Genomic DNA, 115,343 nt, shown 5'->3' with positions numbered 1-115,343 from the left:
TTCTACATTTTCGGCAGCCTGTCGGCCATTATTTCGGAAAAATTCTTTCCGCCCAGCAATCCGGAACTGGCGTACATCGCTACGCTGGCCACCTTTGCTGTAGGCTTCATCGTAAGGCCCTTCGGCGCTATCGTTTTCGGCCGCCTCGGCGACCTGGTAGGCCGGAAATACACTTTCCTCCTTACCCTGCTGATCATGGGCGGCTCTACTTTCGCCATCGGCCTCATACCCAGTTACGATACCATCGGGGTACTGGCGCCCATGCTGGTGCTGATACTACGTTTATTACAAGGCCTCGCGCTGGGCGGCGAATACGGCGGGGCTGCCACCTATGTGGCGGAACACTCCCCCAACCATCGCCGCGGCTACTATACCAGCTTCATTCAGACAACCGCCACGCTGGGGTTGTTCGTCTCCCTGGCCGTCATACTCATCACCCGCTCTGTCATGACACCGGCCGACTTTAACAACTACGGCTGGCGTGTTCCTTTCCTGTTGTCCGTGTTGCTGGTGATCATGTCTTACTACATCCGCATTCGCTTACAGGAATCCCCTTTATTCATCCAGATGAAAAAAGAGGGCAAAACATCGGCTAATCCCATCAAGGAAAGCTTTGGCAACAAGGAAAATCTGAAACTGGTACTGATAGCGCTCTTCGGCGCGGCCATGGGACAGGGAGTGGTATGGTATACCGGACAGTTCTATGCCCTCTCTTTCCTGCAGAAAACGATGAACATCGAATTTGTGCAGTCCAATATCATCATCGCGTTGGCGCTGTTGCTGGGCACACCGCTGTTTATTTACTTCGGCTCGCTGTCCGACCGTATCGGCAGGAAAAAGATTATGCTGGCAGGCATGCTCATCGCGGCACTGGCCTACTACCCGATCTACAAAGCCATGGACACCATCGGCGATGTGAAACAGAAGACGAAACTGACAGAACTGTACAAGATTGAAAGCAACCAGTCAAAAAATGACGCCGGACAATTTGTACAGCATACCACCAAGGTGCATACCTATTCCGATGGCAGTGTGCTCCGCATCAGTGAAGGCAAACCGGAACTAACGGTCAACAATACACGGATGGCCATGCTGGTGTTCCTGATTTTTGTACAGGTGGTGTTCGTGACCATGGTTTATGCGCCCATAGCAGCTTTCCTGGTGGAGATGTTCCCTACCAGGATACGGTACACCTCCATGTCACTGCCATATCATATCGGCAACGGCGTTTTCGGCGGACTGCTGCCCACTATCTCCACCATACTGGTGACCAAAACAGGTAACCATCTGGCCGGATTAATTTATCCTATAGCCGTGGCCGTTATCTGTTTCGCAATAGGCCTGGTATACATTAAAGACAATAAAGGAGCTGATTTATAGAGGCTGGTCTTCAAAACAACGAAGGAGATCATCCCATGCCAGCTGCGGGTGCGCCTGCATCAGCTGTTTCACCTTCGCAGCATATGTGCGGCGAAACTGCTGGTGCTGGCTGCTCTCCGGATTAAACGGCCGGTGCTGCGCCGCCCTGTTGATCTCAGCGATGGTATGCAGTAACGGCTGGCTGCCGCTGTGGACGGCTGATTTCACCACATGGTCCCACACATAGTTGACAGCCGTTTCATTGGGATGCACCATGTCTTCCTTATAAAAACGGTAGTCGCGCAGGTCGTCGATCACCAGTTCATAAGCCGGGAAATACCAGAGGCGGGAAAATTTGTTGACCATATGATGCACGGCCTGGAGCAACACTGCTTTGCTGAGGTTGTTTTCCACCACGCCGTCGCGTACATAACGTACCGGGCTAACGGTGAAGAGTATATTTACTTTCCGGTTTCGGAAAAACAGCCGGTGCATCATGTTATCCAGGGCCGTCACGATCTCTTCCACTGTCAGCAGTCTTTTATAGAAGCTGGCTGCCGGCACCTTGTGGCAGTTGCCTACCAGGTGGCTCCCTTCTTTCAGGAAATAAGCGTGGGCTGAGCCCAGCGTGAGCACCAGCCAGTCGGCCTGCTCCAGTGTTTGTATAGCCGCCTGCTGCGCGGCATTGATCTGTTCCAGCACCGTTTCCGGTGTGGTACCGGAGAAGCGGCTGTGGTGGTCCCAGCTGTGCCAGGTGTCCTGGTGCAGAAAGAGGTCGTCCCGGGTATACACTTTACCGTCCAGGTAAGTGGTGAGTGCCTTTGTGAGGCTCAGCGGGTTAAAGAGGATACCGTGTGGATTAAGGAGGGTATTAAAACGATGCTCCTGCAGTTTGGCCCCTATCTCTTCAGCGAAACAGGAGCCCATGAGCATGATTTTGTCGGTATATTGGATGCCCGGTTCTATAGTATCTACCGGGAAACTCAGGTGAAATTGCATGTATTAATCTTTAAACACCACGTCTGCCAGCTGCCGGGCGGCCTGCAGGGCGGTCATATCGAGGGTCAGCGACACCTGGCGCTGCTGACAGAACCAGATCAAATTTTCTGTGTCCAGATTGCCTACCAGTTCATCTTTTGCCATCGGGCACCCGCCAATTCCTTTGATAGCGCTGTCAAAGCGCCGGCATCCTTGTTCCCATGCGGCCTGTACTTTCTCTTCCCAGTTGTGGGGAGCGGAATGAAAGTGGGCGCCAAACTCCACGCGGGGATAAGCGGGTATCAGGTGCCGGAACAGGCTGGTGATCACGTCCGGATTGGCTACGCCTACGGTATCTGCCAGTGAAATGGTCGTAATTTCCATTTTCACCAGTTCATCTATCCAGCGTAATACGATTTCGGGACTGTAGGGGTCTTCATAAGGATTACCGAAGCCCATGGAGATGTACACGACCAGCTCTTTGCCGTTTTTGATACAGAGTTCCTGCATGGTCTGCACCTGTTCCAGTGATTCAGCGATGGTTTTGTTGGTATTTCTAAGCTGAAATGTTTCGGAGACAGAGAAGGGGAAGCCGAGGTAGTTGATTTCCTCATGGACCACCGCTTCTTCAGCGCCCCGCACATTGGCCACAATGGCCAGCAGCTTGCTGCGGCCGGCTGACAGGTCCAGCCGTGACAACACCTCGCGGGTGTCTGCCATCTGCGGAATAGCTTTAGGAGATACAAAGCTGCCAAAGTCGAGGGTGTCAAAACCTACTTTAAGCAGCGCCTGCAGGTAGTTTACCTTTTCTTCCGTACTGATCATCCTGTGCCATCCCTGCATGGCATCACGCGGACATTCGATTAGTTTCATAGTCATTAGCGGTTACCAGCTACAAATTACGAATTTTACGCCAAGCGAAATCCGTCATTGTCATTGGCTACACTGTCCGCTGTTTCATGGCCTCATAGAGGATGATCCCCGCTGCCACTGACACGTTGAACGATTCGAAATTACCCGCCATCGGTATGCGGAACAATACATCGGATGCTTTGATGAGCGCAGGATAGACGCCTTTATCTTCAGAACCCATAATAACGGCTACCGGCTCGCGGAGGTCGCAATCATAAAGTTTGATTTCTGTCTCCATTTCACTGGAGAGCACTTTGATACCGTTGAGATGCAGGGTATCGATCGCTTTCAGGAGGCTGTTCACCCGACAGATCGCTATTTTCTCAAGTGCGCCGGCGGAGGATTTCATGGCTTCCTCATTGAGGGCCGCAATGCCTTTGTCGGGGATAATGATGGCCTGTGCGCCGCAACATACCGCGCTGCGGGCAATGGCACCGATATTACGGACATCTGTAATACCGTCAAGTATAAGGAAGAGCGGTGTTTCTCCCTGTTCAATCACATGAGAGATCACATCCTGTAAATCGAGGTAGCTGACCTGGCCGGTGAGCGCAATAACGCCCTGATGATTGGCCTGGGTGAGGCCGTTGAGTTTCTCTACCGGCACTACATTGATGGGAATATTACCAGTAAGGGCTTTTTCTTTGATCTGAGGGATAATATCGCCGGTGGCGGAGCGCAGCATGTAGATACGTTCTATCGGTTTGCCGCTGTTGAGGGCTTCCATCACGGGCTGCCGGCCAATAATCAGTGACGACTGCTTCGGCCGCGGGCTGGCGGGCCTTTTGGGACCGCCGGATCTTCTTTCACCTTTGAAAGCGTTAAATTTTCTTTCCATTTGCTGCAAAGAAACGCATTTTCTGTCAATCCAGCTCCCCTTCCAGCATCATCAGCTTTATTTTCTGAATGGCGACAACAGAGATAGAATCAGTGATATCATAGTTTTTAACCATTTGATAGACTTCCTCAAACGGTAATTTTTTCACGAACAGCTCTTCGGTGTCTTCCGGTTCTGCGGTCCTCTGTTCCAGCTCCCGGGCCAGAAACACCACCCCAATTTCATCGGTCACGGAATTGGACACCGCCAGTTCACAGATCACGTCCCACCGGTTGGCCACCAGGCCTGTTTCTTCCAGCAGTTCCCGCCTGGCCGTATCCAGCGGATATTCTCCCAGCGGGCCGCCGCCTTCCGGTATCTCCCAGCTGAATTTTTTCAGCGGGAACCGGTACTGCCCCACGAGGTAAGTGTTCTGCTGTTCGTCCAGCGCGATCACGCCGATCGCCAGGTTCTTGAAATGCACCACTCCATAGATACCTGGTCCGCCGGCCGGATTTAATCCTTCATGGTGGACCACCTGAATCCATTTGTTGTCATATCTTACCTCACTGGAATGTATCGTCCAGGGATTCTTTGTAATATCCATGCTGCAAAGAAAAGGAAATTCCTCTATCAGAGCGTCAGGTAGAAATAAAACGAGTTGGTGTCTTTTTTGAAGCCCTTGGATTGATAAAGCTTCTGTGCGCCGGTGTTGGCCACATAGGTCTGTAACATCACCCAGGCGGCATCTGTTTTCCGTCCATGTTCTACGGCGGCATCCACCAGCGCTCCGCCAGCTCCTTTGCCACGATGCTCTTCCAGCACATACACATCGTTGAGCAACCATCCGCGCTTCATGCCCAGAGAGGTAAATAACGGATACAGCTGGGCAAAGCCCACGATCTCGTCTTTTTCAAAAGCTACAAAAATAACACTGTCCTGTTGTTTAAATCTTTCACTGATAAACGCCAGCGCGCCTTTGAAATCCGGCGCCTGATCAAAGTAACTGCGGTATGCATCGAACAACACGGCGACTTCGTTGGTATGCATGGCTGATGCCTGGACAACTTCCATAAGATCTGATTTATTTTGCGGGATCACGTACCTTAAATTTAGCTCATTTCAGCGGACAAAAAAAAGATGCTCATCCGGTAAAAACCGGGGCGAGCATCGGACTTAACTTCTACCTTAAATATTTATTGCAGTTGTTTCTGTTTGTTTTTATTGACCGCATCATTGACAAGATACACGCCCCCTATCGTCACAAGGCTGCACAGGCCCATCATCCAGGTCAGGTTCTCTTTCAGCAATATCCATCCCAGCAGCACGGCTACAATAGGGTTGATATAAGCATACACAGACGCCAGCGATGGCGGCAGGTTGTTCAGCGTAAACACATAAGCAGAATAGCTAAGCACAGACCCTACCAGCACCAGGTACAACAAACTTTCCCATAACTCGGCCGTGAAGCTGTCTGCCGAAAATTGTTGCCCCATAAACAAGGTAGCGATCAGCAACATGACAATGCCACTGAACAGCATCTGGAAACCGGCGCCGAAAAGATAGTTTACGCCCAGCGCCCACTTGGCGGTCAGCACAGAGCCCAGTGCCCAGAAGATACAGGCGAAGAAACACAACATAATGCCGAAGCGAAAATCCGGGTTCATGAGACTCGACAAATAATTGTAGAAGATCCCCGCCACGCCCGCAAATCCGAGCAACATGCCCACCAGCAGCTGTATGCTGATGCGCGTCTTCTTCACCAGGAAATAGCTGAAGATGGTGATCCAGATGGGCACCGTGGCACTGATCACTGCTCCCAGCCCGCTGGGAACGTACTGCATGGCCCAGGTCATCAGGCCGTTGCTGCCTACCAGCATCAGTAAGCCCATTACAAAGAGTTTGGACAATACCATTTTTTCAGGCAGCTTATAGCCTTTCAGGAGGAAAAAACCGGTCAGCAGCAACCCGGCAGTACTCTGTCTGATACCTGCCAGCATGATCCCGTGAATATGTCTGACACCGATTCGTGAAGCCAGATAGGTGGTCCCCCAAAAGATACTTACAATAGCCAATGCGATATAAGCATTGGTGCTTGATTTACGCATATGTATACAGATTCAAAACAGTAGCAACAACTTCTTTCATTGTCTGAAAAGCCAACTGTACGTCGTTGGCCGTGGTACGCCAGTTCACCAGCGCCGCGCGGATGCCCGGCTGACCGGCATAAACGGTGCGTGTCATACACACTACGCCGGTGGCGTTCAGCGCCAGGAGGAACCGGTCTACCGCCTCCTCCTGTTCAGCTGCCTGCACATTCAGCGTAAAACATACCACGCACATTCTTACCGGCGCCAACAGGCGGAAGGCCGGATGTTCGTTCAGCAGACCGCCCAGTTGTTGCGCCAAAGCCACGTTCTCTTCCACGATATGCCGGTAGCCGTCCTTACCATAGGCCATCAGCGAGAACCATGCAGGCAGAGCACGTAGCCGGCGCGAGTTTTCCGGGATATGATTAATAAAATTGAAATTTTCCGCTGGGTCGCCCAGGTAAGCGGCGCCTGCATTCTGAAACACGTCCACCTGTAATCCCGGATGACGGGAGAAAATCATCGCGGCATCATAGGGAACATTCAGCCACTTATGTGCATCGATGGTGATGGAGTCTGCCTCCTCCCATCCGTTCAGCAGATGCCGGTAGTGCTCACTGCAGGCGGCAAATCCGCCGAAAGCAGCATCTATGTGCAACCAGAAAGGATATTGTTTTTTCAGTTCCACAATGGCAGCGATATCGTCAAAATCCACCGTATTGACCGTGCCCGCACTGGCCACATAAATCACCGGTTGACCATTACGCGATTCCAAATATGCACGCAACGCACTGATGTCCACACTTTCCCTTCCCGGCAACGCCGGTATCTTCACCACGTTATCACGGCCCAGGCCCAACATGGCCATGGATTTGGTCACGCTTGAATGTGGCACACAGGACACCACCTGTAAATCATGCAGTCCTGCCATGCCCTCTTTACCGATATCAATGCCACGTTGTTGGCCCAGCCACTGCCGGCCCAGCGCCAGTCCGGTGAAATTAGCCATGGTGGCGCCGGTAACGAAACAACCCAGGAATGCTTCCGGCAAACCAAACAGCTGTTTCAGTAAAGCAATGGTTTCCGTTTCTATGGCAAAAGCAGCAGAACCTTTATCAGATGAATTCAAATCCATCGTAGCAGCCAGCCAGTCGCCCATCAGCGCCGCCGGCGTTACACCCCCCGTTACAAAGCCCCAGTACCGCGGCCCTACGGCCGCTGTGACAGCATTGCCATACTGCTGCCGGAACAGTTCCAGTGCGGCCACGCCGCCCACACCTTCTGCAGGCATCACCTGCCTCACCGGTATGTCAACCATCTTGTCCGCCGCCAGCCGGTCGAGTGAGGATAAAAATTTACTGCTGAATTCTTTAGTCAACTGTAACAGGCGGTCGGTATGTTTTAAATCTTCCTGAAGCTTCATTATATGGGCGGTTTAAACGGGAATGGATAGATGCAACGATTTCAAGTGTCAAAATTGCGCATAAAAAAGATCATAAAACAGATTCAGTTTTGTGTTTTTTGAGCATATCAGTTGTTTAGTGGCAGGGAGCCCAGGGCTAAAGCCCTGGGTCACAATTAGCTTCCCTGAATTGAAGGCCGGGCCGTTTATTCAGAAACAGGGCCGCTAAGAACGCTATTGGAGATTCAAAGCAAAAACTACGTTCACAGTAAAATAAACCATACCCCAATGAGCTATTGTTTTACTCAATTGCATACATTCACAGTAGAATAAACTATAACCCAATGAGTTATTGTTTCACTCAATTGCATACATTCACAGTAGAATAAACCATACCCCAATGAGCCATTGTTTTACCCAATTGCATCTGCAAATCATATTTGTAGTGAAATATCGCGGGGCATTGATCAGCGATAAATTTAAGTCGGATTTATATGAATACATGGCCGCTAACATCAAGCGAAGGTCACATGTATGCATTATTATTAACGGGATGCCGGATCACGTTCATCTCTTCATCAGGATGCATCCTGATGAATCGCTCGCTTCCCTGGTACAGTACATCAAAGGAAGTTCATCCAGGTGGATCAACCATTATTACCCTTCGCAACGGCCATTTAGGTGGCAGGAAGGCTACGCGGCCTTTTCCTATTCTAAATCACAAATCCCCAGAGTATTCCAGTACATAAAAAATCAGGAAAAGCATCATCAGAAAAAAACATTTCAGAAGGAATATCAAGACATGATAAACAAATATGATAATCCCCCGGATGCAACAAACCCGTTACATCCGTTTCTTTAATCAGAACCCCAATACGCACACTATAAACATTCAACCAGAAAATTGGCGATTCCCTGTTTAAGCAAACAACTAACCGTGACCCAGGGCTTCAGCCCTGGGAGGCCGAAAACAAATCCGGCCGCTCATGGTCCAGCAGCCAGCGTTTCCGCCATAGCCCGCCGGCATATCCTACCAGCGTGCCGTTAGCCCCGATCACGCGGTGGCAGGGCACGATGATGGCCAGTTGGTTTTTACCGTTGGTGGTGCCTACGGCCCGGATGCTTTTAGGGTTACCGATGCGGTGGGCCAGTTGCAGGTAGGAGATCGTCTGACCGAAGGGGATGCGTGTCAGCTGTTCCCATACGGTTTGTTGGAAATCGGTGCCGGGCTGTTGGATGGGCAGGTCGAAGATTTTGCGTTCCCCGGCAAAGTATTCATGCAGCTGCTGCGCGCATTCGAGCAGCAGATGTGGTGGCTGAGGGAAGGCTGTTGCGGGTTCTTCCGTGAAGTTAACGGCCTGTATATATTCATTGGTGCCACTAATCAGCAGTGGCCCTACGGGGGTGTCTATACGAAGATGTGACAATGCTGGTTCCATATCAAACATTTAATGGGGGTAATAAAGAGCGCCACAAATAAAAGATGGCATATGCCGCATGTTGTTGCCAGGGCCGGGCATATTCCTGTAACTGTGCCATTGACGGTTTTGCCGGTAGCTGCAACCGTTGCCGGATAGCGTTTTGCAGTCCTACATCTTCGAGCAGTACGGCCTGCGGGAAACGGCTGTATTTCATCAGCGTATAGTTGGCCGACCAGTTGCCGATTCCTTTCAGTGCCACCAGGCGGTCACGCGCGGCGGTATAGTCCAGCGCGGCCATTGTTTGCTCCGACAGTTGCCCGCTGGCCAGCACTTTAGCCGTCTCAACAAGGTACAGTGCCTTACTGCGGGAAAACTGCATCGGGGTCAGCGCTTCCGGTGGCAGGGAGGCGATGACGGCAGGATGTGGGTAAAGATAATAATCTGTTCCGTCAACAGATGCATGATAACCAAAATGATGAATAAAACGTTGCCGCAGCGTATAGGCGAAGGAGAGATTGATCTGCTGACCGATAATAGGCCAGGTAATGGCTTCAAACAAATCGGGCATGCCTACCAGCCGCAGGCCCCGGTATTCGGCGGCCAGGCCACGCAGCAGCGGGTCTGTCCAGGTGTAATCGTAGAACTCACGCAGGTCCGCGTCCAGGTGGAGCCAACGGGTAACAAAATCCTGTATGTCTTTCTCCGGGAAAACAATACCAACAGGCGCCAGTACGGTCGCTTCAAGATAAGCTACGTCATTGCCCGGAGCAATCTCCACCACGACAGGCTCTCCTCCTGCCAGTACCATCCTGCGCAACTTCCCGTCAACGATATAATGTAAACACTCTTTGTCGGACCTGCCCAGGAAATGCAGGCACTCCTGAAAAGAGAAGTTGGCAGGGTCATTCACCGGGATCTTTATCTTTTGCATGGTCATTTGCAAAATTACTGAAACCAATCACAGGCACCACCCGATTCTTGTCATTTTGGCGTCGTTATTTAGAAGCTCCTGCCCGTAGGAGACTTCTAAATAACCACGCCCGGCATCACGGTACCGCTAACCGACCGCCGTGCGAGAGGTAACGACAATACGGTTCCAGGCGTTGATCACCACAATGGCCATGGTTACAACAGCCACCTCTTCTTTTGTGAAGACAGCCGTAGCGGTGGAAAATACCTCATCAGGCACGTGCGTATCGGCCAGAAGTGTCATTGATTCTGTCAGCGCCTCTTCCATTCCCGGCATCGCCTGAAAGCCCTTCGCAATGTCCATTCCGGGCTCCGTCGCTGACTTGGTTTACACGTGATAAAAAAACTGTTCCCGGACAATTTTTCCGTCTTTTACTTCATACACGATGATCTCGTTACGGGAGCGCCGGCCAATACCTTTAACCGTCAGCTCTGAATGAAACTGTACCGCAAAGTACCCGTCAGCCACCACCGGGTCTGATATCTCCAGCAGGTGAATGGTTTCGATGTTGGCAAGAAATGCTTTCTCTTTGGCCATAATGGCGTCCCGCCCCGTGGTAACACGGCCGTCGGCTTCGATGTTAAGACAATCTTCGTGCAACAGTGTCTCCTGCGCTTCCAGGAATTTCCATTCCCGGCAAAGCCCGACCAGCTGTTGAGCTAATGTGTGGATAGTAGTCTTCATAAATATTGATTGACACAAAATAATCACAAAAACAGACACCAGAACAGACACAGAATTACCTACTTTTGACCATAACAGATTTTATTTCGGGAGATGAATAACAGGAAAGATTTTTTGTACCTGCAGCTGGCTGACAAGATCGAGGCCATGATCATCAACGGCACTTATAGTATCGGCGACAAGCTGCCGTCGGTACGCAGCCTGCATGCGGAGCATGGTATCAGTATCAGCACCGCCCTGCAGGTATACGTACACCTGGAAAGAAAAGGCTGGGTGGAAGCACGGGAAAAATCGGGCTATTATGTCAGCTACTCCCGGCAGCAGCTACTGCGACTGCCGGAAATATCCGCGCCATCACGCACGCCCGCGCTGGTGAAAGTAAGCGAAAGGGTATCGCTGGTGCGTCATACGGTAGCGCGCGAAGGCATCGTGTCCCTGATAGGCGCCTCACCGCATATCAGCCTGCTGCCGGTGGCCAAGCTGAACAAAGCTCTACGGCAGGTGGCCCGCGAAGAGAAAAATACGTATATCCCTTACGGTGATATTGACGGCTATCTGCCGCTACGCAGGCATATAGCGCGGCTGTCGCTGGCATGGGGCGGCAGCGTGGCAACGGAAGACATCACCGTTACCAATGGCGCCATCGAAGCAGCCAACATTTGCCTTCGCGCCGTGGCCAAAGCCGGCGATACCATCGCCATAGAGTCGCCGACGTTCGTGGGACTGCTCCAGTCTATTGAGAACCTGGGCATGAAAGCACTGGAAATACCTACCGACCCGGTCACCGGCATCTGCCTTGACCAGCTGGAAACAACGTTCAAAAAAGGGAAAGTGGCGGCCTGCCTTCTTATCAGCAATTACAACAATCCGCTGGGCAGCTGCATGCCGGACAAAAACAAACAACAGCTGGCTCACCTGATAGCACAATACCAAATACCACTGATTGAAGATGATGCCTACGGCGACCTGCATTTCAATGCGGAACGGCCGCGTACCATCAAAAGCTATGACCGTGCCGACCTGGTACTGTACTGCTCCTCTTTCTCAAAATGCATCGCCGCCGGCCTGCGGGTGGGTTGGATCATCAGCCGGCGCTACCACGAACGGCTGTCACGGCTGAAGTTCATGTCTTCCGCTGCCACCGGACTGTTGCCGCAACTGGTGCTGACACGGTTCCTGGACCAGCAACGGATGGACCTTCACCTGAAACCATTGCGACAGGCGCTCCGCACGCAACAGGCACAGATCAGCCGCGCCATACAACAGTATTTCCCCGCCGATACACGGCTCACCCGCCCGGAAGGCGGTCTTAGCCTGTGGGTGGTGCTGCCGCCGAAGGTGGACGGCTGGGAGGTACACCGCAAAGCGCTCCGGCAACAGATCGCCTTTACGCCCGGCAGCCTGTTCTCCAGCCAGCAGCAGTACAACAACTGCCTGCGGCTCTCCAACGCCAATCCATTTGACGACGACCAGCACTGGGCCATACAAACAATCGGCAAACTGATACGCCAGCAACTGGATGGCCGCCGTTAAATATCAGATTACATTTTGTACTTTTGAAGCATATCAGATTTCAGGGTTATGATCAAGACTGCCGACCATCTGTATCTGCAGGTAGCAGACAGAATAGAACAGATGATAGAAAAAGACGTCATGAAAATGGGGGAAAAACTTCCTTCCGTGCGCATGCTCAGCAAACAACAGGGCATCAGCCTGACGACCGCCTTTCAGGCTTATTATCACCTGGAAGGAAAAGGACTGATAGAATCACGTCCAAAATCGGGATATTATATCTGCCGCAACGCCCGCCGCATGGCGCCCATGCCGGGCACGTGCGCGCCTGTACGAAAACCGGTCAGCGATGTCACCGTCAGTGATATGGTAATGGAGGTGTTCAGCCACATATCCAACGACAACATCCTGAAATTCTCCGTGGCCACGCTGCCCGTGAGCGTGCTGCCTTCCGCCAAAATGGCCAAGGCGGTGGTCCACGCGCTGCGTGAACAGGAGGCCGGCGGTATGGGATATGAACCGTTGCAGGGCAATGAGCTGCTCCGCAACCAGATCGCCCGGCTGTCGCTCGGCTGGGGCGAAGTATTCACCGCCGATGATGTGGTGACCACCCACGGCTGCATGGACGCGCTCACCCTCTGCCTCACCGCCACTACACAACCAGGCGATACCATCGCGCTGGAAAGTCCTTCTTATTACGGCGCGTTACAGCTGGCGGAAGGCCTCGGCCTCAAAGTGCTGGAAATACCGACCAATCCCATTACCGGCGTAGACCTCGATTACCTGGACAAGGCTATTCCGCGGCATAAAATCAAAGCCTGCCTGTTCGTGACCAATTTCAACAACCCGCTCGGTTGCTGTATGCCTGATCAACACAAACAGGAACTGGTAAAAATCGTGGAGAAATACGACATCGCGCTGATTGAAGATGATATCTACGGCGATCTCTATTTTGGCAAACAACGGCCGCTTACCTGCAAAACATTCGACAAACAAGGCAACGTACTGTTGTGCAATTCCCTGTCAAAGTCAGTGGCGCCGGGCTATCGCGTGGGATGGACCATGCCAGGCAAATACAAGGACAAAGTCCTGCGCATGAAACATCACCATGCTATTTCCTGTACATCGCTGACCCATGCGGCGGCTGGACATTTCCTGGAAATAGGCCGTTATGATTTTCATCTGCGCAACCTCCGTAAGATGCTGCATACCCAAAGCCTCCGCTATGCGCAGGCCATCTGCGAATATTTCCCGGAAAGCGCCCGCGTAACACGTCCGCAGGGCGGTTGCGTGTTATGGGTGGAACTGGACGACCACATCAATACGTTTGAACTGTTCCAGCAAACGCTCAAACACAAGATCAGTTTCTGTCCCGGCCGCCTGTTTTCATTGCAGAACCGGTACAACAACTGTATGCGCATCAGTTATGGCAATCCGTGGAGCAAGCAGGTGGAAGAAGGGCTAAAGACGATCGGTAAACTGATCCATAAATTGCAATAGGGCTAAAATAGTGCTGCCGGACACTGGTGTGAAACACTAAACACAACCAGCGCCCGGCAAGCAAAATATTTGGAATTATACATTCAATGGCAACCTTGTAACTTATCAACTGTAAATCAAAATATCTGATATAAAAAAGAAACACGTCGTTGTTGGGTGCTTCAGGATTAAACCGGCGGCAACCGCTGGTTGTCGGCAGTTTAACCCTGGACCCCCGGATGGACCATCAGTCCACCATCTATAGTATATTCTCCGCCGGTTATAAACCTTGCTTCGTCAGATACGAGGAAGGACACCAGACTGGCCACTTCTGTTGCCTCTCCCAATCTTCCCAGCGGAATACTGGCCGTCATTTTATCTCTGATAGCGCCGGCCACTTCATGGCTGACACCAATTTTTTCAATCAGGGGCGTATCAATAGGCCCTGCATTCACTACGTTAACTGTTATCTTACGGGGCGCCAGCTCTCTGGCCAATGTTCTGGCCACAGCGTTGAGCGCCGCTTTACTGGCTGCCAGCACCGTAGTGCCCGGCATGCCTGCGTAGGCGTTAATGGCGGATAGAAACACTATACTGCCACCATCGTTGAGCAAAGGGAGTAACTGTTGCGCAGTAAAAAAGGCCCCTTTGAAATTGATGTCGATGATTTCGTCAAACATCTCCGTAGTTACCCCTTCAAAAGGAGCAAACTTCGCGATGCCGGCGTTGATAAACAGGATGTCTACCTTGCCATAACGACTACGCGCGTACTCTGCCAGCTTCTTTGAGTCCTCCAGCTTAGATTGGTCTGCTGTTAATCCTTCCGCCGGAAAACCGAGTGCGTGTACGGCCCGTTGCACCGCACCCGGATTCCGACCGGTTATCAATACCTTTGCTCCTTTCGCCAAAAATTCAGCTGCTGTTGCATATCCGATGCCACTGTTACCTCCCGTGATAATAGCGGTCTTGTTCCTAAGCTGGTCCATTCTGATGGTTCTTGTAATTGATTTATTTAAAAGTATCAATGTTTCCCGGTAAAAAAATAGAGATGCCCGTCTCTATTCGCTTTATCGGATATTTATTTATTTAAAACTATCGATGTTTTAGCCGATAAAAAAAAGCTGTTTGCTCAGCTTAATTGTAAAAAGAACAATGATAATTGTTTCATCATCTCCTTGTTGATCGTCAACTCCACAATACGTCCGTTCTTGATGGAGTTCAACACTCCGCTGTCTACCAATATCTTCACGTGATGCGAAACAGTAGGCTGTGACAAGGAACAAAGACAACAAACATCACCGCATACTATGCTGCCCTTTTGGGCGATCTCCATAATAATTGATAATCTGTGTTTATCGGCTATGGCATTTGCTGCTTTTTCTATAATTCCCACATCCATGACACAAAGGTAATGCTTTTTTTGAAACATCGAAATTTTTCAATGAATTTTTTTTCGGGTGATGACTACATGGTAGTGCCTGCTTTTTCCGCGAGTTTGTTCCGGCGATACGCCGCCGGGCTTACACCATAGTATTTACGGAACAGCCGGCTCAGGTGACTTTCATCGGTGAAGCCCAGTTCATCGGCTATCTCCCCGATCGTGAGACCGCTGTTTTCCATCCGTAACTGCACCAGCTTCAGCTTATAGCTGATAATAAACTGCTGGATGCTCTCCCCTGTTTGTTTTTTGAAAAACTCTCCTATATAATTTACCGACAGGTTGAACTTCGCCGCCAGCGCCTCCAGCTTCAACTGATCAGGATAATAGATATGCTGACGGATATGGGCGATCATCCGGCCTATCAGCGGCCCTGTTCCTTCCGTACCGGCCATCTCCACCTCTTCTGCTACATTACGCGCGATAATATTCAGCAACAGCGCTACATACAACTGCAGGTTGGCTTCGTAGTACGGCGGCCGGTGCTGGTATTCCTGTACCATATTCCGGATCAGCGCCGTGATCATCTTACAATCATCCGTATGTTTGATCAGCACCGGTTCATGCCGGTTATGCTGAAAGAAAACGTACTCCAGCTGCCTGAGCCACTCACAGATACGCCGGCGTTCTTCCGTGGAATGCCGCTTCTCCAGGAAATTCCCGGAAAACCGCACCGACGTAAAACGCGTAGGCTTCGTTACTTCAAAACCACGGCAATCGCGGGGCGTGAACAGGATCACGCTGCCCGGCTTGTACGGGAAACGGTTCTGGTTCACCACACGGGTACCTTCTCCCTCCCATATATGGATGATCTCAAAAAAATAATAAATCAGCGGGCGCGATTCCCACTCGCTCATATCTGCCTCAAACAATTCAAAAGGCATATGCAGGTTTCTCTCTCCCATAGCCTCCAAAATTACAACAGAATCCCCGGATTGTACCGACGGCGCCGCCAGTCGCGCTGCTACTTTTGCAACAGCAAAGTAAAAAATCATGAAACTACTGGAACCAATAGCCACACCGGAGCTGTCACTGGCCAACCGGATCGTGATGGCCCCCATGAGCAGAAGAAGGGTGGAAAACGAAGGCGTGCCCAGCGGACTGTTAGCCCGTTATTACGCACAGCGCGCCAGTGCCGGCCTTATCATCGCCGAAAGCACCGTTGTCAGTCGCAGTGGTATGGGCATCTCCCTGCTTCCCGGCATCTACAGCAAAGAACAGATAGCCGGCTGGAAAAAAGTCACCGATGCAGTACATCAGCAGGGCGGTAAAATATTCGTGCAACTGGTACACTCCGGCCGCATCGGCCATCCGCTGAACATCCCCGGGGGACTATCACCGGTGGCCCCTTCTGCTATTGCTGCAGCAGGCACTATTTCCACACCGGCAGGCACACAAACATTGCCGGTGCCGGAAGCATTGTCCGCCGAAGCGGTGGAAGAAATGTACCACCTTCATATGCAGGCCACCCGCAACGCCCTGGCAGCGGGCTTCGACGGCGTAGAGCTGCACGCCGCCCACGGTTACCTGATGGAACAGTTTATTCATCCTGCCGCCAATCAACGTACCGACCAATACGGCGGTAGCATTGAAAACCGCTGCCGGCTGCCCCTCCGCATACTGGAAGGCATGGTGGCCATCGCCGGCGCAGACCGCGTGGGAGTGCGTTTTTCGCCATTCGCGTCATTGAACGGCCTGTCTCCTTACGAAGAAGAAACAGCCACCTACTGCTACCTGGCCACTAAACTCGATAAGATGAAAATACGCTTCATTCATCTGTCAGACCAGTCTTCCAACGGCTACCCGCCTATACCGCCAGCATTCACAGCCTTACTGCGTGAACAGTTTCATCAGTGGCTCATCCTCGCCGGCGGCTACAATGCGGACACTGCACAAAATGCGCTGCAACAATTCAGCGTTGATCTCATCGCCTTTGGCAGGCCGTTCATCTCCAATCCGGATTTAGTGGCCCGCATCGCGCAGCAGCAACCCTTTGCGCCGGCAGATAAATCCACTTTCTATGAAGGCGGCGCCAAAGGGCTCATCGACTACCCCTGTATGGCTGCCTGCGCTACTAGCTAAGCTGGCATTTTTTGTTTATCTTTAAGGCTTGCGTTGCCCATGACCGGGGCCACGCAAGCCTATATGCCAAACAAATAACCGCCCATGTATCGTTTGAAAAACCGTAGCCTGTTGACCGTTGCTTTGCTCACGCTGATGGCCTGCCACCAAACGCCGGCCACACACGAAAGCACCGATGCCGCACCACCTGCACACGCCACCATGCGCGTGATCTCAGAACCGTGCGCCGTTATCTATACGCCCAACCATCATAAACAGGAAAAACTGAAACAGGAAAACGGCGACGAGAGCTTTTATGCACTCGCCAATGACAGCGAAACCTGTATCAGCGACTGCCAGGATTTTCTTCAGAACAAAGCGTTCAAATCCGTTACGGCCGAAGGCGGCAAAATCACCTTCCGCCATCAGGACGGCGGCACCACCATCATCGATCTCGACGATCCAAAATATACATGGGAAGTGTTTCTCTTCGATGGTAAAAAAGTCACCAATATCGACATCACGGACATTGAAAGCGAATACCAGAAAGTATTCATTTAACTATTTGGTCATTTTGATATTTTAAATCAGCATCATTGTATTAAGGTGCCCAATAATAAAATATCAAAATAATTTATAGCCGAGCGTAAATGCAACATACCGCCGGTGCGCCTTTAGCTGGTCCTTCGTTCCCGCATTTTCTCCCAGCGGCGCAAACCCCTGTACATACCGGAATTCAGCGCTAAACCGCTTGCGAAACGTATAACCGGCCCCGATAGTAAACCCTATATCATTTTTAGTAGCATAGCCCTTGTCCATAGTGCCATTGCCATAGTTATCCGAGCGCAGCAGGATGCCCATATACGGCCCGGCAAACACCTCCAGGTTGTATTTCCGGTAAGCGATGCTTACGGGGAACAAGTCCAGCCGCGATTCGTTTTTCTGCATCGCCAGGAAAACATCATGTTTTAAAGCGACCGATTTCCCTATGGGAGACAATGCGCTCAATCCCGCCAGCCATCCGGACGCAGCATAACCTGCCACGCTGTCTTTTGCAGCCCCGTATACCCGTGGCAGTTGTACACCGGCTTTCACCTGCAGGGAGAAAGCCGGCAATTCCTGGGCCCTTGCGCCCGACATCACTAAAAGCAACAAAAATATACCTGCTGTTATTTTCATACGATCAGAATTGAATATCCCACACCGCAGCGGCCCTTTCAAGCTCTACCAGGGCAGAAGCGTGACGATAAATGGTTTCATAATATTGTTGCTGCACATCGTTGTAGGTGCGCTGTGCATTGAGTACTTCCAGCAGGGAGGTTTCTCCCCGCTGGTAACTGTAGCGGCGGCCTTCCAGCACCTTTCGGGCTTCCTCCAGCAGCCCGCTGTCAAACTGTTCCCGCTGCCTGCCGGCGCCGAGGTAGCTGAACCAGGCCGTCGTCACTTCCGTCTGCACCTGTAACAATGTTTGCCGGTATACTGTCTCCTGCTGCCTTACACCGGCATTGGCCGCCAGCAGATCGCCCTTGTTGCGGTTAGAGAACTTCAGCGGGAGACTGATGCCTGCTGACACAGTATTCATCGACGGCGTAGGTGCGACCACGTTAGTCACCACTGCGGCATTATTGACACCAAGGGTGAGGCCCAGGTCTATCATCCTGGCCGCTTTTGCCAATTGCAGCGTCTTCACCGACACATCTTTTTGCCGCAGGGCCGCCAGCAGGTCCGCCCTCTCCTCCTGCGCACGGGCCACCAGCTCCGGCAGCGAAAAACGCCGTTCAAAGCGGTCCATGTCGCCAACAGGGCTTACCAGCGTATCGCCATGATAAGCGCCGGCCAGCTCATTCAACTGCACCAGCGACGTTTTCATTTCTGCCGCCACGCCAAACGCTTCATTGAGCAGCATCCCTGCTTCCACGCGCGACTGCCGCGCGTCAGCCTCGGGTATCAGGCCGGCTTTGAAACGGATGCTGTCTGCCTGCGCCAGCTGTAACATATACCGGTACGCTTCCATCTTGATATCGTATAACCGTTGCTGTTGCATCGCGTTCAAAAACGCCAGCGTGGCGTCCGCACGCAGGTTACGGAAGTAGTCTTCCAGCAGGTAGCGGGCCACCTCCTGCTCACTTTTAGCCAAACCTATCCGCGCGTGCCTTTTACCGCCCAGCTCCAGCGTATACCCGATGCTGCTGCTGAAACCATACCCCTGCTGCATCCGGCGCTGACCATTGTCAAACACGCCGGCACTGATCTCCGGGTCGGGAAAAACTTTCGCCATCAGCACATTGGCGGCCGCCACGTCCATATTAAATTTCTCAGCGGCATATCCCAGGTTGTGCTGTCTTACACCGGACAGATAAGTGGCAAAGTCCAGCTGTTTTTCCTGTGCGGCGGTCATGCCGCTATATAAAAGCCATAAAAACAACAGCCCTCTTTTCTTCATAAAAATCAATTTGATTGGTGAACACCTTTTCTCTCCGTCAGGTAATAAAGCGCCGGCAGGGCAAACAGCGTGATCACCGTGGAGCAGAGCAGTCCATATACGATCACGGTGGCAAGCGGCCTTTGCACATCAGAACCGATGCCGGTAGCCAGGGATGCGGGCAGCAGGCCCAGCATGGCCACCGTGGCCGTCATTAACACGGGTCGGAAACGGTCCCTGGCAGCTTGTATCACGGCCTCTTTCAGCGATGGCAGCTCTCCGCGCAACTGGTTCATCTGCGATACCATCAATACTCCGTTCTGGACCGCTACGCCGAACAAGGCGATGAAACCCACTGCGGACGATACATTGAGCGTCATGCCACGCACATTCAGCGCCAGCATACCGCCGAATAACGCTAACGGCACTACGGTGAGGATCAGCGCCGCCTGCCGTGCCACGCCAAAGGCGGCGTATAACCAGATAAACATCAGCCCCAGCGCTATCGGCACAATAATCGCAAGACGACTGTAAGCGCGGTTCCTGTTCTCGAACTGTCCTCCCCATGCTATAGTGATATTGTCCTTGTTGTATTTCACTTGTTGGTCTATCCGCTGTTGCGCGGTACGCAGGAAAGTGGTCAGGTCTGTGCCCCGGAGGTTCAACCGCACGGTCAGGTGCCGCCGTCCCATCTCTCTTGTGATGGTGCTTTCTCCGGTGGCCAGCTGCACTTTAGCCACCTGGGACAATGGAATCTTTATTCCGTCGCCATTGGTGAGCATCAGGTTACCGATTTTTTCCGGTGTATTACGGGCATCTTCCAGGTAACGGCAGCTGATATCATATACCCTGTCGCCGGAGAATATCTGCCCTACGGCCTTACCGCCGACAGCCACTTCTATCAGCTCCGCCACGTCGCTGATGTTGAGGCCGTAACGGGCAATGGCGGCGCGGTCAACCTGTATCTGCAACTGCGGCAGCGGCGGCTCCTGGTCAATGGCCAGGTCAGCAGCGCCCGGCACGGTGGCCAGTGTGGCCATCACGGCTTCGGCTGCACGCCGTGTTTCGCGGAAATCTTTACCATATACTTTTACCACTAGTTCACTATGTGCGCCGGCTATTTTGTCCATCACCCCGTCGATCATCGGCTGACTGAAACCCACCGTATATCCCGGCATGCCTGCGTAATCCGCTGCCAGCTCTTTGATCAGGTCTTGTTTGGTTTTGCCGGAAGGCCAGTCCCCGTATGGCAGTAAACCGATGGAGCATTCATAGTGCGACGGCGTGAACGGATCGGTGCCATCATCATTGCGTCCTGTCTGCGTCATCATATAAGTCACCTCCGGATGCCGCAATGTCCGCTGCCGCAGGGTGTCAGCCATTTCGCGGGCTTTGGCCAGCGATACGCCGGGTGGCAGCTGTACCTGCAACCAAATGGAGCCTTCATCCAGCGGCGGCAGGAAGTCCTTGCCCACCGTAACACTGAGCGCTGCTGCCGCCGCCAGTATCAGCGCCAGTGGTGCCCATATCTGCCGCGGACGTTCCATCACCCGCTCCATCCGTTGTTGATAAAGGTTGGTCAGCTTTTCCAGCCAGCGGTTGTGGTACAGCTGCTGCGGCTTACGGTAAAGCATATACGCCATGCCCGGTATCAGCAGCAGCGCCACGGCCAACGCGCCCAGCAACGCATACCCTACGGTGAAAGCCATCGGGGTAAACAGCTTCTTTTCCACCCGTTCAAAAGCAAACAAAGGAAGATAAGCGGTGATGATGATCAGCGTGGCAAAAAACACCGGCCGCGCCACTGACCGCGCCTTTTGGGCAAAACTTTTCTCCTCCAGCATTTCCATGGGATGATCTTCCCGCTGCCGCAGCATGGTCTCCGTCATTACGATGGCGCCATCTACGATGATGCCAAAGTCCACCGCACCAAGCGACAGCAGGTTGGCCGGTATATGCGTGAAATGCATCAGGATAAAGGCAAACAGTAAACTCAGCGGAATAGTCACCGCCACCAGCAAAGCTGCACGCCAGCTGCCAAGAAAAACGATAAGCACGAGCAGTACCAGCGCCATGCCTTCCAACAGTGTATGCGTGACCGTATTTAACGTTGTGTCCACCAATGCGGTACGGTCAAGGAAAGGGTGGATTTTCACGCCGGGCGGGAGTCCGCCATTATTCAGTTCCTCCACTGCTTTATGTACGCCGTCCAGCACTTTGGACGGATTTTGTCCTTTCAGCAGCAGCACAATACCTTCAATGCTTTCGCTATAATGCCGCTGATGATCAGTAAAACCCAATACGCCTTTACGTTCAAGATTGCCGTAGCGCAGTTCCCCGATGTCCTGTAAAAAGAGGGGCACGCCCTGCTGCGACTGAATCACCGTTTTACCGATATCATCGAGCGATTTCATGAGGCCGATGCCTCGCACCACATAACCCAGGTCACCGCGTTCCAGCACGCTGCCGCCGCTGTTGCTGTTATTGTTGTTGATCGCTTCGGTGACAGTATGCAGCGGCAGATGGTACTGTTCCAGCTTCTGCGGGTCCAGCTCCACCTGGTATTGTGTGGTGATGCCGCCGAAGTTGGTCACATCGGCCACGCCGGTCACCTGTTTAATGCGGGGGATGATGACCCAGTTTTGCAGGTCTGTCAATGTCCGCAGGTCCACCTGATCACTTTCAATGATGTATCGGTAAATTTCGCCAATGGGCGATGTCAGCGGGTCCAGCCCCGGCTGTGCGCCATAGGGCAGGGTCACATCACCCAGCCTTTCTTTGATGCGTTGCCGCGCCCAGTAGTCGTCTACCCCGTCTTCAAAAACGATGGTGATCATGGAAAGGCCGAAGGTAGAGCGGGACCGCATCACATGCGTGCCCGGCATACCGTTGAGCGCCCGTTCCAGGGGTATGGTGATTTGTTGTTCCACTTCTTCCGCTGCCAGTCCGGGCACCTGCGTCACCACCTGTGAGGTGACATCGGCGATATCCGGGTAAGCTTCTACCGACAGTTGCTGCCAGCTGTACCAGCCACCGGCGGCGAGTAAGGCAAATAGCGTAGCCATCAGCCAACGTTTTTGTATAGCTGTATCGATCAGTTGTTTCATAAGCCGCTTATTTTACTGCTGAGAGATAGTAGGCGCCCTCGCCTATAATTTTATCACCGGCCTGCAGGCCGCTGCGGACCACCACCTGCTGACCGGTTGTTTCGCCCGTGATGACTTTGCGGCGTACGTACGTTCCCGGTAGTACCTCCGCCAATACATAACTGTAGTCGTTGTCCTGCAACACCGCCCTGGCAGGAACAGTCAACACTTTCTCCGGCGCATCTTTAAAACTGACACTGGCATACATGCCCGGTTTCAGCTGATGTGCAGGGTTATTGCACAACATCAGTACATCTGCCGCGCGGGTATTTTCATCGATGGTACGCCCCACATGAAAGACTGTTCCTGTGAAAGTGGTATCCGGTAAAGCTGCCACCTGCATTTGTACCGCATCGCCTTCATGCATAAACCGCAGGTCTTTTTCCTTTACCTGCCCGGCTATCCATACCTGCGCCAGTTGGGCCACCACGGCTACCGGGCCGTCTTCCGCCTTCAGGAACTGGCCGGTGACCAGTTTATTACTGATCACCTCTCCTGCGATAGGAGCCCTGACAATCAGCGGTTCACCGAGTACCTGCTGTTGGGGGTTGACATTAAACACCTTCAGTGCGGCGGCCGCATTCTCCAGCTCCTGCCGTTGCACTGCCAGGTTGGTATTGGCCTCCTCCAGGTCGCGGGCAGCGCCTACGCCGTGCTGGTGCAGGTCCTGCTGCCGCCGTTGCGCCAGCACCGACTGCTGGCATAACTGGTTTGCCTGGAACCAGGCTTTCTGTGCCGCATAAAAATCAGGGGAAGAAATGGCAAACAAAGGCGCACCCGCATTCACTTTCTCACCCAAACGCACATACGCTTTCACCACCCTGCCGGCAAACGGCGCCGCTATTTCCGCATAGTTGTTAGGGATGGCTTTTACGATGCCTGCCGTCAACAGCTGCAGCTGATAAGGCTTTTCCGTCACTGTCAACAAGTGCAGTTTGGCCGATAAAGGCGCGGCGGCAGGCACCACCACCGTATCTCCCCTGTTCTCCCATGTTACCGTTTCTTTTTCTTTTTCCGGATGATGACAGGACGCAGCCATCAATACCGCGCCGCAAGCTGCAGTAAACCTTTTCATGACGATCTGTTTTTCGTGTATCTGTTACAGTAAGTGCCGCAAAAGTACATACCGCGGGCAAAGGCGACCGTTAGAGATGGTTTAGAATGTTATTAGAAATTCATTAGATGAAGAAAGAAAAAGAAAATCACCTCTCAATAAAGGAACACATCCCAAAAACAATCCAAAACTCAACGTAGCCCAGGGCTTCAGCCCTGGGACGCCGTCAAATATGCGGCAGCTCCACAGTAAAAGTAGTGCCATGGCCGGTTTTGGACACTACGCTGATATTCCCCTTGTGCAGGCGCACAATTTTCAGGGCAAGGGACAGCCCGATGCCATTACCTTCAGCATAAGGGCGGTTATCTCCCCGGTAAAAAGGGGTAAATATATGGGGCAGGTCTTCCTTCGACATACCAATTCCTGTATCTGCAAAACGCAGGATGGTATGGGCTTTGAACCAGGTGACCGTAACGGTGGTCTCCGGCGGGATGGAGAACTTGCAACCATTTTCCAGCAGGTTGATAAACGCTACTTTCAGAAGATATTCGTTGCCATTGACGGACACCATATCATCGTCATCGGCTTCTTCGAAGACCACATTGATTTTATATTCGGGATGTGCCTGTAGGATGGCGCTGCGCGCGTCCATCAGTACTTCATCCAGCCTTATTTCCCGGAAATTGATCTCTGAAGGGTCGTAGCTGGCTTTGGCCAGGTCGAGCAGGCTGTTGGAGAGTTTTACCAGCCGTTGCGCGTCAGCGATAGCGTGGCGCATAGACTGCCGGTATTCTTCTGCGGGCCTGTCGCGGGAGGCGGTGATCTCCAGTTCGGCCATCATGGCGGTCAGCGGCGTACGCAGTTCATGGGAGATATTGGAAACGAATTGTTTCTGTGCGTCGAAAGACTGCTCCAGCCGGTCCAGCATGCGGTTGAACGTCTGTGCCAGCTCGGCTATCTCATCTTTGCCTGCGGCGCCGGCGAGGCGCAGGTCCAGGTTGGTGGCGGTAATCTCTTCCACCTTGTCCACCATATCAGATACGGGTTTCAGGGCCTGCCGCGAAAAAAACTGCGCTGCCAGGAACACAAACACCACTGCTACCAGAAAGGTGATGGCCAGTGTGCGGAAGAGATGCTGAAGTTGGCGAAGGCCGTATTCATCCTCCGCCGCGGCGGTCACAATATAGTCGGTACCGTTATGAGGGTACAGGAAACCCACTACCTGTAAGCGTCCTGCATGAAAAGTGATCTCCCGGTCCCTGATGATCTCTTCGATCATCTGCCGGGTTTCTTTTACTTTATCAATATTCACCGCGTCGTGGTACAGGAGGTTAAAAGCGGTGTCATAGACAGCCACTTCCTCCTGGGAACGGGAACCGGCGGTGTTTTTATAGATCAGCTGCAATACTTCAGGGCTGACTTTTGCGTCCAGCAGGAGGTTGGCTTTCGTAACGGCTTGCTGTTGCAGGGTTTTGTAGTACTCGTCTTCCCGGTCATGGGAGTACGAAACATATACCACCCAGGCAAACAGCAGCAACAGGGCGGCTATCATACCGGTGAACAATAAGGTGAGCCTGTTACGGATCTTCATGGTCAGCCTGCTTTAAAAATGAATCCCATACCGGGTTTGGTATGGATCAGTTTTACGTCGAACGCTTTGTCTACCTTTTTGCGGAGGTAGTTGATATATACATCGATGAAATTGGTGCCGGTATCGAAATGTGTCTCCCACACTTTCTCTGCTATTTCTGCGCGGGAGAGCACTCTTTCCCTGTTTTGCAACATAAATTCCAGGAGCCGGAATTCTTTGGGCGTGAGGCTGATCTCCTGGCCGTTGCGGGTAACGTTTTTCGTTTGCAGGTCCATTTCCAGGTCTGCATATTTCAGCACGGTGGATTGCGGTGCAACAGGGCCGGGGGTGCGTTTGAGCAGTGCGCGGATACGTACCAGCAGCTCCCGCAGGTCGAAGGGTTTCACGAGGTAGTCGTCAGCGCCGGCATCGAAGCCTTCCACCTTATCGTCAGTGGTGCCCAAGGCGGTGAGCATGAGGATGGGAATGGAGGGCAGAGCCGCCCGTATGGCGCGGCTTAGTTCTAATCCGTTGATACGGGGCAACACGATATCGGTGATGACCAGGTCAAAACCGCCGCCCAGCGCCAGCTTCAGTCCTGCCTCCCCGTCCCATGCCAGTGTAACGGTATAGCCTTGTTCTTCCAGACCGCGCCGGATAAGTGCTCCTACGCGTTCTTCATCTTCTATGACTAATATCTTCATGATGCAGAAAAGCCAAAGCTATCCATTTTTTCTTTCTTAAGGTACAAAATGGTCCCACGCCGCTTTCGCGATATCGGCGATGGTCTTCTCCCGGGTTTGCTGATCGGCGTAGGAGTCCCTGATGAACACGGAGATCACCATATGCTGACCGTTAGGCAGTGTGATGATGCCTGCGTCGTTGGTTGCACGGGTAAGCCCGTTCTCCGTGCCGGAGGTGCCGGTCTTGTGTGCCACCACGGTACCTGCCGGCAGCTGTGCTTTCAGCCGTCTTGCGCCCGGGCCGGAATTCACCAGCAGGTCGAGCAGGAAATGAAAGCTGCTGTCGGACAATACATGGCCTGTATAGAATTTTTTAAACAGGGCATTCATCGCGTCTGGCGTACACCAGTTCTGGTACTGCATAGGTTCATTGGGCACCTGTACTTTTTCTGTCAATGCGATGGACATATCTTTAATACCAAGGCTATGCACATACCGGTCTGCCGCCTTAGTGCCGCCGATGAGGCGCAACAGCACATCACAGGCCGAGCCGTCACTTTCCGCCACGTTGTAACGCAGCAGTTCCGCTACCGTTACGTCCACGTTGCCGGCAGGATGCTCGTCGCGCAGCGGGCTGTGGCCGGGCCTGGGAATATAGTCAGACGGCAATACTTTAACAGGCTGTTGCAACTGCAGCTTGCCCTGGTCCACCTGCTGCAATACCGCCATGGCAATGGGGAACTTGTAAACACTTTGCATCGGGAACTGCCGGATGCTGTTGTACCCCATCCGCTGGCCGGTTTCCAGTACCTGGACTGAGACACCTACTTTACCTTTGGCCGCTTCGGCGATGACTGCAAATTGCTGGGGAAGGTTGTTTTTTGTTTGAGCGATAGACAGAAGAGGGCATATCAGCATGATAGCCAGACGGAAAAGTGGGCGCATGAACATAAAAAGGGTGGATTAAAAATTAAGGACTACAAAGGTATTTAAAACACCGCTGTTCTATTGCGTTAATTTAACCGTTATTTATCCAGCTGTTCACATTTTTTAGCCAATAGGGCGTGTGTTTCATTTTACATTTAGAATTTCCCGGATCAGGTATTAATTTTAGCCTTTAAAACGAAAGGCTTTGAGCAAACCAATACTAGTTATAAAGTTCGGTACAGCGTCTATCACCCATGCCAACGGTGATCTGGACGAAACTGTCATAGCCGGCATCGCCCGTCAGGTGGCGGAACTGCATCAGCAATATCATATTGTGCTGGTGTCTTCCGGCGCGGTGGCCGCAGGCAAACAATACATGAAGGAGTACGAAGGCACTATCAGCCAGCGCAAGGCCGCTGCCGCCATCGGCAACCCGCTGCTGCTGAGTAAATACAGCCGTTATTTTGCTCCTTACAATATCGCGGTGGCGCAGAGCCTCTGTGAGCGGCAGCATTTCTCCAACAGGGACCAGTTCCTGCAGCTGAAGCGTACCTACGAAGAGCTGTGGGCCAATAATATCATCCCTATTGCCAATGAAAACGACGTGGTGAGCAGCCTGGAGCTGAAATTCTCCGACAACGACGAACTGGCCACGCTGATCGCCGTGGGCTTTGGCGCCTCCCTCCTGCTTTTCAGCACCAGCGTTGCCGGTGTGTTGGACCGTGAAGGCCAGGTAGTGCCGCAGATAGACGTGATCGACAAAACCGCCTTATCGCTGGCCGATAAGGAAAAATCAGCGCTGGGACTGGGCGGCATGGTGTCCAAGCTCACCTTTGCCCGGCTGGCCACCCGCATGGGCATCCGTGTGGTGATCTTCGGTATCCGTACCAACGACGGTATTCTCAATGCCATGGCCGGCAAAACCGGGACGCTCTGTTTACCACAGCCCTGCAGCATGCCTGCCCGCAGAAAATGGCTCGCCAGCGGCAGCCTCGTTACCGGCAGGATATTGATCGACGCCGGCGCGCAACAGGCGCTGGAGAGCCGTCACAGCCTGCTCGCCGTGGGCGTGAAGGAAGTAGTGGAAAAATTTGAATGTGGCGAAGTGATAGAGATCATTAATGAAGATAATATAGCCATCGCCGTAGGCAGGGCCAAAATATCTTCCGATATACTGGAAACAAATCACAAAGCACAAAACACAGAAGTAGCACATGCCGACGATATTGTGCTGTTATAAATGTAATGTATCATGACGATCCAACCCCTTTTAGAGAAGGCCCGGCAGGCCACAGTGTCTATCCGGACACTGCCCGACGCGCAGAAACAGGCACTCCTGCAACAGCTGTCCCGTACCCTGTATGAAAATATCCCCGCTATCATGGCGGCCAACCAGAAGGACCTGGACCTGATGCCGGACGAAGATCCCAAGAAAGACCGGTTGCTGCTCAATGCCCCGCGCATTCGCGCCCTCGCCGCCAGCCTGCAGGACATCGCCAGGCTTCCGGACCCGGCCAATCAACTGCTGCTGGAAAACCATCTCGACAACGGGCTCCTGATACAGAAAAAGACAGTGCCGCTCGGCGTGGTAGGCGTCATTTATGAGTCCCGCCCCAACGTCACAGTAGACGTAGCGGCGCTCTGCATCCGCTCCGGCAACGTATGCGTGCTGCGCGGCGGCTCCGATGCCATCCATACCAACACCATCCTCGTATCCCTGATACAGGAAACACTGCGTGCTTTTAATACCGACGAAAACGCTGTGCAGCTGCTGCCCACTGACCGTGCGCTGGTCACTGAAATGCTGACGGCCTCTCAATATATTGACATCATCATCCCGCGTGGCTCACAGCAGCTGATCGACTTCGTTCGTCAGTACTCCCGCGTACCGGTGATAGAAACCGGCGCCGGCGTATGCCACACCTATGTGGAACGCTCTGCCAACCTGGAACAGGCGGCAGGCATCGTTACCAACGCCAAGGTATCGCGCCCCTCCGTGTGCAACGCACTGGACACCGTACTGGTAGACGAGCCCGTGGCCGCCAGCTTCATCGCCCTGCTGGCGCCACAACTGGCAGCCCATGAAGTGGACATCTATGCAGAACCGGCCGCCTACGCGCTGCTGGAAGCACAACAATACCCGCACCTCCATAAAGCGCAGCCAGAGGATTTCGGCCGCGAATTCCTGTCGCTCAAATGCTCCATCAAAATAGTGCCTGATACAACAGCTGCACTGGCGCATATACAGGAATTCTCCTCCCGCCACTCGGAAGCCATCATCTCCCGCGACCCTATCATCAGTGAACAGTTCCTCAATACCGTGGATGCCGCAGCTGTATACGTCAACGCCTCCACCCGTTTCACAGACGGCGGCGTATTTGGACTGGGCGCCGAAATCGGCATCTCCACACAGAAACTGCATGCACGCGGGCCTTTTGCCCTCGAGAAACTGGTAACGGAGAAATGGTTTGTGTATGGCAGCGGACAGGTGAGATAGAAGTTTAAGTGGCCCTGCGACCTGGACTATATTACAGATGCGTGGGTCAACTAACCTACGGAAAAAATAAGGCTGCCCTGAAAGCTGTTATGCTTTTAAGGCAGCCTGTTTAACGATAGCTATTTATACGATGGTTTTTATTTTCCTACAGCTTCTGTCCCAAACGCGAGGATATTCCCATCCGCATCTTTAATAGCAAAATCTCTCATGCCATATTCGCGGTCATTGGGTTCTACGATCACCAGTGCGCCTTTAGCAGCGATGTGCTGAAAGTAGGCATCCACTTCATCACAAAAAATATACATATTTCCTTCGCCAGTGGCCTTCCTGTTGCCTATCAGGTTCGGGCCGGACAATTGCAACAGCACATTGCCATACTTCAGGCCGGCGATCGCCCCATATTCAAAATCAATGGAAAAACCCAGGGTATCTACATAGTATTTGATAGCAGCAGGCAAATTGCTGACAGAGAAGATAGTAGCCGAACATTCCGGAGTCATCGTTAATTATTTTACAGACATTAAGCGATTGTTACTTCCTGGTTCAGGTACACGTCCTGAATGGCATTTAATAAAGCCGCACCATCCTTCATTGGCCGCTGGAAGGCTTTACGGCCGGAGATCAGTCCCACGCCGCCGGCTCTTTTATTGATCACCGCTGTCCTTACGGCATCGGCGAGATCAGCGGCACCTTGTGAAGCGCCGCCCGAGTTAATGAGGCCCATACGGCCCATGTAGCAGTTAGCCACCTGGTAACGGCAAAGATCGATCGGATTATTGGAGGTCAGTTCAGTATAGATACGTTCATCCAGTTTACCATAGGAGGAGGTGCCGGTGTTCAGTGCTTTGTAGCCCCCATTTACCTCCGGTAGTTTTTGTTTGATGATATCCGCCTGGATGGTCACCCCGAGGTGATTGGCCTGACCGGTGAGGTCTGCTGCCAGGTGGTAGTCCACATCTTTTTTGAAGGCATCGTTGCGGAGATAACACCACAGGATGGTGGCCATTCCCAGCTCGTGGGCCAGTTCAAAAGCCTGCGCCACTTCCACCAGCTGCCGGTCGGCATTGTCGGAGCCGAAATAGATAGTGGCGCCCACTGCCGCGGCGCCGAGGTTCCACGCTTCCTGGACAGTGCCATACATCACCTGATCGGCTTTATTCGGATAAGTGAGCAGTTCGTTATGATTGATTTTAACGATGAACGGAATGCGGTGCGCATACCGGCGCGATACGGAAGCCAGCACCCCAAAGGTGGAGGCGACGGCATTGCAACCGCCTTCTATGGCCAGTTTCACTATATTTTCAGGATCAAAATAAGCGGGATTTTTAGCGAAGGAAGCGCCCGCGCTGTGTTCCACGCCCTGGTCTACCGGCAGGACGGACATGTAACCAGTGCCAGCCAGCCGGCCGGAATTAAACAGCTGCCCCAGGCTGCGCAATACCTGCGGATTGCGGCTGGAAGGCTGATAGATACGATTGACCGTATCCGGTCCCGGCAGATGCAGCATGTCTTTGGAGATGGTCTTGCTTTCGTGTTGTAAAAGTATATCGCTATCTTTACCCAGCAACTCACTGATATTTTCCAAGGATAACATAACAGAATCTTTTTTGGTTAGACTTAAATGTAAGGATTTAATCCCGCACAAAAACATCGCCAGGAAAATTCTGCCGGACACTCGCTTCTACCATATTTGATCATCCATCTTTTAAAGTAACAACAGATGAAAACAGTATTTATGACGGGTGTCACCGGTTATATCGGCGGCTCCGTGGCGGCCCGGCTGCTGAAAGCAGGTTACAAGGTCAACGGACTGGCAAGAAATGAAAAAGACTTCCCGGCGTTGACAGCGGTGGGCATTCAACCAGTGGCCGGTTCTCTTGATGATGAAGCGGTCATCGCGCGGGAAGCGGCAGCGGCAGACGCAGTGATCAATACCGCTTCAGCCGACAACCCCTATGTGGTGGCCACTATCCTCGAAACGCTGGCCGGCACCGGTAAAAAATTCGTCCATACGTCCGGCTCCAGTATTGCCGGTGATAAGGCCAGGGGCGCTTATGCCAACATCGAACCATTTACCTTTATCCCTAAAAACCCGCGACTTGAAAAAGCGGCACGGGTAGCCATTGACAGGGCGGTACTGGCGGCAGAAGGCCACTACAGCGTCATATGCCCGACCATGATCTATGGTACCGGCACCGGCATCAAAAAAGATTCGGTACAAGTGCCCATGCTAACGGAAGCCGCAAGAGAAGCCGGGCATGGCATTCATATCGGCGCAGGCGAAAACCGCTGGTCTAATGTACATATTGAAGACCTGGCCGACCTCTACCTGCTGACGCTGGAACAAGCGCCTTCCGGTAGCTTTTATTACGCGGAAAACGGTATTCATTCCCTGAAAGAAATAGCTACCGCTATCAGCAAATCGCTGGGCTTCGGCGGAAAGACAGCGTCTATCACGATAGAAGAGGCCATCCGCCGTTGGGGCATAGAGGGCGCACATTTCGGACTGGGGTCCAACAGTATCGTGTCTGCTGTGGCTGCACGCAGCCTGGGCTGGTTACCGGTACACAACAACCTGTTGTCAACGATCGTTCAAAGCGAACGCGACTAAAATTAATAGGGCCGGGGCCTCTCCCGCTCCGGTCCTTCTTCCTGTTCTTCGGATACGGTTTCTGTACCTTCAAAAGCTCCGCCGGAGCCATCGTGTATAATGACCGGCTCTTCCGGCTGTGTTTCGGTATTATCAGGCTTTGGACTATTCTCAGCGGGTATGATCATTGTTTCCATATGTCAAAATTATGGAATATCCCTGCGCTTTCCACCTCCTGAGGATGAATTTACCACCTTCGTTGTTTATCTTTGCTACCCTAAAAAAACGAGCAGACATTTATGGTGACCCGTATTGCAATTATTCGTCATGGTAGCACATCCTGGAACAAAGCCGGCCGACTGCAGGGATATTCTGATATTCCGCTGGATGAAGAAGGTCTGGAACAGGCCCGCAAACTGGGATCACGGCTCGCCGGACAGCCATGGGACATCGTCTGCTCCAGCCATCTGATCCGCGCCCGGCAAACAGCAGCCGTTCTCGCCGAACAACTGGGCATCGACACCATCTGGCAGGACACCCGCATCGGGGAAGCCGGCGGCGGACTGATAGAAGGCACCACCGAAGAAGAACGACTGGAAAAATGGGGACCCGACTGGAAATTGCAGGACCTCGGCATGGAAACCAATGCCTCCGTGCTGGAAAGAGGCATGTCTTTTCTGAATGAACTCATCGCCACAGAAAAAGGAAAACAAATTATCATCGTCACCCATGGCAGCTTTATCCGGCAAATGCTGGCCCATCTCCTGCCCCACCTGCCGCCACCGCCACCCATGAAGAACACGTCTATCACCCACCTGGAACTGGCAGGCGATAAATGGGAATGCCCGCTCTTCAACTGCGTGGAACACCTGGAATCCGCATCATAAAAAAAGGCGCCTCATCTGTTGATGAGACGCCCGGTATAATTGGTTAGTCAGGAACTACTTCACCACTTTCACGCTGATGCGCTCAAAACCACGGGAGATATCTATCAGATAAACACCAGATGGCAAGGTGGAAAGACTGTTCACCTGTATTCTGTTCATGCCTTTGATCACCTGCTCCCTTTGCTCTTTCACGATATGGCCATCGAGACCATATAACCGGACGATCACCGGACCATTCCAGACAGACTGGAAATACAATTGTATACGGTCATCAAACGGACTGGTAGCCGTCAGCACCGGTTTATTTACTGCCTCCTTCATCGTCATCAGGGAAGAACCACCGCTCACATTGACTTTATAGTCCTCTACTTCTCCCTGGTAAGCATCTATGCCACAGGGTTTCACGTTGCTGCCATAGCCCATGCGTACGCGCATCAGGGTTGGACCTGTTTTCGCATTGGCAGGCACGGTGATGGTCTGGCTAAACGGACCGCTGCCACGTTTCACGTATACTTTTTCTGTAGTGTCGTTCAGCTGTTTGTCCCCATTCCAGTCTATCCATACCGCTACGGAAATGTCAGGCCAGTATTCCACGCCCAGGTTGACCTGCAACTGATAGGACTGTCCGGCTATCACATTCGCGGACAACGCGGTGAAGTCTTTGTAGCCGTCCCATTGTGAACTGTTGTCCAGGTTGGCGAAGCGTACGCGTGTGATGGTATTGTAATTCAATGCCGTGCTGGCAGTGCAATAGTCCTGTACCCGGAGACCGGTGTCCTGCGGCGGCGTGGATGACATCTGGCCTGCCTTGATACTGCCGCCCGGTAATGTATTGTAAGCATAGTCCATCAGCGTATAGCTGGTACCGTTAGCGTTGACTTTAAAACGGAACCACCCATAGAAGTTTTCACCACCGGAAGAGAAAGTGAATCCTGCATAGGCTGTCTGGCCTTTCCATGGCGTATAAGCCGTCGTTACCAGGTCATGCTCGTTAGGATAATCACCACCCGCCACAAAGTTGGACGAATCACTGATGACCGTACCGGCCGCCAGCATCGCGATGTTCCTGGTGGCGCCTACCGTCACTATTGGTTTCTTATAGGTTTCCAGCCGCAGTTTACCGCTGTCGGACCACAGGCCGTAAGCCGCATCCGCGTTGTTATCCACCAGGAAGTAGTACCAGTTGTTGGTAGCGTTAATGGTGTAAGTGGTATCGTTTACGTCCACGTATTTGATCTGGAATGGATCGCGGAAGCTGATGCTGAGCTGTTTCTGGCTGCTGTCAGGCGTTTGCGGGGTACTGAACGCCGCCTGCAGGAACGTAATGGTAGCGGTAGTACTGTTAGCCGCAGCGTTGCTGGTGGCTTTACCGGTAAAGGTTAAACGCGCCGTGGTGTTATTCAGTGCGGTCAGCTGCACACTTAATCCGGCCGGCAGATTGCTGACCGTATAATGCGTGTTGGCAGTAAAGTTGCCGGAGCTGATGGCAAAGGTATTGCCCAGTATTCCTACTTCAGCCGTATCCGTTATAGCGCCGTCATTGGAAAGCGCTTCGCGGAAGGCTGTCCTGGACCAGGAAACGGTGGCCTTACCGGCATCACCCGTTCTAATGCTGCCGTTAGGCGCCTGGTTCCATGCATAGTCTTTGATGGTATAACTGCTGCCATCAGCAGCTACGCTGATGCGCATCCATCCATAGCGGGGTTTTCCGCCCATAGTGAACTTCAGGCCAATATAGGCGGTCTTGCCCGCCCATTTGGTATAGGTAGCGCTGTAAATATCGTGTTCATTGGGATAAGCGCCGCCCACCACAAAGTTGGAAGTATCGCCGATCAGCGTGTTGGCTGCCAGCGGTGAGATATTAAGCGTAGTGCCTTCGCAGACAGCCGCTTTCTGATAGGTTTCGAAGCGCAACTTGTTATTATCGAACCAGCCGCCGTATTCCGCATCACCGGCGCCGAAGCTGATGTACTGCCATGGATTGCCGCTGGTGATCGTAACATCGGGATAGTCTGTATAAACGATCTTATAGGGATCGAGGAAGTGGATACCGAAAACTACGTAGCTGCGGTACAGTGAGCTTACACCGCCTTGTATGGCGGCATTCAGGAAAGTGATTTTTACACTGTCGTTGTTGTTGGCCACCGCGTGCTGACTGGCGTTGCCGGTAAAAGTCAGTATAGCGGTTTTGCTGTTCACCACCTGCACCTGCGCCGTCAGACCAGCGGGCACGTTCTGTGTGGTGAAATGCGTACCTGCTGTGAAGGTGCCGCTGCTGATGGCAAACTGTGCGCCGCCCAGCAATTTCAGTGTATCCGTTCCCGTAATAGCGCCGTTGTTCACGTCACTTTCGTTGAAGAGCGTAAAATTAGGCACCAGCCTTTTTACGGAATCAGGTAATAAGGTAGCGGCCAGGTTGGTGGCGCTCCACAGGTTGCTGCGTTGGGCCACGTTGCCTGTCAGCGCCGCCAGCATACGGTCGCGCTGTCCTACCGTGAACATTTTGGCACAGGAGGAGTAGTCCATATAGTTCTCAACGTTCGCTACAGATCCGCACCAGTTGGCGTTGAGGTTACAGCCACCGAAGTTGGACTGTGTAGGCGGCGTGTCATCCACCTCATCGCCAGGGGCGGTACAACCGTTTTCAAAAGTGTGCTGCAGGTTGAGGAAGTGCCCCACTTCATGTGTCAGCACCCTTTTCATATTGGGCTGGTTGTTCTCTGAGCTGCCCACACCGGGAGCGCCCAGGTAACGCCAGTTGTACACAACACCATCCAGGTGATTGGAAGCGACCCAGTCGTCGGGCAGATAGGTCCATCCGGAATTGTTGTACACCCCTTTCTGTTCCACCTCGCTCACAATCCAGATGTTGAGGTATTTATTGCCCGGCCAGTAAGAAATGCTTTTTACAGCAGAGCCGGTACCATCGGGGGAACGGCCGTCCAGGTCATTGTAATGGTAGGTGACCCCGTTAGTGGGATTTCCCTGCGGGTCAATGTCCGCTAAGCGGAAAGTGATATGCAGATTAGCCGCCAATCCGATAAAACGCGGATCGATAGATGAATAGTCTGCATTGAGCAGGTTATAATCCTGATTGAGGATATCGATGGCGGAGCGGATTTGTTCCATCGTCACCTTATAGGGGTTTACCGGGTCATTGATGTGAAACACCACCGGAATGGTATACTGCACAGGTCCTGCCAGCGCGGCTCTCTGCTGGCGCATAACGGCAATTATTTTTTTGATCTGTGCTTCCTGGTTGATGGCGGCCTGCCGGGAAGCGGGATGTTTTTTGTACAGGTCCTGCATGGCTTTTGAGGAAGTACAGTGATCGGGAAGCGGCGGAAGTCCGGGCTGCTGGGCATTAACCCCATAGCCGGCCACCAGACATAACAAGAGCGTTATTATCTTTCGTGATAAAGGTGACATATAATTGGTTTAAAATGTGGACACAGTAATTGCTATCCGCGGCAGTACGCCGCAGCAACATGTGTAAATAGCAGTAATAGCCGCACGTGGCAGCAGGAAATGGGTAGACATAGACACGTTGTGCCTTTGACAGAGGGAAAAATTCTATTTCATAATGTGGTTTTTTTTATGGGTTGAAAATGGCAATTCAGGATAGCGTAAACCCGGCAATACCGGTGAGGGCCGGGCATCGGCAAACAAGAGCAGATTGATTCTATTTGGTTGATATCACAGGCGTCAGGTCCTCGGTTTGTGCTCTACATACAACAACGTTACGAATTTAACGGAGTATGGATAAACCGGATGCCATGAAATTGATGAGTTATAGGCGGATATTAACCGGGTTAAAAAACGGATAGTGGTAAGCGTTAGATGAATATAAAATCCCAGGGCTAAAGCCCTGGGAATGATAAATGAATTTTCTGCATTAATAAATTATTGCGCGGTCCCTGTAAACGTAATAACGCTTGCAGGCGGCACTACCACTACAAAGCTACCATCAGCCTGTGCTGCTACCGGTGCGCTTTGTTGCCAGTGAGTGGTGGTATTATCGGCAGTCAGGTAAGAAGTGATCTGATTGCTGGCGAAGCCCGACAGTTTAATACGGGTACGGGTTTCAGCGCCGCCCGGGTTCACCACTACCACGCTGAATTTGCCGGTGGCCGGATCTTTCCAGGCTGATACCTTCAGGGTGGAGTTGTTGGCCAGTGCGGAATTGAACCGATAATACCCGGCATGTACGAACCTGGAATATTGTCCCATTACGTCATAGGTTTTAGGGTAGTCCAGTGAGCCGTCACTATTGGTGCATATCAGCGATTCGTTATTCCGGATGGCCAGCATTCCTAACCAGTACACATAGGCGTTCACGTTACATTCTGCCAGGAACTTGTGCATGTTGATGGCGAGCTTCAGGCCGCCGGTCATGGTGGCGTCATATACACCGCTGTCATCGCAGGCCTCTGTTACCCATGTAGGACGGTTGCCGGTGGCGTAGTTCCATGTTTGCGGGTTTTGATTCAGTCCGCGTTTGCCCAGGATCAGGTCTCCGATCTCCACATAACCGTGTCCGGCGAGAATATCGACTTTGCTTTTGTCCATACCGGACAGGAAGCTGTTGGCGGTGCCCCATGCGGCGTTTTCAGAAGAGATGATTTTTACGGTGCTCAGTCCTTTGGCGTTTAAAGCAGGACGGAGATTGTTGGTGATAAATTCTCCCAGATGTGAGGCGGTCCAATAGGAAGCAGGCCAATCGGAGAATACGTTCTCCGGTTCATTGCTCGGTGATACCGCGTAGAAGTTGACGCCTTCGTTCTGATAGGCTTTGGTGAAGCCGGCCACGTAGTTGGCGAAGTCTGTGGAGCAGCAGCTGTAGTTAAGGCCGTTGAAGTTTTTGGCGCTCTCCTGGGAGGTGTTGTTTTTCATGGACAATGGCGGCGTCCAGGTGCTGGCGATCATAATAGGCACCTGGTAGCGCTCTTTCAGTTTCTTCAGTATCCAAAGCTGCGCCAGTTGCGCTTTCTGGTTACCGTTAAGGGCCTGGTACGCAGCGCTGGAAGCGTCCATGTCGATGGTAGTACCTGCCGGCTGGATTGTCACCGTGCCGGTTGTTTTGTCGAACGGATAATGGTACATCACTTCACCACGTACGATATTCAGCTGCAAACCGTCAGCGCCCCAGAGCTGTTGCATGATGGTGTCGCGCTTAGGCGACTCAAAGAAAGGCGTGGCGCGGCCGGCAAACGCGCCGAAGCCTTCTATGCGCTGATAGGTGGTGCCCCAGTTCAGGGTAATGTTGGCAGTGTCGGTGCTGACTGCGGCAGCTACCACCTGATTAGAGAGTTTACCGTCGGCAGCGGTCTTCAGGTCGTCCCGCATACTTTTGGAACATGCAGAGGCCAATACCATGGCCAATAAGGACAAGGAAATTCCTGGCAGATTTTTTTTCATTGTTACGAGGGTTTGGGTTTTATGGAAATAGGGTAAAGTGAATTACAAGTTTAAAATATCTATACTTTTCCAAAAATTGTTCACTGGCGCCGACAGTCAAAACACAGGTATCTATCTGCTTCTTTTTTAAAAATAGCGATTATTTAGTTAACAAAAACTATACTTTTACAAAAAGGATAGTGATAACACAAATTTAATCGTCTATTAATATGTGAACCATGAAATGCATTCTTCCATCTCTATGCCTTCTGGCGGGTTTATCAGCATGCCGGACAACCCAGTTGCCAGTACCTGCGTACCTTCAAAAAAATGCGCGTTCCCAGCAGCAATGGCAGCTGATATGGGAAGATAACTTCAACGGCTCTACGCTGGATACTACCAAGTGGACACGCATCCCACCCAACGGGGCCGACTGGGGCAAACACATGACCAGCGATGACCGCTGCTATGTCCTGAAAGACGGGTACCTGTACCTCCGCGGTATCAATAATCCCGACACCACGAAAGACCCGAGACCCTTCCTGACCGGCGGCATCTATAGCAAAGGGAAATTCGCTTTCCAATACGGGAAAGTGGAAATCCGCGCTAAGCTGGAATGCGCCCAGGGCGCCTGGCCCGCTATCTGGATGCTGGCAGAAAACAATAAATACGGCGCCTATCCCCGCAACGGAGAGATCGACATCATGGAACATCTCAACTACGACAGCATCATCTATCAGACCACGCACTCCTATTATACACTGGACCTGAAACAGACCCAAAATCCTCCCCACGGCGGTACAGCGGCATTGCTGAACAATGAGTTCAATGTCTTTGGCATCAACTGGTCCCCGGATAAGATCGTATTTCTCATTAATGGCAGGGAAACATTCACGTATCCACGGGTGGAAGGCGTAGACCCGTCGCAATGGCCTTATGATCAGCCTTTTTATTTGTTGATTGATCAACAGCTGGGCGGCACCTGGGTCGGTAAGGTAAATCCGGATGATCTGCCTGTGCAGATGATTGTGGACTGGGTGAAGGTGTATCAGTAACTTCATGAAAGCAATCATACAGAAAAGGTCAGGGTATATATCCTGGCCTTTTTTTATTTTCCAGCCTTCGGCTGATGAATACCTGGTTTTTTATTTTTTTTTGGCCAATAAAAATTCCCGGTGTAAATTTGTAAGGTAAACTTATTAGTTTTACTACATAAAAACTCACAATATTAATATGGACAGTTTCGCCACCGCCTCTTCCTTACGTCTTAGCATCTCCAACCTCAACAAGCGGCTGCGCAAGCAGGTATATTCCACAGAAGGGTTCTCGCTCAGCGAGTTATCAACACTTTCCTATGTATACCAGCAGGGCGCCATGTTTCCGTCAGAACTGGCAGAGCTGGTAAAGGTGAAAAACCAGTCCATGTCGCAGATACTTAACAGCCTTGAAACGGGAGGGCTCATTACCCGCACACAATCGCCGGAAGACAAGCGTAAGATGAGCGTGACCATCACCCCCAAAGGGAAAAAGATGGTAGAAAAAACCCGGCATGAACGGGACGAATGGCTGGCCGAAGCGATTGAACAGACATTATCGAAAGAAGAGAAAAAATTGCTGACAACGGTACTGCCGCTGCTCAACAAAATTGCAGACTATAAATAAAGGAAACCATGATCACGCGTATCGACAAAAACACTGCCCTCGTGCTCATTGATTTACAGACAGGCATTTTCAGCCGTCAAACGGCGCATCCGGTGAAAGACGTTATTCACAACGCTGCTCAGCTGGCAGCGGCCTTCCGCAAAGCGGGCCTGCCTGTGATAGTTGTCAATGTAAACCCCATCGGCTCGCCTGCCATGCTGGTACGTGCTGATGTCAACAACGGACTGCCTAAAGATCCCGCGGCACAGCAGCAACAGCTGGAAGCCATGAAAGCCGGCGGCTTCTTCGACATCGCGCCGGAAATTAACGTGCAACCGGAAGACATCCGTATCACCAAAGGCACATGGAGCGCTTTTCCAAATACGCCATTGCTTGGCATCCTGCGCGAACGCAACATCACCAACATTGTGCTGGCAGGCGTTTCCACCAGTATTGGCGTGGAAGGCACCGCCAGAAGCGCCAACGAAAACGGATTCAATATCACCTTCGCCACCGACGCCATGACAGACACACAACTGGCCTGCCACGAAAACAGCCTGCATTACATCTTCCCCCGCATCGGTGAAACAGGTACCACAGCAGATATCCTGCATCATCTGAATTTACGTGAAAAGTAAAGAACGTATACCCGTCGGGTTTATCACTCCGCTGGTGCTAGGCACCATGATGAACCCGCTCAACTCCACCATGCTGGCCACCGCGCTAACGACCATCTGCCAGTCCTTTGGCCGCAATATCAGCGACGGCGCCCTGTTGATCACACCGCTGTACCTCACCTCTACCATCGGGCAACCGCTCATGGGAAGACTGGCCGACCTGTACAGCCCTAAAAAAGTAAACCAGCTGGGATTCCTGCTGGTGCTGCTGGCCGGTATTACCGGCACCGTAGCACCTACTTTTGACTGGCTCATCGTGTCCCGTGTGTTATTGGGCCTTGGCACCTCTGCCGCCTACCCTTCTGCCATTGCGCTGGTCAACCGGAGATATGCAGCGGCCGGCGAAGCGGTGCCCGGTGGCGTACTGGGCATCATTGCCGTGTCCGGCCTGGGCAGCATGGTACTGGGGCCGGCACTGGGAGGCCTGCTATCAGAGACATTCGGCTGGAAAGGCATTTTCTTCATCAACATTCCCTGGGTACTGGTATCACTCTGGCTGGCAAGGGCGTTGCCCGACACGCCGCCGGCAGCACCGGTCAGTATCCGGGAACTGCCGCAGAAACTGGATATCGTCGGCATCCTGCTGTTCAGCGGTATGTTGCTCAACCTGCTGTTGCTGTTATTGCACCACTCCTTTTCACCCGGAGGCACGCTGCTATTAGGTATGTTGTTAACATTGCTCATCCTCTGGGAAAGAAAACAGGACAGCCCTTTCATAGATGTACGTTTATTTGTGCAACAGCCTTCGCTGCTGCTGGTATACCTGAGTGCGATGGCCACCAGCTACGTGATGTACCTGATGTTGTTTTCCCTGCCACAATGGATGGAGCATGTAAAACAGATTTCGCCCGCACGTACCGGCCTTTTGTTATTGCCGATGTCATTAGTGTCTGCTGTCGCAGGCTTACTCATCTCCCGGCATAACAGCCTGCTGGTGAAAAACGTGGCCGGCGTTGGTTGTATGATCGCCGCATGTGCGGCCCTGTTCTTCGTTCACGCAGACATACCGATATACCTGTTGACCGGCATCACCCTGCTGGTGGGCCTGTCTACCGGCATCAATCCTATTGCCAATCAGGCATGGCTACACGAAGAAGCGCCGGCAGGACGCACCGGTGTTTCGTTTGGGCTTTACCGTACTTTCGGTTATATCGGCGCGATTGTATCCGGGTCACAAATGAAAACATTGTACCAACAGGGAGTGACAGACAACAGTTTTCACACCGTAGTATGGTTCACCACGGCCAGCTGTGTGCTGATGGTCTTACTGCTGCTACCGTCCATCAGCCGGAAAAAGGAGCTGTCATTGCGGTAGTCATTTATTTTCTTTAGTTTGGCGGCATTCAATCATTATCCTGATAAGATGAAGCAAAACATTGCCCTGGTTGTTTGGTTACCCGCCATATGCCTGATGATAGTCACCGGCTGCCATAGCCGTCCGCAAAGTACCGGTACTAACGATACCGCACAAACGACATCCCCTGAAACAGCTGATACCGTGCCGGCAGCGCCACCACCAGATATCGCCGCCACGGACGGGCCGGTGCGTTACAACGTATTTATGTGCGCCGCCACCGGCGATCTCAACAAAGACAATATCAGCGATTCCGTGGTAGTGATGCACGACACCACTTCCGCCGAAAAACCCTACCGCCTCCAGGTATTATTTGGCCGGCCCGATGGCCAATACCAGCTGGCAGCGACTTCTGAAACGGCGATACTGCCGGACGGCGGCGCTGGCGCACACGACGCCATCAACCTGGATTCTGTCCTCGTCAGCAAGGGCGTGCTTACGGTGAGGATATCGCTGCTGCGCGGCATGGCGGAGTACCTTTACCGCTACCAAAACCAGCGGTTCGAATTGATCGGTTACAGCCGCAACGAATCCGATGGCCAGGGCATGCTCGTCAGCGAACAGTACAATCTCTCCACCGGCCGCTACATCCGCTCTACCGAGGCGTATGACGGGGAAGACAGGCCTACGGCACATACGGACACCATCATACCTATCCGGCCGCTGCCGGTCATGGACACGCTGGTGCCGTTTGAAACCTATCACGCAAAATATATCCTGTTCTAAGGTTTGACGGATTCACACCCTGTCAAAAATATTATTAACCTGTAAGTTTGTATCAGCACCCTCAAAACCATTACCATGAGAAAGCTGATATTGCAAATGCAGGTGAGCGTAGACGGCTTCGTGGCCGATACCGACGGAGATACCGGCTGGCTGGTCAGCGACTGGGACCAGCCCCTGAAAGATTATGTACTGGCCCTTACCGCCCCGGTAGATCTTATCCTGATAGGCCGCAAACTGGCCCACGAATTCATTCCTGCGTGGTCTGCCCGCGCCGGCGATCCCGATATCGCCGACGTATATACGCATCGCATGAATGACCTCGACAAAATGGTCTTCTCCCGCACACAAACGGAACATGGCTGGAAGAACACGGTGCTTGTGAACGAAGACCTGACCGAAGAAGTAGCCCGGCTAAAAAAATCCCCCGGAGGCGATATTATCACCTACGGGGGAAGCAGTTTCGCCGCCAGCCTTATACAGGCACATCTGATCGACGAGTTTCATTTATTCGTTAATCCGGTGGCCATTGGTAAAGGCCAGTCTATTTTTCATCTGCTGGACCAGCATTTGCCCGTAAAGCTGGTCAGCGCCACATCATTTTTGTGCGGTATCGTTGTCCTTTTTTATCAACCCCAGTACCGCAGGTAAGTCCTCTTCCCGGTTAGTGGTGACAATGTCCGGCTGTACGCCTGTCAGCTCCCAGCTGTGGTCCGTGCCCGGGAATACCGGCGCCGCTACAGACACCGACAGCAGAAAGCGGTCGTTCGCCGGATAAACTTCATTCATATGCGCACCGCCGGCAGAGCGCTGTCCTACGATCACCGCCCGTTTCAGGTGTTGCAGTTCAAAAGCGATGGCCTCTGCTGCAGATGCCGTATGATCATTGACCAGGATATACAACGGCTTCTCATAAGGTTTGATACCGCTCAGCGCCTGGGCTTTCATCAACTCATTTTTTCCATCCCGGCTTTTCACTTCCAGCAACGGGGTGCCGTCTTTTACAAAATACCCTTCCAGCACCAGGCCGACAGCGCTGCCGCCTCCCCCATTGTCGCGCAGGTCCAATACCAGCGCTTTTGTATGCTGCACGAATACCATCGCGGCTTTCAGTATGTCCACGCTGTTGGGCGACAGGTTAATTTCTGACAAGCGGATATACCCGACAGCGCCAGGCAATATCTTCGTCTCCGCAAAACCGAAATTCATATTGACCGCCCTTTCATCGTAATGAAACGGGTCTTTAGCGCTATCCCCCTTTGCCGGCGGCGCTTTCAGCTCTTTGATCATCTCCGGGTTGTAGCGCAGGAATACATGGCCGTCTTTCACGGTCTTCCGCAGGAGGCCGGTGACAGCCCTGGCAAAGACATGCACGCTATCTGTTCCCTGCGCCAGTTGTTTTTCCTGTTGCAGCAGCGCCGCTGCCAGTGTTTTGCCTTTATCGGGATACACATAATGCTGTTCCAGCAGTTGTGCCGCCTGCCTGATCACCGCCTGTTTTTCAGCGGGAGTTACCATTTGCCCATAGGCTGTTGACAGGCACAGGCCAAACGCCATCAGGGCATACCATTTTTTCATGTTGACATCGATTAGTACCACAAAGCTACTGTTCGGCTGAGGGCCAAAATTGCACAGAATTAGCGTGGGTGGAAAAAATTACAACTTACGGAAAGCACCAGGCAGGTAGCCCGTGTATTGTTTGAAATTGCGGATAAAATGGCTTTGGTCGAAGAACCCGCATTGCAGGGCGATAGCGGTAAGCGATTGTTTTTTATCCCGGACCAGTGCCAGTGATTTGCCCACTTTTATTTTCCGGAGATACTCGGCCATAGTGCCCTGAAAATACACCGGGAAATATTTGGAGAGCGTTACCGGATGTATCCCGATTTCTTCGGCCAGGAGGTTGAGCGAGAGCGGAGCATCCCAGCGGTCATGCAGTAATTGTTGCAACCGGGCCACCCATGAGGGCGTTCCCTTGCCAGCCCTGACCGGCGGGCCCCAGTGTTGCAGCAAGATCGTATGTGCCAGCGTATCATGTCCCGGCAGCAGCGTACATTCTTTATACAGGTTCAGCACGGCCAGTTGCAGCGCATGTTCAGGCAGGGTGTCCCAGCTGCTTTCCGGCAGCCCGTAGGTTCTCCAGAAAGCAGGTTCCACTTCGAGATTGAGATTTCGGGAAGGGTGCAGTGTTTGCAGGTTGCGGTGTTCTTCACCGGAGGCATAGCGGACCAGTTTGCCGGGTAGCACCTCCTGCTGGCTGAAGCGGCGGTGTTCAAGGTTACCGCCTTCCAGCACCAACGAACAATGAGGATTGGCGTGGTGGTGCCATTCTTCCGACACGGCGGCATGGTATACTGTTTCCGACAGGATGATGCCGGAAAGATGGTAATTGACTTTGTTTTTACCCAGAAAGGTGCCGCTGCCGAGTTGTTCCATCATACTGTAACGTTACTAACGTCTGCTGACTTCCACCGCCGCTTCTTTATTGTATTTCATGCGGTAGTCTGCCGGCAGCATGCCCGTTAGTTTTTTAAAGATAGCACGAAAAGCCTTACTGTCAGAATATCCCACTTCGTACATCACCTCATTGATGTTCATGCGGCTGGATTCCAGTTTCTTTTTAGCCGCTTCCATGCGTACCCGCTGGATATATTCCAGTGGCGTATTGTCCGTCGCCTTTTTAAAGCGGCGTACAAAGTGGCGGCGGCCGATGGCGAAGCGGTCGGACAGTTCCTCTACCGAAATACGCTGGTGGATATTGGCTTCAATATATTCCTGCGCCTGGCGGATGGGGGCGTCTTCATGTTTCTTTTGCCCGCTGAACATGGTAAAGGGCGACTGGCTGGTGCGGTCTATGTCCAGGGCGTATACTTTAGACGCCATGATAGCTGTTTCGCGGTCGGTGTATTTCTCCACCAGGTGCAGCAGCAGGTTCCAGTAGGAATTGGCGCCGCCGCTGGAGAAGAGGCCGTCCTGCTCCGTTACGATGCGGCCATTGACCAGCTCCACTTCCGGGAAGAGTTGTCGGAACAGGTTGGCCGAGGCCCAGTGACTGGAACATTCGAGGCCGTTGAGCAGGCCGGTGGCGGCCAGCATAAAAGCGCCGGAACAGAGGCTGGCCACATCTGCGCCATTTTCTTTATATTGGTGGATGATCCAGGGGATGAATTCCCTGTTTTTATATAAGGTAGCTTCAAAATCCCCGGCGATAGCCGGGATAATAACCAGGTCTGTACGTTTTACCTCTTTCAGCATTTTATCGGTGTGTACGCTGAACAGGCCATTATATTGTTTTACCATGGGCGTGAGGCCCAGCAGCTGCAGTTTAAAGGCGGGCGGCTTGCCCGCATCTTCGAGAAAGCCATTGACGCCGTTGAGCATCATGTGAGGATCTACAATACTGGCCATCACGGCGTCATTGAGCACTAGGATGGATACATGTTTCATATGACCGGTGGTTTATACTTAAAGTTAAGGATATAAAAAGTCGCAAACTACCCTACGAATGTCTCTATACCACCCCATCCTGTAGCGGGCAGCGGAGTAACTTTGGTTCAGAACATCACACAAAATGCAACAATTATGAAAAACGAGCAAAAAATTACGCCTTTTCTCTGGTTCAATGACAATGCAGAAGATGCTATCAATTTTTACAAAGGTATTTTCAAAAATGCGGAAGTGGGAGGTATCAACCGTTATCCCGCCGGCGCGCCGCTGCCTGAAGGCACCCTGATGACCGCCACTTTCCAGCTGGAGGACCTGTCGTTCGTGGCCCTGAATGGCGGACCTCATTTCACTTTTACTGAAGCGGTTTCTTTCGTGATTTCCACAGAAACGCAGGAAGAGACCGATCATTACTGGAACAGTCTTATTGCTGACGGCGGCCAAGAGGGGCAGTGCGGCTGGCTGAAAGATAAGTTTGGCCTGTCGTGGCAGGTGGTCCCTACCCTGTTGGCCCGTTTACTGGGGGCGGCAGACCGTCAGAAAGCAGGCCGTGCCATGCAGGCCATGATGGGCATGAAGAAGCTGGACATGCAGGGCTTACAGGACGCTTTTGACGGAAAATAACCCTTCTTTCAAGTTAAATACAGCTTATATGATACGCCTTATTGTAGCCATTATTACCGGTATGGTGGTGATCACGTTGTTATCAGTCGGCACCGACCATATTTTCCATGTCACCCATGTATACCCTCCTTACGGCGTCCCGATGTTTGACGCCGGACTGTTATTACTCGCCACCGCGTACCGGTTTGTTTACCAGGTGCTGGGTTCCTGGCTTGCCGCCGCCATTGCACGGTCGCGGGCCTCTGCCGCCACCTGGACCATGGGCATTGTCGGGGTGGTGATGTGGATCGTTGGCATGATTGCCATGAAGGGCGCCGGTCCTGCCTGGTACCCTTTGCTGGGCGCAGCGTTGTCTATACCCAGTTCATTGCTGGGGCGGCAGATTTATTATGCCCGTCACCGCCGGCAAAGTAAACATCTCAATGTAGTATGAGGAAAGTAATAGTATCGATGAACCTTTCGCTGGACGGGTTTATGTCCGGCCGGCAGCGGGAGCTGGACTGGCATCTGGCCAGCTGGGGCGCTGACATGAGCGAGCGGCTTACGCGGGACCTTACCGGGGCAGACACGCTGTTGCTGGGCAGGAACACCTATGAAGCCATGGCAGCCTATTGGCAGCGGGTGGAGATAGATTCCTTTTTTCCGCGGGAAGATATAGCCTATGCCGTGATGCTGAACACTACGCAGAAGGTGGTGTATTCGCGGACGCTGAGCGTGTTGCCGTGGAGCAACAGCCGGCAGGCGAAGGGTGATCTTCGGCGGGTGGTGGCCACGTTGAAGGAGCCGCGGCCTGGTCCGGAGAAGAACATTCTCGTATATGGGAGTGGGCAGCTGGTGGGCGCATTAGGTGATCTCGGGCTGGTGGACGAATACCATCTTTGGGTACATCCGGTAGTGTTAGGCCAGGGTATGCCGATGTTTTCCGGCGGGCCTGACAAGGTATCGATGACGCTGGAGCAGATGCAGACGTTCCGTTCCGGGGTGGTCTGGTTCAGGTATATTGTCAACAAAAATCCGTTTCTCCCCGTCACGCCATAAGATTCATTTCAGCTTAAACCAGCCACCATGGCTGGTTTAATTTTTTGTATCCCCGTTTCCGATACCCCAAACCATTCACCCATTTTTTTGAATTAACGTTTGCTTTACAACCGCCTCATTTTCGTACACGTTCCTTGGTTATAAGTGGCACCATTTAAATTTATTCAGCCACCCCAATCAGTTAATTGCATATGAGTTACCATGAATTAAGTGACAGTGATCTGGTTGCCGGTTATAACAAGGGCATCGTTGAATGTTTCACAGAGATTTACAACCGTTATTGGGCGATTCTGTACCGTCATGCGTTGCGGATGCTTCGTGATGAGTGTTCATCCCAGGACGTGGTACAGGAGACTTTCCATTCATTAATTCGTCATGGCAGTATCCAGGAAACGATACCATTGCGGTTGTTCCTGTATACTACGGTGCGTAACCGTATTATCAATAACTACCGCCGGGAGAAGGTGCGGGAGAAGTACCTGTCTTCGTTGAGGAACCATGTTTGCGCATCGGAGTGTACGGAGATACAGGTACGGGAGCGGGAGTTACAGCGGCAGATAGAGGTGGAGATCTCGCGTTTACCGGAGCGTATGCGGCTGACTTTTGAGCTGAGCCGCAAGCAGCATTGTGATTACAAGACCATTGCTGAGCGTACCAGTACATCTACCGAGACGGTGCGTAAGCAGATCCACAATGCCATCAGGATCTTGCGGACGAAGCTGAGTTACTTCTAAGCGATTTCTTAACGCCGTGTAAAAACAAAATGCATTATTCACAAAAAGTTAAAGATTTCATAATCTCACTCCAACTGACTTGTTAGCTCTGCGTATTATATATATGAAAGGTTAACAGATTGTCAGTATCCCTTTCCTTTTTGAGAAGTCAATGTGAATGTATTATCTAACCAGAATTTTGTATGAGCGACCAGGAAACCAAAGATTTATTGGACCGTGTGGAACGAGGTGATTGCACGCCGGAGGAGAAGGCACTGGTAGAAGACTGGTACCTTGCACTCTGCCGGCAGCAGGAACCGGTGGCGTATGATGTAGACTACGCCAGGATCAAACGGGAGATCTGGGCCAGGTTGAAGATAGGCAGGAGCGGATCACCCGGTGCATGGTACCTGATGGCCGCGGCGGTAGCTTTTATGTCTGTATTGTCTTACACCATGTATATGCAGACAAGCGACACCGGCCGGCAGCAGGACAGGATGATGGCCGCTATCCGTCCGGGCGGCAACAAAGCCATGCTCACATTATCAGACGGCACGCAGGTGCCGCTGGGCAATGCGCCGGACAGTATCCTGGCAGCGCCCGGAGTGGTCGCACAACAAAACAACACAGGAATTTTGAATTATTTCAATACCACCAGGCAACCATTAAAACTATCGGGAGACCGGCCTGTGTACAATACGATCACCACCCCCCGAGGTGGTCAGTACCAGGTGGTCCTTCCTGATGGCAGCAGGGTTTTCCTGAATGCGGAAAGTAGTATTACGTACCCTGTACCTTTTACAGGCGCTACGCGCCGGGTCCAATTAATTGGCGAAGCATATTTTGAAGTAGCAAAGAATCAACAGCAACCTTTTATTGTCTCCAGCCTGCAACAAACTATCAAGGTGACCGGCACGCATTTCAATGTATGCTGTTATCTCCACCAACCCGACATTACTACACTAGCAGAGGGCAGTGTGGAAATCACGCCCCTCTCCTCATCCACGACCCACCCACTAAAGCCTGGTCAGCAAGCTACCCTGATTGGTAACGACATTGAAGTAAAGGCAGTCAAAGCCGAAGACGTCACCGCCTGGAAAGATGGATTGTTTGTATTTAACGGTACCCCTTTAAAAGAAGTTCTTCAACAAATTGGAAGATGGTACGACGTTGAGTTCACCTACAGCAACACCCTCACGAACAGCAAACGATTTGACGCTGAAATCCCGAGGAGCTTAAACCTCCTGCAAGTCATCAAAATCATTGAAACGGGCAGTAAACTACAATTTAAGATAGACGGTAGGAAAATCAACGTTCAGTAAAACATCAACCAAACGTATTAACAACAGTCAAAAACGCTTACTAAAAAAGAAACCGGAAGTGGTTGCAACACTCCCGGCAGGATTGAATTTCGTAAAACACTTGCGCTAACAATTTTTTCACAATTTTCAACCAAACAAAGATATGGAATATAAAGTACCCACCAAGGTGGGATTGGATATTTCTTTTCGAAAAATCCCCTCCCGACAGAGCCGTCACGCTCTCAAAATCATAGTGGCCATGAAACTAATCGCATTACTGTTTTTATTCAACCTGCAGGTTACCGCCAGCGTTTATTCACAACGGATATCCCTTACCGCCTCCAACACACCACTGCGGGAAGTGCTCCAGGCCGTCCGGAAACAAAGCGGCTACTCCTTCTTCGTGGAGTCCGATAACCTCCGCGACTCTAAGCCGGTCAACCTACAGCTCATGGAGAACTCCGTCCCCGAAGCCCTGGACAAGATCTTCGAAAATCAGCCCTTCACCTATACTATAGAAAACAACGTTATTGTTGTTACGCGGAAACTGCGTACCAACCTTTCAGCAGCTGATTTTCTTACGTTCGATAACGGAGGCCCCGACTCCACCAAAGTAGTATATGTACAAGGCCGCGTACAGGATGATAAAGGCCAGCCGCTCGTAGGCGTGAGCATCCGCGTAAAAGGCGGTGGCACCGGTACGGTTACCAAACCTGATGGCACTTATACATTGAAGACAAATGCTGCGGCAACGCTGGTGTTTAGCTATATCGGGTATTTGTCCCGGGAAGTAAAAGCTTCGCAGGGATCAATAGACGTAGTGCTAAAGCAGTTGAACACGGCGCTGGACCAGGTGCAGGTTATTGCGTATGGGACGACGACGAAGAGGACGAGTACAAGTAACATAGCTACCGTGAATGCGGAAACCATAGAAAGGCAACCTGTATCAAATCCCCTACTTGCGTTGCAAGGAAGGGTACCGGGTCTATTTATCCAACAAACATCAGGAATTTCCGCAGGCAATGTAAATGTGACCGTACAAGGAATCAATAGCCTACGACAGGGGACAGAGCCATTCTATGTAGTCGATGGAGTGCCATATACTCCAAGAAATCTTAGTCCGACGCTGATGGGAGGAGCCATTCCGGGAATTGGAGGAAGTACACTAGCATACATTAATCCGAGTGACATCGAAAGTATCACTGTGCTAAAAGATGCAGACGCCACCGCCATATATGGATCCAGAGCAGCCAATGGAGCTATTCTAATTACTACTAAAAAAGGGAAAGCTGGCGTGACGAAAGTAAATCTAGACTTACAAACAGGATGGGGAAGAATCCCTAAAATGAATCTACTAAAAACAAAAGATTACCTTTCATTACGCCTAGAAGGGAAAAAGAACGATAACTCTTCAATTTCTTCATCCGATTATGACATAAATGGTGTGTGGGATTCAACCAGAAACACGGATTGGCAAAAAGAACTTGTGGGAGGTACCGCGAGATTTACTAACCTTCAAACCTCCATATCCGGAGGAGGTGACAATACTCAATTCTTAGCGGGCGGAGGATATTTAAAAGAAACCACAGTCTATCCTGGTGATTTTTCGGACGTAAAAGCCAATGTTCATTTTAACATTTTTCATAATTCAAATAATAGAAAATTCAAAATCAGCGTATCGGGAACCTATTTGCAAGATGATAACAACTTAGCGACAGGAGATTTAATGTCCCAAGCACTAACGCTCCCCCCAGACGCTCCTCCCCTTTACAATAGCGATGGTAGCTTGAACTGGGGTAAGATACCTGGAACTAACACCTACACCTTTAACAATCCTCTGGCGGCCTTATTGAGAACATACAAAGGCAGCACCAATAATATTATTGGAAATACAAACCTAAGTTATTTAATTTTACCTGGCCTCGAACTAAGCACTTCATTAGGTTATAATCGTATTCAGAGCAATGAAATAACTCTCACACCACAGGCAAGTTTTAGTCCAGCAACAACGGTTAATATAAGGAGCTCCTCAACAGCCAATAAGTCTATTACATCGTGGCTCATAGAACCTCAAATAAAATACAAAAGAGACTTCAAAATAGGAAATTTTGAGCTTCTGACAGGCAGTTCCTTTCAGCAAGTCAAAAATTCTGTTTTAGCAATAACCGGAAGCGGATACACTAACGATGCTCAACTACAAAACATTCAATCTGCACCAAATCTATCCATAAATAGCAATCTGCAATCCACGTATCGATATAATGGAATATTCGGTAGGCTAATTTACAATTATAATGATAAATATGTTGTAACTCTTGCCGGGAGAAGAGATGGAACGAGCCGCTTTGGTTCTTCTAATAGGTTTGCTAACTTCTATTCGGTTGCAACAGGATGGATTTTTAGTGAGGAACAATTCGTTAAAAACAACACCAGTATTCTCAGTTTTGGCAAATTACGACTCTCTTATGGAACAACTGGTAATGATCAAATACCCGATTATGCTTATCTAACTCTATACAATAACGTATTCACCACTGTCCCATATCAGCAAACAGTTGGCCTCCAACCATCTGGGCATTCCAACCCATATTTGCAGTGGGAGCTAACAAAAAAGTTGAATATAGGGATAGATCTAGGTATACTTAATAATGCCGTCTTATTTACTGGTAATTTCTTTGTGAACCGTTCATCTAACCAGCTAATTAATTACCCCTTAGGAAGTATTACCGGATTCGCATTTATCAATCAAAATATTGACGCCACAATTCAAAACAAAGGATTAGAATTACAAATAGATGCACATCCAATAAGAAATAAGCAAATTAACTGGGATATATCAGCTAACATCACAATTCCGGAGAATAAAATCGTGAGATTCGAAAACCTAGACAAGACAACCCTAGCGCAAACCTATGTGATTGGACGAGCGGTAAATATCGTAAAGGTGTATCCATACCTAGGTGTCAGTCCACAAAGTGGTCTCTACGAATTCCAAACCGCTAGTGGTAAAAGAACTTCCGATGTCAATTCACTGACAATAAAAGATCGAACTCAAATAGTAGATATCAATCCAAGATACTTTGGCGGCATTTCGAATACAGTTAGCGTTAAGAGATTCACTCTAGACTTCTTATTTCAATTCGTAAAACAAACGGGATTCAGTGACAGACTAACATTATTAGGCATGCCAGGATCTATGAGAAATATGCCAACATCTGTAAACGACAGATGGAAAAGTATAAATGACATTGCAACATACCAAAAATCGGGACTGAGCAATAACGCAGTAAATGCATACAATGCATTATTTACCGTCAGCGAATCACAATACGAAGATGCCTCGTTCATCAGATTAAGAAACATCAGCTTACAGTATAGCATGTCCGAAAACTGGCTTAAAAAAGCTAAAATAAAGTCCTCGAAGTTGTTTATTCAAGGGCAAAATCTACTAACGATAAGCAACTATTTTGGGACAGACCCTGAATCCCAACACATCGGATCTCTGCCCCCACTTCGCGTTGTTACAATAGGAATCAGCCTAATCCTCTAAAACATTAAAATATGAAACCAAAATCCACAATATATTATATCGCTATCTTAACCATTATCACATACACCAGTTGCAAGAAATTTCTGGAAATACCCGCCCCTGTTACAAGCATCAACACCGAGAACGTATATCAATATGACAATACTGCGGCGGCTGTTGTTACTGGAATATATGCGCAGATGATGTTTAATGATTTTAATTCTGGGGGCATTACCTCCATTTCATTTTTACAAGAACTAGCCGCCGACAATCTTGTTTTAGCGGATATCAACCAAGCTGAATTTCTAAATATATGGAGAAATGGCCTGGGACCAGACTATACGAGCTCAAGAAGCACCGGAAACTACATGACCAACCTATACCCTAGGATATATACAATAAATGCAGCTCTTGATGGAATAAATAAAAGTCAGTCATTAACCATGCAGGTAAAAAACAGATTACTTGGCGAGCTATACTTTCTACGCGCCTTCTACTACTTCTATCTCGTAAATATATTTGGTGATATTCCAATAGTATTAACAACAGATTACACGACAAACTCTGTTATTAGCAGATCTCCATCTTCAGCTGTCTATAAACAAATCCTAAGTGACCTACAATCATCGAAATCTCTTTTAGATGACAACTATGTCGATGGAACAATATTAACATCAACAACTGAGAGGATCAGGCCAAATCGCTCTGCTGCACTGGGAATGCTATCAAGAGTCCAACTATATATGAAGAATTTTTCGGAAGCAGAAGCAGCAGCTACTGAGGTTATAAATAAACAAAGCACATATAGTTTAATAGGGCTTGATTCCGTGTTCAAGAAAAACAGCAAGGAGACAATATGGGCTTTACAACCAACCAAAACTGGGTTCAACACAGACGAGGCTAATACTTTTATACTCACAAGCGCTCCAGGACCTGGAAGTTCCAGGATTGTCTACGCTTCACCCTCACTAGTAAACAGCTTCGAAAGGGACGACAAAAGACTTTCAAAATGGATGGGGAACATCGCATCTGGCACACAAAACTTTCCTTTTTTTGCAAAGTATAAGGCGCTTGCAAATAGCGGCAGCATCACAGAATACTGCATAGTTCTACGCCTTTCTGAATTATATCTAATTCGTTCTGAGGCTAGAATGGAACTTAACAATATCAGTGGATCGCTAGAAGACTTAAACATAATTCGCTCTAGGGCCGGCCTTCCGACATTCACTACCTCAACTAAACAGGCGCTCCGGACTGCAATTTTTCATGAACGGAGGGTTGAGCTATTTGAAGAGTGGGGACACAGATGGTTTGACCTAACACGCAGTGGAACCATGGATGAATCGATGCAAAATGCTGAGATGTATAAAGGAGGTGTATGGGCATCATATAAATCATTCTATCCAATACCTAATAGCGAAATACTTCGCGATAAAAACCTGACGCAGAACCCTGGATATCAGAATTAAAAACTAGACTATTAAAAGTAAAAAAATGAAAAAAATATTAATTCTACTTTTAACAACTATGCCTTTATTGGCTCCAGCACAGGAAACAAAAATAAATTTCACAGATGAACCCAGCTGGGACAAAATCCTAAGCATGGCAAAATCAGAAAAAAAATCGATACTCTTGGATGTGTATGCGACTTGGTGTATTCCATGCAAAAAAATGGAAAAAGAAGTATACACATTGGACTCGATAGGAGAATATATCAATCGGTATTTCATCTCACTAAAAATTCAGATCGACTCAAACAAGAACGATAATGAAAACATAAAAAAAAAGTACTATATATCAAAAAGTATAAAAGACAAATTTAAAGTCACTAGTGTCCCCTCAATCATATTTCTTGATTCAAATGGCATTCTTCTACATAGAAGCTTAGGATACATGAATGCCGATCAGTTTCTCTCAGTCTGTCGAGTGGCAACCAATCCACTGACCAACTATGCAGGCAAAAGGGATAAATTTATAAAGAATCTACTTTCGCCTTCTGAACTTATGGATTATGCCCTTGAGCTCAACCTTTACCACGAAGACTCATTGGCCCAAATAGTAACGCAATTCTACAAGAAAAATTATCTTAACCTCGGTAATCCCAATGATATACTCACACCCCAGTTTCCGAGACTGTTACTAAAGTATCCAACGTTACTATCAAGCCAAGACAAATTAGTAAGATATATATACCAGAATCCGGGAGAATCAGACAGACGAGTCGCTGTAAAAGGTTTTTCGCATCAACTTCTAGATTACTTAATAACTAGAGACGTCGTCAAACCAAAATTAGAGGGAAAAACTAGAAATAATAGACCGGCCACAAAATCTACCTGGCGTTCGATTAAAAAAGAGATCGAAAATACATGGGACATTCAGACTGCTGATAGAGTAATTGAAAAGAATAAAACTATATGGTATACTCAAAAAAAAGATTGGAAAAAACTTATTAAACTAAAAATGAAGACTTTTGACGATAGCAGCTTTATTACCGACTCTTGGAAAGCATACGAAGTGAATGAATTTGTATGGAACGTCGTCTTTAAACACAGTAAAAATGTAAACACGCTAAAAAAAGCATCTCAATACATGAAACAAATCACAAAACAGTATCCGGAAAACCATGCAGCGATTGACACTTATGCAAATGTACTATACAAACTCGGGAAAAAAGAGGAAGCCTTATCGACAGAAAAAAAAGCGCTATATATTGCAGAAAAGAGTATGCTTAATGAAGATGCAAATGTATATAAAGAGACAATAAAAAAAATAGAATTGAATATTCCAACATGGCAATAAGGTGACTGAAATGTAAAAATGTAGCGTGGTAAGTTGGAAATCTCGAGGGAAGGTCAATCATCAATACCGACATGTCGTTTCATCCATTCTGGCTTATTGTCATCTTTCAAAAAATAACCTAAAAAGGAATACATCTTTTTCTTATAGTCAATTATATTCATTTTTTTTGTTAATACATGGCCTTCCCCTTTGTAAGATAATAACCAAACAGGCTTTCTTAACTCTCTAAGTAAGATGAACAAACTCAGGCTTTGGCTAAAGTCAATCTGCGTATCATTTTCATTATGCATCAGCAAAATAGGTGTTCTGATGTCTTTGGCCACATAAAGAGGGGAGAGAGACAAATATAAATCAGGACGATCAGCAAATGATTCGCCTATCTTAAAGGGGCCAAGCTGAGAATAAGAAAATCTATCATCACCGTTTGCTGCCAATGAAAACGAATAAGAGACCATATCACTATTAGCTGCCGCAGAAATAGCGGCAGCAATATGACAACTGATATGGGAAATAACATAATTTGTCTCCCAACCACCAAAACTATGACCGGTCATCGCGATCCTATTAAAATCAATCCAGCCAAACTGCTTCAAATGAGAGAGCGCTGCTGTAATGGAGCGTATCAATCCCGATCCAGCCTCCCCCGGTCGGGAGCGAATATCAGGAATAAACACAAGATAGTTATTGCTCACGAGGTATGCTATATCTATATCAGCCCCATTTAAAACTACGGGTGGAAAGGAATTAATTTCATTACTTTTTATTTCGTAATAATTAAAGACAATTGGATACCGCATAGAAGATTTGAAATTTTCCGGCTTATATAAAATCCCTTGACACTCAAGTCCATCGCTATCAAAATACGTATGCAGCTCCGCAGTCAACCAATTCCTACCAACCTGTGGTTGAACATTTGAAAGACGAACAAAATTCTTCAGATCTTTGCTAAAAAAGTAATTGGGAGCATCGTCATATTTTTCAATCCTGAGTAAAAAACCTTTTTCCTTTTTTGACTCTACCAACCGGGCTTTATCTATTTTGTATTTGTACATCCCAGTGCCCACGGAGATTGGGCCCATTGACAACTTACAGAGGTTGAAACGACCATTTATACTAAGGTTATAAAAACCAAAATCTTTACTTTTATAACTAAATGCTTTTAAAATAATGTCATTAACATCCCGATGATAGTGCCCCCCGCCCACCTCAACATTTTCAACAATTGGCAAAAATACTACAGAATCTTTTCTTCCTCTCCCTGCAGTCAAATTCTTGGGTTCTCCTTCTCCATCAAGTGGTAAACTCCAAATATCATACGAATCGCTCACCAACACACGCTTTCTTCTCATATCCCATCCTACAATCTTTCCCGCATACTGTGCATAATTTGGATAACTCAACTTCCCAACGTCCAATAACTCACAGGACAGATCTTTACTAATCGAAGTTTTTCTTCCTTTTAAAAAATCAAATGAATAAAACTGTCTATCTTCAGCTTTATAATAGACCAAATATCTATCATCAGGAGAAAAAACAAACGTACTTATCAAAGGTATATTACTACTGTCAATAATAATCTTCTCCCCAGAACAACTATTACCAACTCCATAGTTATATCTGATACATTCTCCACCTTCGTCTATTTTCCTATCTCTCGTGAACACAAAATATTTACCTTTTGTATTGATAAAACTTATCGGTTCAAGTACTTCACTGTCTTCAACCAGCCGTAGTACTTTTTCGCCTTTTATAAGAACTGCAGAGAGATAAGTTCTTTTCCCAAAATTTGGAATATAGTCATTTGCCTTTCCTTTAAAAAAACTCAACAAGTACAAATCCTCAAAACTCCATATCTCAGGATTAGATAGATCCATTGAGGCTCTATGAAATTTTGTTTGCGAAAAAAAAAGCATTGTCCCGTCTCTACTAAATCCCCAATAATCATTGGGGGAAATATCTGTCTGGTCCACTAAGCCATTCGTCCTACTATTAACTAATTCTTTAGCAACAAACATGCTATCTGAAAAATACCATATACTCTTACCGACTCTATCTTGGCTAATAAATGCCAATTGCTTTCCAGATCGATCAAACGTAAAAAAATCCACGTCACCACCAATAAAAATGGTCTTACATGTCAATTTATCTAGTTCAACACAAAGTACTTTCATGTTGTTCTTATCATATCCACGCTTTTTTATAAAGAGTTTTTTTTTGTCAGGGCTAAGCTTAAATAGCACTACCGAATCATACTTTTCCAAGATATCGCCATCAGCTCCCATCAAGCGCAACATGTTTTCTTCCTGAGAAAAACATATAAGGTAATCCTTGTTAAATTGGGTAAAAAACGAATATTCATTTACACTAGCAATCTCAACAGTATTGCATTTTCTGTCTCTTAAATTTATCAGAACCAACGTATCTTTCCTTATACCAGCTAGCCAATTTCCTTTATCTGAAAAAAGAGGATTTCGAAGATTGCTAAACGAACGCCTTGTCGCTCCATCGGTGGAAACTATAATGAGCGATCCTTCATCATTAATATGATTTCTAACTTGATAACAGGCATACAAGCCATCATCACTGATTATACCATTATCAACATAATCCCACGTATCCCCCTCCTCCAATCCCAACGAAATCTTTTGGGAGAAGGCTTTACAAGAGAATATAATCGCTGTCAATAATATGATAACTACCTTAAACATCAGAGATATAGAGAACACCTAAATGCGAATTAAGTCTCTAAACCATTAATATCAGCTGCCACTCCTATCATAAACTATCTTGCTATTTCAATAACTTGTTTACACTCAAAATATTTGGTGATTTATTACACATCCAACTGGGAATTTTTTCACCTTTCAGATAATAGTTAAAAAACCCCATCATCTTTGCACTATAATCGAGAGCAGAATTACCATATACCGAGTGTCTTGCCCCTTCATACTGAAGCCAATATGAAATCTTTCCCAAACGTCTTAATCCTGTAAAAAACTCCACCCCTTGTGTTACAAGAACATCATCATCGCCGTTATTATGCATTATTAACATAGGTGTCGATACCTGATTTACCCGCATGACTGGGGAGTTTTCCAAATAAAGGTCCGGCCTTTCCCATAAGGTAGCCCCTATCCGATCGCGACTCAATTCAAACTGCCCCTGTCTAGAATATCCATTGCCAATAATTGACCCGTATGCACTCACGAAGTTAGTAAATCCAGCAGCAGAACATGCCGCTGCAAATCGTTGAGTATGCGTAACAATGTAATTCGTTTGAAATCCACCAAAACTGTGTCCTTGTAGTCCCATTTTTGTAGAGTCAACATAAGACAATTTGACAAGCTTATCAGCTGCTCCCATAATTGTGCTAAAAGAGCTTCTCCCAGGATATCCAATAGTAAAGTGAATATCAGGAACAAACACCAGATACCCATTGCTGACAAAATATGGGATATTAATCGGTCCCTCACAAGGGCCAGGCGTCCAATAAAAATGTAATGTTTCACTTATCTTTTCATAATAATAAAAAATCAAAGGATACTTCTTATTTGGATCGAAATTTTCGGGTTTAAACAATATGCCATCAGCATCTTTACCATCTAGTGTCTTGAAGCGAACTAACTCACTTGTAAGCCAATTATATTTCTTTTCAGGATAAACATTACTAATAGATTCAAAGTTAACAAAGTCCCGGGTTACATAGAAATTGGGGGAACTTGTAGCATTCATTTTCCTTACAAGATAGACCGAAGCACTATCAGCTTTAACTGGAAGTAACCTATCGACATACTTACTTTCCTCTGGCCCAGTAAAAATTGCCGCATCCATCACAAGTTTTTTTACTTCACCGCGCTTAGATTCTTCTATAGAATAAAAACCATCTTCTTTCGTCTTTCTGCTGAAGGCTGTCAAAATGACCTTCTTATTCTTCTGGTTGTTAGGAGGAAAGGCAAATCGAAAAACAATGTTGTTCCTCCGCCCGTATCCTCCTGTTAAACAAAATGGTTCATTATCTCCTTTAAGATCTACAACGAAAATATCATATTGGTCATATAAATATAGTTTACTCTCATCTGAACTAAATCCACCAATTCCGATATTATAATACTTTGCGGAAGGTATGTCATCATTATCGTATGAAGTCCACACAGCATCGACATTTCGGGTAAGCCGCCTTCTTTCTCCACTTCCGACATGATAACTAAAATAATCACTACTATCAGAATCGTAATACACGATCCATTTCCCCATAGGAGAGAGAATATATGATCTCGCGTCTAAATTAGGTCCATTAGTAATTTCGCTCCTAAGTCCATTCTTCAAATCCACCAAAACACAAGATGATCGGGCATTTCCGTTCCAATTCCACTCCCCTACATCACCACCTGAATATCGCAACAAAGCCATATTATTTTTCGCTTTAAAGTATAGCATCTCCCCTCTATTTTGTACTTTAAAAAAACGTTCATCCTTCAAATTCCATACAGCCAAATATTTATTTGCCCGACCACTATAGTCCGGCACACTCAGACGCGGGGATGCAAACGAATAAACAAGGGTCTTACTCTTGTTTGACTCATTCAGATTAGGTTTATCTTTCACCCATCCAAATACAAGATTCCCGTCTTCACTGAACTCATCTAATCCTCCAATATCATAGCCATCCAGCTTTAAATCCAAATCCTTTTTAACAGCTTTGGCAGAAATGGAATCACTATAATACCAGAGAGACTTTTCACCAGCACTAATGACAAGAAAAGCGATTTTGGATCCACTATTATCTAATGCCACACTAACCGGTTCATTTCCACGATACAAAATAAATGGATCCCTTCCATTCAAAACCATTTTTTTCAACTCGAAGTAGCCGGAATCAGACCTACTTTTGTAAAATATGTATCCTCTATCCTTTTGAACCCAGAAGTCGGATACATTATCTACCTTCCACATTAAATCGCCATCCAAATGGGCAACAACAAATTGCCCATCAGTACGTAGATAAAGAATATATTCCTTTCCCTCCGACTGCATTACAAAAAACTTCCTCACACTAGACACTTCATCTATTCTATCTTTACCCAATGAGACTATGGATATTCTGCCACCAACATGCTGACATACTAAAAACTTGCTATCACTAGTAAACAGAAATCGTAATGGATTATTCAACTCCTTGTTCCAAGAACTCTGAACATTTTTAACCACTAAGTTAGTATCACCTTTATAAAATGCTGTATATTTCCCATTCGCTGAAAGGGTGCCACGTCGAACAGAAACCCAGCTCTCTAAATCATTAATATCTAATGTTTTTTTTTGCGCATATAAAAAAGAATACATAAGCAACAGATACAATATAAATATTGCACATATGATATTTTTTTTCACTGCCAAAAGTAGAGCCTTCATGAATTATTACATTTACGATAAAAAAAGATAGAATCAAACATGATTCTTGTCTAAACATAATAATAAACAAAATACCACTCAAAAAGTGGTATCAAAAACAGAAAAGTTCACTCGAGCCACCATTGACAATCATTTAATGTAAAATAGTTAAGGCCTCTCAAAACATCCTGGAATACTATTAGACATTCTAAATGAAAGGCAGAAAGAAGAAACCTTCTTTCTGCCACGCACTATTAGTTATTAGGTGCTCTGAAAACATTGATTTTTTCGCAAGGTCCTGCTACTGTAGAAGCATAGTCATTGAATGACAAATCAGTACCTACTGTAGAAACGTGATCAATAGTTGTTTCGCAAAGGCCAGGTGTAGCGATAGGAACATACAACTTAGCAGCAACGCGAGCTTTAGATGCAACAGCACCAGCAACGATAGCAACAACAGCAACAGCTGACAGCAAAACTTTTACTTTTTTCATGGTTTTAAGTTTTAAAGAGAAGAAATAGTGCTTACTCTATTGTTGGGTTTTCAGCTTTCCCCAATCGAATACTATGGTGAGGGTACCTACTCATCATTAAATATTCAATTATTACAAAAGAATTTATATAAATGACATGTGTAATATTTTCAATAAATTACTTGTAAAATCTTTTATAATCTGCTAAACAACCTAATTAACAGCCCCTCGCACAGAACACCCAATCATCCAAGATATGCACATCCAGGAAATTTGTCGGGAAGCTAGTACACCCATTAAAAAATATTACTCACCTGTATATAGCATTTTATAATCGCACTGTGCGCTCAATGTGGTAGATGCATATGTTGCAAACATAGGAGACCCATTTGGCTCAAGCGTATAGTATTGCAATGCCAAAGTGCACCCAGCATCTGTATGATTTATATCTACAATCCACACTCGATCGAGCGTTCTGGCTTTTACGGTGACAATAACACTAGAAAAAACAGATAAAAATAAACAAACCAGAAAAATCCTAATTTTAGTCTTATCCATAAGTACACATTTAAAGAATAAGCAATGAATATCTAAAGTTCTTTTACCTGATCAAGAATCTCTTCTGCACTAGTTTGAAATCTAAAGACATAGCTCAACTTATGATCCTTCGAGTAAATACTTGTATGGGGAATATTTTTAAGATTAAAGTATCTAAAGTATACCGCTCCTGTATCTTTCCCGATAATTACATTAGGGTATTTACTTATCTGGTAATTCCTGCTGAACATATTCAAATCTCCAATCGAATCAATAGACAAAAAGACAAGCTGAATAGCCTTGAACTTTTCAATATTTTTTAAAATACTCTCCGTTTCCTTTCTACAATACGGGCAATAAGGGCTAAAAAAAAACAGCACTACTGGTTTTCCTGGGCTAACACTTCTAATATTAAAATAGCGAGCACTATCTAAAAGTTGGAGGTTAAGATCCATCAATACATCTCCTCTTTTGTCGTAGCCAACATCAGAAACCTGACCACATTGACAAAACAGAACCAATCCGAAGATTACACATATCCATTTCATAAAAAAAAATTAAATAGATACCTCTTGATTATCACTCTTAATTGTCTCTTCGCGCTGATCACCGGAACCTTTTAAGACAAAATCCAACAGCACAAAATTAATTGCGGTGCATAGTACCAAGGGAAAAATCTGAAACCGTAATGCAATAGGGGAAGCAAACACACTAAAGACTATATTTGTCATCCAGAAAAGAAAATACATTATCCAAAGCAGAAAAATCTTCCTATCTAATCTTCTTCCTTTTAAGACAAAAAACGAGACACTCAGCATAATAAAAACTGCATTCATTATTCCGCAGATATTCGGATACCATTCGAGTATACTAACGTGATTGTCCTTAAACCTCGTTTTAGCTTTATTATGCTTATAATCAAACCATGCCATAGCGACAGGAGGAATTGAATCCACTCTATATCCATAGGAGGACAAAAATTCCACCGGAGGAACATAAAATTTAATCAGATTTGGCCATAGATACATCCTTACAAATACACCTGGATAGGTCTTCATAAGCTCAATTCCGTACTCGTTATATAACGGAGCAACTTCAGACCACTTTCTAAATTCTGAAAACGTTGTATCTCCAACATGCATCCTATTCATATAAATTCGTAGGGGTGATGTCGGTTTCCACATGTATATGGTACTGACCCATAACATTTCCTCTGGAAACTTATTTAAAAAGGGACGTGTTGTATCAAAATATGCGCGAACATCTTTATCAAGTCCATGAAATTTCAAGGGAAGTTCTTTGCGTTTTGCAGGATCGACAAATTTATATGCATACATTGCGTTGTTAGCCATTTGCCACCCAGAGAATGGAGAGAACTGAATTCTCCCGGTTAACTTCTTATATTGCAAAGATGTAAATACAACAAACATCCCAATTAAGCCAAACATAAGTACCAATCCCACAACTTTCAAAGAAATATTACGTCTATCCAGCACAACAACAACAAGGGAAATCAGTGGATAATATAGCGCATTATACCTTACTATAAAGGCCATACAAACAAAAATGGAGTGAAAAACCCACAACCTGTAAGACGGCCTATTCAATATCCATATAAGGGTTGTAAACCAGCATATACTCAACCCCAAAAATAGACTATCGCTTGAAATGTAATTAGCTAGGTATAAAAAAATAGGGCTAGTTACCATTACACCCAACAGTGTCATCTGAATAATTTTATTAGGATTATAAAAATAGAACACACTAAACATCAACCATAGAATACTAAATTGAGTAAAAAAATATTGAAATACCACCAGACTATCCCCACCTATAAAAAAGACGCTAAATAGTCTTAAAAACTTAGCATAACCAATTGGATAAGTATTAATTTTAAGATTATAAAAAGCACTTTTTAGGTATTCGTACGAGTCTCCATTTATAAATGAAGGATAAGGATAAAAGTATTTAAATACAAACAATTGAACTATCATTGCTAAAAAACAAACAGCAATAGCTATCCGATATATTTTAGTCTGCAAAACGAAGTCTCTGAACGAAATATCTCGTATATCAGATTTATTTTTGTTATCAATTGCTAATTTTTCTCTTGTAATCATACTGGAAATGTTTATCAAGACATAAAAACCGCTATAACAACATAGCAAAATATGTTACATCGGAACCAACGTCCCTAAACAAAATGCTTAAAAATTTGATTTTATAATCCTTAAAACAATGAGCACACAACTCACATTAAAAAGTACACAACAACACCCATCGATATTTATAAAATTTTTAAGAGATGGATCAACCGAGGCAAAAATGAGGTTTATGAATTAGAGAAATACAGGGTTTCATAAAATTACTCCAGAAAAAATGATATAAGTCCTAACTATCAATATCATTTCTTGAGAAGATCTTTGTCTAATTAATGGCTATTTTCTTTATGCAATTTACTCAACCCTTCCTTTCGTTCCAACAACAACACAAAAACAAAAACCGTAATCTCTTTACCTAAACCGTAACACCACTTCCACCTTATCTCTTCTACCGATCCTGTCACATGAAAACAATAACTTCACGATGGAATCCGCTCCAAAACAACAAATCCATTATTTAGTTTACCACCTTTGTTGTAATTACAAGATCACAAGGCCCCGGCACATTCGTCGCCAAAAATCCAAACGTGGTAGTATTCAATATCGCCTTTCCTGGCACAGGTATATCACACTGGCCATTCACCAGGTTACGCGTATATATAACATGGTTATTCCGTGCCTTCAATGCCAACGAAGCCGAACCAACAACCCCCACAACAAGCGAGACAAAAAATACAATTAACTTCTTCATACAATAGGTATTTAAAAAAGGAAAAAGACAGATCATACGCGCACGACAGTACACCACCGGCATAGCCATGCGACAATTCTTCAAAGCTCTTAAAAAGGAATCCTCACTGCCACTTCACCTCGCCCGGCGTCTCCTGGAACACACGATGAAACGCCCGTGCGAAGCTGCCTGAAGTACTATACCCTAAAGTAATAGCCACCTCTTTCACCTGGTGATCTTCCTGTAGTAGTTTTTTGGCATAGTTCATAGCGCGTTCAAGTTGATACTGATAAATCGTTACGTGGTAGAGCATTTTAAATCCTTTAGTCAGTTTGCTTTCACTAAGACCCGAGAAGTGGACCAGGTGCTGTATATCTATTCTTTTTGGGGGCTGTTCGTCGATGAATGCTTTGGTCTTAATAATAGCTTTCTCTTGGAACTTTGTCAGTTTCATCAATTGATGGTTATGAGGGTATTGGCAATACATCATGCGATATACGTTTTACTCTAAAGTTGCAATCGCAATTAAAAGTTAGGACTTTTTTGTCGGATTTTCAATAGGAAAGTCAAGTTTTTTAAGCAACCGAAACCGGCTGCATAATAGTCGCAGCAAGGGTTACAGGAGGAAAAGCAGGGAGAGAACTCCCCGCCTGTTGCTTGTTGAGTCGATAATAAGTCACCGGACTGTCCACGGTTTGTCGAAGCTCAGATACTGATCGTAGGAGATCAATTGCCAGTTGAGCAGTACGATGCCGCTGTCTTCGAGGAGACGTAGCGCGCTGACGGTAGTGAGTGGATGCTGGGAGGAGACGTCTTCCACGAAACGGCCGTCGCTACGTTGGTAGGTGAACCAGTAGTAATGCGTCGTGGAGTGGTCCGGGCATAGCTCTGCCAGGGGCATGGGCCGGTGGATACCGTTGATGCGCAGGGGTTGGTCCAGCAGCAACGAATAATAATGTTGCAGTTCGTGCAGCTCTTCCATCACCAGGGGTTCTGATTGGTCGTCATATACGTCTTCGACGTAGTAGCCGTTGCCCAGGCGCTGCAGCCGGAGACCGTTGCCGGCTCCGTACAGTCCTTTCTTACCGGCGATAGGTTTGAAGCCGGCGAGTTGCAGTACCCTTGGTGTAAGCGGCACACCTGTTACGTCTTTGAAATGTATCCAGACGGTGCGACCGCCTTCCGGTGCATCTGCCAGCAACAGTTCATCTTTTTCCGCGTTGATATCACGGACGAACATCACGCCGGCATCAACATGCAGCGGACAGTCCACTACGTCGCCGATACTAAATTGTTCTTTGTTCATAAGTACGATTTATGTGTACAAGCGCAAATATAGTGGTTGCATCCATATCTCCAAACACAAGACAGAAAAGCACCATCGGTTACGAATACCGGAATTGACACAAATAAAATCAGTATGATTTTTAAGATATTAAATTGATTAGGAAAACTTACAAAACAACACTTTTTGAACCAAGACAATAATGAAGATATAAGATTGATCGAAAAATTATCTTTCAACTTTTTGAAAAAAAATTTTGAGGAAGGAGGTCATCAAACAATAAAGGAGCGCCAAAAACTAAAACGCAATAAAAAACCCACTGGCATATGTCGTACCAGTGGGTTTGTATCCTAAGAAAAATTACTCAATAAGCATTATTCACCGTCAGCTCATACGTCGCTTTGGCTGAGGGTATCCCTCCCAGCACTTCCAGCTTCTTGGTCAGCGTCGTTGCAGGCAGGCTGATATGAAACTTGCCGTCTTTGTCTTTGGTAACGGTGGCCGTGGCGGCAGTACCGCCATAGGAGTACATCACAGCGCCGGTGTTCACAGCAGTGCCGACGGTGCAGTTGATAACGATGGTCCTGTTGGTGGCGTTGGCTGCCAGCATTTCTTCAGTACCGAGGGTATACTGCCCTTCGCCGAGGTTGCCGTGAAAAACGATGGTCAGCGAGCTGCCGGAGAAGGCGCCATAGTTACCGCCATTGCCGGCGGTGCTGACAGCGATAGACGTGATGTTGCCATCGGCGGAAGATGTCTGGACAGAGGAAGCTTTCACATAACTATATTCCCCCAGTTTCCAGGTGGCATCACCTTCAGGGGATACGTTGTTGTCACTTTTTTTACCGCAGGAGAACAAGACAGCTGAGAACAATACCAGCAGAAGAGGTGAGATTTTTTTCATGATATGATTTCGGGTTAAAAAGAAAAAAGCCCCGCTGTTTTGCAACAACAGAGCTTAAAGCTTGCGGAGAGTCAGGGATTCGAACCCCGGGACCTGTTACAGTCAACAGTTTTCAAGACTGCCGCAATCGACCGCTCTGCCAACTCTCCGTGAGACCGCAAATGTATAAAAGGGAATGAAGTAAAAAAAATTTTCAGCCGTTTTTTTTTGAAAAATTATATCCCGGAGCCACCGCCCCTGCTGCCGGACAGCGGCCAAAACACCGCCAGAACGGCCATGACGGACAGTTCCAGCACCGGTACATTTTTATCATTATATACCACCCTGAACAACAAGTAATTAGCCCCGCTGGCAAACATATTCCTTTTCCGTAATTTTAAAGATGGACAATATATTCTTTGAAGGCCCTGTCATGTGGTCACAAATAGACGCTAATATGCACCTGCGGCACTCCGCCTATGCCGATTTTGCCGCCCAGGCCCGCCTGGCCATGCTGGAGAAAGCGGGCATGGACGCCCGGCACTTCCAGGAGCTGCACATCGGCCCCATCCTCTTCCGGGAAGAAACCATCTACCTCCGGGAGGCAGGCCCCCACGACTCCCTGCGCGTTACCTGCGAGCTGACCAAATGCCGCCCCGACGGCTCCCGCTGGTCCGTACGCCATGAGATATACCGAAAAGACGGCATCAAATCAGCCGTGGTGAATGTGGACGGCGCCTGGATAGATACGAAGCTCCGGAAGCTGGCAGCCCTGTCAGGCGAACTGATGGAGAAATTCACCTCCCTTCCCCGTAGCGAGGACTTCACGGAAACCACCTCATAAATTGGCCAGTACAAAAGCCACCCTGCCGGTAACACTGGCAAAAGGCACCGCCAGCAGCTCATACCCGTAAGCGGTATAAGCCGCCTGCATGGCGTCATAGGTGGCCACGGCCGTGGCATAGTCCTGCTTGCGCTCCGTATCGCCCTGGTAAATCTCCTCCCAGGGCGGAAAGATAAAAACACGCGGATGGTACCGCAGGGTGGCGGCATATTCCTCCAGTACCGCCGGTACCGGCAGGTTTTCCAATACGGAATAGCCTATCAGGTCGGGAATGCCCCGGTCGAAGAATACCGGCTGCCCGTTACCTGGCTGCTGTTCAAAATCCTGCAGGGCTGCTGCCAGCATCCTGTCGCGGAATAATTCCTTATCGGCCCAGGGCAATGCCGTTCCTCCGCTGGCTACCTGCTCCTGGATAATCTGTCTGCCGGATTCCGGCACGACCGGAAACCCCTTTGCTGCTAAGGCAGTAATCACCGATGTTTTGCCCGCACCGGGGCCACCGGTAAATACATACCCGTTCTGTCTGATCATAGCAATAAATAAAATGGAAAATAAAAAGATGGCTGGAAGAAGGAGGCTACAAACATACAACATTATCACAACGTGACCCAGGGCTGAAGCCCTGGAAAAGGCAACAAACAATGGACGAAAGCCAATCATCCGTCAGATGATGTCTTTGGGGTACAATAATGGGAAAGGATGGGGGGAACAAATAACGGTGAGTTAAAAACAACAGATCACAAGTCCTTCTGCACTACATTCAGCGGTAAATATCCATCTTACCAGCGTGTCACCGGCTTAGCACTGGAAAATACCTGACGGTCTGACTCCAATGCTTTGATAAAAGGCAGATCGTTTTGAAGATATGCTCTGGAAGACTGTTCCAGGTAATTGTCCATCTGGAAGAATTTGGCAGCCCTGGTAGCACCCAACAGTTTGTTCATGCGCCGGAAATAACGCATCTGCAAACGGCCAAATTCAAGATCATTGTTGATCAGCTGCTTGGTCAGGCTGTTCATTTTCTTTTCATCCAGACAGGTAAACTCTTCATTGTACATCCGCAGTAAAGCGATGCGTTCCGCCAGCCATGGGCGTTTCTCATCTTCATACTCCAGAAATGCATCTGTAAAGGCCTTCTGTTCTACAGGGGAGATCTGTAGAAATTCATCGTATAAGGCCCCTCTATCCTTGCCAAAGATTTTCGTTACCAGATCCGGCTCATTGTACAAATTGGCGTCGGCAGATATGGTCGTGGCTTGGGAGAAAACTTCCAGTCCTGCCGTCAGCAGGACCATCAACAAACAAAGTGTTTTTTTCATGTTACCTGGGTTTTTAAAGTGTTATCGGCAATCACTGCCCGCCCGCCGCGAAACTTTCATTTCTCAGGTCCCTTTGTTGTAGCAAAAATGCACATCATCTTGACAAATATCCCTGTCCTCGTCTAGAGGCGACTTACTCCTTTCGCTGCGACAGCAGTAGTAATTTTTCTTTGGTAAAGGTTTTCTTGAAGATGTTCCGACTGGCCTGTCAGTACACCTGCCCTTGAGGATGGCAATCAGTTATGAAGTAGTGAGGCTATGGTTATGAAGTAACAAATAAAATATCTCAGGGTTACGAAGGTAAGTAGAATAACAATACAAAAACAAATTTATTTTTTAGGGAAAATAAAAAGGCGATAAGCCCGGTAATGCTGGACTTATCGCCTCTCTCCTACGGAGAAATGTCTAGTTGAGTGAGTGGCCGTTGGCCTTTAAAAACGCACTATGTGCCTCCTTTGTCCAAAGTTGGTAGTCATCCAAACTAATTCCCAGTTTCTCGTCTCTTACTACCTCTTTATCATCCCGGCAATCCCAGTATCCTTTGGCCAGTTCCTGTACGCTGATCAGTGTGTCCGGCGCGGTTGACTCATACTGGTCGGAATAACTCCTGTAATTTCCAATTGCCAGTTGCTGGATTTCATTCTTTACTGCTTGTACGGTTTGCTTAGCCATGGTTAAAATTTTTAGTTCGATGGCTAAAAAACAAAAATGAAGCCTCTCCTGGCCGGTAGCAGCGCTTTTAAGATTTCATTATCATAATATTTTGTTAAGGCGACATACGCAACAGCCCGCTAAAACTGGGCCGTTTTCATGTACACTTTACCCCAGTTTCCCCAGTCACTCAAGGCTTTGGACATATTCTCCATCAGCTCTTTACGGGTCACTTTCTTCCCTTTCGCCGGCTGCTTCAGGCTCTCCGGCTTCACGTCATCGACCAGCACTTTGGTGGCAAACCAGGTAATATGCTCGTGGGGCAAGGCCAGTCCCAGTATCATCCCCGGAAGCCCTGAAAAAGACTCCGGGCCGCCGGAAGTAACGATAGCATCGGTGTAAAATGCCACCACATACACGGAGTCCATGATAATGGCATTGGCCCTCCGGCAGTCAAAACCAGCGATCTTCCTGGTTTCATCCGTGATCTTCCAGCGTATGGCACGGGTGGAATCATCCTGTAGAAAAAGGCGGTCAAACACCTGCTTCTGGGCCACACTATGCTGCGCGGCCAAATCTGTATACACCACGTTCTTTTCTGCCGGCCACTCCCGCACCTGGTTGTTTTCCGGCAGCTGACGCCCGGGCTTATAATAGGTAATGTTACCACTGAACACCAGATCAAAATAAGAGGTCTTGAACTGAGGCTGCGACTTCTTCTCCAGCTCCTTCCAGCTTTGCCCCTCCCCGCTTCCCCACATTTCATCCAGCATGGCGTGTATGTTCTGTTTCTTCTCAAATTCAATACGCCCCTTGTCCAGGAAAACAGTATGCTGCGCCTGCGCACCATAGCAGCACAACGATAAAACGATATATAAAAAGATCTTTCTCATGGGATTATTTTTTTGCGATACTGCCACCGCCTACTTTGTTGAAATTCCATATCACACTGAGCATACCATAACGGCCGATCGTGGAATAGGTGTTCTGCGTAATGAAATTGCTGTTGACAGATCTGTTGAAACCGATGTTCTGGTTCAGGATATCCTTCACTGCTGCCCTGAGTTCCAGCGCTTCCTTCTTGCCAAACTTCTTCACAAGGGCGGCATTCCATTGTATCACGTTATTGTTATCGGTAAACACCGCTGTCTTCTGCCGGAAATTACACACCACATCTGATTCAATCGTGAACTGCCAGGGGAGGAAATATCTTTCCGCGGCGGTAACGTTATAGGTCCAGTAGTTGGTGCGGGTGGACTGCTGTATGGAAGAAAGACTGGTATTATATGTCGCTTCCAATGACAGGTAATGCTCATATTTCTTTTCCTTGGAGCTCATCAGATCAATACCGGTCGTACCGTTAAAAGTTTTTGTGGTGTTCAGCTGATCGTTGATATAGTTGGCATTACGATAATAACCACCTCTCAGCGTATACCCCAGGTTAACATTGAGCGGCTTGATTTTCCAGCCCATATTAAGGTTGAGGTTCGCATTCTCGTTGCCATTGATATTGATGAACTGTGTAGTTCGTTTTCCTTTATCATCGATAACAGACGACTCGCCGAAATCATTGCTGGTACCGGTATAATTCACGCTCAGCCAGAGAGAACGTTCAGAAAGCACTTTAAAATCAAAATAACTTGCGTGGAAGTTATTTCTGAACGAAGGTTTCAACGCCGCATTACCGATCTTGACATCCTGGTCGTCATCGTTGGTACGAACAGGTTGCAGCTGGTTGATGCTGGGCTGATTGGTATTCCCGTTATAGTTTATTCTCAAACGCCGCTGCTGACTAAAAGTATACGTGAAAGACGCAGCCGGGAACCAGTTCACGAAATTGCGGTCATGATTGGTATTCCGGTAAACGTCATCCTGCTGGAAAGTAGTAAACCCTACGTTGTTGGTAGCCTGTATCCGCACCTTTCTCCCGGTGTACACATACCCCAGCCCCGCCTTGTGCGTAAGCATGTTAAATACATAACTGTTACTGTAGGTACTGTCCATTACATCATATTTACCGGCATCTCCGGCATTAAAGGAGTTGCGGTACGATTTGCTGTTGGTGAGGACCAGGCCGTAATTGGCCACCAGGGAAGACAGCGTCGATATCGGTTCTGTATAGGTGATATTGCCCGACGCATTGATGTTCTCTGTTCTGAAAACCTTGCGTTGATCTGTGAGATAGGAAGAATCCACTCCACCGCTCTTTTTGAAATACTCTGTGAAGGAATGCAGCACACCGTCACCATCGCTGAGGGTATAGTTCTCCGCCACATTTACCGACAGCGTACGGCCTTTTTTCTTCAGTTTCTTACGCCACAACAGGTTGCTGTTCAGCTGACGGATATCGTCCGCAACTGAAAGCTGGCGGTTGTTGCGGTTGACCAGCGAACTGTCACCATCCAGGAATTCAGAGTAGAAGTTACTGTTCGTTTTTTTATGATCTATCCCACCGTTCATGTCCAGCCGGAGGGAGGAAGAAGAATCCAGCTGTATTTCATAACGGCCGTCTATGCGGTTACGCATCACGTTATTGTTGAAGTTCTCCCGCTGGTTTCTGTAACTGACGGTGTTATTCGGCAGGATGTTTTTGGTGGTGGTAGTACTATTGCCGTCCATGTAGAGTTTCATGAACTTATAGTTGCCACCGATATTCTGCTTGTCCTGGTTCCATTTATTATTGAAATGAAGCCCACCCGTTTGTACCAGTGGGTAACCTTTACCACTATACTGGCCGTCCCATCCTGAAAACTCGTCGTTATTCCCGCTGATGACAATAAAATCGCCCCCCTCCATATTGACATTGTCTGCCATGCTTTGCCCGTATTTGTCTGACTCCTGCCAGTTCAGGCCGGTTTTCCCGGTATTAGAAACGATGCCATAGGCGGCTACTTTCATTTTCTTTTTGAACACGTTCAGCATGACCTGGTTGTCATGAAACCCGTTGGTGCCGGCACCCAGTTCCACCTTCCCGAAATAGCCGTTTTTCTTGTCTTCTTTTAGTTTGAGGTTGAGCGTTTTGCTGGCCTGGCCATCATCCACACCGGTGAAAGCTGCCTGTTCGCTTTTTTTATCGTACAGCTGTACTTTGTCCACCATGTCCGCACGCAGGTTTTTTGTCACGAGGGTAGGGTCGTCACCGAAAAACTCCTCCCCGTCCACCAGCACCTTTTTGACCTTCTCTCCCTGGGCGGTGATCTGTCCTTTGTTGTCCACCTGGATACCGGGCAGTTTTTTCAGGAGATCTTCCACGCTGGCATTGGGTTGCGTCTGATAGCTGCCGGCATTAAATTCCGTCGTGTCGCCTTTCATTTTGATGGCGGCGACCTTTTGCTGTATCACGACTTCCTGCAGAAGGCGCGACCGCAGGGTCATCATAATATTATCATAACGGAGCACACTGGTATCAGATAACGTGACCGGCTCAACGTAATCCGCGAATGCCGGATAAGTGATCATCAACAGGTACTTGCCCGCCTGCAGGTTGTCGAACGCAAACCCGCCGCTTTCATTGGCACGGACATACTTGTAAAGGACAGAATCTTTGGCGTGCAGAAGCGCTACGACAGTGTTGGGAAGTTTAACATGGTTTAACGTATCAGAAACCTGACCACTGATTCTCGCATGCTGTGCGTGGCTGATACTGTAAACGGTCAAACAAAAGATGAATGACAATAGTTTTTTCATTTGTGGGCGACTACAGGGTTGTTTGGTAAGATGCTTAGGGAACCAAATTCCATAATAAATTTTGAATTAAATATCGGGGAGATGATAAACATCTGTTAAATATAAGTCTACTTATCATGTAGGAAAACGTGATTATATGTTAGCTGCCGATTTAAACACAAATCGCTGCTGCAAAGCTGCAGCAGCGGAAAACAAATTATCATGCTTCCCAGGGCTGAAGCCCTGGGCTACGTTTAGATCAGGCCTCCAGTGCTGACAGGCGCCTTATCAGGAAACATTACTGTGCAAAGCTGACAAGGCACCTTATACAAAAAAAACTACAGCACACAGCTGACAGACACCGTATACTAAGAAACATTGCAGCACATAAACGAAAACAAAACGTAGCCCAGGGCTTCAGCTCTGGGATCCCGGAAAAAAATTTGTATTTTAAGCAGCATGGAAGCATCAAAATTAAGAAGCAGCCAGTGGTTTGCCCGTGATGGCAAAGATGGCTTTATATACCGCGCCTGGCTAAAAAAACAGGGCATTCCGGCGCATGAGCTGGAAGGCAAGCCGGTGATCGGCATTTGCAACACCTGGTCGGAGCTGACGCCCTGCAACTCTCATTTCCGGGAGCTGGCCGAATCTGTCAAACGGGGGGTTATTGAAGCGGGGGGTTACCCGCTGGAATTTCCGGTGATGTCACTGGGAGAAACGCTGATCAAGCCGACGGCGATGCTGTACCGCAACCTGGTCAGCATGGACGTGGAGGAATCTGTCCGTGCCAATCCGCTGGATGGCGTGGTATTGCTTTGCGGCTGCGACAAAACCACGCCGGCGCTGGTTATGGGCGCCTGCAGCGTAGATCTGCCCACCATTGTGGTTTCCGGAGGGTCCATGCTCACGGGAAGGCATATGGGAAGAAGCATCGGCACCAGCGATATATGGCGGTTCAGCGAGGAGCTGCGCTCCGGTAAAATGACCAGTGAAGAGCTGGCGATGGCCGAAGCGGGCATGTGCCGCAGCGATGGCCACTGTGCTGTTATGGGCACCGCCTCTACGATGGCCTGTATGGTAGAAGCATTGGGCCTGTCGTTGCCACAGAATGCCGCCATTCCTGCCCCCGATGCGGCACGTAAGGTATTGGCCCATCTGTCGGGCATGGAGATCGTCAGGATGGTGCGGGAAGACCGCCGCCTGTCGCAGATACTTACCCGGGAGGCTTTTGAGAACGCTATTATGGTCAATGCGGCCATTGGCGGGTCCACCAATTTTGTGGTGCATCTGCTGGCCATTGCCGGACGTATAGGCGTAGACGTATCGCTGGCGGACATAGACACCTGGTCGGCTGATATACCGCTGCTGGCCAACCTGCAGCCGTCAGGGATGTATTTCATGGAGGACCTGTATTACGCCGGCGGCCTGCCGGCGGTGATGAACGCGCTCCTCTCCCGTCTGCACAAAGACTGCCTCACGGCCAACGGCAGAACGGTGGGCGACAACTACCGTCATGCCGCGGCTTACAACCCCGAAGTCATCACCACGCTGGAAGCGCCGTTCAATAATATATCCGGCATCGTGGTACTGAAAGGGAATATCTGTGAGGAAGGCGCGGTGATCAAACCTTCGGCGGCCACACCGCGGCTTATGCGGCATACCGGTCCGGCCATCGTGTTTGAAGACATCGACGACTATAAACGCCGTATCGACGATCCCGCGCTCGATGTGGACGAAAACAGTGTATTGGTGCTGAAAAACGTAGGCCCCAAAGGTTATCCGGGCATGCCGGAAGTAGGCAACATGGGATTGCCGGCCAAACTGCTGGCCAAAGGGATTACCGATATGGTCCGGATCTCCGACGGCCGTATGAGCGGCACCGGCTTCGGCACGGTGGTATTGCATGTATCTCCTGAAGCTGCTGCCGGCGGCACGCTGGCCATCCTACGCGATGGAGATGTCATCACGCTGGATGTGGCCAACCGGAGCCTTCATGCAGACCTGTCGCAGGAAGAGATTGCCCGGCGCAAGGCCGCATGGCAACCGGCGCATCCGGTGGCCAACAGAGGCTATGTACAGTTATACCAGCAACATGTGGAACAGGCGCACCTGGGCGCCGACCTCGATTTCCTAAAAGGCGGTTCCGGCAGTCAGGTGACCCGGGACTCGCACTAAAAAACATATTCCCGTTATGACAACACCATCCAAAGTAGCTATCGTGACCGGCGCCGGACAGGGCATCGGCTTCGAGATCTGCCGGCAGCTGGCGGCTAATGGCGTCGCCGTTATTCTCAACGACATGGACGCCTCGCTGGCCGCAGCAGCAGCCAATACCATCACTTCAGAAAACGGCCGGTGCATTGCCTTCCCCGGCGATGCCAGTGATATCAGCTTTATTCAGAAAATGGTACATGCCGCGGTGGTACAGTATGGCGGCCTCGATATCGTCATCGCCAATGCAGGCATCACGCTGTTCGGCGACTTCTTTACCTATACGCCGGAAGCCTTCAGCCGGGTGATGCAGGTGAACCTGGCCGGTACCTTCTTCCTGGCTCAGGCGGCGGCCAACCAGATGAAAAAACAACAACGAGGCGGCGCTATCCTCTTCACCTCATCAGTGACGGGCCACCAGGCGCACAAAGACCTCGCCGCCTATGGTATGAGCAAGGCCGCGCTGGAAATGCTTGCCAAAAACCTGGTGATTGAATTATCTCCCTATAAAATAACAGTAAATACCATAGCGCCAGGCGCTACGCTCACGGAAAGGACAATGTCAGAACCGGGCTACGCCGACACCTGGTCAAAACTTACGCCCATGGGCCGCGCCGCCTCCACAGCAGACATTGCGCAGGCTGCACTGTTCCTGGTATCAGAACAGGCACGGCATATCACCGGACAAAGCCTGGTGATCGACGGCGGCTGGACCAGTACCAGCCCACAACCCTGATTCAATTACGAATTACGAATGACGAATTACGAATTAAGGACTTCCTTATAGAGCGGTTACTGAGTAACCTTTCCATACAAGAACCCTTAATTCGTAATTCGTCATTCGTAATTCGTAATTAACTCCATCAGTTCCTCTGCTGAGAGACGGCCGGACTGGTCGCTGCCTTCCAGCAGGCGATCGGCGAGGTCACGTTTGCTGTTATGCAGCTCGATGATTTTTTCTTCGATGGTATGTTGCGCTACCAGCCGGTAGATAGTGACCGGCCTTGTTTGCCCGATGCGGTGTGCCCTGTCGGAAGCCTGTTCCTCGATGGCGGGGTTCCACCATGGGTCGAGGTGTACCACATAGTCTGCGGCGGTGAGGTTCAGCCCTACCCCGCCGGCTTTGAGGCTTATCAGAAACAGCTGTCCCTTGCCGGCCTGGAAATCACGCACCAGCTGCTCCCGCTGTGGTATGGGCGTAGACCCGTCGAGATACAGGCAGGTAATGCCCCGTTGTACCAGCGCGTCTTTTACCAGCTCCAGGTGACGCACAAACTGGCTGAACACCAGTGCGCGGTGATTGTTGGAAATAAGCTCCTGTGCTATCTCCAGGAAGACATTCAGTTTGGAAGAAGTGATACTGCTTTCGCCGTCCACCAGCTGCGGATGGCAGGCAGACATACGCAGGCGGCTGATCTCCGCAAGCGCCTTCATCTGCCGGCGGCCCAGGTTTTCTTCCGGCACGGCCAGGTTCTCTACCGCCTTGCGGCGTATCGCCTCGTAAAACGACATCTCTTCATAAGACAGCTCCACCAACCGGGTGATCTCCGTTTTAGGCGGCAGCTCTTCCAGTACGGCCGTTTTGGTGCGCCGCAGTAAAAAAGGCGCCAGCAACCGCTTCAGGTGCTGCTTTACCGTGCTCTCCGGATTACGCACGCTGGGGAACACAAACTGTTCATTGAAATGATCGAGCGTTCCCAGCAAACCGGGGTTCAGGAAATTAAAGAGGTTCCATATTTCGCCCATATGGTTTTGTATAGGCGTGCCTGTTAGCATCAGACGGAAATCCGCCTGCAATGCCATGGCTGCTTTAGATGTTTTGGTCTGATAGTTTTTGATGGTATGGGCTTCGTCCAGCACGGCGGTGCTCCAATGTACGCCGGCAAACAGCTGTGCTTCCTGCTGTAAGATGCCATAGGTGGCCACCACCACGTCGAAGGCGCCCACACCCTTCAGTTGCGCCGCACGCTTGCCCGGTTGCAGCTGGATGATATTCAGCGAAGGGGCGAAACGGGCCATTTCATTGACCCAGTTGGGCAATACGGAAGCGGGACAGATCACCAGCGCCGGTCCTTCCTCTGCACGGTGCAGCAATAACGCTATCGCCTGTACGGTTTTGCCAAGGCCCATATCATCTGCCAGACAGGCGCCTGCTCCCCATGCGGCCAGGTGGGCCATCCAGCGGAAACCCTCTTCCTGGTAGGGACGTAAGCTGGTCTGCAGGGTCACCGGCACCTCAGGGTGCAGGTCCATGGCCGAGTCACGTTTACGGATAAACGCCGCCCAGGCTTCGTCGACCTCCGCCTGACCGGCTTCCTGCAACCAGTCGTCCAACAAGGAAGCAGCGTAGCGGGGAATACCCAGCCCGTGCGGGCCGGATATGGCGATGCTCGCCAGTTCGTTGAGCCGTTTGCGTAAGTCGGCCGTCAGTGACAGGAATTCGCCGTTGTCCAACGCAAGGAAACGTTTCTTAATAATACGTTTGGTGTCCAGCAGCTCCCGGAAAGTCAATACGAGGTTTTCATCCACCCTTACTTCGGCATTGCAGAGGAACCAGTGCCCTTTTTCCTTCAGCGACAATGCGACGTGGGAGAAATTGACCTGGTCTTTTACCTGGTAACGTTCTCCTTCCGGCCATTCCGCACGCACCAGTTCGGGATGGGCGCGTATCAGGTCCAGCAGTTCGAGGCAGTCTGCCGGGTCTTCAAATACCAGCGTATCGGCCACCAGCTCCTGCGGCACAATCTGTTGTATCAGTTCCAGCAGCCGTGTTTCGTTGGTTTTCTCCAACTCCAGCTGGCGGTTGGCCTGCCAGCGTTCCCCGTTGCTGATGCCGATGATATGCGCCGCGCCGGCGCCAGGCTTGCAATAAGGCGGGTCCAGCGTGAACGGCTTCACAAACAGCCCCGCTTTGATACCGGCGCCGAAAGGCAGCAGCTGTATCACAATGCGGGCATCTCCGTCACGCTTGCGGATATTGATGGAGCCGTCGGCTAGTTCGGAATGCACCGTGAGGTGGGCACCGATGCTTTTCAGCACCTGCATCAGCTTCTCCCGCCCTTCTGCCGGCACTACCGGCACCTGCGACAGTGTTTGCAACACTTTACGCTGCTGCGGGGTAAGACGGATAACTTTTAACCGGACAGGCGTTTCTTTAACAAACACCAGCTCACTGGAATAATCATCGATATTGGCTGTAAACGTATAATCCTTACCGTTATAGTTTACCATCAGTTCCGGTATGCCTTTTACAATCTCCACGGGTATGGCCGGGTTTTCATCCAGGAAAAGCAGAGGGTGCCCTGCCAGTTCCTCCCATACACGGTTATCGAAAGAAAAGGCTTCTCCGTCGTGGTTATAGTAATGGTCCTTTTGAATGGTGGTGCTGATGCGCTGGTCCTGATCGGTCATGGCTTCCGCTTTGCCGTCTTTCAGTTTTTTCAGCGGCACGCTGCGGCCACTGCTCCAGGTGCCGTCGCCATTGGCTGTTTGCACCACAGGTTGCAGTTTATAGTGATTAAAATCCACCAGGTAGATCAACCGGTGTACCGGTGCGGGTTTGGACTTACCGGCAGCATCTTCCGGGACGAGCAGCGTGTTGAGCAACCGCTCCCAGTCGGCGGTGATCTTCATCTGCGACAATACCGGCCCGTACCGCACTACAGCGCCGGCGGCCGTAAAGGCAGGCGCATAACCGGCATAGCCTGCATCACGGAAGAGGTATAAATATTCGTAGGTGAGTAACCGGTAGTGATGCTCCATACCGCGGCGCAGCAATACGTCCGCCTGCACGCGGAAAGTGATCAGCAGCTTGCTGCGCGGATGCAGCAGCTGCAGCGCGATCACCGACAGGTAACTGAGCAGCGGCTGTTCGTTTCGCTCCAGTAACAAGAGCAGCAGGTTCTCTGCTTTTTCCTTTCTGCCGGTATGCAGGTACAGCAGGCAGATAGCGGGCGTAACGGCCGGGAAAATTTTCCGTTCATAGGCGGCCAGTAATTTCTGGACCACGGCGTTGCTCTTCTCTCCCGGCAGCAGCGTCAATGTCAGCGCATAATAAAATGCAAACAGCGGAGAAACCGGCAGCGTGTTCTTTTTGTCGTACTGCCGTTGCCGTTTGATGCCTTTATCGAAGGCCGTCAGCGCGGCGGCAGGCTGTCCCTGGTACAAGGTGACCAGGGCTTTGCCAAACAATTCATCGGCGGTGGTATCACCGAAGGCGGTATGCAGATCGCCCTGCAATAACTGCAGCTCCGGAAACTGGCTGCCACTGCGTTGTTGCAGGGCCAACAGCTCGTCCATTGGCGGCAGTTGCAGCAGATGAAATTTCACCGCGAAGGCGAAGATGCTGTCTGTCGCTGTTTCGGAGAACAGCTGCAACAGCCCTTCGTAGGCGGGAAAAAACAACAGGTAGGACAACCACGGCTGGTATTCAGAGAGCTCCAGTTCCATTCGCCGGATAGGCGGCGACAGCAGATAGCGGTCACCCGTGAACCATGCCACCAGCAACTGCTGCAGGTCCTGCAACCGGGCGTTGACAGAATAAAACGCATGAATGGCGCGGCCGGTACGGTCCACTACCGGCTGATATTCCGGCCGCACAATATTGGCAGGCAACAGCTGAAAACTCAATGCGGGCGGCAGGTTATAATGCCCGTTCACGTTCATCTGCAACAGCTCCTGCTCCCGCAGGTCGAGCAGCATGTCTTCCAGCTCCGGGCGGGAGAAAGGCATGAGCAGTTGCACCGCGTCAAACAGGGTATGTTTGTCTAACGGGTAAAGATATATGGAGAGCACGTCCATTACCAGCCTTACAGCGTCTGACTGGGATTGGTACCGTTGCAAATACCAGGCTTCATTGATCATACCGTCAAATGTAGCGCATTTCAGGAAATGACGGAGACGCCTTTGGCGTTGAGCTGTGCTGCTGTGGTGGCGGGCAGTTGCCGGTCGGTGATAAGATGATGGAAGAGGGTGAGCGGCGCGTATTTCAGGTAGCTGTCCTTCCCTATTTTGCCGGAATCGCACAACAGGTACACGGTGTCTGCCTGTGCTGCCATGGCTTTGCTGACAGACGCTTCTTTTTCACTGAAGGCCGTGAGCCCGTTTTTCAGCGACAGTCCGTCAGTGCCGATGAAGGCTTTGGCGGCATGATAGCTGTCGATATGCTGCAATGCCCGTTGGCCGTGCATGGCCTTCCGTTCTTTGTCGATCTCGCCACCGATGAGGTTCACCGTTACCTGGTCACAATCCATCAAAGCCGCCACCACCGGCAGGGAATTGGTGATCACCCGCAGCGGTCCTGTTTTGCGCAGGTGCTGGCACATGGCAAATACCGTGCTGCCGCAGTCGAGGAAAATGGTATCTCCCGGTTTCACCTGCGCGGCCGCCAGCTTACCGATATGCTGCTTACGCTCCTGTCCTACGCCGGCTTTGTCTGCAAAAGCGGTAAATGAATGCAGCGCCGGCGCTTTCATGGCGCCGCCGTGGGTGCGTACCAGCAGCCCTTCCTCTGACAGCTGCTGCAGGTCACGCCGGATAGTGATCGCTGAAATGCCCAGTGCGTCCGCTATTTCCTGTACATCCCGGTTATCATGCTGGTCCAGCAGTTTTAATATTTTTTGCTTTCGCTCAGGAAATCCCATTTTTTTATCTAATTTTGATCAAAATAATCAAATTCGATCAAATATAATCATTTTTATGACACCCAAAGCAAAAATCATTGACACAACAGTCCTGTCTGACAACTGGTACACGCTGAAAAAAGTCACCTATGAGTATCTGAAAAGAAACGGCGCTCTGGAAATACAGTCCCGCGAAGCGTACGACCGTGGCAATGGCGCGGTGATCTTATTGTACAACAAGGCACAGCAGACCGTCATCCTCACCCGCCAGTTCCGCATGCCCACTTTTATCAATGGCAACGCTGATGGTATGCTGATAGAAGCCTGCGCCGGCCTGCTGGACAAAAGCAATCCGGAAGAGTGTATCCGCCGGGAAGCGGAAGAAGAAACCGGCTACCGTATTACGGATGTTAAGAAGATATTTGAAGCTTATATGTCGCCGGGGTCTGTGACGGAGATACTGTATTTTTTTGTGGCAGCCTATGACAGCTCCATGAAGATAAACGATGGTGGTGGACTGGAACATGAACAGGAAGAAATTGAGGTATTGGAAATCCCCTTCCGTGAAGCGCTGCAAATGATGTCAGACGGCCGTATCCGCGATGGTAAAACGATCATGCTGTTGCAATATGCGCAATTACATCAGTTGCTCTGAGTTTTCTTATCTTTAGGATGCCGGCATCAAACGGCCCGTTCCATGCAATACCAGACCATCCCGCCCTCGGCCAGGTTTCGCGGCATAGTGCGATTTTATTGGGCACTGGAGAGTGATCAGCCTTACACGCATCATTCCCTGGCTGATATGTGCCCGGAACTGTTGTTCCACTATCATGGGGTATTTGATGAATTGCTGTCCAACGGCAAGCGGGACGCTTCATTCTCTGCCGGCGTCCACGGGCAAAGCCAATCTACCCGTAAATTCCATATTGACAGCGGATTTGGCATATTCGGCGTATATCTTTATCCGCAGGCTATTCCGCTGCTTTTTAACATCCCGACCAGTGAACTGACCAACCAGATGCCTGATCTCAGCACTTTGCTGGCCGGCACCGGCAGGCAACTGGAAGAAAAAATCGCGCTGGCGGTTAATCATCAACAACGGATTGATATCCTGGAAGACTTCCTGGAGCAAAGGCTCACCAAACAGGACAATGTGCAGCCGCCTGTATTCCAGGCTATCCGGACCATCATCGAAACACAGGGCATGCTGTCAGTCAAACAACTGGCGCAGGACCACTACCTGTCCACCCGCCAGTTCGAAAGACAGTTCCGGCAATATGCAGGCTTTACGCCGAAAATGTTTTCCCGTATCGCCCGCTTTCATGCGGCCATCCGGCTATATGGCCCCAATGCGCCGTCCCTCACGCAGATAGCGCTGGATTGCGGCTACTACGACCAGTCGCATTTCATTCATGATTTCAGGGAGTTCTCCGGAGAGCACCCGAAAGCCTTCTTTTCCGGCAGTTCCGGCGCCACCGCCTGGATGGATTAAAATGTCGCGTTTTTCCAATTTTCACAACACGGCTGAAACTAGCTTCGCAGTATTGTTTCACTGTTAATAACTACTGTTATGAAGATTCCGGCAGGGCATCAGAGCGTGATGCCATATCTTATGATCAAAGACGCCAACGGGTTCCTGGCCTTTACACAAGCGGTATTTCAGGCACAACTGAACCATCTCAGTCTGCATGACGACCAACAGGTGCGGCACGCAGAACTGGTGATCGGTGACAGCACCATCATGGTCGGTGGTTCACGGGACCAATGGAAACCAGCGCCGGGCCAGCTGTTCATCTACGTGGAAGATGCGGACGCCAGCTACCAGGCCGCACTCGACCACGGCGCCACCACCGTTATGGAGCTCAGCGACCAGTCCTATGGCAGGACCTGTGGCGTGAAAGATCCATATGACATTACCTGGTGGATCACCTCGATACAATAACGGTCTAGGCTAAACGCTTTCCGAGGGCGGTCACTTTTTGAAGACCTTTTTCCTTTCCACCGGGCTTCATGAATTTAATAGGGGCTATGTAAGTAGTCCCCTTTATTTTGATGCCACAGAAACGCAGTACCATGCTGCGGAAAGCGCGGATGCCGGTGGACTGGTAATACAACGTATGGAACCATACCGGCGTGTCCATGGTGCAGATGAGGCGGGACGTTTTACCTTTCAGTTTTTTGTTTATCAGCATACTGTTTTCACGATAGCTGAAAGCAAATCCTGGCAGGAAAAGACGGTCAAAGAACCCTTTCATCAGTGCGGGCAGAGATCCCCACCACACCGGAAAGATCCACACAATATGCTCCGCGGCTTCAATTTTTCCCCAGGCGTCCAGCAGGTCAGGTTCCAGCTCCATCCGTTTGCGGTAGCCATAGCGCAGGTTGGGGTCAAACTGCAACGAACCGAGATGAATTTCCGTCACGTCTGCGCCGGATTGCAGCGCGCCGGTTTTATAGGCTTCCTGTAGTTGGGTGTTGTAGCTTTCGCGGTCAGGGTGACCATTAACGATCAATATCTTTTTCATGCCTGCAAAACTACCTGTAGCGCAGCAGGCGGCACTGAACAAATGTTAATTTTTTCGCAGGCGGCTCAGGTGCTGTGGCGTAATGCCCAGGTAGGAAGCGAGGTATTGTAACGGCACCTGTTGTATCATGCGCGGATGCCGGCGCACCATTTCCTCATAACGTTCTTTGGCCGTGTATTGCTGAAAAGAACGGATACGCTGTTCCATCATCACAAATTCCTGTTCCCCGAAAGTGCGGCCGGTATTGGCCCAGCGGATATTGTGTTCGTACAGGCGGTACAGGTCGTCGCGATCCACCATCTGCAGTTCACAATCCGTGATGGCCTGTATGTTCTCAAAAGCCGGCTGGCCGGTAATGAGACTGGAATAGGCCGTCACCAGCTGTCCTTCGAACATGATACAGTCCGTAATTTCTTCTCCGTTGTCCTTTACATAAAAAGAGCGCAGGATGCCTTTGCTGAGAAAGGCCAGTTGCCGGCATACGTTTCCTTCCCGGATAAAATAATCCTGCTTTTCGAGTTGTGTGGTTTTCATGACCTGGTCAAGTTCGTCCAGATCGGCCTCTGTTAATTGTGAATGACGGAATATATTCAGCATGCGCAAAGTTCCGTCTTTTTTGGGTGATAAAGAAGGTCACTTCTCCAGGGCTGCTTTGCGCAGCTGTTGCAGGCATTTGTATTTCTGGTTGTCGGCCGTATGTTTATTTTTCCAGCCCATCTTTTGCGCCAGCAGCGTGATAGGCTGCTGATAAAAAAAGAGCGCTTTCAAAATTCGTTTGCAGTTGTCCGTTATACTTGCCAGCCATCCCTGTACCCTTGCGGTGGCGGGTGGCTCGGGGAAGAGGTCGGGCATGCCTGCTTCTTCCGGAAGCGCTGTTCCGGGAAGCAGCAGGCGGTCATCGCGCAGGCGTTTGCACCAGCAGTTACGGGCGATAGCGTAGAGGTATGTTTTGAGTGAGGCCGTGAGCAAGAAATCAGGGGCCTGTATTTTCTGTACCAGTACCAGCATCACTTCCTGAAAAATATCTTCGGCGTCAGCAGCGTGACCGTTGTGCTGTTGCACGTAGGCCGCTACCATGGGGAAATATTGCCGGTAGATGACCGCTGTTGCATGGCGGTCGCCTGATTTCAGTTGTATAATGAGTTCCTGATCTGTAAAGGTTGTCATAAAAACGATTTAATCAACCAGTTGATACCATAAAGCGGGATTGATCACCCGATATTTTCAACTTTTTTTTGATGGCGGCCCTCGTGCGCCAGCAGCCATTCTTTACGCCAGATACCGCCGCCGTAGCCTGTCAGGTCGCCATTGCCGGCCACGATGCGGTGACAGGGCACGATAATGGAGATGCGGTTCATGCCGTTGGCGTGCCCTACTGCGCGCACGGCGTGGGGGCGCTGCAGCAGCATGGCCTGCTGTTTATAGCTCCGTACATCGCCGTAAGGCACCTCCAGCAGCAGCTGCCATACCGCCTGTTGAAAATCTGTTCCCGGCATGTGCAGCGGTACGGAGAAATGATGCAGCTGCCCCGCGAAGTAGGCGTCCAGCTCCTGTTGCAGCAAAACAAAATGTGGATGGTCTTCTTCCGCCACCGTTGCCTTCAGCAGCCTGCGGAGGGAAGCCCATTGCGCATCCAGGATTTTACGTTCGGTGAATTCCAGCAGACAGACGCCTTCGGCCGTAGCGCCGGCAATCATGACGCCCAACGGTGTTTGCACCTGTGTTTTGTATATGATGTTATTACTTTCGGTCATAGTTGTTATATCGGTCAATTTACCGATAATTTGAGATATCGGGCATTTAGCCGATGTCTCAACGTACAAAAAGCCCTCCGCCTGTCGTGCAGCGGAGGGCGGGTCCACGATATGGATGTGCTATTCCGCTTTTATCGCATAGGCTTTACCGTAAGTCAGTTTTCGCCATATCCATTCTACCGGGCCAAAGCGGAAATGGTCCATCCACCAGGAACTGACGGCGAGTTGGCCTCCCAGTACCAGCAGCCAGATGAGCAGGTACACGGGAGGGCTGGCATATGCATACAGTCCGCCGCCAAAACTGTAATAGATCCAGATACAGGTAACAGATTGCAGGAGATAGTTAGTGGCCGCCATGCGCCCGGCGGCCTGGAAAGGCCGCAACCACCGCTGCCATTGAGCCCGTTGCAGCAGCCGGGTGAGGGTGGCGATATAAAATATACCAATAAGAGGGGCCGCGATGTAAGTGTTTATCATCATACTGTTGCCACCCAATGGCGTATTGGGACCAGCCTGTCCCAGCAGCGCGAAACAAGCTACCAGGGGCCAGCCAATCCATGCCGTCCAGGTCTGTACCTTCCGGATAAACACTTCATGTGCCTCCGGCTGCCGGAAGATGCCCCTTTTGCCGGCATAGGCGCCCAGCAGGAACATGGCCAGCATCATCGGCGTTTCCATCAGGTAACCCATTCGGGCCGTCAGCAGGTCGGCAGCATTCTGCTCCCATATCTGCCGGAGCGTGCCGGAACGGTATACCTCGATAGCCTTATAACCCGCATCACTATACGAAAGGCCGGCTTTGTAAAAATCCGGTCCGATAAGCGTGCCTGTCGCCACATATAATACCACCGGTACTATCAGCAGGCCCCCAGCCCATTTCAGCAAGGCAGGCGGGGGCATCTTCCTGAAGAAAAGCAACAGCACGCCCAGCACGCTGTAAAAACAGAGCACATCGCCGAACCAGATCAGGTGAGCGTGTATACAGCCGATCACCAGCAGTACCAGCAGGCGGCGCAGGAACAGCCGTACCGGCGGCAGCCCTTTCCTTTCCGCACTTTGCAGGAAAAGTATAAACCCGAGGCCAAACAGGAAAGAGAACATGGACACAAACTTGCCTTCACCGAAAAAGCTGATCAGCTGCACCACTATTTTGCCGGTGGTACCGGGCCACCAGTCAGAAGGAGCCATATAAAGGGCCGGGAAAGCGAAAAGGCCCATGTTCACCAGCAGGATGCCACCCAATGCCACGCCCCTGATAGCGTCCAGCGCGTCTATACGGCGGGTGGCAGGTAGCGGAAGGGTGGATACGGACGACTGCATAAATAAGCTTGTTTTATTTGATGCAGCAAAATTGGGGTACCGGTGCCAGTCGCCGTTTGATATATGTCAAATAATTATCCCTTTGCCCGGATGCGGCTCAGGGTCTCGAGGGTAATGCCCAGATAGGACGCAATATGGCTCAACTGCACCTTCCGCACTATTTCCGGGTAACGTTCCAATAATTGCCCGTAGCGTTCTTTGGCCGTAGCGAACTGCAAACTGGCCAGCCGTTCCTCCAGCCAGATGGCATAGGCTTCCATGCTCAGTGTCCATACTTTTTCCAGTACCGGGAACTGTGTCCGTAACAGCGTGAGCTTCTCTACAGACACCACTTCCACCAGGCTGTCTTCCAGCACTTCAAATGACTCCGGGCTGGGCGTCAGGCGGGTAGCGCTTTCCAGCGACATCACCACATCGTTGGCAAAACAAAATGAGGTGGTGACCTCCCGGCCGTCTTTCAGGTAGAACCCTCTGACAGCGCCGGACAACAGGGTATAACAATAACGGCAGATCTGCCCCTGTTCCAGCAGCAGGTCCCCTTTTCTGAACATTTTTTCCTGCGCCGCTTCATAGTAGGCATTGCGCAGGGCCTCGTCCTGAAAGGCGGTGGTCAACAGTTCTTCAATAACGGCTTCCTGGTATTTCATGGCGGCAAGGTACACAATGATCCAAAGATCCGTTCTGACAGGTGCATGATCAGACTGATAAAAAATTCCCAATTTTCATTTTCGCTTCATCTTGCCCTTCTACTTTTGATTCCAGACAATCATTCAAATACCTGAAAAACCGTTTATTATGAAATCAACAGTATTGTTCCTCGCAGCATTCACCTTTTCCGGAGCAGTTTTTGCGCAACAGGCCACCGTTAAGACCAGTGGGAGTATGACTACGGGGGTGCAACCCGGCAACGTACAAACGACGGCCGGCGGCAGCGCGAATGCGACCGTGTCCGGACCGGCAGTCAACAGCGCCGGTATGAGCAACAGCCAGGCGGCAACAGCAGAAGCGTCTGCCCGGCAGGCCATACAGGCCGGTGCCCATGTAACTGAAGCAACGGCCGGCGTACAAACGGCGGCACAGCAAACATTAAATGCAGGCAGCATCGGTGCGCAATCAGGCATACAAGCCGCAGGGCAACAAACACTGAAAGCCGGAAGCGGTGCTGTCAACGCCCAGGCCAATATACACGCGGCGGCCCGGCAGGCGGTAAAAGTGGTTGCACCGGTACGGATGAACACAAAAATATCCGGAGGCGCACGCCTGGGCATATTGTAATTTCAAAAGAAAAAGCAGAATTTTGCCGGCAACACAACGGCAAAATTCTGCCTTCATCCTGTTCATATGGTAAGACGGTTCATATTGGCATCCCTGCTCATGTCTGCGATGACATGGCTGCAGCCTCAAAAAGGCTATGGATATGGACATGTTAGTACCGCTGACCATATGGACCCTTTAACAGACAGTATTCCGCCGGCCCGTACGCCGGCAGATAAACCTGTCGAAAAACCAGCTGACGCATCGGTCCTTCCGGAAGTAAAGCTCCCGGAAATAAAAGAAGTGCCTAAATCCAGGCGCGGCATCAAACCGATGGCTATTCCTTCTCCATTGCCAGTCCAACCAATCAGGATCATTAAACCAAAAATCATTATCCGAAAGCTTATCTGACGGGTTAAAAATATTGATATTGTCATGAGATATGCACTAATACTGACCCTTCTGGCGGGGCTGTGCCATACGTCTGTGCAGGCGCAAACAGATACCGCACGCGTACCGGCAGATACGGCACAGACAGAAGCGCCGAAAAAAACAACGTTTACACTTGGGGCGCTCTACGCCAACAATGCCAACTACTACGGGCAAACGGCTGCCACTCCCCTGCCCTATGTGGCCGCCAGTGGTGTTTTGCAGTTTCCGTTCGGCCTCTACTTCAGCGGAACAGCCTACCGGTTGCTGCATGACTCAGCCAATACAGTATCTGCCACCAGCGCCACTGCCGGGTTCAACTTCCCGATAGGGAAGAAGTTAACCGCCACAATAGCCTACAGTCATACCTTTTACCCGGGGTCTTCCCAGTTTCTGCAGGCCGCAAACCCGGACAACGCTTCGGCTGAACTGAAATACCGGTATTGGATGACGACCGGCATCCAGGCAGATTACGCATTCGGTAAACAGGAAGACCTGTTTATAACGTTTAACACCGAAAAACAAATCACGCTGGGCAGCATCATGAAAAACAAAGACGTTATCACGTTGACGCCGGCACTGGACATAGTGGCCGGTACGCAACGCTTTTATCAGTCCTACGTACAGGAAAAATATCTCCAGCTCAGTAAAATGGGACTACCGCTCCCCCTGCTGCCCGGCGTACCGGTCGGCCGGCAAACAGTCACCGAAGAAGCTTCCCGGTTTGACCTGCTGTCCTACAACCTCAAAGTGCCGCTGGCCTACAACCGCGCGCACTACATGGTAGAAGTGGAATACCAGCTGTCCCTCCTGAGTGATAAAGCTCTCACAGGCGCCGGCGAAACTCACTCATTTGTGAATTGCAGTTTTTACTATCAGTTCTGATATGAAGGTGTTAATCATCGAAGACGAAAAATCCATCGCCACGGAAATGGAGGCCTTTCTGAAAAAGGCATATCACTGTGACCTTGTGGCATCCGCCAGCCAGGCACTTGTCCGGCTGGAAGACAATACCTACGATTTTGTATTGCTGGACCTCGGACTGCCGGACATGGACGGGCTACAGCTGCTGCAACGCGCACGAAAATTATGCCCGGAAGCAGCCTATATCATTCTCACTGCCCGCGGACAACTGGAAGACCGCATCAAAGGCCTGGACCTCGGGGCAGATGACTATCTCCCTAAACCTTTTTCCCTGCTGGAACTGCAATCCCGCATGCAGGCCATTTCCCGGAGAAAGTATGGGTTGCAGGACGTGCTGGTGCCGCTCGGCGACTTTAATGTGGACCTGCAAAAAAGAAATGTGTATTTCGAACAAACGGAGATCCCCCTCTCCCGTAAAGAATTTGACCTGCTGAGTTACATGCTGTTGCATAAAAACAGACCATTATCACGCATGCAGCTCAGTGACCATATATGGGGCGATCTCGCAGATGATGAATATGATTCTAACTATATTGATGTCCACATCAGGAACATCCGGCGGAAATTGTCGTCCTATGCAACAGTAGACTGGCTACAAACCATCCGGCATGTAGGCTATAAAATAAAAATCTGAGCGTGAAACTCTTTACCAAACTGACACTATTTATTACACTGTCAAAAATGGCGGTAGCATTGCTGTTCGTGCTGTTGCTGCCGGTATTGGTAGAAGATATCGCACATCAGTACAATGATTATTATCTGCGCGAACAGAAGAAAAAGGTGCTGCAGGTAATACAACAAAACGGCATCGACGCCTACCTCCAGGGGGAAGATACCTACGGCAGTTATACCATGCTCAAGGAAGAGTACATCTCTCTGGAACCTGCCGGCAAAACCATCCTGCCAGACACCATCGCCACCCTGCAACGGGTAGTGGAAGGGGACACCCTGAGCTATCGCGTCCTTAGCCACATCCTGCAAGCCAATCACCGGGCCTTTCTTTTGGAAGTAGGCAGAAAAACCACCACCATCAACCAATATAACCGCCCACTACAACGGATGGCGCTCTACGTGCTCGGTGGGCTCATTATCATCACCATCCTCATCGACCTTGTATTTACACGGCTGTTACTAAAACCACTGGGAGGCATTATCCAGACACGGCTGCTTCACCGGCGCTTCCCGTTCAAGGCACAGGCGCCACCCGTAAAGACGTCTACAGCAGACTTTCAGTATCTCGACAACTCCCTCGTGGAACTGATGAACAAAATCAATGAAGCCTTTGAAAAAGAACGGGAGTTTACTTCCAACGCATCTCATGAACTGATGACGCCCATCAGCATCCTGCAAAGCAAAATGGAAAACCTCCTGGTAGAAAGGGAATCAGACGAAGCACTGCTGCATACCATACAGGGCATGATGAAAACCCTGAAGCGCCTGAAGAAAATTGTTCATTCCCTGCTGCTGATTTCACGCATAGAAAACGATCAGTTTCCTAAAAACGAGGCTTTCTCTCCCTGCCTGCTGGTAACAGAGGTCATGGAGGAGCTGGTCCATCGCCTGGAAGAGAAAAACCTCCGTTTTTCCATGCACCTCTCTTCACAAACCGTCCTGCACCATCTCAATCACGACCTGATCTTTCAGTTAGTGTACAACCTGTTGCAGAATGCCATCAAGTACAACCGGGAAAACGGCAGCATCACGGTAACGGAAGAAATCCACCCCGACCATTATCTGCTGATCATCAGTGATACAGGTATTGGTATTTCCTCCCCGGAAGTAGATACCATCTTCCATCGTTTCCGGAAAGTACAACGGGACACGACAGAAGGCTATGGGCTCGGCCTGGCGATCGCTCATACCATTGCGCAGTACCACCATATACAGATTAGCGTGGACACCGCTGTAGGCCAGGGAAGTACCTTTACCCTGCGCTTTCCGCTGTGACCGGACCCGTATAGCAACTATCGCCCGATAAGATTATTATCCATAGCGTAAAAATCATTTTTATCTCCTGGAAAATATATTTTGGTTTGTAACACAAACTATATTTATATTTGATTTAAAGTTGATGACTAAATGGAAACGACCGACAATCACCTGGAGCCGCTGCAAGGGCTGAAAATCATCACAGAAGCCATTTCCCAAACCAGGGAAAATGCGCGGGAGCACAGTTTTTTGTTCCTGCTATGGGGCTGGCTCATAGCAGCGAGTTGTATCCTGTTTTTTATTTTGAAAACGTTCACTTCATTTAAGCTGTTTTTCCTCCCTTTTCCGGTACTGGTAGCTACAGGCATTTTTCTTTCCTTCCGGCATTATCAGTCGCGGCCGGGAGCGGTACAGACCTATCTTGGTTTTTATCTGAAGAACCTCTGGCTTGTACTGGGTATCAGTTTTATGGTGTCTGTGCTGATCAATGTGCTGCAACATAACCAGCCTTTTACCAGTAATATGCTGATTGGTGGCGCAGGTACGCTGGTAACAGGACTGGTATTACGTTTCCGGCCACTGATCAGCGGAGGTGTATTGTTTTTTATTTTGGCAGTGACCAGTATCTTTGTGCCTGAACAGTATGCCCCTTTGCTGCTGGGCGTGGCCGTACTGACCGGCTATCTGGCACCAGGGTATCTGCTTAAAAAGTCAACAGTATAAACAAATACGGATGTTCAATGATTTAGATCCTGTTTTAAATACACCGGTACGATTGGCCATCGTGTCCGTACTGATCAAATTAAAACAGGCCGATTTTGCCTATTTGATGGAAACCACCAATACTACGCAGGGCAACCTGAGCCATCAGATCAAAAAACTGAGTGAAGCAGCATATATCGAAGTGATTAAAACCTATAAGGGCAACTATCCGCATACCATCTGTAAACTTACCGCCAAAGGCCGTAAAGCTTTTGAGCAGTATGTGGACGATATTAAAAAATACCTGCATCTGTAAGGGTGCAGTCAACCGGTACGATGGCCGGCTTTTTTTAAACCATTTTAGTTTGCAATACAAACTACATTAATAATACGATCACCATGAAAGGTAAAACCATATTGATCACCGGCGGTACTTCTGGGCTGGGTGCCGCCGCCGCCCGAGCCTTCGCCGCCATGGAGGCGCGGGTAATTTTTTGTGGCCGCCGCCTTGCTGAAGGATTACAATTGGAAACCAACATCCGTCCGGACGGTGGCGAAGCCACCTTCGTACAAGCCGATGTTACGAACGAGCAGGAAGTGGAACACCTCCTCAACGAAACATGCAGGCGGTACGGCCCGCCGGATGTTGCTTTTAACAATGCCGGCGCCAACCTATATACCGGTCCGCTGGAACAGATGACCAGCCGCCAGTTCTCCGATACGCTGGCAGTGAACCTCACAGGCATCTTCCATTCCCTCAAATATGAGATACTGGCCATGAAAGCCCACGGTGGCAGCATCATCAACACCGCCAGCACAGCGGGCGTGAAAGGCGTAGGTCAGGGCATCGCGGCGTACGTGGCCGCCAAACACGGCGTCATCGGCCTTACCAAAGCGGCAGCGCTGGAACAGGCACGTCACAACATCCGTGTCAACGCGCTGGTGGTGAGCGCCATCCAGACGGAACAATGGCTGCAACGCATGGCCGCTAAACCCGGCATGCAGGAAAAAATAGCCGCCGGCATGCCCATCGGCAGGATATCTACGGTGGAAGACATCATCCCCCTTATCCTGTTTCTCGCATCAGAACAGTCCACATACATCACCGGCGCTGCTATCCCTGTCGATGGCGGCATCACCGCCGGATAAACGCTTAAATCAACACTATGCATCTTCTTTCATTATGGACGGCCACCATCGCCGCCGCTGTCGTTTTCCTGGCAGGCTCCTGGGAGCGCATTTTCCGCATGCCACACTGGTTTGCCGATCCCCCACGCTCCTTTGCCCTGATCACACCACAAACCAAACATTCCGCACGTTTCTGGATACCCGTGCAGCTGCTGTTCCTTGTTTCATTCATCACCGCACTGGCCACCAACTGGTTGCGGCCTGCAGTAAGGCCTTATCTGCTGACGGCGCTGGTTTGTTTCCTCGCTGTGACCATTCCTACGGCCACCTATTTCGTGAAAGAAATCCTCGCTTTCTCTAAAATGAATAACGACGCGCCACGTACACCGGAACTGCTGAAAAGAAGCCGGCAATGGATAAAATGGACCACCTCGCGGAACATCCTGCAGCTTATTTCGTTTATCCTGCTCGTGTGGGCATTGTACAACGAATACCATTAAACAGCAGACATGAAACGACTATGCATTTTCTTACTGACGCTACTTGCCTTACCAGCTAACGCCCAAACTAGCCATCGCATGGATATTCAACAAATAAGACAACAGTTCGACCAGCTGGGAGACATCTACCCTACCGATGAAACCGTAAAAATTGAAAGCACGACCATAGCAGGTGTGCGCTGTCACTGGTTTATACCAGTCAACGCTACCGTCGGTGAACTCATCATACTGCTGCACGGCGGCTCCTATGCACTAGGCTCGTTGCATTCACACCGGGCCATGACCAGCCACTTCGCCTCCACGCTCCGCCGCAAAATACTGCTGGTGGAATATGCGCTGGCGCCTGAACATCCGTTCCCCGCAGGCTGCAACGATGCCGAGAAAGTATACCGTCATATCGCTGCCGCCTATCCAGCCACCAGCATATTCCTGTTGGGCGACAGCGCCGGCGGCGGCATACTCGTCTCCGTCATCCACCAGTTATCCGGTACGCCCGTCAAACAGCCCGCCGGTGTGGTGCTCATCTCGCCCTGGCTGGACCTCCGCTGCGAGAACGAATCATATGAGACACGCCGTGCCAACGACCCTATCCTCAGCAAAGAAGAGATGAAACGGTTTGCGGATTACTACGCACAAGGCAGGATTGAAGCCGCCAGCGCAGGATTGCGCACCTTCGGCACCTTCCCTCCGGTACTGATACTGACAGGCTCACGGGAAGTACTATACGACGACAGCAAACATTTCTATGATCGCATCCGGACTGTCGCTCCCTTCGCCGATATGATCACCTTTGAAGGGCAGACACATGTATGGCCGCTGACAGCCATACAGTCGCCAGCCACCATCAGCACACTGGAGAAAATCAGCGCCTTCATGGATGTTCATGGATAAATATTAGTTATCTTACAAATCATCAATTTGTACCTCATGGAAAACCAGACTGCGCTTCTCTCCGCCTCTACATTGGTAAAAGCGCCCATCGAAAAAATATGGGACTACTGGACAGGGCCGGAACACATCATGCAATGGAACAATCCATCCACTGAATGGAAAACCACCTCCGTAGAAAATGACGTCCGCTCCGGCGGCAAATTCAGCTTCGTCATGGAAACAGCCAATGGCAGTGGTTTCACCTTCGCAGGCACCTATGACGAAGTGATACTCCATGAAAAACTCAGCTACGTCCTGTCCGACGGCAGAAGGACCATCGACCTGTTCAGCATTACCCCGGAAGGCGTATCCATCACCGAGCTGTTTGATCCGGAAAAAGGTACGCCCGAAACTGAGCAACAGGCTTTCTGCGCAGGCGTGCTCGAACACTTCCGCCGGTATGCAGAAAATCATTGAGTTCCACCCAACAAGCAATAACAAAGGACGGCCCTATGGCCGTCCAGTTTGTTTTATATTCCCTATCTTCGCCGCAATGATCTGAAATTGTGCGTTAACGACATGAAATACAATATCAAGGGTAGAACATATACCTATATTGCCGGCATCAAAGACAATAACCCCGTCAGACTTAGTTTTGATCAGCTTTCCGTCCAAACGTTCCGCCTCAGCTTTGAGCCGTGGCACCAAAACGGCTATTGGGACCATACCTGCGTGCCGCATGTGCTCATGGACGGCGATACCGTTATTGCCAATGCCACCGTCAACGTCCTGCAGGTACGCTGGCAGGAAAAAGAGCAGACCTGGCTGCAGCTGGGCACTGTCATGACACACCCTGACTACCGCCACCAGGGCCTTTCCCGGTGGCTGATGGATAAAATCTTCGAAGAGTGGAAAGGACAGTACGATGTGATGTTCCTTTTCGCCAATGAAAAAGTGCTTGACTTTTACCCGAAGTTCGGATTTGTGCCGGCAGGCGAATACCAGTATCATACCCGGCAGCTGGCACCACAACCAGGAAAAGTACGTCAGCTGGATATGGACAACGCGGCCGACCGCGCGCTGCTGCTCCAAAAATATGCGCAGTCCAACCCGTTTGCCGCGCTCACCGTCACCAGTCCCGCCGGCCTGTTGATGTTCTACTGCACACAGTCGATGCAGTCATGCATCTATCACCTGGAGGATGTAGATATGGTAGCTGTGGTGGAACACGAAGATGGTGTGATGACCTGTCATGATATTTTCGGTGAGACCCATCAATCGTTGAGTGATATTTTGCCGGTGCTGATGAAAAAAGACACCCAACAAATAACGCTGGGCTTTACACCGAAAGATAATAGCGGCTTTACCATGCTGCCGTTGAAGACAGAAGACCTCACGCTGTTTGTACTGGAGAAAAACCTGCGTCTTTTCTCCGGTAATCAGCTGATGATACCAACCTTAGCACATACATAACATAACATAACATAATATCATATCCCACCGTAAAGAATCTGTTTTTATGAAGAAGCTGTTATTTTTTTTATTTGTTTGTATCTCCCATCAACTGTTTGCGCAGGATTTCCGGGACATGCGCAGCTGGTCGCTGTACATGAACGGTAGCGACACCGTGGACCGGTACGTTTTTGCCGACACCGCCTATGTCCGGGCATCCCCCGATACCAAACAAACGCCTGTGGACACGCTGCTGGCTGGTGATAATATCACCCTCACCGGCGTTGCCTCCCAAAGCCTGACCATCCGCGGCATCCAGGGACCGTGGCTGAAAATCGCCTACACCAAAAATGGCGAATACCGCAAAGGTTACATCTGGCAGGGGCTTGTAAGCTGCTCACCGATGCGCCGCGGCGATCTCAAATTTGTATATGGCATCGAACGCAGGGCCGACAGCATCGCGGTATCCGGCAACAAAAGAGATACCTTCCCCAAATACCTCGTACGCCTGAAAGTAGTGCAAAATGGGGTGCTGCTGGCGAAAGCCGCACAAGTGATCGGCGACGATGAATCCGCCAATTTCAGTTATGGCAAAGTAATGAGCGGCATGGGCCTTACCAATGTGCAGCACATCGCCGTGCTCTCCTTCTCCGGTGAAGCCTGTGGTATCCCGACAGACGATTACTATTTCGCCTGGACCAAAGACGGCCAGCTGGTACAACTGCCCTCCAAAACCAATATCGGCGATGCCGATGTTTACTATCACAGCGAAGAGTTCACCTTCCCTAATGAAAAAAACGGGCAGCCCGATATGATCGTGTGGAATATGGAAGAAGCCGAAGCCACCGACAAAGTGGACAAGGATGGCGCACATGTCATGAAAGTGACCGACAAAAAAAGCAAACGTTATATCTGGGACCCGGAAAACAAAAAAGTCACCGCGATAAAATAGTATCCATGGCCGAACACAAACCCGCACCCGATTTGTATGCGCCTTTTGCCGTATACGACAAAGCCGCATACTTTGCCAATATCCACCCCGTGGAATGGCGCGCCCAGCTTCAGTCTTCCACCGGCGGCCGGCTGTTCAACATCAAATATTATGGTGAGCTGTACCGCTGGGAAGTAAAACAAACGCCACGCCATATCGAACATCACGAAAAACACTACGGAAAAAACTTCAATGGCCTCATCACCAATACAGATGAAGCGCCGGAGCTGATCTATGCCGTAGATATTCTTACCGGCGAAGAAATCCTGTTGTTCGACGGCGCCCGCCAGGGCCATGATAATTACTTTTGTAACGAATGGACTCCGGAACAGCTGAACAACAGGGCTGCAACGCAAACATATACCGATGCAGCCGGCAACAGCGTGTTTGAGATTGTATTACACGCTTTCTTTAACATCGATTACGAAGATGAACTGGACACCTTCCTGAATGAAGAAGGTGAGCTCCGGCTGATCACCGGAGAAAAAACCGATCTTGCCTACCTGCAACGCAACGGCTTCGACGCTTTCGCCATCGACGCCTATAACGAACAGGGAGAATTTGTATCCATCCACAGCGCCGAACTGGCCTGACACCTTAACCTGAAAAACAAAAATCATGTCCGACAAAAAAATTTTCTTCGCAGAAGGAGAAAGCCCCGAAATGCTCGACGCTTATGCAAAAGCCCAGGCCACTTTTAAATATTTCTGGCGGGAACTTTCCTGGGAACATCGCCGTATTGTTCCCGGCCTGAACGTGGCCTGCGTAAAAGTGGCGTTCTCCCAACAGTTCCCCGGTGCTGACAGACCAACAGTAGAACACATGTGGATCAACGATATTAATTTTGATGGCGATACCATCTACGGTATCCTGATCAACGATCCGAACGAACTGACCAACGTGAACAATGGCGATGAAATCAGTGTACCGGTAAGCCAGATCAGCGACTGGCTGTTTGCCATCAACGACCGTACCTACGGCGGCTTCACCATGCAGGCTATGCGCGCGGGTATGACCGAAGAGGAACGGCAGGAACATGATGAAGCCTGGGGCCTCGAATTCGGTGACTACAACCATGTGCTCATCGTCAACAAGCAGGAAGAAAATCCGGAGAACCTCATCGAACATCCGATGAGCAAAAACATGAAGCCCAGCTTTGTAGACTTCCTGAAACAGAACCCCGGAGAGCTGAACGCAACAGACGATGCCGGTTTTACATTACTGCATAAAGAATCCATTGCCGGCAATCTCAGCATCGTGGAAGTGTTGCTGGAACATGGCGCCGATACCTCCAAACAAACTAACGCCGGGAAAACAGCCCTGGACTATGCCAAACAACTGAACTGGGAACACCTGATTCCTGTATTGGAGGGAAAATAAATCTACAACGGCAGCAGTGTTACTGCTGCCGTTGTTTTATATGAACATTGCTTTATAATCCTGCACAAACTGCTCAAAGCTAATTGCCGCCTGACCGGTCACCTCCGGCACCGCCTGGCTCACAATCACCGCTTCGTTCCTTGCATAATGCGCATAGTCCTCAATTAAGCCACCTACCTGCCATTCAGGGAATCCGGCAGCCCTCACCGCACCTTCCATCTGTTCTGGGCTTACGTCAATAAACTTCACCGGTTTCCCCAACACTTTGGTCAGTATGTCCGCCATCTGACCATGTGTGAGCGCTTCTCCGCCAGTGATATCGTAGATCTTGTTTTCGTGCCCTGCTGTAGTGAGCGCACAGGCCGCCACCGCTGCGATATCGCGTACGTCCACCGCGCTGATGGCAGCACCTCCCACGGCGGCATAAAACTGTCCGTCTTTTTTGATGTAGTCCGCAAAGGCCAGGAGTCCCTGCATATACAGGTTGGGCCGGAGGAAGGTATAAGCCATGCCCAGTTCTTTGATCTTGTTCTCCACGCGGGCATGGTAACGCAGGAAGCGGACAGGCGACTGTTCCGCCGCTGCAAACTGCGACAACTTAACGATGTGTTGCACCCCTGCAGCCTGTGCGGCGGTCACAAAATTTAGTTGCAACGCCTCTGCCTGTTCAGATGAATTTGTGAGCAGAAAGGCTTTATCTACGCCCTGCAGGGTTTCACTGACGGCCTCGGCGTCAGCCAGGTCAGCCTGGATGATCTCAGCCAGGGGAAGGCTTTTCAGGTAAGTGCTATTATCCCCGTTGCGAACGATCGCTTTAAAAGGTACCTCGGCGGCAGCCAGTTTCTTTACCAGTTGTGTCCCTACATTTCCGGTCGCGCCGGTGATCAGTATGGTAGCTTGTGTCATAAACTTATTTTTTTTGTTTGATGACACAAAGATGCTTCGCCGCCACGGCCTGGAATTGTAAGAAAACGAAAACGCGAAAGCCAAAATTTTCGCCTGTCAACAAAAAAATAATTTGCGAAACCAATTAGTTGCACATATATTTGCAACCAAACGGTTGCCATATTAAAATCCTGCACATGAGAAGAGATATATTTCAGGCAGTAGCAGATCCTACAAGACGGGCCATCATGGTGCTTATCGCCATGCAGGCGCTGACACCCAACGCCATAGCGGCCCATTTTGACACCACCCGGCAGGCGGTATCGAAACACCTGAAAATCCTGGCGGAATGTGAACTGGTCAGCCAGGAGCACCGGGGCCGGGAGATCTATTACCAACTGGAACTGAAGAAAATGAAAGAGATAGACATCTGGCTGGAACAATTCCGCCGTATGTGGGAAGATCGTTTCAATCAACTTGACACTCTATTATCCAATTTAAATAAGCAACCATGAGCATCCACCTGCAATTTGATTTCCTGGTAGACAAGGACAAAAACACAATGACCATCCGCCGGGAGTTCCGGGCCAAACGCCAACTGGTATGGGACGCCTATACGAAAAGTGAACTGCTGGACAAGTGGTTTGCCCCCAAACCATTCACCACAAAGACCAAACACATGGACTTCCGGGAAGGTGGTTACTGGCTGTATGCCATGGTAGACCCTGAAGGCAAAGAATACTGGGGACGTACAGACTACCAGAAAATCCATCCGATTGACTATTACACCGCGCTGGACGCTTTCTGTGATGATAACGGCGATATCAACCCTGCACTGCCGCGCGCCAAATGGGACGTGCGTTTCCAGGACAAAGGCGAAAATGCGCTCGTGGAAACGGTCGTTTCCTATGCATCGCTCAACGACCTCGAAACCGTGATTAAGATGGGTATGGAAGAGGGCATGAAATTAACGCTTGAAAAACTGGATGAACTGCTGGAGTCCCAGGGCTAAAGCCCTGGGCTACGTTCAGCTTACATTTTAATTCAAGAAGCCCGGGCTACATTCAGCTTACATTATAGCTCAAAAGCCCGGGTGCATTTGTAACTTATAAATTGATAGTATATGACCAAAATTAGCGTTCAAACGATTGTGGCTTCAGACGCCCGGAAAGCCTGGCAGTATTACACCCAGCCGGAACATATCACCAAATGGAATTTTGCATCGGACGACTGGCATTGCCCCAGCGCCAGCAACGACTTAAGGGTTGGCGGCAAATACAACGCACGCATGGAAGCCAAAGACGGCAGCTGGGGATTTGACTTTGAAGCCATCTACAACAACATCGACAACGGCAAAAGTTTTACCTATGTGATGGGCGACGGCCGTGCTGCGGAAGTTGTGTTTGAAGGCCAGGGAAACAATACAGCCGTTACCGTTACCTTCGACGCGGAAGATGAGAACCCGGCCGAGATGCAACAAGCCGGATGGCAGGCTATCCTGGACAATTACAAAAAATATACGGAAGCCAATTAACGGTTGTCATTCTTTTACCACGGACTTTCCTCTCCATCCCTGTCATTGCTGTAATACTTACCAGTCGGGCCATCCGCATCGAGTGTAGCGAAGCGGACTATTATTGCCGCGGCATCTTCCACGGTGCCGGTGCCTCTGTGTTCATTAAAATCCGTAGCGGTATATCCGGGGTCCACCACATTCACTTTAAAAGCAGTGTCGCGCAGTTCATAAGCCAGTGCGAGCGTCCAGGCATTGAGCGCTGTTTTAGACGGGCCATAGGCAGCGCCTTTGATGGGATAGTACATCCATGACGGGTCACTGTGCAATGTAAGTGAAGCAAGGCCGGAAGTAACATTCACGATCCTGGGATGGGGAGCTTTCCGCAACAGGTCCATAAAGGTTTGGGTAACCTCAATGGCGCCGAAAAAATTGGTTTCAAAAACACTTCGTATAGTCGATACCGGTGCAGATGTGGGGAGTTGGGGAAAATCGCCCCTGATACCTGCATTATTAATCAGCACATCGAGTTTGTCTGTGGTACGTCCTATCAGCTGGCGGGCCGCATGGATGGAGCCGGCATCTGTTACGTCCAGCGGCACAACAGCGGTATTTTCCGATCCCAGCTGCGCAGCAGCCTCCTCTCCCCTTGCCACATCGCGGCTGCCGATGTATACAAAATAGCCTGCGTCCAGTAGTTGCCTGGCGGTTTCAAAGCCGATGCTTTTATTTGCTCCTGTAATGAGTGCTGTCTTCATGGATGACCTATTTACATGTTAGACCGCAAAATTACCGGTATGCCTGTCGCCGCAACGGTACACTTTGCGGGATCAATGGTACATTTCCCGGGCGGCTGTCCGGAAGGCCAGCGGCGTCTGCTGACAGCCCCGTTTAAAGAAACGGTTAAAATAAGAGGCGTCTTCAAATCCCAGCGCAAACGCAATCTCCTTGATAGAACTGTCAGTATGGAAAAGCATGCGCCGGGCTTCCAGCAGCAGGCGGGCATGGATGTGCTCAATAGCCGACCGGCCGCTCTGCTCACGGACAACATCCCCCAGATGGCCGGCAGTAATATTCAATAACCCGGCATAAGCCGCCACTTCGTGATGTTGTGTGTAGTTTGATTCTATCAGGCCCAGGAATTTCTTCAGCAACTGACGTCCGGGGCGTTTTTCACTGGTGGTAAACTGTCGGGTATACAAACGGCTGAGATAAATCAGCAACACGTGCAGATAAGCCTGTAACATGGTACTGTGCCAGTCAGGCCGCTGTTCATATTCCTCCGCCATACGCAGCATGATATCGCGGACATACGCCACATCTTCCTTCTCCAACGGCATCTCATGGCCATTGTCCGGGTTCTGGATGACAGGCAGCTGCCTGATCTGCTGGTTAGCAGCCGCGTCCAGGAAGCCTTCGGTAAAATAAAGCACCATACCTTTCATCGGTTCCTGTTCTTCTTTCACATGCACCTGGTGCGGCGTTGTGAAATAAAACGTGTCCGCCTTCAGCGTATAAGGGTGCATGTCCACCCAATGGCGGCTGCTACCCTCCTCTACCAGCACCAGCATGTAAAAATCCTTACGGTGCGGCGACAGCAAAATGGACGGCATCTCCCTGGAATCCGTGCCTATCCGGCGAATGTCAAAAAGATTGTTCCGTCCACCGGACTGCTCCAGAGAGTATTTGGGAATAGAAGAAGCTCCTGAAATCATATCTTAAAAATAAGCGAATATTGGTTAAAAGAGATCTTCTACCGTTAACCTGATTTCTGCTCTTTTTATGTTTACTGTGGTACAACAGGAGTTATAAATTTTTATATCGCTGCAACGCTTCCAGAAAATAATAATCTGCATATACCAGCGGCACATCGATCTCATTATTATGCGGGATGCTGCCTACGCTGTGCATGAGGATAAAATTGCCATTGGCTCCTTCAGGCGCACGATAAGCCGGACTGCCCAGTACATGCAACATGTCAATGGCAGCCTGACGGTATTTTGCGCCCCTGGCAACATCTACATAACCACTCAGCTCAAACAGCGCTGAAGCCACAATGGCTGCGGCAGACACGTCGCGGTATTTTGTTTTTACGTTGACTGCATTAGACCGCATCCCTGGGGCGTATCCTTTTTCCTGTGCGTTAAAATCCCAATAGGGCACTTTGTCTTTCGGCAGGTTTTTGCTGTTGAGGAACCAGTCGGCCATACCTGTGGCTGTTTTCAGGAAGCGCGGATCTTTTGTTTCCCGGTAGATCATGGTAAAACCATAAATGCCCCAGGCCTGGCCACGCGCCCAGGTGGAATTATCTGCATATCCCTGTGCCGTTTCCCGCGCCAGCACTTTGCCATTGGTAGTATCGTAACATACTACGTGATACGAACTATAGTCCGGCCGTATCTGGTTATGCATGGCCGTCTCTGCGTGACTGACAGCGATGTGCCGGAAGCTGGTATCACCGGTTACTTTGGATGCGAAGAACAGCAATTCCAGGTTCATGAGGTTATCGATGATCACCGGATAGCGGTACATCTGTTCTCCATGCCAGGATTTAAAGGCATTCCAGGATTTAATGCTTTTGGTGACGGGGTTGTAGCGGGTGCTGAGCGAACGTGCGCCCTGCACAAGGATGTCGCGGTAAGCTGGGTTGCCGGTCAACCGATAGGCGTTGCCGTAGCTGCAATACATCATAAACCCCAGGTCGTGGTGCTGCGTAAAATGTTGCAGCGGCGCCAGTTTTTCTGTCCAGCGGACCGCCTGCTGCCGCAGCACCGGATCTTTTGTCAACTCATATGCATACCAGAGCGAGCCGGGGAAAAAGCCGGGCGTCCAGTCGTACATGGAGGTAGTGGTCATCTTCCCGGCTTTATCGGTGGTGCGGGGAAAAGCCAGGCTGTCGCGGGTTTCCGTTTCGTGCAACATATGCGTCAACTGCTGCCGCGCAAAGCCGGTATTACTGTTGATAAAATCCTTTTCTGTAAAAGAGGTGTAAGCCGTCAGTCCTGCGGCTACCGCCAAACAAAGCCATGGTTTCATAATTCTTATGGTGTCACTTTAATGATAAATTCACGGATAGTGCTTTTTTCCTCGTCCACTGTATGGTTGTAGGCGATGAAAGTAGCCCGGTATACTCCCGGGGCCGGATATACGTAAACATACTCCGTTTTGTCTGGTTCGTTGATGCTTTTTACGCCGGTGCTGACATCGGGCGCTATGCGGCCCACGTATAGCGGCCTGGTGATGATCCAGCTGGTATTAGTAGCGGCGGACGCATTGCCGCCGGTGATTTTAAGATCGGTGGCGGAGGGCGTCCAGCGGCCATTGGCGGGGTCCCATACGTTACCGTAACGTGTCCAGTACGCCACATCAGCCGCCACGGTGCTGAGTGCTATGTTCCGGTCTGCCAGTACATTGTTTACGGAGAAATCAGTGATGGTCCAGGTACGTTGGGTCGTACCCGTTACACCGCTGTATTTGAACGCGATAAACAGCGAGTCATTGGCGTTGCCCACCAGGTCTGTAAGATCGGCTGTGCCAAAGGGCACCACGGTAGCGCTGGTGGCCAGTTTACCGCGGGAACTGATATCTTTCCAGGCAGCATTCACCACGGAAGCGGAATCAAAACCGGGCAGGTTATTGGTGGCCAGCACCTGCAACGTGTTGGTTTGTGCGCCAAACTCCGATTTGGAAGAGAAGCTCAGCGTCACTTTGCCGAGTTGATAAGTGGTTGAACGGCTGTCGTACCGTTTGCCTGTTTCACCGGAATAGAAGGCGATGTTGCCTACGGAGCCGTTGAATTGAAACCGGGTGGAGTCACCGAGGCGGTACACAAAAGTATCGGCCACCCGGCGGGCCGGGTCCAGGGACACGCCGAAGTCCGGCCTGTCTACCTGCATTTTCCTGGAACAGGCCACGGCAGCCAATGCGAAGAGTATGATGAGTGATTTTTTCATGTGTGTTGATTTTTGAATTACCAGCCTTCGTTCTGTACCAGTAAACGGTTAAGGTTAAGTTCATAGGTCGGTTTGGGCAGCAGCACATGACGCTGGCTTACGTTACGGATGCCCTGCAGCCCGTTGGGATTGCCGGTGGCCGTTACGCCGGCGCCGTTGCTGGTGGCCCAGGCGGCGAACTCCTGCATATCTGCCACAAAATGCCCCCAGCGTATCAGGTCTGCCTTGCGCAATGCTTCAAAACACAGCTCCCGCATCCTTTCATCGCGGATGGCCAGCTGGAACGCTTCTTTGCTTAGGCCGGGCGTCAGGTCGGATTCAGTACCGGTAGTAATGGTGGCAGTGGCGGTAGCCGCTGCGCCGGCATAAGTGAACACCGCTCCGGTCACCGCAGCGCTGGAAGCGCCGCTGGTATGCGTGGGCGCCGTGTTGGTAGAAGTGCCTGCTGTAGTAACGGTGTACAGATTAGCGCCATTGGTGACCTGCATACCGGCGGTATAGCTGACACCTGGCGTCCAGAAAGTGCCCACTACCACTACCGGCGCGGAAGAATAATAAGCGCCAGGCGTTAATGCACCGGGACTGGTAAGATAGATGCCCGTTACTTTACCGCTGGTGAGGATGGCGGTGGCTGTAGCGCCGTTACCCCCGCCGCCGGTGATGGTGACAACCGGCGGTACGGTATACCCCGAACCGGCATTCACAATGGAAACAGACTTCACCACGTTGCCGTTCAGCAGGCCGTAACCTCTTTTACGCACCTGGTTGATATACGTATAGGCGTTAGCGGGGCCATTCACATAGTTCTCTGCTTCGGCGCGCATCAGCAATACATCGGAGTAACGGATCATCGGCCAGTTGATATTATACGTACCTGCGGCACCGTTAGTATTGCGGATAGACTGCGGCACATATTCCCTTCTGAACTTACCGGCGCACATCTGCCAGATATTAGGCCTGGCGGCTTTTACGCGGGGATTGGTGCCGTTGTAAATATAATTGGCGCAGTTCCAGTCACGACGGATATCCAACGAAGCCTTGTTAGGCGTGGCAGTGCTGTTAGGATCAACTTCGTAGGCGTCAAACAGTTTTTTAGTCACCCATACCCAGGCGGCGGCATTATAGGAGGTGGAATCTGCGGCAGTAAGGGCCGACTGTATGCCTACGAAGTTGCCGATATCATTGCCGGATTTATTGACCACGCCCGCGGCAGCGCCCAGTGAGCCCAGCTCCCAGATATTCTCTTTTACATCGTACAGGTCTTTGGCCAGGTTGATAAATATCTGGCGGTAGTCGGGGTTCAATGCATGAAGACCGGAATTGATCACTTTATCGGTATAGGTAATGACGTCCTGGTATTTGGCGGTATTGTTCTGCGGATAACCGGCCCAGTAGATATATACCCTTGCCAGCATGGCCTGTACGGCGGTCAGCGTCACCACGTCATTAAATTTCGCCTGTACTACGGTATAATCTTTCAGCAGCGCCTCTGCGTCTTTCATATCTTTCTCTACCTGCGCATACACGTCTGCCTGTTTGGCCGCGGCCATGTTTACTTCATTGATAGCGAGCGGGCGCAGTACCAGTGGCACATCACCATAATTACTGGTAAGAATAAAATAGAAAAAGCCTCTGAGAAACAGCGCCTGTCCTTTGAGGATATTACGCTTGCCCTGGTCCATCACCGGTTTGTCGATGTTCTGCAACAACACATTGATGTTGTTGATGCCCACATAGGCATACTTCCAGATATTGGCCACATGCACCAGCGACGCGTCATAGTTGTAACGCAGGCCGCGGGCATCGCCATCGGCGGTGCGGTTGGCCATCACTTCGTCGGTGGTGGACACGAAGTTGAAGCCCATCACCTGCGCATACAGCTCCGGGCGCATCAGGTCACTGTATACGCCGTTCAGCGCCTGTTGCAGCTGAACTTCATTCTGGTAATAGTTGTCGGGCGTATAAAAATCCGTCGGTTTGGTATCGAGGAATTTATTGCAGGCGGTAAGTCCTGCTATGGCGATACATGCGAAAATGCAGATACGTTTCATGTTCATCGTTTTAGAAGGTTACGTTTAAGCCGGTCACATAAGACAGTGAATGCGGATAGGCGGCGTAATCAAATCCGGGCGTGAGGTTGCCGGGCCTGGCGCTTACTTCGGGGTCCATACCGGAGTATTTGGTCCAGGTGTATATGTTCTGTGCGGAACCGTAAATACGTATGCCCTTTATTTTAGCACGTTTCAGCCAGGCACCGGGGAAATTATATCCGAGCGATACGGTCCTCAGCTTCAGATAAGATCCATCTTCCACCACACGGGACGAGTAAGCGGCATTGCCCATGCCACCGGCGCGGAACAGCGTATTACTGGGATTGGTCGGTGTCCAGCGGTCTTTGTAGGTGGCAAACTGGTTCAGGTTGGGATTGTTGACGATACCACCCTCAAACACGTAGCGGTTGGCGTTGATGATATCATTGCCGTAAGACCATTGCAGCAGGATATTCAGGTCAAAATTGCGGTAACGGAAATCGTTGCTGAAACCGCCTGTATGTTTGGGGAGACCGCTGCCAATGATCGTATAGTCCTGGTTGTTCACCTGCAAGTCGCCGTTCAGGTCTTTGTATTTGATATCACCCGGACGGATCGCGTTCCGCGCGGCGCCGTTGGTGGGCACCTCCGGCTTCAACAGATAGGTACCGTTGGGCATCACATCAAAATCGGCGTACTGGTATACACCATCGAACACCAGGCCGTACATTTCACCAAGCGGCCTTCCGATCACAGAGATATAAGGGAACAGCCCGGAGTAAGTGGTATTGAAGAAAGTACCGGAGCCGGACAGGATAGACTGCTGCCCTTCTGCCAGTGATAATATTTTGTTTTGATTGAAGCTGATGTTAAAGTTGCTGTTCCAGGAGAAGTCTTTTTTATCGACCACGGTACCGGCCAGCGTGATTTCGAGGCCCCTGTTCTGTAATTTGCCGACGTTTTTAAAACCCTGTGCGCTCTCAATGCCATGTGCATAGGGCAATGCAGCCAACAGCAGCAGGTCTTTGGTGGTCCGCTGATAGACGTCTACCGTGAGGCTAAGCCTGTTTTTCAGGAAAGCCAGGTCCAGGCCGATATTGGTCTGTTCATTGGTTTCCCAGCGCAGATTGGGATTGGCGGCAGTAGACATCACCGCGCCGATGCCTAACGGACCGTTGCCCGTGGAATACCAGTACTGCATATTGGTCAGTGACAACTGTGACAGGTAGGCAAAATCGGTCACGCGGTTGTTACCGGAAGCGCCATATCCCAGCCTGATTTTAGCATCCGAAATAAAGCGGAGGTCTTTCATGAACGCTTCGCTGCTGAAACGCCAGGCGGCCGATACGGCGGGGAAATAACCCCATCTGTTGCCTGGTGCAAATTTGGAGGAGCCGTCCGCGCGAACAGAAGCGGCAAAGAGGTATTTGGAGTTGTAATCGTAGTTGACCCGCAGCGCTCCGGAGGCCATGGTCCACCGGGAACTCAGCGATATCAGCGAGGTATTGGCCGGTGCGGCCAGGTCCAGCGCGTCCATGCCGAGGTCTTCGTTGGGTACCTGGTTGGCAGAGAACTTACGCCGCGACATTTTGTAGCCCTGCGCTTCAAATACGCCCAACACCGTCAGGTTATGCACTTTGTTCCAGCGCTTACGATACGTAAGCGCATTCTCGGAACGCCACAATGAAGTAGGTATGTACTCTACGCTGCCGTTGACACCATTGGAATTCCACTTGCTGCCTGACTGTGTTTTGGAATTATTGAAGATATCGGTCCCGTTATTCACGGTGTTGATGCCGCCAGCGATACGCAGGGTAAGGTCTTTGGTGATGGCATATTCCGCATATGCATTAGCGATAAGGTTGTTGACCCTCGTCACGGTATACTGGTTCTGTATATTCTGTAAGGGGTTCACCCGATAGTCCTGGTTATTGGCGATCTCATTGCCCGGATCATAAAAATCATCGATCAGGTTCGCTGCACTGTCTCTCCCCGCAATACTGTTGGTAGGCCGGAAACCCCATACGGAATAGAGCGTGGTGGCGGAAGCGTAAAAGTTGGTGGCGGAAACAGGGATACCATAACTTTCGTTATAGGCATAGTTGGCGTTGATGCCTACTTTCAGCTTGCTGCTCACGGTCTGGTCCAGCGAGAAACGGCCCTGGTAACGCTTAAACCCGCTGTTGATGATGATGCCCCGCTGGTTGTTGAAATTGCCCGATATCGAATACCGGGTTTTATCGTTGCCGCCACGGACGGCGATATCGTGGTTCTGGTTCTGTCCAACCCGATAAATATAATCCTGCATGTCGATGGCTTCTTTGTTGCGGTAGTCTTCCAGTTTCACGCCGCCGGCGAGATAAATGGAATCATACATCGACGGATTGATATCGCCTACATACCGGACAAACTCATAAGCGTTCAGCAGCGGTATTTTCTTAGGGATCTGCTGCCAGCCATAGTAGCCGTTGTAGGTCACCTGTGGCGCGCCCGATTTGCCTTTTTTGGTGGTGATAAGAATTACGCCGTTGGAACCACGGGCGCCGTAAATGGCCGTGGCAGAGGCATCTTTTAATACATCGATGGATTCGATGTCAGCAGGACTGATGGCGTTGGCGTTGGAGCTTTCCGTAGGAAAACCATCGATCACGTACAGCGGCGAGTTGTCTTGCGTGATGGAGCCGGCGCCACGGATCACGATATTGGCAACGGAGCCGGGTTGCCCGTCGTTGCTGGCTACCGCCACACCGGCCACACGGCCGGCCAGCGCTTCATCGAATGACTTCACCGGCGCTTTCTCAAACTCCTTCATGTTCACACTGCCCACAGAGCCGGTCAGGTCTTTACGTTGCACAGACGCATATCCTACTACCACCACATCGTTAAGCGTACCTACCCGGTCCTTTAGCCGGACATTGTACTCGGTCCGGTTATCCACCGGCTGCTCTGTTTTTTCAAACCCGATAAAAGTAAATACCAGCGTGGCGCCCGGCGCGGCGGCAATCACAAAACGGCCCGCATCATTGGTACTGGTGCCCGTTTTGTCATTCTTCACCATCACGGTCACGCCTACCAGCGGATTACCGTCTTTGTCCTTCACTATACCGGACACGGTCTTTTTTTGTTGCGCGAACAGGGAAAGCGGCACTATCAATACCCACATGATCCCCACTAGAAAACTACTGAAGGCGAAGCGGGATAGTCTTCCCTTACAGGATGATTGGCATCTCATATTCATAAGAGTGGAATTGAAAGGAATTCTGGTTGACGCACAAATATGTTGTAACGCGGTCAGATTGCAGGGGGACAATCCTAAATGAATGGGGTGAATTTTATAAATCCTCCCCCAACCTACTGATTATCAAAATAATAAAAACATCTTCCGGGATAAAAAAATCCCACGGGGGTGTATACAATGCTTATATTAGAGCATGATTTGGCGGTGTTTCCTGTTCTTATGCCTGTTGGTCCCGGCTGTATTTTTTCAAAGCAGCGGGCAGGACATCACATTTTCACATCTTACGGTAGAAGACGGGCTGTCACACAACGCAGGGCTGTCTATTATGCAGGACCAGCAGGGTTTCCTCTGGGTAGGCACCCATTATGGCCTCAACCGGTACGACGGTTTCCGTTTCAAAATATACCGCTACCATGCGGAAGACAGCACTTCCCTGCCGGACAATCAGATCATGACCATGTACCGCGACCGCCACAATACCCTGTGGATAGGCACTACCGGCGGACTGGCCAAATACGACCCGGTACATGACCGCTTTGAACGCATAACACTGGAACCCCCTCCCCGCCGTACCAATATCAACTGTATTTATGAAGACAGTAAAGGCCGTCGCTGGATAGGCGCCAACAACGGGCTTTTCCTCCAGGATGGTAAACGGCTGGTACAGTTCACACCGGGAAAAATCGCCGGCTACGTAGTGAAATGCGTGTACGAAGACCGCCACGGCAACATCTGGATAGGCACCAATAAAGGCCTTACTAAAATGACCGGTGACAAAACAGAGACCTTCCGGCATGAAGACGGGCAAACCTCAGGTCTCGCGATGAACTTCATCACCGCCATCACAGAAGATAAATTCGGCCGGTTGTGGATTGCCACCCAAACCGGCGGTATTAATATATATGATCCGGCCACCGGTCGTTTTTCGTTACTGGCCCAGCCCGTGATCATTAATAATATAGTCAGGCGCATAGTCCCCGACAAAGCCGGTAACATGTGGATCGGTACACAGGAAGGCCTCAGCATTATAGATCCCGTCACCATGAGCGGCCGCCACTACCAGCAGGAGCCGCACAACAACAACAGCCTTAGCCAGAATTCCATCCACAGTATTTATGAAGATAACAATGGCACCATCTGGATAGGTACCTACTTCGGCGGTGTGAACATGGTGCGCCCCGATGGCGGCTCGTTTACCGCCTGGCAGCAACATCCTCCCCTGGATGGCATCAGCAACAACGTGATCAGCAGCATACACGAAGATGCCCGCCACAATTACTGGATAGGCACTGAAGGCGGCGGCCTCAATTATTATGACCGTGCCACCGGCCGCTTCACCTATTATAAACATGAGGTCAACAATGCCGCCAGCCTCGGTTCCAACCTGGTGAAGGTAGTGTATGAAGACAAAGACCACCATATCTGGACCGGCACCCACGGCGGTGGGCTGAACCTGTTGCAGAACGGCGGTTTCAGACGTTATCTCTACAACCCTAAAGACCCTGCCACCTTTTCAGGGGAGGTGACCTCCGTGCTGGAAGACAGCCGGGGCCGGTTCTGGGTAGGCACCAACGTGCAGCTGTATTTGTTCCACCGCAAAGGCATTGAACTGGAGCAGCAGGCAGACACCGTGATCATGGGCATCGCCAGGCGGCAGTCTATCCGTTATATCCTGGAAGATACCCGTCACCGCATCCTGGTAGGCACCATCAGCGGCCTGTATGTGCTGGAAGGGGATTCCGCGCGGGTATTACAACAGGGATATATCAATTCCATCCAGGAAGATTCAAAACACAATATCTGGGTAAGCCTGTATTTCGGAGGGCTGGTCAGATACAACGCCGACCTGCAACAAACAACACATTACAGGGAGAAAGACGGCCTGCCGAATGACAATGTGCTGGGGCTATTGGAAGATGACCAGCATTATCTGTGGATCAGCACCCATAACGGGCTGGCCCGGCTGGACCCCGCCCGTAACAAGTTCCAGACGTATACCGTCAGCGATGGCATTGCCGGCAACGTGTTCAACTACAACTCTTTCCTGCGCGACAGTCGGGGTGAATTCCTCTTTGGCGGGTATAACGGCATCACCAGTTTCTATCCGGAAAAAATCATCACTAACACCCACCCCTCGCCGATCCGCTTTACCGGCCTGCGTTTGTTCAACAACCCGGTGGGCATCGGTCAAAAAGACAACCTGCTGGAAAAGGATATCAGTCATACCCGGGCGCTGCGCTTCCAATACAACCAGGATGTGTTCACCCTGGAATTTGCGTTGCTCAATTATATCAAAAGCAACAAAAACCGCTACGCCTACCGGCTGGAGGGCGGTGACGGCAACTGGATAGAGACCGCCAACCCTGCCGTCACTTACACCAATTTATCGTCCGGCCATTATACATTCTGGGTGAAAGGCGCCAACAATGATGGCATATGGAGCGAACCTGCCAAAATGGAGATCACCATCCTTCCCCCTTTCTGGCGCACCTGGTGGGCCTATGCCATTTATGCAATGGGGGTCATTTTACTGATATTCCTCGTCACCCGTTTCTTTTTCCTCTGGGCCCTGCTGCACAAAGAAGAAGAATTGCACCAGGTGAAACTGAACTTCTTCACCCATGTGTCTCATGAAATCAGGACACACCTTACCTTATTGCTGGTGCCAGTGGAGAAAATGATAGACACCCTGAAGAAGGACGACCCGTTACAGGCCACGCTGTCGCAGCTCCGCAACAACGCCGACCGGCTGCTGAAGCTGGTAAATGAGCTGATGGATTTCCGGAAGGCGGAGACCAACCATCTGACGCTGCATGTGCAGGAACAAGACCTGATACCCTTCCTCGATCAGATCTACAGCAGTTTCCGGGAGCTGTCGCTGGACCGTAATATCAGCATCGCTTTCCGGCATGATGTGGAACATGCGCTGGTTTACTTCGACCGGGAACAGCTGGAGAAAGTGTTCTTCAACCTGCTGACCAACGCCTTTAAATTCACGCCCGACGGCGGCCGTATACAACTGCATGTGTCCCAGGTAAAACAAAACATGGTGATCACCGTCACCGATAACGGTCGCGGTATCGCTCCCGAATACCTGGACAAGCTGTTCACCAATTTTTTCCAGGTACAGGACCATGGCCTGCAAAACACCGGTTACGGTATCGGGCTGGCGTTGTCCAAAAATATTGTGGAGCAACACAAAGGCACACTGACAGTAGAAAGTGAACCCTCTGTCGCAGCGCAAGAAGGCCGTACCTGCTTTACCGTTAGTCTTCCTTTAGGCTTCCGGCATTTCGGGGGCACGCAGCACACCGTTGGCGGAGAGCCCGCGCTGCCGGCCGCACCGCTGAAAATGCCATTGTCCGCAGAAGCAGCAGATACCGTTGCTACCGATACCCCGCAGCCTTTTACCGTTCTCATTGTGGAAGATAATCCGGAGCTGCGCGCCCTTATCCGTCAAACCTTCCAGGAACAATACAAGGTACTGGAAAGTGAAAACGGGGCCGCCGGCCTGGCTGCCGCCACCACACAGATCCCCGACATTATTATCAGCGATGTGATGATGCCGGAAATGGACGGGCTGCAATTCTGCACAGCCCTTAAAACCGACGAACGCACCAGTCACATTCCGGTAGTGCTGCTCACCGCCAAAAGTTCACAGGCCGATCATGTGAGCGGCCTCGAAACCGGCGCCGACCTGTATCTCACCAAACCATTCAGTACCAGGGTGCTGGCACTGAATATCCGTAACCTGATCGCCTCCCGTGAAAAGATGCGCGAACGTTACAGCCGGCAGCTGCAAACGGAAGCAGTCGTCCCCGACCCGTTGCCCAACAGCCTGGACAATGCTTTCCTGGAAAAAGTCATAGCCCTCGTGGAAGAACATATGGATGATCCGGACTTCGGCGTGGAGATGCTGGCCCGCAAGGTGGCCATGAGCCAGCCAGTGCTGTATAAGAAACTGAAGGCCGTCACCAATATGTCGGTGAATGACTTTGTGAAATCGCTGCGCCTCAAAAAGGCCGCGGCGTTGATCCGTACCCGTCAGCATACCGTCTACCAGGTTGCCTATATGGTGGGGTACAACGACCGTAAATATTTCTCCCGGGAGTTCAAAAAACAGTTCGGGAAAACGCCTTCTGAGTTCGCCGAAACGCCGGAATTGTGAAAATTCCCCCTATTCTCTCTGAAAAACCACCCCGCTGCCAGCGCCGGTATCCGTAGATTTGTTACAAATCCCACTGTTATGAAGATGAAAATTCTACTCCTGGCCGGGCTGCTGTTCCATACCATCGGCGCAACGGCCCAAACGGAATATACCACCATCATGGACCGTATCCGGGAGGAACTGCTTGCGCAGGCCTCCAATACCACCACGCTGGACAACAACGTCACCGCCACGCTGGCCACCTTGCAGGCCAACGGCTCCTGGCCCGATGTGAGTTACGCCTACAGCTCCACCACCTACACAGCAGACACACATATCAACCGGGTGAAAGCCTTCGCGCAAGCCTATACGAAACCGGCCAGCTCCTACTATCACAGCGCTACGCTGTTTACCGCGATGGCCAATGCACTGACCTACTGGAACACCACCGATCCTAAAAGCTGGAACTGGTACCATAACGATATCTCCAATCCACAACGCATCGGCGAAATACTGATTATGCTGGAGACGGCGCCTCAAAGCCTGGGCAGCCTGCGCAACGCGCTGCTC

109 protein-coding genes and 1 tRNA gene (2 of these 110 running past the window's edge) are annotated in these 115,343 nt (G+C 50.0%); 52 read left to right on the top strand and 58 right to left on the bottom strand.

The genetic code is table 11. The annotated features are described in order from the left end of the window. Positions 1–1,380, top strand: partial view of an MFS transporter gene (locus HGH92_RS21460; RefSeq protein WP_168872793.1) — the 3' portion only. Its footprint begins 78 nt before the window's first position; the window shows 1,380 of its 1,458 coding nt (coding positions 79–1,458); the start codon falls outside the window, past its left edge; the stop codon is at positions 1,378–1,380. Here HGH92_RS21460 and HGH92_RS21455 read toward each other — a convergent pair. The 7 genes from HGH92_RS21455 to HGH92_RS21425 all read right to left on the bottom strand — a co-directional run bounded on the left by HGH92_RS21455 (position 1,375) and on the right by HGH92_RS21425 (position 7,579). Next, positions 1,375–2,358 carry a GSCFA domain-containing protein gene (locus HGH92_RS21455; RefSeq protein ID WP_168872792.1) on the bottom strand — a complete coding sequence of 328 codons (984 nt, stop codon included), beginning with the start codon at positions 2,356–2,358 and terminating at the stop codon, positions 1,375–1,377. The genes HGH92_RS21460 and HGH92_RS21455 overlap by 6 nt on opposite strands. Positions 2,359–2,361: 3 nt before the next feature. Next, positions 2,362–3,210 (bottom strand): hydroxymethylglutaryl-CoA lyase, encoded by an 849-nt coding sequence (locus tag HGH92_RS21450; RefSeq protein WP_168872791.1) that lies wholly within the window; start codon positions 3,208–3,210, stop codon positions 2,362–2,364. 67 nt (positions 3,211–3,277) lie between these two features. Beyond that, on the bottom strand, positions 3,278–4,087 hold the full coding sequence (rlmB, locus tag HGH92_RS21445) for a 23S rRNA (guanosine(2251)-2'-O)-methyltransferase RlmB (protein ID WP_168872790.1): 810 nt from the start codon (positions 4,085–4,087) through the stop codon (positions 3,278–3,280). Positions 4,088–4,112: 25 nt separating this feature from the next. Beyond that, positions 4,113–4,673 carry an NUDIX domain-containing protein gene (locus HGH92_RS21440; RefSeq protein ID WP_168872789.1) on the bottom strand — a complete coding sequence of 187 codons (561 nt, stop codon included), beginning with the start codon at positions 4,671–4,673 and terminating at the stop codon, positions 4,113–4,115. A gap of 26 nt (positions 4,674–4,699) precedes the next feature. Next, entirely contained in the window at positions 4,700–5,140 is a 441-nt protein-coding gene (locus tag HGH92_RS21435) for a GNAT family N-acetyltransferase (protein WP_168872788.1), read from the bottom strand. A gap of 122 nt (positions 5,141–5,262) precedes the next feature. Next, positions 5,263–6,174 carry an EamA family transporter gene (locus HGH92_RS21430; protein WP_168872787.1) on the bottom strand — a complete coding sequence of 304 codons (912 nt, stop codon included), beginning with the start codon at positions 6,172–6,174 and terminating at the stop codon, positions 5,263–5,265. Continuing rightward, complete coding sequence (locus tag HGH92_RS21425; RefSeq protein WP_168872786.1) at positions 6,167–7,579, bottom strand: pyridoxal phosphate-dependent decarboxylase family protein; 1,413 nt, start codon at positions 7,577–7,579, stop codon at positions 6,167–6,169. The genes HGH92_RS21430 and HGH92_RS21425 overlap by 8 nt, the downstream gene beginning before the upstream one ends. 379 nt (positions 7,580–7,958) lie before the next feature. On the opposite strand from HGH92_RS21425, the gene tnpA reads away from it, so the two are divergent. After that, a complete protein-coding gene (gene tnpA, locus HGH92_RS21420) occupies positions 7,959–8,420 on the top strand; it encodes an IS200/IS605 family transposase (protein ID WP_168872785.1) in 462 nt (153 codons plus the stop codon). An 88-nt stretch (positions 8,421–8,508) separates the two neighbouring features. On the opposite strand, the gene HGH92_RS21415 is transcribed toward tnpA, so the two are convergent. Together HGH92_RS21415 and HGH92_RS21410 are read right to left on the bottom strand one after the other, a co-directional pair. Then, the gene (locus HGH92_RS21415) at positions 8,509–8,997 is read right to left on the bottom strand and encodes a methylated-DNA--[protein]-cysteine S-methyltransferase (RefSeq protein ID WP_168872784.1); all 489 of its coding nucleotides are present in this window, start codon (positions 8,995–8,997) and stop codon (positions 8,509–8,511) included. 1 nt (position 8,998) lies between these two features. Beyond that, a complete protein-coding gene (locus HGH92_RS21410; RefSeq protein WP_168872783.1) occupies positions 8,999–9,910 on the bottom strand; it encodes a DNA-3-methyladenine glycosylase family protein in 912 nt (303 codons plus the stop codon). Positions 9,911–10,049: 139 nt separating this feature from the next. Between HGH92_RS21410 and HGH92_RS21405 the strand changes: the two genes are divergently transcribed. Next, positions 10,050–10,232, top strand: a complete 183-nt coding sequence (locus HGH92_RS21405; RefSeq protein ID WP_168872782.1) for a hypothetical protein — start codon at positions 10,050–10,052, stop codon at positions 10,230–10,232. 44 nt (positions 10,233–10,276) lie between these two features. Here the strand turns inward: HGH92_RS21405 and HGH92_RS21400 are convergent, their stop codons facing one another. Next, positions 10,277–10,633, bottom strand: a complete 357-nt coding sequence (locus HGH92_RS21400) for a nuclear transport factor 2 family protein (RefSeq protein ID WP_168872781.1) — start codon at positions 10,631–10,633, stop codon at positions 10,277–10,279. A gap of 93 nt (positions 10,634–10,726) precedes the next feature. Between HGH92_RS21400 and HGH92_RS21395 the strand changes: the two genes are divergently transcribed. Both HGH92_RS21395 and HGH92_RS21390 read left to right on the top strand, forming a co-directional pair. Next, the gene (locus HGH92_RS21395) at positions 10,727–12,166 is read left to right on the top strand and encodes a PLP-dependent aminotransferase family protein (RefSeq protein ID WP_168872780.1); all 1,440 of its coding nucleotides are present in this window, start codon (positions 10,727–10,729) and stop codon (positions 12,164–12,166) included. Between the two features lie 48 nt (positions 12,167–12,214). Then, positions 12,215–13,645 carry a PLP-dependent aminotransferase family protein gene (locus HGH92_RS21390; protein ID WP_168872779.1) on the top strand — a complete coding sequence of 477 codons (1,431 nt, stop codon included), beginning with the start codon at positions 12,215–12,217 and terminating at the stop codon, positions 13,643–13,645. Positions 13,646–13,845: 200 nt separating this feature from the next. Here the strand turns inward: HGH92_RS21390 and HGH92_RS21385 are convergent, their stop codons facing one another. The 3 genes from HGH92_RS21385 to HGH92_RS21375 all read right to left on the bottom strand — a co-directional run bounded on the left by HGH92_RS21385 (position 13,846) and on the right by HGH92_RS21375 (position 15,967). Next, positions 13,846–14,610 (bottom strand): SDR family oxidoreductase, encoded by a 765-nt coding sequence (locus tag HGH92_RS21385; protein ID WP_168872778.1) that lies wholly within the window; start codon positions 14,608–14,610, stop codon positions 13,846–13,848. Positions 14,611–14,753: 143 nt separating this feature from the next. After that, positions 14,754–15,023, bottom strand: a complete 270-nt coding sequence (locus HGH92_RS21380) for an ArsR/SmtB family transcription factor (RefSeq protein ID WP_168872777.1) — start codon at positions 15,021–15,023, stop codon at positions 14,754–14,756. 65 nt (positions 15,024–15,088) lie between these two features. After that, positions 15,089–15,967, bottom strand: a complete 879-nt coding sequence (locus HGH92_RS21375) for an AraC family transcriptional regulator (RefSeq protein WP_168872776.1) — start codon at positions 15,965–15,967, stop codon at positions 15,089–15,091. 88 nt (positions 15,968–16,055) lie between these two features. Here HGH92_RS21375 and HGH92_RS21370 point away from each other — a divergent pair, with 88 nt between their 5' ends. Both HGH92_RS21370 and HGH92_RS21365 read left to right on the top strand, forming a co-directional pair. Further along, the gene (locus tag HGH92_RS21370) at positions 16,056–17,144 is read left to right on the top strand and encodes an alkene reductase (RefSeq protein ID WP_168872775.1); all 1,089 of its coding nucleotides are present in this window, start codon (positions 16,056–16,058) and stop codon (positions 17,142–17,144) included. An 84-nt stretch (positions 17,145–17,228) separates the two neighbouring features. Continuing rightward, on the top strand, positions 17,229–17,684 hold the full coding sequence (locus HGH92_RS21365; RefSeq protein WP_168872774.1) for a hypothetical protein: 456 nt from the start codon (positions 17,229–17,231) through the stop codon (positions 17,682–17,684). A 63-nt stretch (positions 17,685–17,747) separates the two neighbouring features. Here HGH92_RS21365 and HGH92_RS21360 read toward each other — a convergent pair whose 3' ends face one another. The 7 genes from HGH92_RS21360 to bla form a co-directional block, all read right to left on the bottom strand. Beyond that, positions 17,748–18,302 (bottom strand): outer membrane beta-barrel protein, encoded by a 555-nt coding sequence (locus HGH92_RS21360; protein ID WP_168872773.1) that lies wholly within the window; start codon positions 18,300–18,302, stop codon positions 17,748–17,750. A gap of 4 nt (positions 18,303–18,306) precedes the next feature. After that, complete coding sequence (locus HGH92_RS21355) at positions 18,307–19,566, bottom strand: TolC family protein (RefSeq protein WP_168872772.1); 1,260 nt, start codon at positions 19,564–19,566, stop codon at positions 18,307–18,309. 5 nt (positions 19,567–19,571) lie between these two features. After that, a complete protein-coding gene (locus HGH92_RS21350; RefSeq protein ID WP_168872771.1) occupies positions 19,572–22,652 on the bottom strand; it encodes an efflux RND transporter permease subunit in 3,081 nt (1,026 codons plus the stop codon). Between the two features lie 7 nt (positions 22,653–22,659). After that, complete coding sequence (locus HGH92_RS21345; RefSeq protein WP_168872770.1) at positions 22,660–23,766, bottom strand: efflux RND transporter periplasmic adaptor subunit; 1,107 nt, start codon at positions 23,764–23,766, stop codon at positions 22,660–22,662. A gap of 205 nt (positions 23,767–23,971) precedes the next feature. Further along, on the bottom strand, positions 23,972–25,336 hold the full coding sequence (locus HGH92_RS21340; RefSeq protein ID WP_168872769.1) for a sensor histidine kinase: 1,365 nt from the start codon (positions 25,334–25,336) through the stop codon (positions 23,972–23,974). A gap of 2 nt (positions 25,337–25,338) precedes the next feature. Beyond that, on the bottom strand, positions 25,339–26,019 hold the full coding sequence (locus HGH92_RS21335; RefSeq protein WP_168872768.1) for a response regulator transcription factor: 681 nt from the start codon (positions 26,017–26,019) through the stop codon (positions 25,339–25,341). Between the two features lie 36 nt (positions 26,020–26,055). Further along, the gene (gene bla, locus HGH92_RS21330; protein ID WP_211092685.1) at positions 26,056–26,949 is read right to left on the bottom strand and encodes a class A beta-lactamase; all 894 of its coding nucleotides are present in this window, start codon (positions 26,947–26,949) and stop codon (positions 26,056–26,058) included. A gap of 181 nt (positions 26,950–27,130) precedes the next feature. Between bla and proB the strand changes: the two genes are divergently transcribed. Continuing rightward, positions 27,131–28,165 (top strand): glutamate 5-kinase, encoded by a 1,035-nt coding sequence (proB, locus tag HGH92_RS21325; RefSeq protein WP_168872767.1) that lies wholly within the window; start codon positions 27,131–27,133, stop codon positions 28,163–28,165. A gap of 12 nt (positions 28,166–28,177) precedes the next feature. Beyond that, on the top strand, positions 28,178–29,422 hold the full coding sequence (locus tag HGH92_RS21320) for a glutamate-5-semialdehyde dehydrogenase (RefSeq protein WP_211092684.1): 1,245 nt from the start codon (positions 28,178–28,180) through the stop codon (positions 29,420–29,422). Positions 29,423–29,559: 137 nt separating this feature from the next. On the opposite strand, the gene HGH92_RS21315 is transcribed toward HGH92_RS21320, so the two are convergent. Together HGH92_RS21315 and HGH92_RS21310 are read right to left on the bottom strand one after the other, a co-directional pair. After that, the gene (locus tag HGH92_RS21315) at positions 29,560–29,922 is read right to left on the bottom strand and encodes a VOC family protein (RefSeq protein WP_168872766.1); all 363 of its coding nucleotides are present in this window, start codon (positions 29,920–29,922) and stop codon (positions 29,560–29,562) included. Between the two features lie 20 nt (positions 29,923–29,942). Next, positions 29,943–31,016 (bottom strand): class I fructose-bisphosphate aldolase, encoded by a 1,074-nt coding sequence (locus tag HGH92_RS21310; RefSeq protein WP_168872765.1) that lies wholly within the window; start codon positions 31,014–31,016, stop codon positions 29,943–29,945. A 126-nt stretch (positions 31,017–31,142) separates the two neighbouring features. Here HGH92_RS21310 and HGH92_RS21305 point away from each other — a divergent pair, with 126 nt between their 5' ends. Further along, positions 31,143–32,033, top strand: coding sequence for an NAD-dependent epimerase/dehydratase family protein (locus HGH92_RS21305; protein WP_168872764.1), 891 nt, complete (start codon positions 31,143–31,145; stop codon positions 32,031–32,033). Between the two features lie 2 nt (positions 32,034–32,035). Here the strand turns inward: HGH92_RS21305 and HGH92_RS21300 are convergent, their stop codons facing one another. Further along, a complete protein-coding gene (locus HGH92_RS21300) occupies positions 32,036–32,209 on the bottom strand; it encodes a hypothetical protein (protein WP_168872763.1) in 174 nt (57 codons plus the stop codon). A 102-nt stretch (positions 32,210–32,311) separates the two neighbouring features. On the opposite strand from HGH92_RS21300, the gene HGH92_RS21295 reads away from it, so the two are divergent. Then, positions 32,312–32,899, top strand: coding sequence for a histidine phosphatase family protein (locus tag HGH92_RS21295; protein WP_211092683.1), 588 nt, complete (start codon positions 32,312–32,314; stop codon positions 32,897–32,899). 54 nt (positions 32,900–32,953) lie between these two features. On the opposite strand, the gene HGH92_RS21290 is transcribed toward HGH92_RS21295, so the two are convergent. Together HGH92_RS21290 and HGH92_RS21285 are read right to left on the bottom strand one after the other, a co-directional pair. Then, positions 32,954–36,328 carry a M43 family zinc metalloprotease gene (locus HGH92_RS21290; protein ID WP_168872762.1) on the bottom strand — a complete coding sequence of 1,125 codons (3,375 nt, stop codon included), beginning with the start codon at positions 36,326–36,328 and terminating at the stop codon, positions 32,954–32,956. A gap of 474 nt (positions 36,329–36,802) precedes the next feature. Beyond that, positions 36,803–38,317 (bottom strand): glycoside hydrolase, encoded by a 1,515-nt coding sequence (locus tag HGH92_RS21285; protein WP_211092682.1) that lies wholly within the window; start codon positions 38,315–38,317, stop codon positions 36,803–36,805. Positions 38,318–38,598: 281 nt separating this feature from the next. Here HGH92_RS21285 and HGH92_RS21280 point away from each other — a divergent pair, with 281 nt between their 5' ends. From HGH92_RS21280 to HGH92_RS21255, 6 genes are all read left to right on the top strand, one after another. Next, positions 38,599–39,351, top strand: a complete 753-nt coding sequence (locus tag HGH92_RS21280) for a glycoside hydrolase family 16 protein (protein WP_247654992.1) — start codon at positions 38,599–38,601, stop codon at positions 39,349–39,351. Positions 39,352–39,529: 178 nt separating this feature from the next. Continuing rightward, positions 39,530–39,958, top strand: coding sequence for a MarR family winged helix-turn-helix transcriptional regulator (locus HGH92_RS21275; protein WP_168872760.1), 429 nt, complete (start codon positions 39,530–39,532; stop codon positions 39,956–39,958). An 8-nt stretch (positions 39,959–39,966) separates the two neighbouring features. After that, entirely contained in the window at positions 39,967–40,575 is a 609-nt protein-coding gene (locus tag HGH92_RS21270) for an isochorismatase family protein (RefSeq protein ID WP_168872759.1), read from the top strand. Further along, positions 40,565–41,929 carry an MFS transporter gene (locus tag HGH92_RS21265; protein WP_168872758.1) on the top strand — a complete coding sequence of 455 codons (1,365 nt, stop codon included), beginning with the start codon at positions 40,565–40,567 and terminating at the stop codon, positions 41,927–41,929. Before HGH92_RS21270 ends, HGH92_RS21265 begins: the two co-directional genes overlap by 11 nt. 48 nt (positions 41,930–41,977) lie before the next feature. Next, positions 41,978–42,694, top strand: a complete 717-nt coding sequence (locus HGH92_RS21260) for a hypothetical protein (protein WP_168872757.1) — start codon at positions 41,978–41,980, stop codon at positions 42,692–42,694. Between the two features lie 75 nt (positions 42,695–42,769). Further along, positions 42,770–43,342, top strand: coding sequence for a dihydrofolate reductase family protein (locus tag HGH92_RS21255; RefSeq protein WP_168872756.1), 573 nt, complete (start codon positions 42,770–42,772; stop codon positions 43,340–43,342). On the opposite strand, the gene HGH92_RS21250 is transcribed toward HGH92_RS21255, so the two are convergent. The 3 genes from HGH92_RS21250 to HGH92_RS21240 form a co-directional block, all read right to left on the bottom strand. Beyond that, positions 43,289–44,269, bottom strand: a complete 981-nt coding sequence (locus HGH92_RS21250) for a S41 family peptidase (RefSeq protein WP_168872755.1) — start codon at positions 44,267–44,269, stop codon at positions 43,289–43,291. The genes HGH92_RS21255 and HGH92_RS21250 overlap by 54 nt on opposite strands. 78 nt (positions 44,270–44,347) lie before the next feature. Then, positions 44,348–45,130 (bottom strand): helix-turn-helix transcriptional regulator, encoded by a 783-nt coding sequence (locus tag HGH92_RS21245; protein ID WP_168872754.1) that lies wholly within the window; start codon positions 45,128–45,130, stop codon positions 44,348–44,350. Between the two features lie 12 nt (positions 45,131–45,142). Then, complete coding sequence (locus HGH92_RS21240) at positions 45,143–46,138, bottom strand: GlxA family transcriptional regulator (RefSeq protein ID WP_168872753.1); 996 nt, start codon at positions 46,136–46,138, stop codon at positions 45,143–45,145. 135 nt (positions 46,139–46,273) lie between these two features. On the opposite strand from HGH92_RS21240, the gene HGH92_RS21235 reads away from it, so the two are divergent. The 8 genes from HGH92_RS21235 to HGH92_RS21200 all read left to right on the top strand — a co-directional run bounded on the left by HGH92_RS21235 (position 46,274) and on the right by HGH92_RS21200 (position 56,139). Continuing rightward, positions 46,274–46,759 carry a VOC family protein gene (locus tag HGH92_RS21235; RefSeq protein ID WP_168872752.1) on the top strand — a complete coding sequence of 162 codons (486 nt, stop codon included), beginning with the start codon at positions 46,274–46,276 and terminating at the stop codon, positions 46,757–46,759. A gap of 28 nt (positions 46,760–46,787) precedes the next feature. Further along, complete coding sequence (locus tag HGH92_RS21230; protein WP_168872751.1) at positions 46,788–47,192, top strand: hypothetical protein; 405 nt, start codon at positions 46,788–46,790, stop codon at positions 47,190–47,192. Continuing rightward, positions 47,189–47,797, top strand: coding sequence for a dihydrofolate reductase family protein (locus HGH92_RS21225; protein WP_168872750.1), 609 nt, complete (start codon positions 47,189–47,191; stop codon positions 47,795–47,797). Before HGH92_RS21230 ends, HGH92_RS21225 begins: the two co-directional genes overlap by 4 nt. A 191-nt stretch (positions 47,798–47,988) precedes the next feature. Next, a complete protein-coding gene (locus HGH92_RS21220; RefSeq protein ID WP_168872749.1) occupies positions 47,989–48,531 on the top strand; it encodes an RNA polymerase sigma factor in 543 nt (180 codons plus the stop codon). A 182-nt stretch (positions 48,532–48,713) separates the two neighbouring features. After that, the gene (locus HGH92_RS21215; RefSeq protein ID WP_168872748.1) at positions 48,714–49,832 is read left to right on the top strand and encodes a FecR family protein; all 1,119 of its coding nucleotides are present in this window, start codon (positions 48,714–48,716) and stop codon (positions 49,830–49,832) included. A gap of 142 nt (positions 49,833–49,974) precedes the next feature. Continuing rightward, positions 49,975–53,361 (top strand): SusC/RagA family TonB-linked outer membrane protein, encoded by a 3,387-nt coding sequence (locus HGH92_RS21210; protein WP_168872747.1) that lies wholly within the window; start codon positions 49,975–49,977, stop codon positions 53,359–53,361. Between the two features lie 11 nt (positions 53,362–53,372). After that, positions 53,373–54,809, top strand: a complete 1,437-nt coding sequence (locus tag HGH92_RS21205) for a RagB/SusD family nutrient uptake outer membrane protein (protein ID WP_168872746.1) — start codon at positions 53,373–53,375, stop codon at positions 54,807–54,809. A 25-nt stretch (positions 54,810–54,834) separates the two neighbouring features. After that, complete coding sequence (locus tag HGH92_RS21200; protein ID WP_168872745.1) at positions 54,835–56,139, top strand: thioredoxin family protein; 1,305 nt, start codon at positions 54,835–54,837, stop codon at positions 56,137–56,139. 53 nt (positions 56,140–56,192) lie between these two features. On the opposite strand, the gene HGH92_RS21195 is transcribed toward HGH92_RS21200, so the two are convergent. The 10 genes from HGH92_RS21195 to HGH92_RS21150 form a co-directional block, all read right to left on the bottom strand. Beyond that, the gene (locus HGH92_RS21195; protein WP_168872744.1) at positions 56,193–58,847 is read right to left on the bottom strand and encodes an alpha/beta hydrolase family protein; all 2,655 of its coding nucleotides are present in this window, start codon (positions 58,845–58,847) and stop codon (positions 56,193–56,195) included. Between the two features lie 82 nt (positions 58,848–58,929). Continuing rightward, complete coding sequence (locus HGH92_RS21190; protein ID WP_168872743.1) at positions 58,930–61,548, bottom strand: prolyl oligopeptidase family serine peptidase; 2,619 nt, start codon at positions 61,546–61,548, stop codon at positions 58,930–58,932. A 233-nt stretch (positions 61,549–61,781) separates the two neighbouring features. After that, positions 61,782–62,021 (bottom strand): hypothetical protein, encoded by a 240-nt coding sequence (locus HGH92_RS21185; RefSeq protein ID WP_168872742.1) that lies wholly within the window; start codon positions 62,019–62,021, stop codon positions 61,782–61,784. Between the two features lie 569 nt (positions 62,022–62,590). Continuing rightward, positions 62,591–63,085: a peroxiredoxin family protein gene (locus tag HGH92_RS21180; RefSeq protein ID WP_168872741.1), complete on the bottom strand. Its 495-nt coding sequence runs from the start codon at positions 63,083–63,085 to the stop codon at positions 62,591–62,593. A gap of 9 nt (positions 63,086–63,094) precedes the next feature. Next, a complete protein-coding gene (locus HGH92_RS21175; RefSeq protein ID WP_168872740.1) occupies positions 63,095–64,657 on the bottom strand; it encodes a hypothetical protein in 1,563 nt (520 codons plus the stop codon). Between the two features lie 499 nt (positions 64,658–65,156). Then, positions 65,157–65,390, bottom strand: coding sequence for a hypothetical protein (locus tag HGH92_RS21170; protein WP_168872739.1), 234 nt, complete (start codon positions 65,388–65,390; stop codon positions 65,157–65,159). Between the two features lie 103 nt (positions 65,391–65,493). Beyond that, entirely contained in the window at positions 65,494–65,859 is a 366-nt protein-coding gene (locus HGH92_RS21165) for a helix-turn-helix transcriptional regulator (protein WP_168872738.1), read from the bottom strand. Positions 65,860–66,045: 186 nt separating this feature from the next. Next, positions 66,046–66,675, bottom strand: a complete 630-nt coding sequence (locus HGH92_RS21160) for a hypothetical protein (protein ID WP_168872737.1) — start codon at positions 66,673–66,675, stop codon at positions 66,046–66,048. 343 nt (positions 66,676–67,018) lie between these two features. After that, on the bottom strand, positions 67,019–67,558 hold the full coding sequence (locus HGH92_RS21155; RefSeq protein WP_168872736.1) for a hypothetical protein: 540 nt from the start codon (positions 67,556–67,558) through the stop codon (positions 67,019–67,021). A gap of 64 nt (positions 67,559–67,622) precedes the next feature. Further along, positions 67,623–67,707: transfer RNA gene (locus tag HGH92_RS21150), tRNA-Ser, on the bottom strand. A gap of 58 nt (positions 67,708–67,765) precedes the next feature. On the opposite strand from HGH92_RS21150, the gene HGH92_RS34055 reads away from it, so the two are divergent. Further along, a complete protein-coding gene (locus HGH92_RS34055; protein ID WP_262888794.1) occupies positions 67,766–67,897 on the top strand; it encodes a hypothetical protein in 132 nt (43 codons plus the stop codon). A gap of 43 nt (positions 67,898–67,940) precedes the next feature. Then, positions 67,941–68,381 carry an acyl-CoA thioesterase gene (locus HGH92_RS21145; RefSeq protein ID WP_211092681.1) on the top strand — a complete coding sequence of 147 codons (441 nt, stop codon included), beginning with the start codon at positions 67,941–67,943 and terminating at the stop codon, positions 68,379–68,381. Here HGH92_RS21145 and HGH92_RS21140 read toward each other — a convergent pair. From HGH92_RS21140 to HGH92_RS21120, 5 genes are all read right to left on the bottom strand, one after another. After that, positions 68,376–68,912, bottom strand: a complete 537-nt coding sequence (locus HGH92_RS21140) for an AAA family ATPase (RefSeq protein ID WP_168872735.1) — start codon at positions 68,910–68,912, stop codon at positions 68,376–68,378. The genes HGH92_RS21145 and HGH92_RS21140 overlap by 6 nt on opposite strands. Before the next feature lie 248 nt (positions 68,913–69,160). Beyond that, on the bottom strand, positions 69,161–69,700 hold the full coding sequence (locus tag HGH92_RS21135; protein ID WP_168872734.1) for a hypothetical protein: 540 nt from the start codon (positions 69,698–69,700) through the stop codon (positions 69,161–69,163). A gap of 405 nt (positions 69,701–70,105) precedes the next feature. Next, positions 70,106–70,372 (bottom strand): hypothetical protein, encoded by a 267-nt coding sequence (locus tag HGH92_RS21130; RefSeq protein ID WP_168872733.1) that lies wholly within the window; start codon positions 70,370–70,372, stop codon positions 70,106–70,108. A gap of 119 nt (positions 70,373–70,491) precedes the next feature. After that, positions 70,492–71,244 carry a GLPGLI family protein gene (locus HGH92_RS21125; RefSeq protein WP_168872732.1) on the bottom strand — a complete coding sequence of 251 codons (753 nt, stop codon included), beginning with the start codon at positions 71,242–71,244 and terminating at the stop codon, positions 70,492–70,494. Positions 71,245–71,248: 4 nt separating this feature from the next. After that, on the bottom strand, positions 71,249–74,038 hold the full coding sequence (locus HGH92_RS21120; protein ID WP_168872731.1) for a TonB-dependent receptor: 2,790 nt from the start codon (positions 74,036–74,038) through the stop codon (positions 71,249–71,251). Between the two features lie 438 nt (positions 74,039–74,476). Here HGH92_RS21120 and HGH92_RS21115 point away from each other — a divergent pair, with 438 nt between their 5' ends. Both HGH92_RS21115 and HGH92_RS21110 read left to right on the top strand, forming a co-directional pair. Further along, on the top strand, positions 74,477–76,192 hold the full coding sequence (locus HGH92_RS21115; protein WP_168872730.1) for an IlvD/Edd family dehydratase: 1,716 nt from the start codon (positions 74,477–74,479) through the stop codon (positions 76,190–76,192). Positions 76,193–76,208: 16 nt separating this feature from the next. After that, complete coding sequence (locus tag HGH92_RS21110) at positions 76,209–76,964, top strand: SDR family NAD(P)-dependent oxidoreductase (protein ID WP_168872729.1); 756 nt, start codon at positions 76,209–76,211, stop codon at positions 76,962–76,964. A 101-nt stretch (positions 76,965–77,065) separates the two neighbouring features. Here the strand turns inward: HGH92_RS21110 and HGH92_RS21105 are convergent, their stop codons facing one another. Together HGH92_RS21105 and HGH92_RS21100 are read right to left on the bottom strand one after the other, a co-directional pair. Beyond that, positions 77,066–81,091 carry a DEAD/DEAH box helicase gene (locus HGH92_RS21105; protein WP_168872728.1) on the bottom strand — a complete coding sequence of 1,342 codons (4,026 nt, stop codon included), beginning with the start codon at positions 81,089–81,091 and terminating at the stop codon, positions 77,066–77,068. A 20-nt stretch (positions 81,092–81,111) separates the two neighbouring features. Next, complete coding sequence (locus HGH92_RS21100) at positions 81,112–81,870, bottom strand: DeoR/GlpR family DNA-binding transcription regulator (RefSeq protein ID WP_168872727.1); 759 nt, start codon at positions 81,868–81,870, stop codon at positions 81,112–81,114. 55 nt (positions 81,871–81,925) lie between these two features. Between HGH92_RS21100 and nudK the strand changes: the two genes are divergently transcribed. The 3 genes from nudK (at position 81,926) to HGH92_RS21085 (ending at position 83,791) form a co-directional block, all read left to right on the top strand. Then, positions 81,926–82,504 (top strand): GDP-mannose pyrophosphatase NudK, encoded by a 579-nt coding sequence (nudK, locus tag HGH92_RS21095; protein ID WP_168872726.1) that lies wholly within the window; start codon positions 81,926–81,928, stop codon positions 82,502–82,504. Between the two features lie 42 nt (positions 82,505–82,546). Further along, on the top strand, positions 82,547–83,341 hold the full coding sequence (locus HGH92_RS21090) for a helix-turn-helix domain-containing protein (RefSeq protein ID WP_168872725.1): 795 nt from the start codon (positions 82,547–82,549) through the stop codon (positions 83,339–83,341). Between the two features lie 78 nt (positions 83,342–83,419). Then, a complete protein-coding gene (locus HGH92_RS21085; RefSeq protein ID WP_168872724.1) occupies positions 83,420–83,791 on the top strand; it encodes a VOC family protein in 372 nt (123 codons plus the stop codon). A 4-nt stretch (positions 83,792–83,795) separates the two neighbouring features. On the opposite strand, the gene HGH92_RS21080 is transcribed toward HGH92_RS21085, so the two are convergent. From HGH92_RS21080 to HGH92_RS21055, 6 genes are all read right to left on the bottom strand, one after another. Then, positions 83,796–84,374 (bottom strand): NAD(P)H-dependent oxidoreductase, encoded by a 579-nt coding sequence (locus tag HGH92_RS21080; RefSeq protein ID WP_168872723.1) that lies wholly within the window; start codon positions 84,372–84,374, stop codon positions 83,796–83,798. 45 nt (positions 84,375–84,419) lie between these two features. Continuing rightward, positions 84,420–84,971 (bottom strand): Crp/Fnr family transcriptional regulator, encoded by a 552-nt coding sequence (locus HGH92_RS21075; protein ID WP_168872722.1) that lies wholly within the window; start codon positions 84,969–84,971, stop codon positions 84,420–84,422. Between the two features lie 36 nt (positions 84,972–85,007). Continuing rightward, positions 85,008–85,541, bottom strand: coding sequence for an RNA polymerase sigma factor (locus HGH92_RS21070; protein ID WP_168872721.1), 534 nt, complete (start codon positions 85,539–85,541; stop codon positions 85,008–85,010). Between the two features lie 44 nt (positions 85,542–85,585). Next, a complete protein-coding gene (locus HGH92_RS21065; RefSeq protein WP_168872720.1) occupies positions 85,586–86,128 on the bottom strand; it encodes a methylated-DNA--[protein]-cysteine S-methyltransferase in 543 nt (180 codons plus the stop codon). A gap of 120 nt (positions 86,129–86,248) precedes the next feature. Continuing rightward, the gene (locus HGH92_RS21060) at positions 86,249–87,448 is read right to left on the bottom strand and encodes a DUF418 domain-containing protein (RefSeq protein WP_168872719.1); all 1,200 of its coding nucleotides are present in this window, start codon (positions 87,446–87,448) and stop codon (positions 86,249–86,251) included. Between the two features lie 74 nt (positions 87,449–87,522). Continuing rightward, the gene (locus HGH92_RS21055; protein ID WP_168872718.1) at positions 87,523–88,095 is read right to left on the bottom strand and encodes a Crp/Fnr family transcriptional regulator; all 573 of its coding nucleotides are present in this window, start codon (positions 88,093–88,095) and stop codon (positions 87,523–87,525) included. 148 nt (positions 88,096–88,243) lie between these two features. Here HGH92_RS21055 and HGH92_RS21050 point away from each other — a divergent pair, with 148 nt between their 5' ends. From HGH92_RS21050 to HGH92_RS20980, 15 genes are all read left to right on the top strand, one after another. Beyond that, entirely contained in the window at positions 88,244–88,723 is a 480-nt protein-coding gene (locus HGH92_RS21050) for a hypothetical protein (protein ID WP_168872717.1), read from the top strand. Between the two features lie 66 nt (positions 88,724–88,789). Then, a complete protein-coding gene (locus HGH92_RS21045) occupies positions 88,790–89,113 on the top strand; it encodes a hypothetical protein (RefSeq protein WP_168872716.1) in 324 nt (107 codons plus the stop codon). Between the two features lie 24 nt (positions 89,114–89,137). Continuing rightward, positions 89,138–90,016: a hypothetical protein gene (locus tag HGH92_RS21040; RefSeq protein WP_168872715.1), complete on the top strand. Its 879-nt coding sequence runs from the start codon at positions 89,138–89,140 to the stop codon at positions 90,014–90,016. A gap of 1 nt (position 90,017) precedes the next feature. Next, positions 90,018–90,689, top strand: a complete 672-nt coding sequence (locus HGH92_RS21035; protein ID WP_168872714.1) for a response regulator transcription factor — start codon at positions 90,018–90,020, stop codon at positions 90,687–90,689. Between the two features lie 2 nt (positions 90,690–90,691). After that, positions 90,692–92,002, top strand: coding sequence for a sensor histidine kinase (locus tag HGH92_RS34205; RefSeq protein ID WP_168872713.1), 1,311 nt, complete (start codon positions 90,692–90,694; stop codon positions 92,000–92,002). 132 nt (positions 92,003–92,134) lie between these two features. Further along, positions 92,135–92,707 (top strand): hypothetical protein, encoded by a 573-nt coding sequence (locus tag HGH92_RS21025; RefSeq protein WP_168872712.1) that lies wholly within the window; start codon positions 92,135–92,137, stop codon positions 92,705–92,707. Positions 92,708–92,717: 10 nt separating this feature from the next. Next, positions 92,718–93,002: a winged helix-turn-helix domain-containing protein gene (locus HGH92_RS21020; RefSeq protein WP_168872711.1), complete on the top strand. Its 285-nt coding sequence runs from the start codon at positions 92,718–92,720 to the stop codon at positions 93,000–93,002. Between the two features lie 83 nt (positions 93,003–93,085). Then, on the top strand, positions 93,086–93,835 hold the full coding sequence (locus HGH92_RS21015) for an SDR family NAD(P)-dependent oxidoreductase (RefSeq protein WP_168872710.1): 750 nt from the start codon (positions 93,086–93,088) through the stop codon (positions 93,833–93,835). Positions 93,836–93,852: 17 nt separating this feature from the next. Then, complete coding sequence (locus tag HGH92_RS21010; RefSeq protein WP_168872709.1) at positions 93,853–94,314, top strand: hypothetical protein; 462 nt, start codon at positions 93,853–93,855, stop codon at positions 94,312–94,314. 78 nt (positions 94,315–94,392) lie between these two features. Next, entirely contained in the window at positions 94,393–95,205 is an 813-nt protein-coding gene (locus tag HGH92_RS21005; protein WP_168872708.1) for an alpha/beta hydrolase fold domain-containing protein, read from the top strand. Positions 95,206–95,241: 36 nt separating this feature from the next. Next, complete coding sequence (locus HGH92_RS21000; protein WP_168872707.1) at positions 95,242–95,661, top strand: SRPBCC domain-containing protein; 420 nt, start codon at positions 95,242–95,244, stop codon at positions 95,659–95,661. Between the two features lie 102 nt (positions 95,662–95,763). Continuing rightward, the gene (locus HGH92_RS20995; RefSeq protein WP_168872706.1) at positions 95,764–96,657 is read left to right on the top strand and encodes a GNAT family N-acetyltransferase; all 894 of its coding nucleotides are present in this window, start codon (positions 95,764–95,766) and stop codon (positions 96,655–96,657) included. A 46-nt stretch (positions 96,658–96,703) separates the two neighbouring features. Continuing rightward, complete coding sequence (locus HGH92_RS20990) at positions 96,704–97,588, top strand: SH3 domain-containing protein (protein ID WP_168872705.1); 885 nt, start codon at positions 96,704–96,706, stop codon at positions 97,586–97,588. Positions 97,589–97,593: 5 nt separating this feature from the next. Beyond that, the gene (locus HGH92_RS20985) at positions 97,594–98,220 is read left to right on the top strand and encodes a hypothetical protein (protein WP_168872704.1); all 627 of its coding nucleotides are present in this window, start codon (positions 97,594–97,596) and stop codon (positions 98,218–98,220) included. 25 nt (positions 98,221–98,245) lie between these two features. After that, entirely contained in the window at positions 98,246–99,007 is a 762-nt protein-coding gene (locus tag HGH92_RS20980) for a DUF2314 domain-containing protein (protein WP_168872703.1), read from the top strand. A 36-nt stretch (positions 99,008–99,043) separates the two neighbouring features. Here the strand turns inward: HGH92_RS20980 and HGH92_RS20975 are convergent, their stop codons facing one another. Further along, the gene (locus HGH92_RS20975) at positions 99,044–99,913 is read right to left on the bottom strand and encodes an SDR family oxidoreductase (protein ID WP_168872702.1); all 870 of its coding nucleotides are present in this window, start codon (positions 99,911–99,913) and stop codon (positions 99,044–99,046) included. Between the two features lie 176 nt (positions 99,914–100,089). On the opposite strand from HGH92_RS20975, the gene HGH92_RS20970 reads away from it, so the two are divergent. The 3 genes from HGH92_RS20970 to HGH92_RS20960 all read left to right on the top strand — a co-directional run bounded on the left by HGH92_RS20970 (position 100,090) and on the right by HGH92_RS20960 (position 101,426). Beyond that, positions 100,090–100,407, top strand: coding sequence for an ArsR/SmtB family transcription factor (locus HGH92_RS20970; protein ID WP_168872701.1), 318 nt, complete (start codon positions 100,090–100,092; stop codon positions 100,405–100,407). Further along, positions 100,404–100,904, top strand: a complete 501-nt coding sequence (locus HGH92_RS20965) for an SRPBCC domain-containing protein (protein ID WP_168872700.1) — start codon at positions 100,404–100,406, stop codon at positions 100,902–100,904. Before HGH92_RS20970 ends, HGH92_RS20965 begins: the two co-directional genes overlap by 4 nt. A 111-nt stretch (positions 100,905–101,015) precedes the next feature. Continuing rightward, a complete protein-coding gene (locus tag HGH92_RS20960) occupies positions 101,016–101,426 on the top strand; it encodes an SRPBCC family protein (protein WP_168872699.1) in 411 nt (136 codons plus the stop codon). Positions 101,427–101,440: 14 nt separating this feature from the next. Here HGH92_RS20960 and HGH92_RS20955 read toward each other — a convergent pair whose 3' ends face one another. The 6 genes from HGH92_RS20955 to HGH92_RS20930 all read right to left on the bottom strand — a co-directional run bounded on the left by HGH92_RS20955 (position 101,441) and on the right by HGH92_RS20930 (position 110,626). Further along, entirely contained in the window at positions 101,441–102,163 is a 723-nt protein-coding gene (locus tag HGH92_RS20955) for an SDR family oxidoreductase (RefSeq protein WP_168872698.1), read from the bottom strand. 72 nt (positions 102,164–102,235) lie between these two features. Next, a complete protein-coding gene (locus HGH92_RS20950) occupies positions 102,236–103,120 on the bottom strand; it encodes an AraC family transcriptional regulator (protein WP_168872697.1) in 885 nt (294 codons plus the stop codon). Between the two features lie 91 nt (positions 103,121–103,211). Further along, the gene (locus tag HGH92_RS20945) at positions 103,212–104,441 is read right to left on the bottom strand and encodes a glycoside hydrolase family 88 protein (RefSeq protein WP_168872696.1); all 1,230 of its coding nucleotides are present in this window, start codon (positions 104,439–104,441) and stop codon (positions 103,212–103,214) included. A gap of 5 nt (positions 104,442–104,446) precedes the next feature. Beyond that, positions 104,447–105,358, bottom strand: a complete 912-nt coding sequence (locus HGH92_RS20940) for a DUF5017 domain-containing protein (protein WP_168872695.1) — start codon at positions 105,356–105,358, stop codon at positions 104,447–104,449. A gap of 17 nt (positions 105,359–105,375) precedes the next feature. Then, the gene (locus HGH92_RS20935) at positions 105,376–107,409 is read right to left on the bottom strand and encodes a RagB/SusD family nutrient uptake outer membrane protein (RefSeq protein WP_168872694.1); all 2,034 of its coding nucleotides are present in this window, start codon (positions 107,407–107,409) and stop codon (positions 105,376–105,378) included. A gap of 10 nt (positions 107,410–107,419) precedes the next feature. Next, the gene (locus tag HGH92_RS20930; protein ID WP_247654991.1) at positions 107,420–110,626 is read right to left on the bottom strand and encodes a SusC/RagA family TonB-linked outer membrane protein; all 3,207 of its coding nucleotides are present in this window, start codon (positions 110,624–110,626) and stop codon (positions 107,420–107,422) included. Between the two features lie 193 nt (positions 110,627–110,819). On the opposite strand from HGH92_RS20930, the gene HGH92_RS20925 reads away from it, so the two are divergent. Both HGH92_RS20925 and HGH92_RS20920 read left to right on the top strand, forming a co-directional pair. Then, a complete protein-coding gene (locus HGH92_RS20925; protein ID WP_247654990.1) occupies positions 110,820–114,794 on the top strand; it encodes a two-component regulator propeller domain-containing protein in 3,975 nt (1,324 codons plus the stop codon). A 78-nt stretch (positions 114,795–114,872) separates the two neighbouring features. After that, positions 114,873–115,343: the 5' end (the start) of a polysaccharide lyase family 8 super-sandwich domain-containing protein gene (locus HGH92_RS20920; protein WP_168872693.1), read on the top strand. Its footprint extends 2,418 nt past the window's final position; the window shows 471 of its 2,889 coding nt (coding positions 1–471); the start codon lies at positions 114,873–114,875; the stop codon falls past the right edge of the window.

It is taken from the genome of Chitinophaga varians (genome assembly GCF_012641275.1).
GTDB lineage: Bacteria > Bacteroidota > Bacteroidia > Chitinophagales > Chitinophagaceae > Chitinophaga > Chitinophaga varians_A.
This window is presented reverse-complemented; position numbering and strand designations above follow the sequence as displayed.

What these genes read in the sequence shown, in the direction of transcription:
- HGH92_RS21025 (WP_168872712.1), top strand. Translation starts at nt 92,135, where the DNA reads ATGGAAACGACCGACAATCACCTGGAGCCGCTGCAAGGGCTGAAAATC.
- HGH92_RS20980 (WP_168872703.1), top strand. Translation starts at nt 98,246, where the DNA reads ATGTCCGACAAAAAAATTTTCTTCGCAGAAGGAGAAAGCCCCGAAATG.
- HGH92_RS20935 (WP_168872694.1), bottom strand. Translation starts at nt 107,409, where the DNA reads ATGAAACGTATCTGCATTTTCGCATGTATCGCCATAGCAGGACTTACC.
- HGH92_RS21200 (WP_168872745.1), top strand. Translation starts at nt 54,835, where the DNA reads ATGAAAAAAATATTAATTCTACTTTTAACAACTATGCCTTTATTGGCT.
- HGH92_RS21425 (WP_168872786.1), bottom strand. Translation starts at nt 7,579, where the DNA reads ATGAAGCTTCAGGAAGATTTAAAACATACCGACCGCCTGTTACAGTTG.
- HGH92_RS21335 (WP_168872768.1), bottom strand. Translation starts at nt 26,019, where the DNA reads ATGAAGATATTAGTCATAGAAGATGAAGAACGCGTAGGAGCACTTATC.
- HGH92_RS21350 (WP_168872771.1), bottom strand. Translation starts at nt 22,652, where the DNA reads ATGAAACAACTGATCGATACAGCTATACAAAAACGTTGGCTGATGGCT.
- HGH92_RS20940 (WP_168872695.1), bottom strand. Translation starts at nt 105,358, where the DNA reads ATGAAAAAATCACTCATCATACTCTTCGCATTGGCTGCCGTGGCCTGT.
- HGH92_RS21215 (WP_168872748.1), top strand. Translation starts at nt 48,714, where the DNA reads ATGAGCGACCAGGAAACCAAAGATTTATTGGACCGTGTGGAACGAGGT.
- HGH92_RS21400 (WP_168872781.1), bottom strand. Translation starts at nt 10,633, where the DNA reads ATGAAGACTACTATCCACACATTAGCTCAACAGCTGGTCGGGCTTTGC.
- HGH92_RS21145 (WP_211092681.1), top strand. Translation starts at nt 67,941, where the DNA reads ATGGACAATATATTCTTTGAAGGCCCTGTCATGTGGTCACAAATAGAC.
- HGH92_RS21230 (WP_168872751.1), top strand. Translation starts at nt 46,788, where the DNA reads ATGATACGCCTTATTGTAGCCATTATTACCGGTATGGTGGTGATCACG.
- HGH92_RS20970 (WP_168872701.1), top strand. Translation starts at nt 100,090, where the DNA reads ATGAGAAGAGATATATTTCAGGCAGTAGCAGATCCTACAAGACGGGCC.
- HGH92_RS21225 (WP_168872750.1), top strand. Translation starts at nt 47,189, where the DNA reads ATGAGGAAAGTAATAGTATCGATGAACCTTTCGCTGGACGGGTTTATG.
- HGH92_RS21245 (WP_168872754.1), bottom strand. Translation starts at nt 45,130, where the DNA reads ATGATGGAACAACTCGGCAGCGGCACCTTTCTGGGTAAAAACAAAGTC.
- HGH92_RS21260 (WP_168872757.1), top strand. Translation starts at nt 41,978, where the DNA reads ATGAAGCAAAACATTGCCCTGGTTGTTTGGTTACCCGCCATATGCCTG.
- HGH92_RS21160 (WP_168872737.1), bottom strand. Translation starts at nt 66,675, where the DNA reads ATGAACAAAGAACAATTTAGTATCGGCGACGTAGTGGACTGTCCGCTG.
- HGH92_RS20995 (WP_168872706.1), top strand. Translation starts at nt 95,764, where the DNA reads ATGAAATACAATATCAAGGGTAGAACATATACCTATATTGCCGGCATC.
- HGH92_RS21450 (WP_168872791.1), bottom strand. Translation starts at nt 3,210, where the DNA reads ATGAAACTAATCGAATGTCCGCGTGATGCCATGCAGGGATGGCACAGG.
- HGH92_RS21430 (WP_168872787.1), bottom strand. Translation starts at nt 6,174, where the DNA reads ATGCGTAAATCAAGCACCAATGCTTATATCGCATTGGCTATTGTAAGT.
- HGH92_RS21415 (WP_168872784.1), bottom strand. Translation starts at nt 8,997, where the DNA reads ATGGAACCAGCATTGTCACATCTTCGTATAGACACCCCCGTAGGGCCA.
- HGH92_RS21110 (WP_168872729.1), top strand. Translation starts at nt 76,209, where the DNA reads ATGACAACACCATCCAAAGTAGCTATCGTGACCGGCGCCGGACAGGGC.
- HGH92_RS21100 (WP_168872727.1), bottom strand. Translation starts at nt 81,870, where the DNA reads ATGGGATTTCCTGAGCGAAAGCAAAAAATATTAAAACTGCTGGACCAG.
- HGH92_RS21440 (WP_168872789.1), bottom strand. Translation starts at nt 4,673, where the DNA reads ATGGATATTACAAAGAATCCCTGGACGATACATTCCAGTGAGGTAAGA.
- HGH92_RS20950 (WP_168872697.1), bottom strand. Translation starts at nt 103,120, where the DNA reads ATGATTTCAGGAGCTTCTTCTATTCCCAAATACTCTCTGGAGCAGTCC.
- HGH92_RS21060 (WP_168872719.1), bottom strand. Translation starts at nt 87,448, where the DNA reads ATGCAGTCGTCCGTATCCACCCTTCCGCTACCTGCCACCCGCCGTATA.
- HGH92_RS21180 (WP_168872741.1), bottom strand. Translation starts at nt 63,085, where the DNA reads ATGAAATGGATATGTGTAATCTTCGGATTGGTTCTGTTTTGTCAATGT.
- HGH92_RS21170 (WP_168872739.1), bottom strand. Translation starts at nt 65,390, where the DNA reads ATGAAGAAGTTAATTGTATTTTTTGTCTCGCTTGTTGTGGGGGTTGTT.
- HGH92_RS21040 (WP_168872715.1), top strand. Translation starts at nt 89,138, where the DNA reads ATGAGATATGCACTAATACTGACCCTTCTGGCGGGGCTGTGCCATACG.
- HGH92_RS20925 (WP_247654990.1), top strand. Translation starts at nt 110,820, where the DNA reads ATGATTTGGCGGTGTTTCCTGTTCTTATGCCTGTTGGTCCCGGCTGTA.
- HGH92_RS21315 (WP_168872766.1), bottom strand. Translation starts at nt 29,922, where the DNA reads ATGACTCCGGAATGTTCGGCTACTATCTTCTCTGTCAGCAATTTGCCT.
- HGH92_RS21005 (WP_168872708.1), top strand. Translation starts at nt 94,393, where the DNA reads ATGGATATTCAACAAATAAGACAACAGTTCGACCAGCTGGGAGACATC.
- HGH92_RS21355 (WP_168872772.1), bottom strand. Translation starts at nt 19,566, where the DNA reads ATGAAGAAAAGAGGGCTGTTGTTTTTATGGCTTTTATATAGCGGCATG.
- HGH92_RS21065 (WP_168872720.1), bottom strand. Translation starts at nt 86,128, where the DNA reads ATGACCGAAAGTAATAACATCATATACAAAACACAGGTGCAAACACCG.
- HGH92_RS21390 (WP_168872779.1), top strand. Translation starts at nt 12,215, where the DNA reads ATGATCAAGACTGCCGACCATCTGTATCTGCAGGTAGCAGACAGAATA.
- HGH92_RS21270 (WP_168872759.1), top strand. Translation starts at nt 39,967, where the DNA reads ATGATCACGCGTATCGACAAAAACACTGCCCTCGTGCTCATTGATTTA.
- HGH92_RS21240 (WP_168872753.1), bottom strand. Translation starts at nt 46,138, where the DNA reads ATGAAACATGTATCCATCCTAGTGCTCAATGACGCCGTGATGGCCAGT.
- HGH92_RS21195 (WP_168872744.1), bottom strand. Translation starts at nt 58,847, where the DNA reads ATGTTTAAGGTAGTTATCATATTATTGACAGCGATTATATTCTCTTGT.
- HGH92_RS21235 (WP_168872752.1), top strand. Translation starts at nt 46,274, where the DNA reads ATGAAAAACGAGCAAAAAATTACGCCTTTTCTCTGGTTCAATGACAAT.
- bla (WP_211092685.1), bottom strand. Translation starts at nt 26,949, where the DNA reads ATGTTCATGCGCCCACTTTTCCGTCTGGCTATCATGCTGATATGCCCT.
- HGH92_RS21125 (WP_168872732.1), bottom strand. Translation starts at nt 71,244, where the DNA reads ATGAGAAAGATCTTTTTATATATCGTTTTATCGTTGTGCTGCTATGGT.
- HGH92_RS21375 (WP_168872776.1), bottom strand. Translation starts at nt 15,967, where the DNA reads ATGGGAGAGAGAAACCTGCATATGCCTTTTGAATTGTTTGAGGCAGAT.
- HGH92_RS21090 (WP_168872725.1), top strand. Translation starts at nt 82,547, where the DNA reads ATGCAATACCAGACCATCCCGCCCTCGGCCAGGTTTCGCGGCATAGTG.
- HGH92_RS21105 (WP_168872728.1), bottom strand. Translation starts at nt 81,091, where the DNA reads ATGATCAATGAAGCCTGGTATTTGCAACGGTACCAATCCCAGTCAGAC.
- HGH92_RS21340 (WP_168872769.1), bottom strand. Translation starts at nt 25,336, where the DNA reads ATGAAGATCCGTAACAGGCTCACCTTATTGTTCACCGGTATGATAGCC.
- HGH92_RS20945 (WP_168872696.1), bottom strand. Translation starts at nt 104,441, where the DNA reads ATGAAACCATGGCTTTGTTTGGCGGTAGCCGCAGGACTGACGGCTTAC.
- HGH92_RS21190 (WP_168872743.1), bottom strand. Translation starts at nt 61,548, where the DNA reads ATGAAGGCTCTACTTTTGGCAGTGAAAAAAAATATCATATGTGCAATA.
- HGH92_RS21155 (WP_168872736.1), bottom strand. Translation starts at nt 67,558, where the DNA reads ATGAAAAAAATCTCACCTCTTCTGCTGGTATTGTTCTCAGCTGTCTTG.
- HGH92_RS21050 (WP_168872717.1), top strand. Translation starts at nt 88,244, where the DNA reads ATGAAATCAACAGTATTGTTCCTCGCAGCATTCACCTTTTCCGGAGCA.
- HGH92_RS21010 (WP_168872709.1), top strand. Translation starts at nt 93,853, where the DNA reads ATGCATCTTCTTTCATTATGGACGGCCACCATCGCCGCCGCTGTCGTT.
- HGH92_RS21360 (WP_168872773.1), bottom strand. Translation starts at nt 18,302, where the DNA reads ATGAAAATAACAGCAGGTATATTTTTGTTGCTTTTAGTGATGTCGGGC.
- tnpA (WP_168872785.1), top strand. Translation starts at nt 7,959, where the DNA reads ATGAGCCATTGTTTTACCCAATTGCATCTGCAAATCATATTTGTAGTG.
- HGH92_RS21365 (WP_168872774.1), top strand. Translation starts at nt 17,229, where the DNA reads ATGTATCGTTTGAAAAACCGTAGCCTGTTGACCGTTGCTTTGCTCACG.
- HGH92_RS21075 (WP_168872722.1), bottom strand. Translation starts at nt 84,971, where the DNA reads ATGCTGAATATATTCCGTCATTCACAATTAACAGAGGCCGATCTGGAC.
- HGH92_RS21295 (WP_211092683.1), top strand. Translation starts at nt 32,312, where the DNA reads ATGGTGACCCGTATTGCAATTATTCGTCATGGTAGCACATCCTGGAAC.
- HGH92_RS21300 (WP_168872763.1), bottom strand. Translation starts at nt 32,209, where the DNA reads ATGGAAACAATGATCATACCCGCTGAGAATAGTCCAAAGCCTGATAAT.
- rlmB (WP_168872790.1), bottom strand. Translation starts at nt 4,087, where the DNA reads ATGGAAAGAAAATTTAACGCTTTCAAAGGTGAAAGAAGATCCGGCGGT.
- HGH92_RS21310 (WP_168872765.1), bottom strand. Translation starts at nt 31,016, where the DNA reads ATGTTATCCTTGGAAAATATCAGTGAGTTGCTGGGTAAAGATAGCGAT.
- HGH92_RS21320 (WP_211092684.1), top strand. Translation starts at nt 28,178, where the DNA reads ATGACGATCCAACCCCTTTTAGAGAAGGCCCGGCAGGCCACAGTGTCT.
- HGH92_RS21185 (WP_168872742.1), bottom strand. Translation starts at nt 62,021, where the DNA reads ATGAAAAAAGTAAAAGTTTTGCTGTCAGCTGTTGCTGTTGTTGCTATC.
- HGH92_RS21220 (WP_168872749.1), top strand. Translation starts at nt 47,989, where the DNA reads ATGAGTTACCATGAATTAAGTGACAGTGATCTGGTTGCCGGTTATAAC.
- HGH92_RS21175 (WP_168872740.1), bottom strand. Translation starts at nt 64,657, where the DNA reads ATGATTACAAGAGAAAAATTAGCAATTGATAACAAAAATAAATCTGAT.
- HGH92_RS21045 (WP_168872716.1), top strand. Translation starts at nt 88,790, where the DNA reads ATGGTAAGACGGTTCATATTGGCATCCCTGCTCATGTCTGCGATGACA.
- HGH92_RS21255 (WP_168872756.1), top strand. Translation starts at nt 42,770, where the DNA reads ATGAGAAAGCTGATATTGCAAATGCAGGTGAGCGTAGACGGCTTCGTG.
- HGH92_RS21395 (WP_168872780.1), top strand. Translation starts at nt 10,727, where the DNA reads ATGAATAACAGGAAAGATTTTTTGTACCTGCAGCTGGCTGACAAGATC.
- HGH92_RS21455 (WP_168872792.1), bottom strand. Translation starts at nt 2,358, where the DNA reads ATGCAATTTCACCTGAGTTTCCCGGTAGATACTATAGAACCGGGCATC.
- HGH92_RS21055 (WP_168872718.1), bottom strand. Translation starts at nt 88,095, where the DNA reads ATGAAATACCAGGAAGCCGTTATTGAAGAACTGTTGACCACCGCCTTT.
- HGH92_RS21135 (WP_168872734.1), bottom strand. Translation starts at nt 69,700, where the DNA reads ATGAAAAAAACACTTTGTTTGTTGATGGTCCTGCTGACGGCAGGACTG.
- HGH92_RS21435 (WP_168872788.1), bottom strand. Translation starts at nt 5,140, where the DNA reads ATGGAAGTTGTCCAGGCATCAGCCATGCATACCAACGAAGTCGCCGTG.
- HGH92_RS21305 (WP_168872764.1), top strand. Translation starts at nt 31,143, where the DNA reads ATGAAAACAGTATTTATGACGGGTGTCACCGGTTATATCGGCGGCTCC.
- HGH92_RS20975 (WP_168872702.1), bottom strand. Translation starts at nt 99,913, where the DNA reads ATGACACAAGCTACCATACTGATCACCGGCGCGACCGGAAATGTAGGG.
- HGH92_RS21140 (WP_168872735.1), bottom strand. Translation starts at nt 68,912, where the DNA reads ATGATCAGACAGAACGGGTATGTATTTACCGGTGGCCCCGGTGCGGGC.
- HGH92_RS21130 (WP_168872733.1), bottom strand. Translation starts at nt 70,372, where the DNA reads ATGGCTAAGCAAACCGTACAAGCAGTAAAGAATGAAATCCAGCAACTG.
- HGH92_RS21205 (WP_168872746.1), top strand. Translation starts at nt 53,373, where the DNA reads ATGAAACCAAAATCCACAATATATTATATCGCTATCTTAACCATTATC.
- HGH92_RS21115 (WP_168872730.1), top strand. Translation starts at nt 74,477, where the DNA reads ATGGAAGCATCAAAATTAAGAAGCAGCCAGTGGTTTGCCCGTGATGGC.
- HGH92_RS21085 (WP_168872724.1), top strand. Translation starts at nt 83,420, where the DNA reads ATGAAGATTCCGGCAGGGCATCAGAGCGTGATGCCATATCTTATGATC.
- HGH92_RS21210 (WP_168872747.1), top strand. Translation starts at nt 49,975, where the DNA reads ATGGAATATAAAGTACCCACCAAGGTGGGATTGGATATTTCTTTTCGA.
- HGH92_RS20965 (WP_168872700.1), top strand. Translation starts at nt 100,404, where the DNA reads ATGAGCATCCACCTGCAATTTGATTTCCTGGTAGACAAGGACAAAAAC.
- HGH92_RS21275 (WP_168872760.1), top strand. Translation starts at nt 39,530, where the DNA reads ATGGACAGTTTCGCCACCGCCTCTTCCTTACGTCTTAGCATCTCCAAC.
- HGH92_RS20930 (WP_247654991.1), bottom strand. Translation starts at nt 110,626, where the DNA reads ATGAATATGAGATGCCAATCATCCTGTAAGGGAAGACTATCCCGCTTC.
- HGH92_RS21285 (WP_211092682.1), bottom strand. Translation starts at nt 38,317, where the DNA reads ATGAAAAAAAATCTGCCAGGAATTTCCTTGTCCTTATTGGCCATGGTA.
- HGH92_RS21070 (WP_168872721.1), bottom strand. Translation starts at nt 85,541, where the DNA reads ATGACAACCTTTACAGATCAGGAACTCATTATACAACTGAAATCAGGC.
- HGH92_RS21000 (WP_168872707.1), top strand. Translation starts at nt 95,242, where the DNA reads ATGGAAAACCAGACTGCGCTTCTCTCCGCCTCTACATTGGTAAAAGCG.
- HGH92_RS21035 (WP_168872714.1), top strand. Translation starts at nt 90,018, where the DNA reads ATGAAGGTGTTAATCATCGAAGACGAAAAATCCATCGCCACGGAAATG.
- HGH92_RS21385 (WP_168872778.1), bottom strand. Translation starts at nt 14,610, where the DNA reads ATGGACCAGCTTAGGAACAAGACCGCTATTATCACGGGAGGTAACAGT.
- HGH92_RS20960 (WP_168872699.1), top strand. Translation starts at nt 101,016, where the DNA reads ATGACCAAAATTAGCGTTCAAACGATTGTGGCTTCAGACGCCCGGAAA.
- HGH92_RS21015 (WP_168872710.1), top strand. Translation starts at nt 93,086, where the DNA reads ATGAAAGGTAAAACCATATTGATCACCGGCGGTACTTCTGGGCTGGGT.
- HGH92_RS21345 (WP_168872770.1), bottom strand. Translation starts at nt 23,766, where the DNA reads ATGAAAAGGTTTACTGCAGCTTGCGGCGCGGTATTGATGGCTGCGTCC.
- HGH92_RS20985 (WP_168872704.1), top strand. Translation starts at nt 97,594, where the DNA reads ATGGCCGAACACAAACCCGCACCCGATTTGTATGCGCCTTTTGCCGTA.
- HGH92_RS21290 (WP_168872762.1), bottom strand. Translation starts at nt 36,328, where the DNA reads ATGTCACCTTTATCACGAAAGATAATAACGCTCTTGTTATGTCTGGTG.
- HGH92_RS21370 (WP_168872775.1), top strand. Translation starts at nt 16,056, where the DNA reads ATGAAACTACTGGAACCAATAGCCACACCGGAGCTGTCACTGGCCAAC.
- HGH92_RS21410 (WP_168872783.1), bottom strand. Translation starts at nt 9,910, where the DNA reads ATGCAAAAGATAAAGATCCCGGTGAATGACCCTGCCAACTTCTCTTTT.
- HGH92_RS21120 (WP_168872731.1), bottom strand. Translation starts at nt 74,038, where the DNA reads ATGAAAAAACTATTGTCATTCATCTTTTGTTTGACCGTTTACAGTATC.
- HGH92_RS21165 (WP_168872738.1), bottom strand. Translation starts at nt 65,859, where the DNA reads ATGATGTATTGCCAATACCCTCATAACCATCAATTGATGAAACTGACA.
- HGH92_RS21020 (WP_168872711.1), top strand. Translation starts at nt 92,718, where the DNA reads ATGTTCAATGATTTAGATCCTGTTTTAAATACACCGGTACGATTGGCC.
- HGH92_RS20990 (WP_168872705.1), top strand. Translation starts at nt 96,704, where the DNA reads ATGAAGAAGCTGTTATTTTTTTTATTTGTTTGTATCTCCCATCAACTG.
- HGH92_RS20955 (WP_168872698.1), bottom strand. Translation starts at nt 102,163, where the DNA reads ATGAAGACAGCACTCATTACAGGAGCAAATAAAAGCATCGGCTTTGAA.
- HGH92_RS21080 (WP_168872723.1), bottom strand. Translation starts at nt 84,374, where the DNA reads ATGAAAAAGATATTGATCGTTAATGGTCACCCTGACCGCGAAAGCTAC.
- HGH92_RS21250 (WP_168872755.1), bottom strand. Translation starts at nt 44,269, where the DNA reads ATGAAAAAATGGTATGCCCTGATGGCGTTTGGCCTGTGCCTGTCAACA.
- HGH92_RS21380 (WP_168872777.1), bottom strand. Translation starts at nt 15,023, where the DNA reads ATGGATGTGGGAATTATAGAAAAAGCAGCAAATGCCATAGCCGATAAA.
- nudK (WP_168872726.1), top strand. Translation starts at nt 81,926, where the DNA reads ATGACACCCAAAGCAAAAATCATTGACACAACAGTCCTGTCTGACAAC.